Genomic DNA, 111,223 nt, shown 5'->3' with positions numbered 1-111,223 from the left:
CGAAAACTTTGCCGCGGCAGGCCGGCAGCATCGAGCGCTTCGCCGAGCTTTCTGGGCGGTTCGTCGATCGGCTCGTTGGTGAGCCGGAACGTGCCCCAGTGACAGCCGGCGGCATAAGCGGCATTGCACAAAAGCATGCCTTGCACCGCCTCTTCCGGGTCCTGGTGATGCGGCGCCATGAACCAGCGCGGCTCGTAGGCGCCGATCGGCAGGATGGCGAGGCGGAAGCCGCCGTGCTTTTGCGCCATCAGCCGGTAATTGATGCCGCCGTGGAAGCCGGTGTCGCCGGCGAAATAGATCTTTGCGCCGGGTGTCTCGACGACGAAACCCGCCCACAGCGCCATGCGCCGGTCGCGAGCACCGCGGCCCAGTGGTGCACCGGCTCGACATGGACGGCGACGCCATCGCCGATATCGACCCGGTCGCCCCAGTCATGCGTGGAAACCCGCATACCGGGGACGGCAGCGTCGACGATGGTGTCGTTGCCGAGCGGCGTCAGCAGCAGCGGATCGTGCCTTGCCTTCAGGCGCTTCAGCGTGGCGAGGTCGAGATGGTCGTAATGGTTGTGGCTGACCAGCACGAGATCGATCGGCGGCAAATGCGAAAAGGCGATGCCCGGTGGATTGACGCGTTTGGGGCCGGCGAAGGAGAGCGGCGAGACGCGTCGCGACCAGACCGGGTCAGTCAGGATGTTCAGGCCGGCTGTCTGGACGAGCAGCGAGGAATGACCGACCATGGTGAGGCGCAGCGCGGAACCATCGATGCGCTCGACCGGCCTTGCCGGTGGAAACGGGCTCGGATCCGCCGCCGGCCATTTCGAGCGCTCGCGGCTCAATTGCCATTTCAACAGATCGGCAAAGCGGCCCGGCGGCCGTCCGTCGGGGTTGAAGAACAAGATGCCGTCGAAATGATCGCTGGGCGGCCCGCTGTAATAGCGGTTGGCGGCTCTCTTTCTCACGGCCAAGAAATCGGCTCCCTGCAGTTTGCTGATCGCCAAGAGATAATGCCGGAGCCGGCCCGCACAAGCATTTGAGGTGAACGCCAAGGATTTGGCGCCGGCGCGCCGTATCGCATCAACCACAGGTGCCGGCCAAACGGCCAAGGCGCAACGCAATTCAGGCAATGTGCATTTTGCGATAAATTTGCAACATTAGCGGCGCAAACCGTATTTTAACCATATCGGGTTGAAATTTCGCCACCTTCTCCATCTTGGTGAGGGGGACATTGCGCGGACGGCACCCCCCAGCCGGATCCGACGGAGGTTGAAGAATGAAATTTTCGAAAACCGGCCTGCTGGCCGTATCGCTGGCCGCGCTCGTTGCGAGCGGCTGTTCGACCTCGCGGTTCTCATCAATGGGCGAGCAGCAGCCGGCGCCGCTGGAAGCTGCGCCCGCCGGCAAGGTGACTGCAAACCAGCTGCCACCGCCGGCGACACCCGGCCCGGCCGATCCGTCGAAATTCCCGACCGCGCCGCAGAACACGCAGGTCGCCTCGCTGCCGCCGGATGGGACGGCGCCCGCCGGTGCGGCCGACGTCACCGCCTCCGGGGTCGCCGGCGTATGGAAAGCAAGCGTATCCGGCCAGAGCTGTCAGGTGGCGACGCCGCAGACCAAATTCGGCTCGGGCTATCGCGCCGGACCGCTGCATTGCCCGGCGCCACTCGACGGTATCAAATCCTGGAACGTCGCCGGCAAGCAACTGACGCTCTATGACGAGAATGGTGGCACGCTGGCGCGGCTCTATTCCTCGGGCGGCGAGAAATTCGACGGCCAGACTTCCAACGGCCTGCCGATCTCGCTTACAAGGTAAGAGAACGGCCCCCAATTGTTATGCAATTCCGGACGGAAAACCGCTACACACTTTTCTTGGAATTGCTCCGGAACGACGTGACTGATGCATCTGCGTGACGGCCTTAAGACCCATGCGACCGTCAAGCAGCGCTACGACCATCTGGTCGAGACGGGCGCCATCGGGCGCGATCCGGCGCAGGTGCGGATCGCCGCTGCGCTCGACCGGCTGATCGACCAGATATCGGCAAAGCGGCTGGCGCATAAGTCAAGCGCGCTGGGGTGGCTGTTCGCCCGTAAGCGCGAGGGGCACGAGGCGGTCAAGGGCCTCTATATCCATGGCGGCGTCGGCCGCGGCAAGACCATGCTGATGGACATGTTCTTCGAGCTGCTGCCGGTGCGGCGCAGGCGCCGCGTGCATTTCAACGACTTCATGGCCGACGTACAGGACCGGATCCAGAAGCACCGGCAGGCGCGTAAAGAGGGTACGGTCAAGGAGGACGACCCGATCCCGCCGGTGGCGCGCGCGCTGGCCGAGGAGGCCTGGGTGCTGTGCTTCGACGAGTTCTCTGTCACCGACATCGCCGATGCGATGATCTTGTCCAGGCTGTTTTCGGCGTTGTTTGCCAATGGGGTCGTGCTGGTCGCCACCTCCAATATCGCGCCGCAGGATCTCTACCGCGACGGCCTGAACCGTCAGTTGTTTTTGCCGTTTGTCGCCATCCTGGAGCGCCACGCGCAGGTGCTGGCGCTTGACGCCGACAAGGATTACCGCCTCGACAAGCTCAGCCGCATGCCGGTTTACGTCACCCCGGCCGATGCCGCCGCAGACCATGCGCTCGACGGCGCGTGGGCGATGATGACGCATGGCAGGCCGACCGCCGAGACGATGCTGACGGTGAAGGGTCGGCACGTCGTGGTGCCGCGTGCTGCCGGCGAGGCAGCGCGGTTTTCCTTCGCCGATCTCTGCGAGAGGCCGCTCGGCGCCCGCGACTATCTTGCCGTTGCCAGCCGTTTCTCGACCATCTTCATCGACCATGTGCCGGTGCTCGGCGAAGGCAAGCGCAACGAGGCCAAGCGCTTCATCCTGCTGGTCGATACGCTCTACGATCATCACATACGGCTGGTGATGAGCGCCGCCGCACCGCCGGCGCAGCTCTATACGGCCAAGCGCGGCAACGAAGTCTTCGAGTTCGAGCGCACCGCATCGCGGCTGATCGAGATGCAAAGCCGCGACTGGCTCGAGGATTGGGCGGCGAGGCAGAAGGCGCGGGGATCATCGGCGGAGGCACGGCAGGCTCAGGCGTAAAGGATCGTCGGCAACCCGCATCACAAGGCCGTCATCGCCAGGAAATAGCCTTCTGATTTCCGGCGCCATTGTGTAAAATTCCTCTAGTCGGCTTCAGAACTTTGACGCTTACGTAAGTCCCATTGTTTCTAACCGATTGAAATTACTCACTCCAAAATAATCGTTTGAATTTTTGTGCGGCCGGGGCTATTGCGTGCGGCGAATTTCGCGGTTCCGCAGCATTCCGGCCTCTTCCTCCGACGCCGTCATCAAATCGTCAAGGATTTGGGCGCCGTCATAGTCAAAGGGAAAACATCCTGACATGGCACGCAACAAGATAGCGCTCATCGGCTCGGGCATGATCGGCGGCACCCTTGCCCACATGGTCGGCCTCAAGGATCTGGGCGACGTCGTGCTGTTCGATATCGCCGAAGGCATCCCGCAAGGCAAGGGCCTGGATATCGCGCAGTCGTCGCCGGTCGATGGGTTCGACTCCAGGCTGACCGGTGTCAACGACTATGCCGGCATCGAGGGCGCCGACGTCTGCATCGTCACCGCCGGCGTGCCGCGCAAGCCCGGCATGAGCCGCGACGATCTTCTGGGCATCAATCTGAAGGTGATGGAGCAGGTCGGCGCCGGCCTCAAAAAATATGCGCCGAATGCCTTCGTCATCTGCATCACCAATCCGCTCGACGCCATGGTCTGGGCGCTGCAGAAGTTTTCCGGCCTGCCCAAGAGCCATGTCGTCGGCATGGCCGGCGTGCTCGACAGCTCGCGCTTCCGCTATTTCCTGGCCGAGGAATTCAAGGTCTCGGTCGAGGACGTCACCGCCTTCGTGCTCGGCGGCCACGGCGATTCCATGGTGCCGATGATCCGCTATTCGACGGTTGCCGGCATTCCGTTGCCCGACCTCATCAAGATGGGCTGGACCTCGAAGGAGCGGCTCGACCAGATCGTGCAGCGCACCCGCGACGGCGGCGCCGAGATCGTCGGCCTGCTCAAGACTGGCTCCGCGTTTTATGCGCCGGCCGCCTCGGCCATCGCCATGGCCGAAGCCTATCTCAAGGACAAGAAGCGGGTGCTGCCCTGTGCAGCGTACCTCTCCGGTCAATATGGCGTCAAGAACACCTATGTCGGCGTTCCCGTGGTGATCGGCGCCGGCGGTGTCGAGCGGATCATCGAGATCGAGCTCGTGAAGAGCGAGCAGAAGATGTTCGACAATTCGGTCGCGGCGGTGCAGGGCCTGTGCGACGCCTGCGTCAAGATCGCTCCGCATCTCGCGGCCAAGTAAGCCGGCAACCAAGCCCGCCAAGCAAGCTGGAGACATAGCGCATGAACATTCATGAATATCAGGGCAAGGCGCTACTGAAAGGCTTTGGCGCACCCGTGGCCGAGGGGGTGTCGGTGTTCAAGGCGAGCGAAGCGGAAGCCGCCGCCAAGGCGCTGCCCGGCCCGCTCTATGTGGTCAAGAGCCAGATCCATGCCGGCGGCCGCGGCAAGGGCAAATTCAGGGAACTCGGGCCCGATGCCAAGGGCGGCGTCAGGCTGGCGAAGTCGGTGGCTGAGGTCGTCGCCAACGCCAAGGAGATGCTCGGCCACACGCTTGTGACCAAGCAGACCGGCCCGGCCGGCAAGCAGGTCAACCGGCTCTACATCGAGGATGGCGCCGACATCGAGCGCGAGCTCTATCTGTCGATCCTGGTCGACCGTTCGGTCGGGCGCGTCGCCTTCGTCGTCTCGACCGAGGGCGGCATGGACATCGAGGCGGTCGCCCACGACACGCCGGAAAAGATCATCACCGTCGCCATCGACCCGGAAAGGGGCGTGACGGCCGACGATGTGAAGAAGCTCAACGCCGCACTGAGGCTCGACGGCGACGCAGCCAAGGACGGCGCGACGCTGTTTCCGATCCTCTACAAGGCGTTTGTCGAGAAGGACATGAGTCTGCTCGAGGTCAACCCGCTGATCGTCATGAAGAGCGGCCGGTTGCGCGTGCTCGACGCAAAAGTGTCGTTCGACAACAACGCGCTGTTCCGTCACCCGGACGTGCTTGAATTGCGCGACACCACCGAAGAGGACGAGAAAGAGATCGAGGCGTCGAAATACGACCTCGCCTATGTCGCGCTCGACGGCAATATCGGCTGCATGGTCAACGGCGCCGGCCTCGCCATGGCGACGATGGACATCATCAAGCTTTATGGCGCCGAGCCCGCCAACTTCCTCGATGTCGGCGGCGGCGCGTCGAAAGAGAAGGTGACGGCAGCGTTCAAGATCATCACCAAGGATCCGGCGGTCAAAGGCATTCTGATCAATATCTTCGGCGGCATCATGAAATGCGACATCATCGCCGAGGGCGTCATCGCCGCGGTCAAGGAAGTCGGGCTGCAGGTGCCGCTGGTGGTGCGGCTGGAAGGCACCAATGCCGAACTCGGCAAGAAGATCATCAACGACAGCGGGCTGAACGTGGTGTCCGCCGATGATCTTGATGACGCAGCCAAGAAGATTGTCGCGGCGGTGAAGGGCGGCTGATGCACCGGCTGCTGGCCATAGCGCTCTGCGGCATGGCTTTTTGGGCCAGTGCGGCGACTTCGGCTGAAGATCCGGCATCGCCTGCCTGGATCGGCAAGCGGATGAATTTGTTCATGAATCTGTGCCCGGCGACCGCGCCTCGGTTCGGCAGGTTTAATGCGGCTGCCCGGAATAGCGGCTTCATGGCCGACTCGGAGGGACGTCTGATTTACAAAGCTACAGAAGTCGTTGCCTCGATCAGAAATTCGGGTGGCAAATGCGATTGCCTGGTTTCCTTTGGCACAGACAATCCGAAGCTTGCGGCGGATATGATCCTGAAAAGACTGCTTTCCAGATATGGCAGCAGGTTCCAGGCGGATGAAGATCCCAATTCCCTCGGGGAGATCAAGACCGCAGACGGCAACCTGTCTATTCAGGTGGTGACCATGCGTGAGGCCAAGGGCCAATGGATCGGTGCTGTCGTTCACGGAAATAAAAAATGCCCAGCTTGAAAACAGAACTTCATGGTCGAGGTCGCTAGGCGATGCCTCCGCACAAGATAAACCTCGTCGAGGCGGCGGATCAGAAGATCAAAAAGGTCTTCGATCCGCATATTGCCGGCGACGTCAATGACAGCCAGGTCAAGATCGCCAAGTTCGGCGACGTCTTCGACTGGCATGCGCACGACAATGAAGACGAGGCGTTCCTGGTGCTGCGCGGGCGTATCGCCATCGATTTCCGCGACGGCACTGTGGAGCTTTCCAGCGGCGAGTTCATCGTCGTGCCGCGCGCCGTCGAGCACCGGCCCCGCTCGCTGAGCGAGGAGCCTGTCGTACTGATGTTCGAACCGGCGACGACACTCAACACCGGCAATGCCGAGAGCGACCTCACCGTCGCCGATCTCAAGCGTCTCTGACCTGACGATGACCGCGCAGCCTTCCTCCATCAATGGTTTGTAAAAAGGACCACCATGTCCATTCTCGTCGACAAGAACACCAAGGTGCTGGTGCAGGGCCTGACAGGCAAGACCGGCACGTTCCATACCGAACAGGCGCTGGCCTATCACGGCACAAAAATGGTCGGCGGCATCCACCCCAAGAAGGGCGGCGAAACCTGGATCGGTGCGAAGGGCGAGACGCTGCCGATTTTCGGCACGGTTGCCGAAGGCAAGGCGAAGACCGGTGCCAACGCCTCAGTCGTCTACGTGCCGCCGGCGGGTGCTGCCGAAGCGATCCTGGAAGCAATCGAGGCCGAGATCCCGCTGATCGTCTGCATCACCGAGGGCATACCGGTGATGGACATGATCAAGGTCAAGGCGAGGCTCGACCGCTCGAAATCGCGGCTTATCGGCCCCAACTGTCCAGGCGTGCTGACGCCGGACGAATGCAAGATCGGCATCATGCCCGGCAACATCTTCCGCAAAGGCTCGGTCGGCGTTGTTTCGCGCTCGGGAACGCTTACCTATGAGGCGGTGTTCCAGACCACCAATGTCGGCCTCGGCCAGACCACCGCCGTCGGCATCGGCGGCGATCCGGTCAAAGGCACGGAGTTCATCGACGTGCTGGAGATGTTCCTCGCCGACGACGAGACCAAGTCGATTATCATGATCGGCGAGATCGGCGGCTCGGCCGAGGAAGACGCCGCGCAGTTCCTCAAGGACGAGGCAAAGCGCGGCCGCAGCAAGCCGATGGCCGGTTTCATCGCCGGGCGCACCGCGCCGGCGGGCCGCACCATGGGTCATGCGGGGGCGGTCATCTCCGGCGGCAAGGGCGGTGCGGAAGACAAGATCGCGGCGATGGAATCGGCCGGCATCAAGGTTTCGCCATCGCCAGCACGGCTGGGCACGACCCTGGTCGAGGCGATCAAGGGGTAAGGCAGTAAGGGAGTAGGGCAGTATGGCAGTAGGGGAATAGGAAGAACGGGACCGAGCGCGGCAACCGCCAGCTTTCCCTACTGCCTTACTCCCCTACTGCCCTACTCCCCTCCAAAACAGGAGACGGAGCGCGGCTCCGCGGACAAAAATGGCAAGACAAGATCAGGCCAACGACCAGTTTTCGCTTACCTCTTTCCTCTACGGCGGCAATGCCGATTACATCGACGCGCTCTATGCCGCCTATGAGGACGATCCCGCGTCGGTCGATCCCGAATGGCAGGACTTCTTCGCGGCGCTGAAGGACGACGCCGGCGACGTGCGCAAGAATGCCAAGGGCGCATCATGGGCCAAGCCCTCTTGGCCGATGCAGGCCAATGGCGAGCTCGTCTCGGCGCTCGACGGCAATTGGGGGCTCGTCGAAAAGCACATCGAAAAGAAGGTCAAGGACAGGGCGGTCGGCAACGGCGCAGCGCTTTCCGACGCCGACGTGCATCAGGCGACGCGCGATTCCGTCCGCGCCATCATGATGATCCGCGCCTTCCGCATGCGCGGCCACCTGCACGCCAATCTCGATCCGCTCGGCATTGCCAAGCCGCTCGAGGATTACAACGAGCTGTCGCCGGAAAATTACGGCTTCACCGAAGCCGATTACGACCGGCCGATCTTCTTGGACAATGTGCTCGGGCTGGAATTCGGCACCATCCGGCAGATGCTCGACATCCTGACCCGAACCTATTGCTCGACGCTCGGCGTCGAATTCATGCATATTTCCGACCCAGAAGAGAAGGCCTGGATCCAGGCGCGCATCGAGGGCGCAGACAAGGAGATCTCCTTCACCGCAGCCGGAAAGAAGGCGATCCTGCAGAAGCTGGTCGAGGCGGAAGGCTTCGAGCAGTTCATCGACGTCAAGTACAAGGGCACCAAGCGCTTCGGCCTGGATGGCGGCGAGTCGCTGATCCCGGCGCTGGAGCAGATCGTCAAGCGCGGCGGCCAGCTCGGCATGAAGGAGATCGTGCTCGGCATGGCACATCGCGGCCGGCTGAACGTGCTGTCGCAGGTCATGGCCAAGCCGCACCGCGCCATTTTCCACGAGTTCAAGGGTGGCTCGGCCGCTCCCGACGAGGTCGAAGGCTCGGGCGACGTGAAGTACCATCTCGGTGCCTCATCCGACCGCGAGTTCGACGGCAACAAGGTGCACCTGTCGCTGACCGCCAATCCCTCGCATCTGGAAATCGTCGACCCGGTGGTGATGGGCAAGGCGCGCGCCAAGCAGGACTATCTGTTTGGCCGCAGCCGCGAGGAGATCGTGCCGCTGGAAGAGCGCGCCAAGGTGCTGCCGCTGCTGCTGCATGGCGATGCGGCCTTTGCCGGTCAGGGCGTGATCGCCGAAATCCTCGGCCTGTCCGGCCTGCGCGGCCACCGCGTCGCCGGCACGCTGCATTTCATCATCAACAACCAGATCGGCTTCACCACCAACCCGCGCTTCTCGCGCTCGTCGCCCTATCCGTCCGACGTGGCCAAGATGATCGAGGCGCCGATCTTCCACGTCAATGGCGACGATCCGGAAGCCGTCGTCCATGCAACCAAGGTGGCGATCGAATTCCGCATGAAGTTCCACAAGCCTGTCGTGGTGGACATGTTCTGCTACCGCCGCTTCGGCCATAATGAGGGCGACGAGCCCGCCTTCACCCAGCCGATCATGTATCGCAAGATCCGCAACCAGAAGACGACGGTGCAGATCTATGCCGACCGGCTGATTTCCGAAGGCCACATCACCCAGGCCGAGTTCGAAAAGATGAAGGCCGATTGGCGGGCGCATCTCGAGCAGGAATTCGAGGTCGGCCAGCATTACAAGCCGAACAAGGCCGATTGGCTGGACGGCGCGTGGTCCGGCCTGCGCTCGGCCGACAACCAGGACGAACAGCGGCGTGGCAAGACCGCCGTTCCGGTCAAGACGCTGAAGGAGATCGGCAAGAAGCTGACCGAGGTGCCGAAGGATTTCGAGGCGCACAAGACGATCATCCGCTTCCTCGACAACCGCCGCCAGGCGATCGAGTCCGGCGAAGGCATCGACTGGTCGACGGCCGAGGCGCTGGCCTTCGGCGCCATCCTGCTCGACGGCAATCCGATCCGGCTGTCCGGACAGGATTCGGAGCGCGGCACCTTCTCGCAGCGCCACTCCGTGCTCTACGACCAGCGCGACGAGACACGCTATATCCCGCTCAACAATCTGTCGGCGGCGCAGGCCGGTTTCGAGGTCATCAACTCGATGTTGTCGGAGGAGGCCGTGCTCGGCTTCGAATATGGCTACTCGCTGGCCGAGCCGAAGGCGCTGACGCTGTGGGAAGCGCAGTTCGGCGACTTCGCCAACGGCGCCCAGGTGGTGTTCGACCAGTTCATCTCGTCGGGCGAGCGCAAATGGCTCAGAATGTCGGGCCTCGTCTGCCTGCTGCCGCATGGCTATGAAGGCCAGGGGCCTGAGCATTCGTCGGCCCGGCTCGAGCGCTTCCTGCAGCTTTGCGCCGAAGACAATATGCAGGTCGCCAACGTCACGACGCCGGCCAATTACTTCCACATCTTGCGCCGGCAATTGAAGCGGGACTTCCGCAAGCCGCTGATCCTGATGACGCCGAAGTCGCTGCTGCGCCACAAGCGGGCGGTATCAACGCTGCCGGAGATGTCGGGCGAAAGCGCCTTTCACCGGCTGTTGTGGGATGATGCCCAGCTGCTGTCGGGCCAGGCCATCAAGCTCACCAAAGATTCGAAGATCCGCCGTGTCGTGCTCTGTTCGGGCAAGGTCTATTACGACCTCTACGAAGAGCGCGAGAAGCGCGGCATCAACGACATATATTTGCTGCGCGTCGAGCAGCTCTACCCGTTTCCGGCCAAGGCGCTGATCACCGAACTGTCGCGCTTCCGCAATGCCGAGATGGTGTGGTGCCAGGAGGAGCCCAAGAACATGGGCGCCTGGTCGTTCATCGATCCGTATCTCGAATGGGTGCTGGCGCATATCGACGCCAAGCATCAGCGGGTGCGCTATACCGGCCGGCCGGCCGCCGCTTCGCCGGCGACCGGATTGATGTCGAAGCACCTCGCCCAGCTGGCTGCCTTGCTCGACGACGCGCTTGGTGAATAGAACAGAACCGAAAGAAACGGACAGGCACAATGGCAACCGAAATCCGCGTCCCGACACTTGGTGAATCCGTCACCGAGGCGACCATCGGCAAATGGTTCAAGAAGGTCGGCGACGCGATCGCAGCCGATGAGCCGCTGGTCGAGCTCGAAACCGACAAGGTGACGGTGGAAGTGCCGGCCGCCGCCGCGGGCACGCTCAGCGAAATCGCCGTCAAGGAAGGCGAGACGGTCGGCGTCGGCGCACTGCTCGGCACGATTTCGGCAGGCGCCGGCGCGGCAGCCAATACCGCCGCCGCCCCGGCGGAGAAACAGGAGGCGGTGTCGCAGGCCTCGGCTCCGACCGCGGCCGCGAGCGTCAAGCAGGCCGCTGCCGAGACGGCCAAGATCGCCGGCGACGCCGGCGCGATCGAGACGCGCACCATGCCGCCGGCGCCGTCGGCGGCGAAGCTGCTGGCCGAGCACAATCTCGCGGTCGACCAGGTGTCGGGCTCGGGCAAGCGCGGCCAGGTGCTGAAAGGCGACGTGCTCGACCTGATCGCCAGGGGCGCGCCGTCACAGCCGGCCGAAATGCCAAAGGCAGCGCCTGTACCGGCACCTGTCGCCGCGCGCGCGCCGTCCTCGGCCGACGATGCGTCGCGCGAGGAGCGCGTGCGCATGACCAAGCTGCGCCAGACCATCGCGCGCCGCCTCAAGGAAGCGCAATCGACCGCCGCCATGCTGACCACCTTCAACGAGGTCGACATGAGCGCGGTGATGGCGCTCCGGACCAAATACAAGGACGTGTTCGAGAAGAAGCACGGCGTGAAGCTCGGCTTCATGGGCTTCTTCACCAAGGCGGTCACCCATGCGCTGAAGGAGATACCGTCGGTCAATGCCGAGATCGACGGCACCGACATCATCTTCAAGAATTACGCCCATATCGGCGTTGCCGTCGGTACCGAGAAAGGGCTTGTCGTGCCGGTTGTGCGCAACGCCGACCAGATGTCCATCGCCGAAATCGAGAAGGAAATCGGCAGGCTGGGCCTTGCGGCGCGCGACGGCAAGCTCTCGGTTGCCGATATGCAAGGCGGCACGTTCACGATTTCCAACGGTGGCGTTTACGGGTCGCTGATGTCGACGCCGATCCTCAATGCGCCGCAATCGGGCATTTTGGGCATGCACAAGATCCAGGAGCGGCCGATGGTGGTCGGCGGCCAGATCGTCATCCGGCCGATGATGTATCTGGCGCTCTCCTATGATCACCGCATCGTCGACGGCAAGGAAGCGGTGACGTTCCTGGTGCGGGTCAAGGAAAGCCTGGAGGATCCCGAGCGGCTGGTGCTCGACCTCTAGGGGCGGCCCGAGTGAGCCGGAGAATGGATCCGCGCCACCGGATGGGTTCCTCTCGTTTCCGGTCCGGTTTGTTTGTCACGATCTGCGCACTCGGCGTGCAGACGGTCTCCGTTGCGCTTGCCGCCTGCCCGCTCGAACTGGCCGTCTATGGCGACACCGAAAACGCCGCCGCGATCGATTTCAGGCCAACCGGCGAATCGGCCGCCGTCACCAACAGTTTCAAGATGGTGCTCGACAACGGAGTCGTGCTCGACGGCATCGTCATGTGGACGGAGGGCGTGGCGCGGCCGCATGGCTCACTGATGTACAAATGCCCGGCCGGCGACGTCACCGGCGACGAGCTCGCCGCCTGCACTGTGTGGGAGGGGGTCATCTATACGGCCGACGACCAAGGCAATATCGCGTTGCTGCCGGGCGAAGGACAGGATGCGCCGAAAAAACTGATCCTTCCCGATCTGGGAGCATCCTTGCAGATGTCGGCGGCCTATGGCGCCAACGGTTTTTCCAAGGTGCCCTGGGACGTCTTTGCCCTGAAAGGATGTCAGGAATGAGCGGAAAAATCCTGCTGGTGACCGGCGGCAGCCGCGGCATTGGCGCCGCTACATGCAGGCTCGCCGCCAAGGCCGGCTATCGCATTGCGGTCAATTACGTGTCGAATGCAAAAGCAGCCGAAACGGTGGTCGCCGACATCGGGGCCGCTGGCGGAGAAGCCTTGGCTGTCAAGGGCGATGTCGGCAGCGAGACGGACGTGGTGGCCATGTTCGAGGCTGTCGATGCCCGTTTCGGTCGGCTCGATGCGCTCGTCAACAATGCCGGCGTGGTCGACCAGAGCGCGCGTGTCGACAAGCTGAGCGCAGCAAGGCTGGAGCGGATGATGCGCATCAATGTAATTGCGCCGATGCTTTGCGCCCGCGAGGCGGTGAAACGCATGTCGACCAGGCATGGCGGCAAGGGCGGCGCGATCGTCAATGTCTCTTCGATCGCGGCAAGGCTTGGCGGGCCGGGTCAATATGTCGACTACGCCGCCTCGAAGGGGGCGGTCGATTCCTTCACCATCGGTCTTGCCCGCGAAGTGGCCGGCGAAGGCATTCGTGTCAACGCGGTCAGTCCGGGCATCATCGACACCGAAATTCATGCCTCCGGCGGTCAGCCGGATCGCGCCGAGAGAACGCGCAAGGTGGTGCCTATGCAGCGCGTCGGCACCGCCGGGGAAGTCGCAGCCGCAATTCTCTGGCTGCTGTCGGATGAGGCGTCCTACACAACCGGCGCCAATCTGGAAATCGGCGGCGGCCGCTAAAGCAAAAGGGACAGTATCATGGCCTATGACGTCGTTATCATCGGATCGGGACCGGGCGGCTATGTCTGCGCCATCAAGGCGGCGCAGCTCGGCCTGAAGACGGCAGTGGTCGAAAAGAACCCGACCTTCGGCGGTACCTGCCTCAACATCGGCTGCATCCCGTCGAAGGCGCTGCTGCATGCGTCCGAGATGTTTGCCGAGGCCGGCCATTCCTTCGACGCGCTCGGGGTCGAGATCGGCGCGCCCAAGCTTAACCTTGGGAAGATGATGGCGCACAAGGATGCGACGGTGACGGCCAACGTCAATGGCGTCGCCTTCCTGTTCAAGAAGAACAAGATCGACAGTTTTCGTGGCACCGGCAAGGTGGTTGCGGCCGGCAAGGTGTCGGTGAGCTCCGATGACGGCAAGGTCGAGGAGATCGAGACCAAGAACATCGTCATCGCCACCGGCTCCGGTGTCGCCGGCATTCCCGGCGTCAAGGTCGATTTCGACGAGAAGGTGGTCATCTCGTCGACTGGCGCGCTGTCGCTGGACAAGGTGCCGGGCCATCTGGTGGTGGTCGGCGGCGGTGTCATCGGTCTGGAGCTCGGCTCGGTCTGGGCGCGGCTCGGCGCCAAGATCACCGTGGTCGAGTTCCTCGACACCATCCTGGGCGGCATGGATGGCGAGGTCTCCAAGCAGTTCCAGCGCCTGCTGTCGAAGCAGGGCTTTGAGTTCAGGCTGGGCGCCAAGGTGACCGGCGTCGCCAAGGCCAAGAAGGGGGCGACCGTCACCTTCCAGCCGGTCAAAGGCGGAGCGGCCGAGACGATCGAGGCGGACGCGGTGCTGATTGCGACGGGACGACGGGCCTATTCGGACGCTCTCGGGCTGAAGGAGGCCGGCGTCGACGTCGATGAACGCGGCCGGGTCAAGACCGACGGCCATCTCAGAACCAACGTGCCCGGCATCTACGCCATCGGCGATGTCATCGCCGGGCCGATGCTTGCCCACAAGGCCGAAGACGAGGGCGTGGCGGTGGCCGAAACCATCGCCGGCCAAGCCGGTCATGTGAACTATGACGTGATTCCGAGCGTCGTCTACACGACGCCGGAAATCGCCTCGGTCGGCAAGACCGAAGAAGAATTGAAGAAGGCCGGCATCGACTACAAGGCCGGAAAATTTCCGTTCAGCGCCAATGGCCGGGCGCGCGCCATGCTCCATACCGACGGCTTTGTGAAAATCCTGGCCGACAAGGCCAGCGACCGCGTGCTCGGCGTCCATATCGTCGGCTTCGGCGCCGGCGAGATGATCCACGAGGCGGCCGTGCTGATGGAATTTGGCGGCTCGTCGGAAGACCTGGCCCGCACCTGTCACGCCCATCCGACAATGTCGGAAGCGGTAAAGGAGGCGGCATTGGCGACGTTCTTCAAGCCCATCCATATCTGAGCAAACGCGGTGAATCGCAAACCTTAGAGATTGGCTGAAACATCCGCGCTTCGTCATCCCAGGCGGAGCAGGAGCGAAGCGACGTCGCGGAGACCCTGGGATCCATGCCGTTACCTAGCGCCAGTGTTCCGGCGAACCAGAATCGAGTGCCTCTTCACATCGGCTGGTAACCGCTCCGCCCCGGGATGACGAAGCCATCGACGGCTGCTCCCAAAAACAAAACGGCCCGCCTTTCAGCGGGCCGTTCATATATTAAATCAGCAGTCTGATTACTGAGGGGCCGGTGCTGGTGCTGGTGCCGGGGCTGGCGCAGGGGCCGGAGCAGGTGCAGGTTCTGCCGGAGCGGGAGCCGGAGCGGGTGTTGCCGGAGCAGGCGCAGGAGCCGGTTCGGCTGGCTTCATCGGCTCGGCAGGTGCTGGAGCCGGAGCCGGTGTGCTGGCTGCGGGCGGTTCGGCAGGCGCAGGTGCCTCGCTACGTCTTCCAAAAACATAATAGGCGACAATTGCCAGGATAACGACGACCAGGGCAATCAGCCAGCCGCTGCCGCCGCCGCGTGGCCGTGCGGTACCCGGTGAGGTGAATGGGTCGTTCGGATTGGGTGTGTTCGCCATAAAAGTGTCCTCCGTGGATGAAAAACATCAAGTAATAGCCATCAACGTACAATCGTTGAATCGGTTTCACATTAGGCGTTGAAAACGCCGAAAACAGGGCAATTCTGATCCGGAATCGCTTGCAGGCATGCATTTCCACCGCAAAATGGGTTCGATCGAGCCAAACCGAACCTTTTTCAGTTTCTTGGCACAAAGCGCGGCCGGTCCTCCGTCGCGCCACGAGCAAGGGCTGATCCCGCCTTGGCAATGATTCGGTGTCCAACTCCGCCGTGTTGTTCAGTTGACGACGGTCACGGTATAGCCGGCCTTGCGGAAACCCTCGCCTAAGCCTTGCGCGCCGGGAAAGTGCATGGCGCCGACCGCCATGAAGACATTGCCGTGGGCGAGGATCGGCGCGGCACGATCGACCATCACCCTGTTGCGGCTGGTGATCATGGTCTGCTCGAATTCGGCGTAACCCGATTGGTCGTCGACCTGTTCGGGAATGACGGTCCGAAACAGCGGTACGTACATGCCAGTGTCGCCACGCCGGTAAAGCACGATCATGGTTTCGTTGACGTCGTTCACCTTGTCGCCAAGCTTCAGCGTATCGACCAGCCCCTTCAGGTGAAAGGCGATCGGCAGCGAAGCCATGGCGCGCAGCTGGTCGGCGATTGTCTCCAACCCCTCGACTGATTTGCCCGAAGCCTCGGCGTCCTTGGCAAGCTTGATGTCGAGCACCGGCGCGCCGCCAGCCTGGCGGGCGACTTCGCATGCAGGCAGCGCCACCATCGCCGACAGCAACCAGGGCTTCATCTTGGCGACGGTCGCTGGCGGGATGCCACGCGCGTCAAGCGCCTTGTCGACCACCGCCGCATCGTCCGGCGACAGCAGCGACGAAAGCGTCGTCTTGTCGGTGAACATCATCAGATCCGGCTCTTTCAGCAATGCGGCCATCATCTTCTGCTTGTCGAGCACTTCGGTGGTCTCGATGACGACGGTGCCAGCCGCATCGAATGCCTTCTGCGCGGCGGGCGGCAGCGTGGTGACGCGCGGGTCGGTAACGTGCATGGTGCCGAACAGGAAGGACGGTTCTTCGCCTGATTTTTCGAGCTTCCACAGCAAGCCCTTGCCGTTCGGTGTTGCTGCCGCGTCCGCCTCGATCTTGCGGTAGGCAGCCGGGTCGTCCCTTTGCAGCGCGCTCAGCATATCGGTACCGGCGCAGACCGGCGTCTCGGCGCGTGCCTTTCCCGCGGCGAGCAGCGCGATGATGAGGAAGCAGAGGAAAAACAGGGCGTTGAGCGCCACGAGCAGCTTCAGCGACACATGGGTCGCGCGGTCGGCGATGGCGATGAGGCGTTTCATGCTGTGCTTCTAGGCGCAAAAAGCGGCAAAACGGTTAATCGGCACATCAAAATTGTTGCGAGATGGTCACCGATTCAACCGTCCATCACGCGCGAGGATGAGCTGCTTCGTAAATCTCGAGCAGCCTCGCGGTGTCGACGCCGGTGTATGTCTGCGTCGTAGACAGGCTGGCATGGCCGAGCAACTCCTGGATGGTGCGCAGGTCGCCGCCGCGCCCAAGCAGATGCGTGGCGAACGAATGGCGCAGCGCATGCGGCGTCGCCGTGTCGGGCAGGTTGAGCGCCGAGCGCAGCTTGGCCATCTCGCGCTGGAGGATTGCCGGGTTGAGCGGGCCGCCGCGGGCACCGCGAAACAGCAAGCCCTTGGGATCGAGATGATAGGGACACAAGCGGCGGTATTCGGCAATCGCCCGCAGCGCCACCGGCAGCACCGGCACCAGCCGCTTCTTGCCGCCCTTGCCAGTGACGCGCAGCACTGTATCGCTGGGCGACGACAGATCGGCGCCCGACAGGCCGAGCGCCTCGGAAATGCGCAAGCCGGACCCATAGAGCAGGGTCAGCACGGCGGCGTTGCGGGCGGCAATCCACGGCTCCTCCGCCAGTTGGCCTTCCACTGAGACAACGTGTTTTGCATCGCTTGCGGTCAGCGGCTTGGGCAGCGATTTCGGCTGCCGCGGCGCGCGCAAGGCTGCCGCCCCTGCCGCATTGGCGAGGCCGCGCCGTTCCAGGAAACGCAGCAGCGAGCGAATGCCGGCCAGCCCGCGCCCAAGCGTGCGGGCGCCGGCGCCCTCGGCACGGCGGGCGGCGAGAAAGCCGCGCAAATCGGCGGGGCGCAGATCGGCAATGTCGGAAATGCCGGGCGAGCCGCCGCAATGGCCGGTCAGGAAATGCAGGAACTGGCGCGTGTCGCGCTCATAGGCCTCGACGGTTTCGGGCGACAGCCGGCGTTCGCGCGCCAGCATCTTCAGCCAGGCCTCGCGCGCCGCCTGAAGATCGGGTTTTGCCGGTATGAGAAATTCCTGCATTGCACTCTTCCAGTTCCCCGCCATCTTCCGGCACGCGGGTTAGGAAGCGGTGAAGAGCGGCATCATTGAAATGACGACGGGCTGGGGTTAGAGCAAGGCAAAGGATTTTCCGCAGATGACCAAGCCGCAAAACCCCGTCCAGATGGCCGTGATCGGTGCCGCGCACGGCATCAAGGGCGAATTGCGCGTCAAGAGCTTTACCGGCGACCCGCTGGCGCTGGCCGATTACGGTCCGCTCTACGCCAGGGATGGCCGCGCCTTCCAGATCGTCGACATCAGGCCTGCCAACACCGTGGTGGTGGTGCGGTTCAAAGGCGTCAACGACCGAAATGCCGCCGAGGCGCTTGCCGGCACCGAATTGTTCGTCGATCGTTCGGTGTTGCCCGATGAGGGCGAAGAGGACGAATTCTACCATGCCGACCTCGTCGGGCTGGAGGTCAAGGACGACACCGGTGCGGTCGTCGGCAAGGTCGTCGCCGTGCATAATTTCGGCGGCGGCGACATTCTCGATGTGACGCTGGCGGGGCGCAAAGGCGTGCTCATCCCGTTCACGCAGGCCGCCGTTCCGGAAGTTTCGATCGCCGGCGGCTTTGTCCGCATCGATCCGGCCGCCGCAGGGTTGGTCGCGGACGAGGGCGGCGAGCCTGCCGGAGACGACGGTTTCGACCCGAAGGGCAGGCCGCGCGGGCCGAGGGACGCCGGAGGCAACCGGTGAGTTTTTCGGCTTCGGTGCTGACGCTCTATCCCGAGATGTTTCCCGGCGCGCTTTGCCTTTCGCTGGCCGGACGCGCGCTCGAGACCGGCATCTGGTCGCTCGAAACGATCCAGATCCGCGACTTTGCCACCGATCGTCACCGTACCGTCGATGACACGCCGGCCGGCGGCGGCGCCGGCATGGTGATGCGGGCAGACGTGCTGGCCAGCGCCATCGACCACGCCTCGCCGCCGGGCGATCGGCGTCCAAAACTGCTGATGAGCCCGCGTGGAAAACCGCTGACGCAGCGCCGTGTGCGCGAGCTCGCCGGCGGGCCGGGTGCGGTGATCGTCTGCGGCCGCTTCGAAGGCGTCGACCAGCGGGTCATCGAGGCGCGCGACCTCGAGGAAGTGTCGATCGGCGACTTCATCCTGTCCGGCGGCGAACCGGCGGCACTCGTGCTGCTCGACGCCGTGGTGCGCCTGTTGCCCGGCGTGATGGGCAACGCGGTATCGGGCGAGGAAGAGAGCTTTGAAAACGGCCTGCTCGAACATCCGCATTATACGCGGCCGCAGGAATTCGAGGGCCGGCCGATTCCCGAAGTGCTGATTTCGGGCAATCACAAGAAGATCGCGGCGTGGCGGCGCGCCGAAGCGGAGAGGCTGACGAAAGAGCGAAGGCCGGATCTTTCAGCCGCTCAACCCTTGTCGAAATAGTAGAAGGCCAGGAACAGGCCGACGGCGATGACGAAGCCGCGCACCGCGTTCTGCGGCACGCGCCTGGCGATCCAAACGCCGGCATAGCCGCCGAGCGCGCCACCCGGAATCATGATGATCGCCTGCAGCCAGGCGATGACACCGCCGGAGACAAAGACCAGGATGGCGACCGCAGCGATGACCACGGCCAGCATGTTCTTCAGCGCGTTCAGCCGGTGATAGTCGCCGGACTGGGTGAGGCCGAGCGTCGCCAGCATCATGACGCCCATGCCGGCGCCGAAGAAGCCGCCATAGACCGAGGTGGTGAACTGCGCCAGCGACCCGACCAGCGAACCCACGGCGGCTTCATGCTCCGGCTTGGGCGCCGGCTTCAGCCATGGCCCGGCAGCGAACAATGCGGTTGCCGCCAGCAGCAGCCACGGCACTAAGGCGCGGAACGACGGGTTGTCGAGCCCTAGAAGGATGAGCGCGCCAGACAGCGCACCGAGAGCCGAAATGAGACTGAGCAGCAGTGCGCCGCGCCAGAAATGCTTGATGTCGTGCCAATAGGCGAGCGTCGAGGTGATGTAGCCAGGAAATTGCGTCACCGACGATGTCGCATTGGCCACGATCGGCGGCAGGCCGGCCAGGGTCATGGCGCCAAAGGTTATGAACGTGCCGCCGCCGGCGACGGCGTTGACCGCGCCTGATAGAAAGCCGGCGAGAAAGAGCAGGACCGCGTCCAAGATTGGCATGAGGAGTGTCGTCGCTGGAGGAAAATGCTTATTCCGGCTTAGAAAGCTTGAAGCGCGGGCGCAACCCCCTGGACCACAAGCGATCACGGGATTGCCACAGCGGGCGCCAGCCAAAAAGAAGCAGCGCCAAAAAAGAAACAGGCAAGGCGTGACAAAGTGCCGAAATAGCTGTATGTGCGCGCCGAACCGGAAGAAAATTCTCCCGGACCCGTCAACAATGACGGTGTAGTCGCCCCTGCCCGAAGTTCTCGAACGAAGGGCATAGCCGAGCGGTCGATGCGACTGCAAGGCGAGTGTCGGACGCTCTGACTGTCGGAAGAACAAGAAGTGGAATTATGAGATGGACATCCTCCGTCAGCTCGAGGCCGAGCAGGCCGCCAAGATCGAAGCTAAGCGCAAGCTTCCCGAATTCCAGCCCGGCGATACCGTGCGCGTCCAGGTCCGCGTGACCGAAGGCACCCGCACCCGCGTCCAGGCCTATGAGGGCGTCGTCATCGCGCGCGCCGGCGCCGGCTTCCAGGAAAACTTTACCGTCCGCAAGATCTCCTACGGCGAAGGCGTGGAGCGTGTGTTCCCGGTCTATTCGCCTATGGTCGAGGGCGTCGAGATCGTGCGCCGCGGCAAGGTGCGTCGCGCCAAGCTGTACTATTTGCGTGACCGTCGCGGCAAATCGGCGCGTATTTCGGAAAACACCGGCGTGCGCGCCCGCAAGCTCAACGATGAAGAGCGCGATGCGCTGAACGCCGAGAAGGCGCGCATCGAGGCCGAGAAAGTGGCCGCCGCCCAGGCGCTGGCCGCCGAGAAGGCTGCGCAGGACGCCGCCGAGAAGAAGGCCGCCGACGAGGCAGAGGCAGCTAAGGCTGCGGAAGCAGCTGCCGCCGAATAAGGCTCTTCAAGAACGTATTTTCGGAAAGGCGGCTTCGGCCGCCTTTTTGTTTCGCGAGGCGGATTCTATTTTGCCGGGCCGCGTCGGTCCGCTATCGAAACGGATCGTTCCGTAATCCCTTCGTTGAAAGCATTGGAATCCATTTTCGTGCCGAACGCCGCATCGGAGCGGCTTGCAAGGCGCCGGCGGAAAGCTAAAGTCGGCGCCGGATTTCCTGCGTGCCTCGGCCGATCGAGGCGGTTCAGTTCCTGGGGAGCATCGTCATGATCAATTCGAAACTGCTGCTGGCCGGCCTGCTGGCTTGCCTTCTCGTGCCTGTCGCGGCTCTGGCGCAGGCGCTGCCCGACCTCGGCGGCAAGAAAGTGGTGGTGGTGACGGAAAATGCCTATCCGCCGCTGCAGTTCATCGACGCCAAGACCGGCAAGCAGATCGGTTGGGAATATGACGCGATGAACGAGATCGCCAAGCGGCTGAACTTCAAGGTCGAATACCAGAACACCTCCTGGGACGCGATGATCCAGGCGGTTTCCGACAATCAGTACAACATCGGCATGACCGGCATCACCATCAAGGACGACCGCAAGCAGAAGGTCGATTTCTCCGACCCCTATATGCGCTCGGAACAGTTCATGCTGGTGCGCGGCGACGAGAAGCGCTTCAGCGACGCCAAGACGTTCGCCGCCTTCAAGGATGGGCTGATCGGCGCGCAGGCCGGCACCACGCCCTTCTACACCGCCGTCTACAGCGTGCTCGACGGCAATGAGCAGAACCCGCGCATCAAGCTGTTCGAGACATTCGGCGCGACGGTGCAGGCGTTGAAGACCGGCGACGTCGACGTCGTGCTCACCGACGGCACTGCCGGCAAGGGCTATGTCGATGCGTCCAATGGCGGCCTTAAGCTGATCGGCGGCCCGCTCGGCACCGAGGATTTCGGCTTCATCTTCCCCAAGGGTTCGGACCTGGTAAAGCCGGTCAACGCGGCAATCGCCGCGCTCAAGGCCGACGGCACGCTCGACGCACTCAACAAGAAGTGGTTCCTCGATTACAAGATGGGGCAGTAGGACTTTTGTCGCGGGTGCGGGGTGATGCGCGGGAACGCGTGCTGACTCTGGGCGACTCTATCACCGGTACTGCTTGATGCCGCCGGCGCCCCCAACCACCACCAAATCCGACTTCCCCTGGTGGCTTGCCGTGGCCGTGGCGATCGCCTTGGCGGCCGCCATCTTCATCGCGGCCAGCGACCTCTATGCCCAGGTGTTCGCGACCGTCGCCAAGGGCATCGGCGTCACCATCTTTGTCACTGTGGTCGCCTTCGCGCTGGCTTGCGCGATCGGGCTCGGCGTCGCACTGATGGGCCTGTCAGGGTCACGCTGGCTCAGCCAGATCGCCCGTTTCTATGTCGAGATCATCCGCGGCGTGCCGATGCTGGTGCTGTTGTTCTGGATCGCCTTTGCCGGCGCTCCGGCCTTCGTCGCGGCATGGAACGTGCTGACGGCGCCGCTGCAAAGCGCCGGCTTGTTTGGCGAGCTGCTGGTACGGGACGTCTCGCTTTTATGGCGCGCCGTCATGGCGCTGACCATAGGCTATTCCGCCTTCATCTCGGAGGTGTTCCGCGCCGGTATCCAGGCGGTCGAGAAGGGGCAGATCGAGGCGGCGAAGGCGCTCGGGCTGACGCGTACTCAGCGCTTCCGGCTGGTCGTCTTTCCGCAGGCGATCCGCACCATCCTGCCGCCGCTCGGCAATGATTTCGTCGCCATGGTCAAGGATTCCTCGCTGGTCTCGGTGCTAGGCGTCGCCGACATCACCCAGATGGGCAAGATCTACGCCGTCGGCTCGTTCCGCTTCTTCGAAACCTATTCGATCGTCGCCTATATATATCTCATCCTGACGGTCGGCCTGTCGCTGGCCTTGCGGGCGCTGGAGAAGCGGCTGCGCCACCAGAATGGGGAATAGAAGGCAGGCGAAATCGGCGCTACCATCGAGCGGACGCGACCGGGGAGGACCCATGATCATCGACAAGGCCAATGCGGCGCTGGAAGCGGTCTATACGGCCGACACGCCTGAGGCGTTGGCCAAGGCCTATGAGGAATGGGCCGCGACCTATGACGGCGAAACCGCGGCGCTCGGCTATCTCCTGCCGTTCCTGATCACCGCCTGGGTGGCGCGCCACGTGCCGCCCGGCGGAGGGCCGCTGCTCGACGCCGGCTGCGGCACCGGCCTCTCGGGGCCGTCGCTCAAGGCACTCGGCTATCACGATATTGCCGGGCTCGACCTGTCGCAGGACATGCTGAAAATCGCCGGCAGCCGGCAGGCCTACAGCGAGCTGAAACAGGCGATGCTCGGCGGGCCATTGCCCTGGGCGGACGGGTATTTCCGCGCCTTCTTCTCGACCGGCGTGTTCACCATCAGCCACGCGCCGGCGTCGGGCCTGCATGAGCTGGTGCGCATCACCAGGAAGGGCGGCCACGCCATCTTCACGGTTCGTGACCAGGTGTTTGAAAGTGGCGGGTTTAAGGCCGTGTTTGACGAACTGGAGCAGGCGGAAAAATGGCGGCCGGTCGAGGAGAGCCCGTGGTTCCGCTGCTACGCAATCGCCGAGCCCGACGCGCTGGTGAAAACGTTTGTGTTCGAGGTGGTTTGAGCAAGCTTGGCCGTTGCTCCTCGCCCCGCAAAGCGGGGGAGAGGAACCTAGGTTCCGCGCCACGCACCCGCCGATTGCTGAAAAGCCAAAACATTGATATGAGCAGCGCCATGGAAGAGCTTTTTGGCGATCCGGCCTACAAAGGTTTCGTGCTGCAGGACAGAAAACGCCTGCCGTCGCGATTTTCCGCGCGCGTTTCCGGCGCTCTGACCAGCCGACTTAGCTAGGGCAGACTCGCCAGGCTGTTTCGCCGGGCCGACCGGCGTCCTTTTCCCTGTTTAAGATCGACGGATTTACGCACATGAGCGCACCGCGCACCCTCTACGATAAGATTTTCGACGACCATGTCGTCGACCGCCAGGACGACGGCACCTGCCTGCTCTATATCGACCGCCATCTGGTCCACGAAGTCACCAGCCCGCAGGCTTTCGAAGGCCTGCGCATGACCGGCCGCAAGGTTCGGCATCCGGAAAAGACGCTGGCCGTCGTCGACCACAATGTGTCGACCTCGCCGGAGCGCAAGTTCGGCATCAAGAACGAGGAAAGCCGCATCCAGGTCGAGGCGCTGGCCAAGAACGCCAAGGATTTCGGTATCGAATATTATTCCGAGAAGGACATCCGCCAGGGCATCGTCCACATCATCGGTCCCGAGCAGGGCTTTACGCTGCCCGGCATGACCATCGTCTGCGGCGACAGCCACACCTCGACGCATGGCGCGTTCGGGGCGCTGGCGCATGGCATCGGCACCTCGGAAGTCGAGCATGTGCTGGCGACGCAGACGCTGATCCAGCGCAAGGCCAAGAACATGCTGGTACGCGTCGACGGCGCACTGCCGGAAGGCGTCACCGCCAAGGACATCATTCTCGCCATCATCGGCGAGATCGGCACGGCGGGCGGCACCGGCTATGTCATCGAATATGCCGGCGAGGCGATCCGCGCGCTGTCGATGGAGGGCCGCATGACGATCTGCAACATGTCGATCGAAGCCGGCGCGCGCGCCGGCCTGATCGCGCCCGACGACACCACTTTCGCCTATGTCAAGGACAAGCCGCGCGCCCCCAAGGGCGAAGCCTGGGATGCCGCGCTCGCCTACTGGAAGACGCTGCAGTCTGACGAAGGCGCGCATTTCGACAAGGCGGTCGTGCTCGACGCGGCAAAACTGCCGCCGATCGTCTCCTGGGGCTCCTCGCCCGAAGACGTGGTCTCGGTGCAAGGCATCGTGCCGAACCCGGACGACATCGCCGACGACAACAAGCGCACCTCCAAGCAACGCGCACTCGACTATATGGGCCTGACGCCGGGCACCAAGATCACCGATATCGAACTCGACCGCGTCTTCATCGGTTCCTGCACCAATGGCCGCATCGAGGATCTGCGTGCCGCCGCCAAGGTGATCGAAGGCAAGAAGGTCAATCCGCGGGTCAGTGCGATGATCGTGCCGGGTTCCGGCCTGGTCAAGGAACAGGCCGAGGCCGAAGGCCTCGACAAGATCTTTGTCGCCGCAGGCTTTGACTGGCGCGAGCCGGGCTGCTCGATGTGCCTTGCCATGAATGACGACCGGCTGAAGCCGCATGAGCGCTGCGCCTCGACTTCGAACCGCAATTTCGAGGGCCGCCAAGGCTTCAAGGGCCGTACGCACCTGGTGTCGCCGGCAATGGCGGCGGCGGCGGCGATCGCCGGCCATTTCGTCGACATCCGCGATTGGAAATAGCGCAGGGCGCGTGCAGTCGGATATGAGGCCCGAGCCGCAATGCGGTTCGGGCCTTCTTTTCAGCCGGGCCGTCTGACGAATTCGTGGAATCCCTCACGTCGGCCGGGTTGATTCTTTGCGACGACCAGCGCCAGCTGGCGCTCGTCGAAGAGCTTGAACCATTCGTCCCATTCGACCAGTTCGTAGCCGCCGGCATTGACCGGGCGTTCGGCCTCATCCTGGTCCTGGTAGGCATGCTGGCCGAAGACCAGCCTCAGCATGGGCTGCGTTCCGGCTTCCGGCGACACGTCGACAATCGCCGGAAAGCCGGCGCGCGCCGCGGCCCATGAGCGAATTGCATCGTGATCGGTCAGCATGATCGTGTCGGCCATCGGAGCGTCTCCTGGTTGCCGTCGTGAAACGCCGCCCGCGTTTCGCGGTTCCGCCCAGCGGCTTTGTTCGTGCATCGTGTATATATTCGCTTTCGCTTAACCGCTTGTTTGGGCTTCCGCTCTAAGGTCCTCCAAGGGGAAGCGAGGGGAACTCACAGCGCTTGGACACCGGCCTGCTCATAGCGCTGCTCAATCCAGGCATCGCCCTCACACTCGGCGCGGCATTTCTCGTGCTGTGGTTCTATCAGCGCCACCGTCCCTATCTGGCCGTGTTGGCGGCGGGCTACTCGGCCTCGGCCGCAGGCTTCCTGCTCCAGTATTTCACGCTGCCGGTCGGTATGGCGCCGACCAAGCTCATCTCGGTCCTGTGCTTCACTTTTGCCACTTGCTGTCTCGCCGCCGCGGTCATTGCGCGCTACGGGCGGCGCGTGCCTTACCCGGCGGTCGGCATTCTGGCCTGCGGCGGCCTGGCCGCGTTCTCGTGGTTTCTTTTTGCCCGGCCGGATCTGACCTGGCGCATCCTTGCCGTCAATTTCAGTTTCGGCGCCATCAGCCTGGTTGTCGCTGCCGAGTTGCGCGTGGTGCGCAACAACGGCCCGACGGAAATGATCCTGTTCGTGCTGTCGCTGCTTTCCGGCCTGAACTTCCTGGCGCGGACGCTTGCCGTCGTCATCGCACATGGGCCGTTCACCAGCTATGAAGGGCTTTACACCTCGTCCTACTGGACGACGGCGCTGCTGTCGCATGCGTTGCTGTCGCTGCTTATAGCACTTTGCCTGTTCGGCGCCGCCGCGCTCGATGTGATGAAGGCCCTGAAGACCGAAACCCTGACCGACCCGCTATCTGGGCTGCTCAACCGCCGCGGCTTCGAGGAGCGCGCCACGCTTGTCCTGCAGCACTGCGCCATGGCGCGCTTGCCGGTTACGCTGGTGCTGGCCGATCTCGATCATTTCAAGGCACTCAACGATCGGCATGGCCACGCGGCCGGCGATCGCGTCATCGCCGACTTCGCCGCCAAGCTTCTGTCGGCTGCAGGCACGCGCGGCGTTGCCGGCCGCATCGGCGGCGAGGAGTTTGCCGTGCTGTTGCCGCTCAGCGACCTTGGCGCGGCAAGACTGTTTGCCGAAGCCATTCGCTCGCTCTATGCGGCGGGCAGCATCGACGGGCTTCCGCCCGAGACAAGAGTGACCGCGAGCTTCGGCGTGGCCGCCCGTACCGGCGACGAAGGGCTGGATCCGCTGATGCGCCGGGCCGACGAAGCGCTATACAAAGCCAAGAGGAATGGCCGCGACAGCGTGTGCCTGTCCTATCAGCGGCCTGAAGCGGTCGTCCTTCCCGATCGGACCAGTGCCGGCTAAGCGTCAGCGGCGGCTTCGAATTAACGTCTTTTTCGCGCCTCGGTGATTTGCTGTTCGGCGGGGAGTGCCAAAACGCAATGGGCAGCGCTAATTTCATCCTGGTGATCAACCTGTTCGTTGCCGGGCTGCTGGCAGCGGCGTTCATGACAATAGCGGTCTATGACGCCGGACGTGTATCGGCGCGCTGGCTGGCGTTCGGCTATGTGCTCGGCATGGCTTATTTCGCGATCGAGTTCAGCATTCCTGCCTTCGACAATGCGCGCCCCGTGGTTGTCGCCGCCTTTGCCGCTTTCCTCGGTGCCACCGTCGCCTTCAATGGCGGGCTTGCTCGCAAATACGGCGTCACGCCGCCTTGGCCGCCGATGCTGTTCTTCCTGGTCTTCGCCACCCTAGCGGTCTACTTGGTACAGGACCTGCCACGTCAGTCCTTTGTGCGAATGGCCGCCTACCAGCTTCCCTATGCGGCCATGCAATTCACCGGGCTGGCGATCGTCTTGTCGTCCAGGCAAAGACGCGAGCGGCTCGACTACATGCTGATGGCTGTCCTGGCGGCTAGCACCCTGCAGTTCGCCAGCAAACCCTTCATCGCCCATGCGCTTGGTGGCTGGGGCGCCAACCCGCAATCTTATGCGCAGACCAGCTACGCGTTGGTGTCGCAGTCTATCGGCACCGTGTTCGGCCTGGCGCTTGCACTGGTGACATTGGCTATCCTGGTCCGCGACGTGCTCGCCGAGGCGACGTCGAGGTCGGAAACCGATACGCTTTCACGGCTGCTCAACCGTGGCGGCTTCGAGCGCCATGCCGAGATCGCACTGCGCGACGCCATGCGGCGGGCCGTTCCAGCGGCACTGGTCATTGCCGATCTCGACCACTTCAAGCGCATCAACGATACTTACGGCCACGCGTCCGGCGATCGGGTTATCGAGACCTTTGCCGGTTTCCTCCGCGAGGCCGCGGCCGACCATCATGTTGCCGGCCGCATCGGCGGCGAGGAATTCGCTATTTTCCTGCCGGGGACCAATCTAGCCGCCGCCCGGCTCTTTGCCGAGGGCACGCGTACCGCCTTCGGTGCCACGCCCATCGACTGCCTGCCGGCGGATCATCGCTGCAGCGCCAGCTTCGGCGTTGCCGAGCTTGGTCCGGGCGAAAGCTTTTCCGACCTGCTGCGGCGCGCCGACAAAGCGCTTTATCAGGCGAAGGGCAGCGGCCGCGATTGCGTGCGTGTCTCGGCGGGGCCGGCTGCTGCCCAGCCGGCGCCGTCGACAAAGGGCGGCGTCAGCGGCAGGGGCTGAGCTCGGGCATCTGGCCGTCGGAGAGGCCGTACATATAGCTGCGGCCTTTCACGAAAACCGGCGGCCTGTAGCAGTCGCCGCCGCGGACATCGACCGATTCGTTTTCGTAGATCACGTCGGGCTCGCCGGCGTTGGTGTAGTTGGACAATTCCTTGGCCAGCTTGCCCTCGCCGACGAGGATACGCTTGTAGCCGGCGGTGCTTTCGATGACCAGATTGCCGATGGAATCGGCATAGACGCGGTCGTGGTGGCGCGTCCCGGCGAATGCCGGTGCCGCGATGCCGACGGCGAGCGCCGCCAATAGAAACCAGGGAAAGCGCGATCCTGCTGAATTCGAATGCATGGCGTGCTGCTCCATTGCTGAGAGGCAAGCCTCCTCGAATCAGAAATTAACCTTTTATTAACCTTTGTTAAGAGGGCAACCGACACCGCTGCGAGGTCTCGAAAAACATGGTTAATTTCGATCGCCCACCGGCCATCATTCGGCCATGCCTTGTCCCCACCATCGCCAGCATCGAGCGCGACTCAAAAGGGATGAAATCCGGTGGCTTGCCGGAGCATCGCGGCGGGCTCGATGTGCGCGGGGGAAAGCAGCATATGAGATTACGCCGCACGTTTCGGATGGCGCTGGCTATTCCGCCGCTGCTAGCTGCCGCCGCCTGCGCGCCGCAGGCCAGCGCGCCCAAGCTCGGCAATACGGCCGCGGCTTCCGTATCGCTTGCTCCCGCCGCCAGCGAACCGACGGCACGGCAGCCGCGTACTGCTACTTACCACTGCGCCGACGGTAGCGTGATGACCATCGAGAATCTCGGCACGTCGGTGCGCGTGCTCGGCCCCGACGGCGCCGGCTCCGAGCTGCCGGCCTCACCGGCCAATCAGACCAGCCGTTACGGTGAGGCGCATGACGCGATCGTGATCGATGGGCGTGACGCGCTGGTGATGAAGGGCGGTGCATCACCGTTGGCCTGTAAACGCTGATCCCCCCGGTGCGGCAGCAATATTTTGCAGTGCAGCGACATTGTGCCGGCTCAAGGCGACAGTCCTAATCGATTGAACCTGAAAGCCTCGCTTTCATCAGATTAAATTACGTTTTCGAAACGGTTTTCCGGCTTTGACGCGGTGCAAAAAGAGCATTAGAAACCGGCTGTCCGAAGTCGCAACCGGAAGCGGCAATGCCGCATTTCCATCTGGGACTCCAGAGACGCCGAACTGGGGGAGCCATGAGCAAATCACCAGGCAGCCGCGAATTTGCCAGACGTGAAAGGCCGCTTTCGCCGCACCTGACCGTCTATCGGCCGCCGATCACCATGACGATGTCGATCATCCACCGCATCACCGGCGGGGCGCTCTATTTCGGCACGCTGCTGGTCGCGCTGTGGCTGATGGCGGCGGCGAGCTCGGAGGCGACCTTCAACGCCGTCAACTGGGCCTTCGGCTCGTGGCTGGGACGGCTGGTGCTGTTCGGCTACAGCTGGGCGCTGATGCACCACATGCTAGGCGGTGTGCGCCATCTGATCTGGGACACTGGGGCAGGGCTGGAAAAGCATACGGCCTCCAGAATCGCCTGGGCGACGCTGGCCGGCTCGGTCACGCTGACGCTGCTGATCTGGATCGCCGGCTACATGGCGCGGGGAGCCTGACATGAACGGCAAGAACACCGACATGCGCACGCCGCTGGCAAAGGTTCGCGGCCTCGGTTCCGCCCGCGAGGGCACCGGCCATTTCTGGCGCCAGCGGCTGACGGCGATTTCCAACATCCCGCTGGTCCTGTTCTTCGTCGGCTTCCTGATTGCACTCAACGGCGCCAGCTATCTCGAGGTGCGCGCCGCACTTGCCAATCCGTTCGTGGCGCTGGTGCTGGCGCTGGTGCTGCTGTCGGTGCTCTACCACATGCGGCTCGGCATGCAGGCGATCATCGAAGACTATGTGCATGGCGAGGGTACCAGGCTGGCGCTGCTCGCCCTCAACACATTCTTTCCCGTAGTCGTCGGCGTCGCCTCGGTCTTCGCCCTGCTTAAACTGGCATTTGGAGGCTGATTTTTGGCCAAGGACGCGAAGAACGCCAACACGGCTTCCGCCTATAGCTATGTCGACCACAAGTTCGATGTCGTGGTCGTCGGCGCCGGCGGCGCCGGCCTGCGCGCCACGCTCGGCATGGCCGAGCAAGGCCTGCGCACCGCCTGCATCACCAAAGTGTTCCCGACGCGCTCGCATACGGTGGCGGCGCAGGGCGGCATCGCCGCTTCGCTCGCCAATATGGGGCCAGACAACTGGCAGTGGCATCTCTTCGACACGGTCAAGGGCTCGGATTGGCTGGGCGACACCGACGCGCAGGAATACATGGTGCGCGAGGCGCCGGCCGCGGTCTACGAGCTCGAGCATTACGGCGTTCCCTTCAGCCGCACCGAGGACGGGAAAATCTACCAGCGGCCGTTCGGCGGCATGATGATGAATTTCGGCGAGGGGCCGCCGGTGCAGCGCACCTGCGCGGCCGCCGACCGCACCGGCCACGCCATGCTGCACACGCTCTACGGCCAGTCGCTGAAGCACAATGCGCAGTTCTTCATCGAGTATTTTGCCCTTGACCTGATCATGGAGCCGGACGGCACCTGCACCGGCGTCGTCGCCTGGAACCTCGACGACGGCACCGTCCACCGCTTTTCGGCGAAAATGGTGGTGCTGGCGACGGGCGGTTATGGCCGCGCCTACTTCTCGGCCACCTCGGCCCACACCTGCACCGGCGATGGCGGCGGCATGGCCGCGCGCGCAGGCCTGCCGCTACAGGATATGGAGTTCGTGCAGTTCCACCCGACCGGCATCTACGGCGCCGGCTGCCTGATCACCGAGGGCGCGCGCGGCGAGGGCGGCTATCTCGTCAATTCCGAGGGCGAGCGTTTCATGGAGCGCTACGCGCCGTCAGCCAAGGACCTGGCTTCCCGAGACGTGGTCTCGCGCTGCATGACGCTGGAGATTCGCGAGGGCCGCGGCGTCGGCCCGAAGAAGGATCACATCTTCCTGCATCTCGACCATCTCGACCCGGCCGTTCTGCACGAGAGGCTTCCGGGTATTTCCGAATCGGCAAAGATCTTTGCCGGCGTCGATCTGACCAAGGAACCGATCCCGGTGCTGCCGACGGTCCACTACAATATGGGCGGCGTGCCGACCAATTACTGGGGCGAGGTGCTGAACCCGATGGCGTTGAATCCGGACCAGGTATCACCCGGGCTGATGGCGGTCGGCGAGGCCGGCTGCGCGTCGGTGCACGGCGCCAATCGGCTGGGCTCCAACTCGCTGATCGATTTGGTGGTGTTCGGCCGCGCGGCGGCGATCCGGGCCGGCCAGGTGATCGACCGCACATCGGCGATACCCGCGCCCAACGAGGCCGCCGTCGAAAAGATCATGGACCGCTTCGACCGGCTGCGTCACGCCAACGGCTCGACGCCGACAGCGGTCTTGCGCGAAAAGATGCAGAAGGCGATGCAGGAGGACGCGGCGGTGTTCCGCACCGAGGAATCGCTGCAAAGCGGCTGCAAGCGCATTTCGCAGATCTGGGGTGAGCTCGGCGACGTCAAGGTGTTCGACCGCTCGATGATCTGGAACTCCGACCTGGTCGAGACGCTGGAGCTGGAAAACCTGATGGCCAACGCCATCACCACCGTCTACGGCGCCGAGGCGCGCAAGGAAAGCCGCGGCGCGCACGCGCGGGAGGACTTTTCGGCCCGCGACGACGCGAACTGGCGCAAGCACACGCTGGCCCGGCTCAACGAGGCCGGCGAGGTGGCGCTCACCTATCGGCCGGTGCACACCGAGACGCTGCTCAAGGAAGCAGACGGCGGCATCAACCCGGCCAAGATCGCGCCAAAGGCCAGGGTGTATTGATCATGGCGCTGGCGGCAGCTGGATATTCCGGCACACCCCTTCCAGCCAAGCTCGGCCTGAAGGACGGGATGGTTGCCGCTTTCGTTGCCTTGCCGCCCGAACTCGACGAGCTGGCCGGCGCCGTCGACTTTGCCCACGTCGACCGGCTGGCTGATTGGTCGGCGATTGCGGGCATTCATGAGAAATACGATGCGGTACATGCTTTCACCCGGCAGCGTGTCGAGATCGAGGACCGTCTCGGCGACGTCGAAGCCGCGATCAAGCGGGACGGCATGGTCTGGGTGTCATGGCCGAAGAAGGCATCGAAAGTGCCGACCGACGTCACCGAGGACGTGATCCGCGCCGAGGCGCTGAAGCTCGACCTCGTCGACGTCAAGGTCGCCGCCGTGAACGAGATCTGGTCCGGGCTGAAGCTCGTCATCCGAAAGGACCTGAGGTAATGGTCGAACTCACGCTTCCGAAAAACTCGAAGATCAAGCAGGGAAAGACCTGGCCGAAGCCGGAGGGCGCGACCAATCTGCGCGAATACCGCATCTACCGCTGGTCGCCGGACGACGACGAGAATCCGCGCATGGATACGTATTTCGTCGACATAGACGATTGCGGGCCGATGGTGCTCGACGCGCTGCTCTGGATCAAGAACAAGATCGACCCGACGCTGACGCTGCGCCGCTCCTGCCGCGAAGGCATTTGCGGCTCCTGCGCCATGAACATCGACGGGTCGAACACGCTCGCCTGCACCAAGGGCTGCGACGACATTTCCGGCGCGATCAAGGTCTATCCGCTGCCGCATATGGCCGTGGTCAAGGATCTGGTGCCCGATCTCACCAATTTCTACGCCCAGCACGCTTCGATCGAGCCGTGGCTGAAGACGGTGTCGCCCGAGCCGGCCAAGGAATGGCTGCAGAGCCATGAGGACCGCGAAAAGCTCGACGGGCTCTACGAGTGCATATTGTGCGCCTGCTGCTCGACCTCCTGCCCGAGCTACTGGTGGAACGGCGAGCGCTATCTCGGCCCGGCGACGCTGCTGCAGGCCTATCGCTGGCTGATCGATTCCAGGGACGAGGCGACGGGCGAGCGGCTCGACAATCTCGAAGACCCGTTCCGGCTCTATCGCTGCCACACCATCATGAACTGCGCCCAGACCTGCCCCAAGGGACTCAACCCGGCCAAGGCGATCGCCGAGATCAAGAAGATGATGGTGGAAAGGCGGGTTTAGGATTGCTGCCGGGATTGTCTCATCCGCAGCGATCCTTCGCGCCCCCCTCTGTCCTGCCGGACATCTCCCCCACGAGTGGGGAGATTGGCTGTCATCGCGGCTTTCGCCAATCTCTGAGGTTGAAGGATGACGCGGTGTCGGCGAAGCTGCCGATCTCCCCCCAAGTGGGGGAGATGTCCGGCAGGACAGAGGGGGCGCTGTCCCGCCGACTTCAAATGGATACCACCAATGACCGACACCGACCTTCCCATCCTCTCCCCCATCGAGGCGCGCGTGCTCGGTTGTCTGATCGAGAAGAAGGAGCTGACGCCGGACGTCTATCCGCTGACGCTCAATGCGGCACTTGCGGCGGCCAACCAGAAGACGGCGCGCGAGCCGGTGATGTCGGTTGAGCTTGCCGAGGTCAGACGGGCGCTTGGCCAGCTCGAGCAGAAGGGCCTTGTCAGGCAGGTGTTCGCGTCGCGCGTCGAGCGCTACGAGCATGTCGTGGCGCAGCGCTTTTCCCTGACCTCGGCGCAGATCGCGCTGCTCGGCCTGTTGCTGCTGCGCGGCCCGCAGACGGCCTATGAATTGCTGGCACGAAGCGAGCGTATGGCGCGGCTGCCGTCGATCGAGGAGCTTCGCGGCAATCTCGATCTGCTGATCGGCCGCCGGCCGCCGCTGGTGCAGCAGATCGATCGCGGCCCAGGCCAGCGCGAGGATCGCTATGTCCATCTGCTCAGCGGGCCGGTGGAGATATCTGCGGCCGCGGCGCCACGGCAATCACCGGCAGCGGCGCCCGACCTCGAAGCGCGCGTGCGTGCGCTGGAGGAAGAGGTCGCGGCGCTGCGTGCACGCATCGAGGTGCTCGCTGGCGAACGAAGCCAATAGTCATTCGAGATGTCGGAGGGACAGCGCCCCCCTCTGTCCTGCCGGACATCTCCCCCACATGGGGGGAGATTGGATGTCACCTCGGCCTTCGCCAATCTCAAACGTTGAAAGATTGCGGGACGGCGAAGCTGCCAATCTCCCCCCTCGTGGGGGAGATGTCCGGCAGGACAGAGGGGGCGCGAAGGATCGCCAGCCTCTGGAAATGCAAAACGCCGGCTCTGGGCCGGCGTTTTCCTGGCAAAGTGGTCTGCTCAGCCGAGCCTGGCGTCGAGCGATACTTTGATGGCGCCGAGCGCTTTTGAAACCGGGCATTCGGCCTTGGCCTTCTCGGCCAACTCCTTGAACTTGCCGGCATCGATGCCCGGCACCTTGCCGACCAGCGTGATCGCGCTGCCGGTGATGCCGGTGCCGGGAACCAGCGTTACCACGGCCTTGGCGTCGAGCTCGGCGGCCGGAGTGCCGTTCTCGGCGAGAAAATGCGAAAGCTGCATGGCGTAGCAGCCGGCATGGGCGGCGGCGATCAGCTCTTCCGGGTTGGTGCCGGATTTGCCGCTCTCGTCCTCGAAACGCGTCTTGGCCGAATAGGGCGTGCCTTTCAGCGCCCCGCTCTGGGTTTCGAGTGTGCCTTTGCCTTCCTTGAGACTGCCTTTCCAAACGGCGTTGGCGGTGCGGTCCATCAATTCCTCCTTGATTGTCGTGGCTGAGCCCGTGATCGGCATCCAGTCGACTATAGCGCACGCGGGGGCGAAGGCCACCCGCGCTTTCTGTCGGCGGCAGCGTGACACATCAGGGTCAGGCAAAAAAATCGCTCAGGAAAAAATCGCGAAAAAAATACGCGTGCAAAAATGTCGGGTTCCCTCTGTCGGGGCCGTCCTGCGGGCGGCCATGCAATTGGTGGCCGGATGGAGGACCACATGAACAATCTGTTTTCTGCTCACTGGACAAACACCAGCCACAGGGCCGGTGAACAACAAGCCGACTGGTCGCGCGTGCCGTCTTCCGGCTTTGGCCGGCTGCTTGCGGCGATTGCCATTATCGGCATTGCGGTGTCCTTTCTGGATTATGCAGCGGCCAAAGGCCCGGCTGACGTTGCCGTCGCCTCGTCCTACGATACAACCCAGGAATGGAGGTAAAGATGAAATACGTTTGCCTGGTCTACGGTGAAGAAAAAGATCTCTACGCAATGACACCTGCGAGACTGGCCAAGCTCGACGCCGATTCGCTGGCCTATGACAGGTCGGTGGAGCAAAGCGGGCGGCTGATCATCGCGCAGGCGCTGCAATCGGTAAAGACGTCGAAGACCGTGCGCCGGCGCCAGGGCAAGCGGCTGGTCACCGACGGGCCTTTTGCGGAGACCAAGGAGCAGTTGCTCGGTTTCGTCATGATCGAGGCCGGTGACCTCGACGAGGCGCTGGAGATCGCCGGCGGCATTCCGCTGGCCGAAATCGGCACGATCGAGGTGCGGGCGATCTACAACGTGCCGGATTGGTAGGGATGTCGGCGGCCGGCTTCGTCATCCGAGGGCAGAGCGAACGCACAGTGGGGCAGACCGTGGTTCCATATTCCGTTAAGTGGAGCGCGCGGAATCGTTGATGTCGGCCGGACAGAGAGGGGCGCGAAGGAGTGCAACGCTACCCAAGTCTCCGCAACGTGAGCGATTTGCCGCTGAAACGAACAATCGAGTTTCACCGCGGGCAACACGCCCTAAATCGCCTCGCCCTTCAACAGTTTCGGCGCTTCGCCGGACAGACCGGACGCCTGGCGAATGAAGAACCCCTTCAGCCGCGGCATCCGTTCGACAAGGCCGAGGCCGACGTCGCGCAAAGTGCGCAGCGGGCCGAAATCGTTGGAAAACAGCCGGTTCAGCACATCGGTGGTGATGCCCATCTGCACCGTGTCGAAACGCCGCCATTGCTGGTAGCGCTCGAGCACGTCGAGCGCGCCAATGTCCTGGCCAAGCCGGTCGGCCTCGACCACAACTTCGGCCAGCGCCGCCACGTCCTTGAAGCCGAGATTGAGACCCTGGCCGGCGATCGGGTGGATGCCGTGGGCGGCGTCGCCGGCCAAGGCGATGCGCGGCGCGATGAAGGCGCGCGCAATGGTCAGCCCGAGGGGCCAGGCACGCGGCTTGTCGGCGATATGGATTTCGCCGAGTTTCAGGCCAAAGCGCTGCTCGAGCTCATATTCCAGGACCAGGGTGTCGCCACTGACCAGTTTTTCCGCATCCTGCGACCGTTCGACCCAGACGATCGAGGAACGGTTGGTGCCGTCCTTGCCCGGCTTCAGCGGCAGCGTGGCAAACGGGCCTGCGGGAAGGAAATGCTCTTCGGCGCGGCCGTTGTGCGGCCGCTCGTGGGCCACCGTGCAGACGATGCCGGACTGGCCATACTCCCAGTTCACCGTCTTGATGCCGGCCATGTCGCGCAGCTTCGAATTGACGCCGTCGGCGGCGACCAGCAGCCGCGCTTTGAGCGTCGCGCCGTCGGCAAGATGCACGGTGATGCCGGCGCCGTTGCCATCGAAGGCGCTGACGGCGACGCCTTCGATGATGCCGATGCCGAGTTGTTCGGCGCGCCGGCGCAAGGCGCGGTTCAAATCCTTGTTGGCGACCATGTGCGCGAAGGGTTCGCCGGGCGCGACCTCGCCGTCGAAGGTGAGGAACACCGGGCGGACCGGATCCGTCGTGCGCGAATCGGTGATGATCATTTCGGTGATCGCTTGCGCCTCCGGCGCGATCTCGCTCCAGACGCCGAGCTGGTCGAGCATGCGGGACGCTGCAGCGGCAATCGCCGAGGCGCGGCCGTCCTTCTGCCAAACGCCGGCCGGTGCTGCATCGACGATGGCGACGGCGAGGCTCGGCCGCGCCTGCTTCAGCGACACGGCGGCGGCCAAGCCGACATAACCGGCACCGGCGACCAGAACGTCGAGCGAATTCTTGCTGTCGACCATGGCAATTCCTTTCGCAGCCTGACTGTCGCCGGGCATTGCGCCCTTGACTGCCCGCTGTTCCTGTCGGAAACCGCCATGTTAATTTTGCGGCGAGGTCAAGATGACGGCAGCCATGGACGAGCTTCTCGGCATTCTCGACCTCGAGCAGCTGGAACACAACCTGTATCGTGGTCGCAGCCCCAAGCTCGACTGGCAGCGCATCTTCGGTGGCCAGACCATCGCCCAGGCGCTGGTCGCCGCGCAGCGAACGGTCGAGCCCGAGCGCCACGTGCATTCGCTGCATGGCTATTTCATGCGGCCTGGCGACACCAAGGTGCCGATCATCTACGAGGTCGACCGCATCCGCGACGGGGGCTCCTTCACCACGCGCCGCGTCGTGGCGATCCAGCACGGCCAGGCGATCTTTTCGCTGGAAGCCTCGTTCCAGCAGGATGAGGTCGGCCTCGAACATCAGGTGCCGATGCCGCAGGACGTGCCGGCGCCGGACACATTGCTGTCGCAGCGCGAACTGCTGGGCAAGTTCGGCGAAGCCGTGCCCGACGGCATCAAGCGCTATTGGGAGCGCGACCGGCCGATCGAGATGAAGCCGGTGATGCTGAAGCATTACACCAGCCGGGAAAAGCTCGAGCCGAAGCAGAACATCTGGATCCGCACCACCGGCCCGGTGCCGGCCGACCGCGCCACGCAGGCGGCCGTTCTCGCCTACCTCTCCGACATGACGCTGCTCGACACCTCGACCTTTGCCCATGGCCGCGCCATTTTCGATCGCGATATCCAGGCGGCCAGCCTCGACCACGCCATGTGGTTCCATCGCAGCCATCCGCACGACGACTGGATGCTGTACACGCAAGACAGCCCGTCGACGCAAGGATCGCGAGGCTTTACCCGGGGCTCGCTGTTTGCCCGCGACGGCACGTTAATCGCCTCGGTTGCCCAAGAAGGACTCATCCGGCTGAAGCGGCCGCCTGCGGAGTAGGCATTTTTCGAAATTTGCCTATTTTTTAATCACAAGCACTGCCGCGCCTGTGAACAGGCAGTCGGCAAACCTTCCCGATTTCGTTGTTTAACAACAGCTTAACACCCTGCTTCGGCAATTGGCACGGAGCTTGAATCCCAGCGGGCACTCTCCGGCTCTCATGGGGATCGGCGAAGTCGTGCAAACGCGGGGACCCGCAACAGCAAAGGGTGAAACCTTATGAAGATCGTGATGGCAATCATAAAGCCGTTCAAGCTCGACGAGGTGCGCGAGGCGCTCACCGCAGTCGGCATCCAGGGCCTGACCGTCACCGAAGTAAAAGGCTACGGACGGCAGAAGGGGCACACGGAAATCTATCGCGGGGCGGAATACGCGGTCAGCTTCCTGCCGAAGATCAAGATCGAAGTCGCAGTCGCTGTCGACATGGTCGACAAGGCCGTCGAAGCCATCACTGCGGCGGCCAAGACCGGCCAGATCGGCGACGGCAAGATCTTCGTTTTCGGCATCGACCAGGCGGTGCGCATCCGCACCGGCGAAACAGACACCGACGCGCTTTGAGCCGCGGATACGTATTCCAATGGAGAGTTCAATGAATATTCCTTCCACCTTGAAGATAACGGGACGCGCGGCCGTTTTGGGCTCGCTCGCTCTCGCTGCACTGGGCACGGTTGCTGCGTTCGCGCAGGAAGCGGCTCCGGCAGCACCGGCTGCCCCTGCGCCCGCGCTCGACACCGGCAACACCGCCTGGATGCTGACCTCGACGGCGCTGGTGCTGATGATGACCATACCGGGCCTGGCGCTGTTTTATGGCGGCATGGTGCGCAAGAAGAACGTGCTCGCCACTATCATGCAGAGCTTTGCCATCACCTGCCTGGTGACGGTGCTCTGGTTCATGTTCGGCTATTCGCTGGCCTTCTCGGATGGCGGCGGCATGAATGCCTATCTCGGCGGCTTCTCGAAGTTCTTCCACAACGGCATCACCACCTCGTCGCTGTGGCTGCCGGGCGTGGCGAACATTCCTGAGTTCGTCTTCTCGATGTTCCAGATGACCTTCGCTATCATCACGCCGGCGCTGATTGCCGGCGCCTTCGCCGAACGCATGAAGTTCTCGGCGCTGCTCATCTTCATGGGAGCGTGGCTGCTGGTGGTCTACGCCCCGATCGCGCACTGGGTGTGGGGCGGCGGCTTCCTCGGCACAGCCGGCGTTCTCGATTTCGCCGGCGGTACGGTCGTTCACATCAATGCCGGCGTTGCCGGCCTGGTCTGCGCGCTGGTTCTCGGCAAGCGAGAAGGCTACGGCACCACCAATATGGCGCCGCACAACCTCGTCTACTCCGTCATCGGCGCTTCACTGCTGTGGGTCGGCTGGTTCGGCTTCAACGCCGGTTCGGAACTGGCTGCCGACGGCCTTGCCGGTGCGGCGATGCTGAACACCCAGGTTGCCGCAGCCGCTGCGGCGCTCGCCTGGATGTTCGCCGAATGGATCGTCGCCAAGAAGCCGAGCGTTCTCGGCATCATCTCGGGCGCCGTCGCCGGCCTGGTCGCGGTGACGCCGGCTTCCGGCTTCGTCAATCCGACCGGCGCCTTCATCGTCGGCATCGTCGCCGGCGTGCTGTGCTACGTCTCGGCCGTCAAGCTCAAGCACGCGTTCGGCTATGACGACTCGCTCGATGCATTCGGCGTACACGGCGTCGGCGGCATCATCGGCGCATTGCTGACCGGCGTGCTCGCCGATCCGGCGATCAACAGCCTTAGCTCGGGTGCCTCTGTCGGCAAGCAGCTCTACGGTATCGTTTTCACCATCCTGTGGACGGCGATCGCGAGCTTCGTGATCCTCTACATCGTCAAGGCGCTGGTCGGCCTGCGTCCTTCCAGCCAGGAAGAGGTCGAAGGCCTCGACATCAGCCAGCACGGGGAAGTGGTGCCGTAAAGCTATTGGCTGGCACCGGCGTTTGCCGGTGCCGGGAAGATCCCGTCGTGATGCTCCCGCAAGGGCTCACGCCTTGAGGCCCGGAAGATTTCCGGGCCTCTTTTTTTGCGCAGACGGCCGTGATGGCTCGATCACAATCGATTGATCAAGGTGCTCGATCCGCCGGCGGCGTGAACAGCGGCCGCAGCGGCTCCGAACTGTGGTGGCGGTCGCCCGTTCCGGCGACGCAGATTGCCCATGGTTAATGCGCCCTTAACCTTCCCGCCGCTAGTCTGACAGCCGAATCTGCCGTGTTGCGCGTCCGCGCCCGGCCGGGCAACGACAGACGAGGATGAGCATGCGTTCAGGGGCTTCAGCACCGCTTGCGCTGGCCGATACGGGGCACGGCATCCGGGCGTTCGCGAGGCGCCAGGTCGGGCGGCTGGTCGGTGCCGGGCTGTTTGCACTGGTTGGCTTCGGCGTTGCCGCCCTTGCCACCTGGAACGTCGCCGATCCGAGCTTTTCGCACGCCACCGACAATATCGTCACCAATGCAATGGGTTATGCGGGCGCGGTCTTTTCCGACATTGCCGTGCAGTTCTTCGGGCTTGCCGCCGTTGCGGCGCTGGTACCGGCGGTGATCTGGGGATTTCTGCTGTTTACAGCGCGCGGGGTCGACCGGCTGCCGAAACGGGCGCTGGCCTGGTTCGGGTTTTCGCTGCTTGGCGCCGCAATTGCCGGCTGCGTGGTGCCGCCCAAGACCTGGCCGCTGCCGACCGGCCTCGGTGGCGTCTTCGGCGACATGGTGCTCAACATTCCCGGCCTGGTCATCGGCGGCTACCCGACCGGCCTCGTCGCCAGCGTCCTCGCCGTGCTCCTGGCAGCGCCGGCGCTGTGGGTATTCTTGTATGGTTCGGCGCTGGTTTCACGCAAGAACGGCTTTGCCGTCCTCGAACAGCCTGCCGTGCCCGATCCGCAGGACGAGCTGCTTTTCGACAATGAAGAGGACGAGGGCGACGAAGGCATATTGGCGCTTGGCGCCATCACCCACTGGTGGCTGTCGCTGCGGGCCTATCTGCGCCGCCGCGCCGCGCGCCGGCGCGAGCGCGACGATTTCGAGCCGGAGCTGGAGTCGCGCCCCAGCGCCTGGCGGCGGGCGGCCGAACGGGTCGAATCGGCCGAGTTCGCCGAGGCGCGGATGAGCCCGGGCGGGCGCGCCCGCGTCGAGCCGGAATTCTTCGCCGCCATGGTCAACGACCGCAGTGCCTCGATCGACCCCGACGATGCCGACGTCTTCGATAATGACGACAATGGCGACGACATGGATTTCGCGCCCGAGCCGGCCGGCCAGCGCCGTGCTACGGCGAAGGTGCAGAACTTCCGCTCCGACGCGGTGACACGCGTCGAGGCTCCGGCGCCGCGGCCGGCACCCGGCGCCCGGGTACAACGCGAGGCACAGACTTCGCTGGTCGGCTCGGAAAAATTCGAGATGCCGTCGCTGCACTTCCTGTCGGAACCAAAGAACGTGGTGCGCGACGCCAGCCTGTCCAAAGACGCGCTGGAGCAGAACGCCCGCCTGCTCGAGGGCGTGCTGGAGGATTTCGGCGTCAAGGGCGAGATCATCCATGTGCGTCCGGGTCCCGTCGTCACGCTTTACGAGCTGGAACCGGCGCCCGGCATCAAGTCGTCGCGGGTGATCGGCCTGTCCGACGACATCGCCCGCTCGATGAGCGCCATCGCCTGCCGTGTCGCCGTGGTGCCCGGCCGCAACGCCATCGGCATCGAATTGCCGAACGCCAGGCGCGAGACCGTCTATCTGCGCGAGATCATGGCCAGCCGCGATTTCGAGACCACCAAGGCCAAGCTGGCGCTGGCGCTCGGCAAGACCATCAATGGCGAGGCGGTGATCGTCGACATCGCCAAGATGCCGCACGTGCTGGTCGCCGGCACCACCGGCTCGGGCAAGTCCGTCGCCATCAACACCATGATCCTGTCGCTGCTCTACCGGCTGACGCCGCAGGACTGCCGGCTAATCATGATCGACCCAAAGATGCTGGAGCTCTCGGTCTATGACGGCATTCCGCATCTTCTGACGCCGGTGGTCACCGATCCGAAGAAGGCGGTGGTGGCGCTGAAATGGACCGTGCGGGAGATGGAGGACCGCTACCGCAAGATGTCCAAGGTCGGCGTCCGCAACATCGACGGCTTCAACGCGCGCGTGCAGCAGGCCGAGAAAAAGGGCGAAAGGATCTCCCGCACCGTGCAGACCGGCTTCGACCGCCAGACCGGCGAGGCGATCTACGAGACGGAGAACCTCGACCTCGAGCCGATGCCCTACATCGTCGTCATCATCGACGAGATGGCCGATTTGATGATGGTCGCCGGCAAGGACATCGAAGGCGCGGTGCAGCGCCTGGCGCAGATGGCGCGCGCCGCCGGCATCCATGTCATCATGGCGACGCAGCGGCCGTCGGTCGACGTCATCACTGGTACCATCAAGGCGAATTTCCCAACCCGTATCTCGTTCCAGGTGACATCGAAGATCGACAGCCGGACCATCCTGGGCGAGCAGGGCGCCGAACAGCTGCTCGGCATGGGCGATATGCTCTACATGGCCGGCGGCGGCCGCATCCAGCGCGTGCACGGTCCCTTCGTCTCCGACGACGAGGTGGAGAAGATCGTCGCGCATCTGAAGCTGCAGGGCGTGCCGGAATATCTCGACGCCATCACCGAGGACGACGACAAGGACGACGATGAGCCCTCGGGCAAAGGCGGTGGTGGCGGCGACGGCGGCAATTTCGAGGATTCCGACGATCCCTACGACCAGGCGGTCGCGGTGGTGCTGCGCGACGGCAAAGCCTCGACCAGCTACATCCAGCGCCGGCTCGGCATCGGCTACAACCGCGCCGCCTCGATCATCGAGAAGATGGAGAAGGAAGGCATAGTCGGCCCGGCCAATCATGCCGGAAAACGCGAAATCCTGGTGCCGACGGAGGACGACAAGTTCTAGAGCGCATCCACGCCGGCAACTTTGAACCTTTTGGCGCGTTGCAACGGACGGGGGCCGTGCGGCCTGCCAAACTTAAGCCCAACTGGGGGGCCAGACCAATATAACGAGCAAGCAATCAGATGATGGTGACCGGCATGAAAAACGCAACTTTCGCCCCAAGCAGGGATTTCGCCCCAACCCGCCGGCAGGTGCTCGGCCTCGGTCTGGTCCTGGCCGGTGCGGCGGCCGCCAACCTCGTGCCCGGCTTCCAGCTGCTGGCGTCGGCGCAAGCAGCGGTTCCGGCGACGGCGCAGAAGATCGCCGATCATTTCTCCTCGGTCAAATCGATGAGCGGCGAGTTCGTGCAGTTCGGGCCCAAGGGCGAGCAGACCGGCGGCAAGTTCTTTCTGGAGCGGCCGGGCAAGATCCGCTTCAATTATGACGGCGCCTCGAATTTCAGGGTGATTTCCGACGGCAAGTCGGTGGTCATCCTCAACAAGAAGCTGCGGACCTCCGACCTCTATCCGCTGTCGAAGACGCCGCTGAAGCTGCTGCTCGACGACAAGATCGATCTCTCGGGCGGACGCGTCAGAAGCGTCAAGGAAGAAGACGATCTCACCACCATCCAGCTTGCCGACAAATCGGTGTTCGGCAATTCGAAGATCACCATGATGTTCGATCCGAAATCCTATGAATTGCGGCAGTGGACCATCACCGATGCGCAAGGCAAGGACACGACGGTGATGATCTTCAACACCAAGGAGGGCGTCAGCTTCGCCCCCGACACCTTCGCCATCGACTATACGGCGAACCGCGAGCTGAACACCAGGACGCGGTAACTTTCTGCCGTTGCGGGAGGCCTTTCGCGCTGGTGCGGGCGGCTTGTCTTTGTGGTGCGCGGCTGGCAGTAGTTCCGCGATTAACTTCCGTCGGAGCCATCCGGCGGATCTTGCGTTGTCCGGAACCCACATGCCGTTTTCCGTCGCTACCTGGAACATCAACTCCGTCCGGCTGCGCATGCCGATCGTCGAACGCCTGCTGGTCGAGCAGGCGCCGGACGTGCTCTGCCTGCAGGAAACCAAGGTTCCGGACGAATTGTTTCCGGAGAAGGCGTTCCGCAAGCTCGGCTACGAGCACATCGCCTTCCATGGCCAGAAGGGCTATCACGGCGTTGCGACCATAGCGCGTCGGCCGATCGAGATCGTCGAAAAGCGCCGCTTCTGCGATATCGACGACAGCCGGCATCTGTCGGTCACCGTCAAGGCCGGCGGCAAAACGATCCTGCTGCACAATTTCTACGTTCCGGCCGGCGGCGACGAGCCCGACCCGGCCGTCAACCGCAAGTTCAAGCACAAGCTCGATTTCGTTGCCGAGATGAACGCCGTGCGCGCCGAGCATGACGAGCACTCCGGTTCGATCCTGGTCGGCGATCTCAACATCGCGCCGCTCGAGCACGATGTCTGGTCGCACAAGCAACTGCTCAACGTCGTCAGCCATACGCCGGTCGAGACGGAAAACTTTGAGGCGATGCGGCTCGCCGGCGACTGGATCGACCTGATGCGGCTCAATGTGCCTCACGAGCAGAAACTCTACACCTGGTGGAGCTATCGCGCCCAGGATTGGCAGGCCTCAAACCGCGGCCGCCGCCTCGACCATATCTGGTCGTCGCCAAACCTGGTGCCGCATTTTACCGGCTATGAAATCCTGCGGCCGGCGCGCGGCTGGGAGCGGCCCTCGGACCATGTGCCGGTGATCGGGCGTTTCAACCTCGATTAGCTTTGTCTCGCCTTAGCAACTCAGCGGAACCTGAAGCTATCCGCGATGTAGTCGGGACGGGCGTTCAGCGTGGCGAAAACGTCCTCCAGGTCAGGCGCCCCCGCCAATATGCCCGACAGGACCAGCGTCGTCGCGACGCCGACGCCGTTGCCGCCGACGATGTCGTGCTCGACGCTGTCGCCGACGCAGATCACGCTGTCGCGCTCCGGGTGGCCCGCCAGTGCCAGCGCTGCCTCGAATATCTGCGGATTGGGCTTGCCAATGCGCGCCACGCTGCCGCCGAGGCTCTCATAGAGATCGGCGAGCCGGCCGGCGCCGAAGCGAGGGCCGACGGGAGTCAGCATGATCTTGTCGGGGTTGGTGCAGAAGCATGGCACACGGCGCGCCGCGGCCGGACCGAGAAGCCGGCGATAATGCTCGAGGTCGTAGCGATCGCCCTCGCTGGCGGAAATCAGCACCAGTTCGGCATCGTCGCCGTCCCTGGCCAGGACGAAGGGCAGGCCGTCGACAGCCGAACGGTCATTGTCGCGGCGGATCAGCAGGCATTTTGTCTGTGGGCGCAAGGCCCCGGATGCCGCCATTTGATGGAAGGAGCGCCACGCCACCTCGCCGGAGGAGACAAAGTGATCCCAGCTTCCCGGTTCGAAACCGAGCTTCAGCAGGCGGCGCTCATTGGGTTGCGCCCGCTTGCCGGAATTCGAGATCAGCACGATGGTCTTGCCGGCGCGTTTGAGTGCCGACAAGGCGTCGACAGCGCCTGGATAGGCGCTGGTGCCGTCGTGCAGCACACCAAACTGGTCGAGCAGGAACACCTGATAGCGCTCGGCCAGCGCGGCGATGCCGTCGAGGTGTTGAATTGCCTTGGCCATCATAAAAGCCCCGCTGCGCTTGCGCCCCTCAGCGCCAGCCGCGCCGTGCCGGCGGCGGCCTCGTCCGACAGAGCCGGCAAAAGGGCGACGCCGAGCTTACGCTGCCGGATCGCCGTCCAGGCCGGATTGGCCGCACCGCCCCCAACGCTCCTGACCGATGTCAGCCGGGGGGCGCCGAGTTCGGCAAGCCGGCGATAGCCGAGCGCTTCGATCGCCGCAATACCCTCGAACATCGCTTTCAAGTAGTCGGCGTCGTCGGCGGGCCGCGGTTTGAGACGGGGCGACAAGGCCGGATCGGCTATGGGGAAGCGTTCGCCCAGCGCCGGCAGCGGGTAATAATCGAGGCCGGTCTCGGTCGCCGGGTCGATTTTCTTGCTGAGCTCGACAATGCGGGCGACGGGGAAATGCTGGGCCAGCACCTTGCCGCCGGAATTCGAGGCGCCGCCCGCCAGATAAATGTCACCCAGTCGATGGCTGTAAATGCCGAATTGCGGCGCCGAGATCTGCCGGTCGGAGACGATCTTGATGGTCAGCGACGAGCCGAGCGCGGTGACGCCGTCGCCCGCGGCACTCGCACCGGTCGCCAGGAACGACGCACAGCCATCGGTCGTGCCGGCGACCACGGCTACGTCACGCGGCAGGCCGAACATTTTCGCGGTGGTGGCGGTGAGCGTGCCCGTGACATCGCCCGGCCGCATGACGCGTGGTAGGAATTCCATGCGCATGCCGGTCGCCGCGATCCAGTCCGGCCAGCGCCGGGCCTCGACGTCGTAGCCGGTCTTCAGGGCGTTGTTCTCGTCGCTGACATCGAAGCGGCCGGAAAACTGTCCGGCGATCCAGTCGGCCTGGTGCAGCACAGTGGCGACGCCGGGCAGGTGCTGGAAAAACAGCGCCTTGGCGAGACCGGAGGTCGGCCCGTGCGCGGCGCTCGCCGCCGGCGCCTGGCGAGCGATAGCGGCCAGGATAGCCTCGTCAGCGACCTTGTCGTTGTACATCAGCGGCTCTGCCAGCGGCCGCCCGGCGCCGTCGACCGGCAGCAGCGTGCCCGACGTACCGTCGACGGCGATCGAGCGCACTGCCGCGCGATCGATGCATTTGAGCAGTTCCGCCAACGTCGCGCCGACCGCCTCCCACCATATTGCAGGGTCGCGGCCGTTCAGCCCAAATCGCTCGAGGGCAATAGCGGAATGCGCGGCAATGGAAAAGTCCGGGCGCATGGCGACGGCGCGCGCGCCGGATGTGCCGATGTCAATGCCGACGGCAAGCGGGCCGGTTGATAGCGGGCTTGGCGAACGCGGCATGTCAGCTGCCTCCGGCATTGAGTTTCTGACGGTATTTTTCGGCGTCCCAGTTGATCAGTTCGTCATTCTCCGCCGCTGTCAGATAATTCAGCTTCGCCGCGACATCGACCCGCGCCGTCACGTCGGAAAGGCAGCGCTGCATGGCGTCGGCGCCGGCGCCGGCGTCGCCGCGCATCAGCACGCCGAGGCCCGGAAACAGCATCGCCACCGGTGCGGCGCCGCAGCGCTCGATGACGCGCTTCACATCCTCGCCCGGTCTCGCCACGACCGAAACCTCGCCGAGAAAGATGACATGGTCGGGGTAGAGGCTGCCCCGTGACGCCATGCGGCAGCTTTCGGGATCGATCGCCACCGCATGCGCCTCGACGTCGGCCGGCAGTCGGTAGCCGCTGCCGCCGGCGAGCGCCGTCAATGCCGCGATGTCCGGTTCCGCCACCTGGCGCGGCGGCCGCGCCAACAGCCGTGTCACGCGCCGCAGCAGCATGTCGGCCGCGGCGACGGTTTCGGCGGCAACGACAAGGCCGTGATTGCCGAGGATCAGGATATCGACGCCTGGCCGCAGGCGCTCGGCGATGCCCTGGGCGAGCGGCAGTCCCGGCCGGCGATAGGGAACATACGCCCATTGGTGGCCGTCGAGCCGCCTGGCGGCCTCAGCCTCGCAGTCGGCCTGCACGGCAAGCGAAATGGTCTCGACGCAGTGGACATGCACAACGATGCGCTGCGGCATCAGCGCATGCACGGTGGTCTCGATCGAGGGCCGCAGCCCGCAGGAATTGAGCGCCTCGATGGCGAAGGCCTGTGGCTGTTCGGCGGCCGGGTCGCGCCGTTCGATGGCGTCGAGCAATGGCGGGATGCTGACCGGCACCATGATGTCCGCGGTGAGCGCGTCCTTCAGCCAGGTGCCGGAGGCCTTGATCCAGAGCGTGTCGCCGGCTTTCAGCGAGGTGTTGCCGCCGGCGGCCTGGGTCAGATGCGGGTCACTGCCGATCTCGGCCGAAAGCGACCTCAGCGCTGCCAGTTCCTGCGCATCCGCACTGATCGTCATCGGAATTCCTTCACAAACCGGCCGCGTGGCCACGGCTTTGGACGTCCCGTCGCCGGGACGAAGACCGACCCTGGTATCGCAGATGCGAGTAAGTTACGTCAACAGTGATGTTATCGCGTCAAATCAGCTTGCAATCCGAGCCCCGTTGAGTAAGTTGCACCATTGCCGTGCAAAATGGCAACGCCGCGCAAAATGCTTGGGAGGCAAGCGCATTGGGAGGTAAGGGTTGAGCGACTCCGGCCGCCAGCGTCAGATCGTCGAGCTCTTGCGGGACCGGCCTTTCGCATCGGTGCGCGAGCTGCAGGAGCGGCTTGGCGTGTCGGCGGCGACAGTGCGGCGCGACATCGACAAGATCGACGAGGCCGGCGAAGCGCGCAAGGTCTATGGCGGCATCTCGGCGCTCGATGGCGTTTCGCAGGCCGGCGTCGCCTATGCCAGGCCCTATGACGAGAACCGCGACCTCGCCGTCGAGGCCAAGCGGCAGATCGCCGCTCTCGCCGCCACCATGGTGCGCGACGGCGACGCGGTCATCGTGCATGGCGGTTCGACCTGCTTCCATCTCGGCGTCAAGCTCGCCGACCGCAACATCCGGCTCTACACCAACTCGATGCCGCTCGCGGCCTATCTCAGCGACCACGGCCATTGCAGCCTCACCGTCGCCGGCGGCGAACTGCACCGCGAGCCGGGCATCATCCATTCGCTGACGCAGACGGTGCCGTTCTACGCCTCGAAGTTCTTTCTCGGCGCGCAAGGCATCGGCCAGGAAGGTCTTCTGGAATCGCACCCGCTGCTGGTCCGCTCGATCGTCGAGCTCAGCCTCTGCGCCGACCAGATCGTCGTGCTGGCCGACAGCCGCAAACTGTCGATCCACGCGCGCAACGTGGCACTGCCGCTGCCGCGGATCGGCACGCTGATCACCGATGACGGCCTGTCCGACGCCGACGCGCGCATGCTCGAAGATGCCGGCGTCGCGGTGCGGATCGCCGCTTCCTCGGGAGGCGGCCAATGAACATCGCCGTCCTCGATTTCGGCAAGACCAATTCGAAGCTGTTCGTCTTCGGCCAGGACGGACAGATCCTCGACGAGCGCCGCACCCAGCCGAGCTGGATCCGCAAAGGCGGCTTCAGCGTGCTCGACGAGCCAGCGCTGCACGACTGGGCGGCCCGCGCCATCGATGAGGCGGTTGATGCACATGGCGTGGAAGGGCTGATGGTATCCGGCCATGGCTGCACTTTCGCGCTGGTCCACGACGCCGCGCTAACGCATCCGATCCTCGATTACGAGCAGGAACCGCCGGCCGAAATCGCCGCGCGGATCGATCGCCGCATTCCGGATTTTGCCGAGACTTTTTCACCGCGCCTGCCGCTTGGCTTCAACTATGGCCGCCACATGTTGTGGCTGAAGGAGGTGGAGCCTGGGGCTTTCGTCGCAGCGAAATCGATCCTCGGCTACCCCCAATATTGGAGCTGGCGCCTTGGCGGCCGGCCGGTATCGGAAGTTTCGTATCTCGGCTGCCATTCGCATCTGTGGGCGCCGCGTAAGCGCGATTTCAGCTCGCTGGTCGATGCCGAGGGCTGGCGCGGCCAGATGCCGGCCTTCGAGCGTGCCGGCGCGGTGATCGGCGAGCAGCGCTTCGGCCACGCCGCGAAGCTGGTCGTCATCCATAATGGCGTCCACGACAGCAATGCCGCGCTCCATGCCTACCGCCGGCAGCAGCTTGGGCCGGTGACGGTGGTCTCGACCGGCACCTGGGTGGTCGTGCTCAATCCGGACTGCCCGCTCGATGCACTCGACGGCGAGCGCGACATGCTGGTCAATGTCGATGTCGATGGCGGCCCGGTGCCAACCGTCCGCTTCATGGGCGGGCGCGAATTCGCGACGATCAGCGCCGGCTGGCAGGGCGCAATTGCGCCGTCATCGATACAACGGGTGATCGACGCCGGCATCATGGCGCTGCCGAGCTTCGCGCCCGGCGGCCCAATGCCGCACCGCCGCGGCGAACTGGTCGGGCGTACGCCCAATGCCGAGGAACGCGCGGCCATGGCGCTGCTCTATGTCGCGTTGATGGTCGATCTGTGCCTCGAGCTGATCCAGTCGGACAATACGGTGATCGTCGACGGCGGCCTGAACAATGGCGGGCTGCTTGCGGCGTTGCTGGCGCAGCTGCGGCCCGGGCAGGCCTTCCTGCAGGGCGCAACGCTGGAGGGCAGTGCCACCGGTGCTGCCGCACTTGCCTTCGAAAGTGTCGGACGCGAATTTGCGACCGAAGCGCCGGAGGCGGTGCATGCGGCAAGCTTCAGCGGCCTTGCCGGCTATCGCAACGACTGGCGCGGCCTCGCCGCCGACCGGGCTGTGGCCAGCGCAGCCTCGGGAGGTACGCGATGAGCGCCATCGCCCGGATCGAGACAGTGCGCCAACCGGTGCTGGAGATGCGCCACATCTCGAAGACGTTCGGCCCGATCCGCGCCTTGCACGATGTCTCGCTGGCGGTTCACGCCGGCGAGCTGCACGCGCTGATGGGCGAGAACGGTGCCGGCAAGTCGACGTTGATGAAGGTGCTGTCCGGCGCCTACCGGCCGGACCCCGGCGGCGAAATCCTGATCGACGGGGTGCCGGCCGCCACCGGTGATCCGATCAAGGCACGCGCCGCCGGCATTGCGGTCATCTATCAGGAGCTGTCGCTGGCGCCCAATCTGACGGTGGCGCAGAACATTTTTCTCGGCAACGAGCCGCGACGCTTTGGCGTCGTTGATCGCGAGCAGTGCAATCGGCGCGCCAGCGAGATCGTCGCGCGGCTCGGCGTGACCTTTTCGGCGCGCACTCCGGTCGCCAGCCTGTCGCTCGGCGAACGCCAGCTGGTGGAAATCGCCCGCGCGCTGTCGACCAATGCGCGCATCATCGTCATGGACGAGCCGACCACGTCGCTGACCTCGCGTGAGACGGACCGGCTGTTCGAGGTGATCGCGACGCTGAAGTCGCAAGGTATTGCCATCATCTACATCAGCCACCGCATGGAAGAGGTCTACCAGCTCGCCGATCGCGTCAGCGTGCTGCGTGACAGCGGCTATGTCGGCACGCTCGACCGCGCCGACCTGAACGCCTCGCGCCTGGTATCGATGATGGTCGGGCGCGATCTATCGACCTTCTACAAGAAGGATCACCGTCCGCCGGACAGCAAGCGCGCCGTCGCGCTGTCGGTGCGCGGCATGTCGGATGGCAATCTCATAAAGAATTGTTCCTTCGACCTCCACAAGGGCGAGGTGCTGGCACTGGCCGGCCTGGTCGGCTCGGGCCGCACCGAGCTGGCACGGCTGATCTTCGGCGCCGACAGGCACACATCAGGCACGCTGGAGCTCGGTTGCAAACCGATATCCATCGGTTCGCCAAGCGAGGCGCTCGACACCGGCATCGCCTACCTGACCGAGGACCGCAAGCAACTTGGCCTGTTCCTCGACATGTCGATCTCCGACAACATCAGCATGGGCGTGCTGGCAAAGGACGCGAAGGCCGGCGGTCTGCGCGACTTCACGGCCGCCGAAAAGCGCGCCGCCAAGGCGGTGTCGGACCTCTCCATCCGCACCAACTCGGTGCAGGCCAATGCCGGCTCGCTGTCGGGCGGCAACCAGCAGAAGGTGCTGCTCGCCCGCCTCCTGGAAACAGAGCCGCAGGTCGTCATCCTCGATGAGCCGACCCGCGGCGTCGATGTCGGGGCGAAGTCGGAGATCTACCGCCTGATCGACAATCTGGCCAAGAAGGGCATCGCCATCCTGATGATCTCCAGCGAACTGCCGGAGGTGATCGGCATCGCCGACCGCGTGCTGGTGATGCGCGACGGCACCATTGCCGGCGAGGTGACGGCGTCGGAGGGCGAGCCGCTGCGGCAGGAAGCGATCATGGAACTTGCAACGGGAGCGGCTCAGCGATGACCGACAAGGTGGCCGACACGATGAAAGCGGGCGACCGAGCGGTCGGCAGGAGCACGAGGTGGCGCACCGCCATCGCCGCACTCGGCATGCTGCCGATCCTGATCCTGCTGGCGGTCGGCTTCCAGTTCATCAACCCGCGCTTTTTCACCCAGACCAATCTGCTGATCGTCATGCAGCAATCGTCGATCAACATCGTGCTGGCGGCCGGCATGACCTTCGTCATCCTGACCGGCGGCATCGACCTGTCCGTCGGCTCGATCCTTGCCGCCTCGGCGATGGTGGCAGTGATGGTGTCGCTGGTGCCCGATTGGGGACTGCTGGGCGTGCCCGCGGCCATTCTCGTCGGGCTCGGTTTCGGCGTCATCAACGGGCTGCTGATCGCCTATATCAGGCTGCCGCCCTTCATCGTCACTCTGGGGTCGCTGACCGCCGTGCGCGGCGTCGCCCGCCTGCTCGGCCAGGACACCACGGTGTTCAACGCGGACCTGCCGTTCGACTTCATCGGCAACGGTTCGCTGTTCGGCATTCCGTGGCTGGTCATCATCGCGCTGGCGGTCGTCGTGCTGTCCTGGCTGGTGCTCAAGCGCACCGTGCTCGGCACCTGGATCTACGCCGTCGGCGGCAACGCCGAGGCCGCCAGGCTGACCGGCATCAAGGTGCCGCTGGTGCTGCTCTTCGTCTACGGCGTTTCCGGCCTTCTGGCCGGCCTTGGCGGCGCCATGTCGGCGGCTCGGCTCTATGCCGCCAACGGGCTGCAGCTCGGCCAATCCTACGAGTTGGACGCGATCGCCGCGGTCATCCTTGGTGGCACCAGTTTCGTCGGCGGCGTCGGCTCGATCTGGGGCACGCTGATCGGCGGCCTGATCATCGCAGTGCTCTCCAACGGGCTCATCCTCGCCGGTGTTTCGGACATCTGGCAGTACATCATCAAGGGATTGGTCATCATCGTGGCGGTCGCCCTCGACCGTTACCGGCTCCAGGCAGGAGCAAGAACGTGATGGCCCTTAGTCGCCGGCATCCAACGAGCCGGTTTCATGTGTAACGCACCGTGAGAGGCGCGGGGCATCAGGAGGAAAATAAAGCAATGAAGACCATCGCTAAACTGCTCGGCGGCGTCGCCCTTGCGGCCGCAATCATCGCGCCGGCATCGGCCAAGGATCTGAACAAGGTCGGCATCTCGGTCGGCCTACTCGGCAACCCGTTCTTCGTCGCCACCATCAAGGGCATCGAGGACGCGGCCAAGAAGATCAACCCGAATGTGCAGGTGACGTCGGTATCGGCCGACTACGATCTCAACAAGCAGGTTTCGCAGGTCGATTCCTTCATCGCCGCCGGCGTCGATGTCATCATGCTCAACGCCGTCGATGCCAAGGCGATCGCGCCGGCGGTCAAGAAGGCGCAGGCGGCCGGCATCGTCGTTGCCGCTTTCGACGTTTCGGCGCCGGGCGCCGACGTCACCGTGATGACCAACAATGTCAAGGCCGGCGAAGAGGCGTGCCAGTATCTGGTCGATCATACCGGCGGCAAGGGCGACTACGTCATCCTCAACGGGCCGGCCTCGTCGTCGATCCTGGAGCGGGTCAAGGGCTGCAAGGACGTGCTGGCAAAACATCCCGACATCAAGATCCTTTCCGACGACCAGAACGCCGAAGGTTCGCGCGACGGCGGCCTGAAAGTGTTCCAGTCGCTGCTGACCCGTTTCGACAAGATCGACGCGGTGTTCGCCATCAACGATCCGACGGCGATCGGCGCCCAGCTTGCGGCCAAGCAGCTCAACCGCTCGGAGTTCATCTTCACCGCGGTCGACGGCGCGCCCGATATCGAGAAGGAACTCGCTTCCGGCACGTCGATGATCAAGGCCTCCGCCTCACAGGATCCCTATGTGATGGCCGGCCAGTCGCTGACGATGGCGGCTGACCTGCTTGCCGGCAAGAAGCCGGCGGAGCCGACGGTGCTGCTCGACCCGAAGCTGATCACGGCCGACAATTTGAAGGATTACAAGGGCTGGACCGCGGCTCGCTAAGCCTCCCAAGCCTAGTGCGGCCGGCATGACCGGCCGCACCTTTTTTGTCCGAGCAACCGATTGCCAAAAACCGATTTGGACTTGGGTCCGCCCTGCAATAACCGGAGACAATCATGTCGCGCATCGGAATCCACTCATTCGTCTGGTCGGCCAGCTCGGCGCAGGGCGACCTGGAGCGGACGCTCGCCAACACCAGGGAAGCCGGCTTCGACCTGATCGAATTCTCCTATCTCGACCCCGCCAATGTCGACATTGATGGCTTGGCCAAGCGGATCGCCGACCTCGGCCTCGGCGTTGCGATCAGCATTGGACTGCCGGCCGACGGCGATATTTCGAGCGCCGACAAAACGATTGCCGCGCACGGCGTCGAAATCCTGAAACGTACGATCGCGCTGACCCGCGATCTCGGCGGCCAGAAGGTTGCCGGCATCCTCAGCACCAGCCACGGCTTGCAGAGCGAGGCACCGACGCGCGACCAGTGGAACCGCAGCGCCGGCACGCTGGCCGCGGTGGCGGAGACGGCAAGATCAGCCGGCGTCACCCTCAATCTCGAGATCGTCAACCGCTTCGAAAGCAACCTGCTCAACACCGCCGCGCAAGGCATGGCCTTCATCGCGGACAGCGGCTCCGACAACATCTTCCTGCATCTCGACAGCTTCCACATGAACATCGAGGAGGCCGATGTGGGCTTGGCCATTCGCAACGCCGCAAGGAAGATCGGCTATGTCCATATCGGCGAGAGCCATCGCGGTTTCCTCGGCACCGGCAATATCGATTTCGCCGCGATATTCGATGCGCTGACCGCCATCGGCTACAGCGACGACCTCAGCTTCGAATCCTTCTCGTCGGAAATCGTCGACGAGAACCTGTCGCGGAAAACCGCGATCTGGCGCAATCTGTGGACGGACAATATGGAGCTGGCCAAACATGCGCGCCGCTTCATTGCGCTCGGACTGGAGACGGCACGGCGCAAGGCCGAGCTTGTTTCCGCAACGCACCGGCCTTGAGCCCTCACGGTTCCGAAAGCATTCTGGCTAGGCCGGAGGCGCTGTATTAGCCGGCAAAGCGCGGCCCAAGTTCCTCGATGCGGCGGATCATCGCCTGGAAATCCTCCGAAATGCGCTGGTGCAGGTGAACCGCCAGCTCCGGGTATTCCTCGAGGATGCGGCGGAACATCTTGCGGCTGAGCCTCAGCACTTCCGAATCGATTTCGGCGGAGGCGCTGGTCAGCCGATTGGTATCGGCGATCAGCGCGAGTTCGCTGAGCATGGTGCCGGGGCCGGCGGTGCCGATCGGGATGCGCTCGCCATTGTGCTCGCGGTAGAGGACGATGCGGCCGCTGACCACGATATAGGCCGACTCGGCCGCGTCGTCCTCGCGGTAAAGCTTGTGGCCGGCTTGCAGCATGGTGGTTTCGGCGCCGAAGGCAAGCAGACGCAGCTGTTCCTGCGTAAAGCTCTCGAAGAGCCTCACGGTGGACAGGATGCGGATGTCGTCATCCAGCGCCATTTAGCTATGTCCCCGAACCGTCAGTCCGACTCCTCCCCTACGAGGCCGATCCAGAACCACCTCCAGCCTCAGGATCGTACCCGAAAAGCGCCCCGCCCGGATCGCTTATTTGAATAATGAAATGTTTAAGGAACCAGCTTGTAGCCGCCGCTTTCTGTCACGAGAATTTCCGCGTTGGAAGGATCGCGCTCGATCTTCTGGCGCAGCCGGTAGACGTGGGTTTCGAGCGTATGCGTGGTGACGCCGGAATTGTAACCCCAGACTTCCTCCAGCAGCACGTCGCGGGTCACCACCTTCTGGTCGGCGCGGTAGAGATATTTGATAATCGAGGCTTCCTTTTCGGTCAGCCGCACCTTGGCGCCGCGCGGATCGATCAGAAGCTTCTGGCTCGGCTTGAACGTGTAGGGGCCGACCGAGAAAGTGGCGTCCTCGCTCTGTTCGTGCTGGCGCAGCTGTGCGCGGATACGGGCCAGCAGCACGGCAAAGCGGAACGGCTTCGTCACATAGTCGTTGGCGCCGGCCTCGAGGCCAAGGATGGTGTCGGAATCGGTATCATGGCCGGTCAGCATGATGATCGGCGCCTTGTAGCCGCCCTTGCGCAATATCTTTACCGCCTCGCGGCCGTCCATGTCGGGCAGGCCGACATCCATGATGAGCAGATCGATGAGCCCGCCGCGTGCCGTGGCGACCCCTTTGGCGGCGGTCGCTTCCTGCAGGACATCGAATTCCTCATAGAGCGACAATTGCTCGACGAGGGTGCCGCGCAGGTCGTCATCGTCGTCGACGATCAGAATGGTGCGTGAAGTCATGGATCAATCCGTTGTTTTGAAAAGAGATTTCAGTTGACCGCTGCCTGTTTATGCGGAAGCTGACCGGCACAACAGCCGTTCACAGTGATTTGTTCCGTGGCACGATCATACAAGAAAAAACACGATCGCAATGCAGTCGGCGCAATTTTGCCGAAAGGGCTCACCGTGCTCACCGTGCGGGCGCGGCCCGGCCAGCCCAGCCAGGGCTTTCTGCAGGCCGGCAAACTCGTGTTTCGATGTGCGCTGGGGCATGGCGGCATCTCGGCCGGCAAGCGCGAGGGCGACGGCGCCACGCCGCTCGCCTCGATGCGGATATTGTCGGGATATTTTCGCGGCGACCGTTTTGCCGGCGGCCGCCGGACGCGGCTGGCGATGACGCCGATCGGCCGCGACCTCGGCTGGTGCGAGGTGCCCGGGGACCGCAACTACAACCGTCCGGTCAAAATCCCCTATGGCGCCAGCCATGAGCGGATGCTGCGCACCGACGATCTCTATGACGCCTGCCTGGTGCTGGACTGGAACATTGTGCCGCGCCGGCGCGGCCGCGGCAGCGCCATCTTCTTCCACCTGGCGCGCCCCGGCTTCACGCCGACGCAAGGCTGCGTCGCGGTAACAGCCCGCACCATGGCGCGGCTGCTACCGCTGCTGTCGGAGCGAACGGTGGTGAGGGTGGTGAGGTAAGGGGAATAGGGAGTAGGGGAATAGGGCAGTAAGGGTAAGACAGGCGCGGGCGCGCCGCTTAGCTTTTCCTACTGCCCTACTGCCCTACTGCCCTACTGCCCTACTGCCCTACTGCCCTACTGCCCTACTGCCCTACTCCTCTGCCATCCCGTGTCGAGAAGCCCGAGCCGGCCGAGTTCGCGGTCCATGGCGCGTGCGATGTCCTTGCGTTCGCCGCCGATATCGCGCAGCTGGCGATCGGAGAGATCCTCGACATTCTCGTAGGGAAGACTGACCGCGATTTTTGCGTGCCGAAGCCAGTCAAGCACGGCGCGCAGCCAGGCCGGGCGGAGGGTAACAGGGCGCAAGGCGATGTCAGACATGGTGCAATCCGCTTCTCCGGATATCAAATCCGGTTTGATGTTTCTTCGATGTTCGGATCATGACGGATTGAAATTCAAACGGGAAACGAGTAGTTTTTTCTACGTCTTCAAGTTTTGTTTGAGGATTGGAATGCTCGACCGAACCCTCCTCGTCTGGTACTGATGGCGCGCCTGCTGCCTGGAACCCGTGCGCTGCGGACGCTTGAGGCAGCGGCCCGGCACCTCAATTTCACCCGCGCCGCCGACGAGCTCGGCCTGACCCCGGCAGCGGTCAGCCACCAGATCAAGGAAATCGAGGATCAGCTGGGCATCGTGCTGTTCACACGCACCAGCCGCATGATCCGGCTGACGGAGGCGGGCGCGGTGCTGTTCGAGGCCTCGGCCGATGCGCTCGACCTGCTTGGCCGGGCCGTCTCACGGGCGCAGAAGACGGCGCGCGGATCGGCGCTGCTGAAGGTCACCCTCGATGCGCAATTCGCGACGAAGTGGCTGATGCGGCGCGTCGACGATTTTCGCAAGCAGCATCCGGCGATCGAGCTGCGTTTCGACATCAGCTACGAGGTGCGCGACTTCGATCGCGACGACGTCGATCTCGGCATCCGTTTCGGCACTGGCAAATATCCGGGGCTTCGCTCGCACCGGCTGTTCGAAAACGTCATCATTCCCGTCTGCAGTCCGGCCTTGCTGCGGTCAGGGCCGCCGCTCAAGGAACCGCGCGACCTGTTCCATCATACGCTGGCCCATATCGAGTGGTCGCGCCAGGGCGTCACCTGGCCGAATTGGAGCATGTGGATGGCAGCGGCGGGCGTCGACGACTACGACCACAGCCGGACCATCGTCTTCGGCAATTCGACCGATGCCGTTCAGGCCGCGCTCGACGGCAACGCTGTTGCGCTCGCCGACTTCGCCATGGTGGCAAACGACCTGTCCGAAGGTCGGCTGATCCGGCCCTTCGAACTCGGCATCAAGGTCGCGCCCGAATTCGCCTATTTCCTGGTCTATCCCGAAAGTGCGGCGAATGACCCGCGCATCGTCGCCTTTCGCGATTGGCTTCTCGAGGAAATCGCCAAGACCCCGAGCTGACGGTCAGTCGGCCGCCGCGCCGAACCAGCCGATCACCGCGCCGATGAGAAGCAGCACGCCCAGCCAGTGCCCGACATCGATGAGCGTCAGATCCCAGCCGAAACCTTCGTAGCGATGGTTGACCGAAAGCGTGGTGGCGACGAACCCCAGCCAGAGAACGAACCCGAAGATCACCCCGGCAAGCAGGCTCGGTTCGCCGCCGGTCACCGCGCCGATGATCAGCGACATGACCAGCGCCATGACAAGCTCCGCAATGAAGGAGACGACGAAGGGCAGCATCGATTTGCTCATCGTCGCCGGATCAAGCTTGGCGGCCTTCAGCCACGGCTTGCTCAAGCCCATATACCAGGCCGCGCCGAACAGCCACGCCACGACGGCGGCGACGATTACCGCCAGCCAATTGATTGCTGAAAAATCCATGATTCCCTCCGGTCCATTGCGCGAGGGAACGCCTGTTCGGCGACGCCGTCAAGCAAGGCGCCAGATGGTGGTGCGCTTGACCTCGGCGTCCTCCAGCGCCCGCGTCACCGCCACTTCGTAGACGGCAAGCGGCTCCAGCCCCGCCTTCGGCAGATAGGAACGGCCGGGATCGCCGACGAGGATGTGGGCGCCGCGCGCCTTCAATGCCCTGAACCACGGCATCAGCCTGTCGGCGAAAGTTTTGTCGTAGAAGACGTCGCCGGCCAGCACCAAATCCCAACCCGCATCGGGGCCGATGCAGTCGCCGGCGAGGAATTCTATCTCGGCCCCATTGGCCTCGGCGTTGAGGCGGATCGCGGTCGCGCAGAACGGGTCGACATCCGCGGCGATCACTTTGGCAGCTCCGGCCTTCACCGCGGCAATGGCGACCAGGCCGGAGCCGGAGGCGAAGTCGAGCACGCGCCTGCCGTGCACCGCCGCCGGATTGTCGAGGATGTAGCGGGCTAGGCCTTGGCCGCCGGCCCAGGCAAAAGCCCAGAAGGGCGGCGGCAGGCCGATTTCGGTCAGCTCGTCCTCGGTCCGCTGCCATAATTCATGTGCCTCGTCGGCCAGGTGCAGGCGGATCTCCGGCACATGCGGCGGCGCCATCAGCGCCGTGTTGTCGAGGATGAATTTCCTGGCGCTGTCCGGCGTCAGCGCCGTCATGGCGCCGGCGTCAGGCCGCCCATGCGGCAAACCTCCTGCCATTCGGCCGGCGTCACCGGCTGCACGGACAGCCGCCCGAGCCGCACCAGCGCCATGTCGGCCAGCTTTGGATTGGCCTTGGCCTGCTCCAACGTCACCGGCTTCGGCATGTCCTTGAAGGCGCGGATATCGACGCATTCCCAGCGGGGATCGTCGGTGGTGCTGTCCTGATGGGCCAGAGCGCAGACTTCGGCGATGCCGACGATGTCGAGCCCGTCATTGGAATGATAAAAAAAGCCGAGATCGCCGATCTGCATCGCCTTCATGTTGTTGCGCGCCGCATAATTGCGCACGCCGTCCCATTGCGTGCCGGCCTTGCCCTTGGCCTTGAGGTCCTCGAAGGAGAAGACCGAAGGTTCGGATTTGAACAGCCAGTATTTCATTGCTTTGCTCCTCCTCAGGGATCGCCGCGACTAAAAGCGCGTCGCGTTCGACCGGCCTTGTGCGACGCGCTTTAGATTCTTGTTTTATGCATGTCGTTATCGCAAAACCGCTGCACCTTTTGCGCGACATGCATCAGATATCCGCCGGCTTGTTGAAGCTCCAGTTCCACTGCCGGATTTCGACGCTTTCGAACAGCCCCGCCTTGGTATAGGGATCGGCCGCCGACAGGGCTTTTGCCGCAGCGAGATCGGGCGCCTCGACAACGACGAGGCTGCCGTTCGGCTTGCCGTTAGCGTCGAGGAACGGGCCGGCGAAGGCCAGTTTCTTGTCGCCGTTCAGCCCTTCCAGAAAGGCAATGTGCTCGGGCCGCGTATCGAGCCGCAGCTGCAGGCTTCCTGGTTTGTCCTTGCAAATCAACGCAAACAGCATCTTTCCATCTCCGCAATCGTTCGGGATTACATGTCGGTTTCGGTCTTGAGCGGCCTTGTCATCAACGCCGACACAGCCTGGTCTATGGTTATGGTGCCGTCCAGTATGGCGGCGACGGCGGCGATGATCGGCGCGTCGATGCGGCGCTCGCCGGCGATGCGGGCGGCGATTGCGGCCGTCGGCACGCCTTCCGCCAAAGGCAAGCCGGCAAGCGGCTTGCCTTGCCCCAGCGCCAGCCCATAGGCGAAATTGCGCGACTGGGCGGACGAGCAGGTGAGCAGCAGGTCGCCGAGGCCGGAAAGCCCCATCAGCGTCTCCGGCTTTGCGCCAAAGGCGGCGCCGATGCGGCGCAACTCGACGAAGCCGCGCGTCACCATCGCCGCCTGGGCGCTGGCGCCTAGCCCGGCGCCGGTGACGGCGCCCGCGGCAATGGCAAAGACGTTCTTCAGCGCACCGCCGATCTCGACGCCAATCAGGTCGTCGCTCGAATAACAGCGCAGGTTTTCAGCCGAGAAACGGGCGGCAAGGTCGGTCGCCAGAGCCTCGTCGCGGGCGGCGACCACGACGGCCGTCGGCAGGCCCCTGGCGACATCGGTGGCAAAGCTTGGGCCGGACAAAGCGGCGACCGGATTTGCCGGCAGGATTTCCTCGGCAATGGACGACAGCAGCGCGCCGGTGTCGCGCTCGATGCCCTTGGCGCAGAGGACCAGCGGCACGCTTCGCGGCATATGGGCTTTTGCCGCCGACAGCATGGCGCGCAGCGACTGCGCCGGCGCCACCGCCAGCACGCAGTCGGCGCCGTCGAGCGCGGCCTCGATGTCGCTCGTCGCCACGATGCCGGGATCGAGCGCGATGCCCGGCAGATAGCGCGGATTTTCGCCACGGTCGATCGCCGCGACGGTCTCCGGGTCGCGCGCATAGAGGCGGACAAAATGACCGGAGCGCAGCATGGCCAGCGCCAGCGCCGTGCCCCAGGCGCCGCCGCCGAGCACGGCGACACGCCAGCCGCTTGGCGCCTTGTGCCCGCTGCCGGTCATGCCTTGGCCCCACGCCGGCCCGAGCCGACCATCGGGGCCGAGACGCTGTCCAGCGGCCAGCGCGAGCGCGGCACGAACTCGGCGTCATTTTCGCCTGATATGCCGGCGCGCAGGCGCTCGATGCCGGCCCAGGCGATCATCGCCGCATTGTCGGTGCAGAGGTTAAGCGGCGGCGCCACGAAGCTGAATCCGGCCTGCTCGCACAGGCCCTGCAATGTCGCTTTGATCGTCCGGTTGGCGGCGACGCCGCCGGCGACAACCAGCGCAGGCTCCGCCTTGTCCGGGAATTGCTGACGGAACCTGGTCAGCGCCCGCGAAACACGGTCGCCCAGCGCATCCGCCACCGCCGCCTGGAACGAGGCGCAGATGTCGGCGACGTCCTGATCGCTCAGCGGGGCAATCGCCGTTGCCGTCTGGCGCACCGCGGTCTTGAGGCCGGAGAAGGAAAAATCGGGCTGCGCCGAACCCTTCATCGGGCGCGGAAAGGTAAAACGCGCCGCATCGCCATTTGCCGCCGCCTTCTCGACACTCGGTCCGCCCGGATAGGGCAGGCCGAGCATCTTGGCCGTCTTGTCGAAGGCTTCGCCAAGCGCGTCATCGATGGTCGTCGCCCAGCGCTGGTAGTCGCCGACGCCGCGTACGGCGACGATCTGCGTATGGCCGCCGGAGACCAGCAGCAAGAAGTAGGGAAAATCGAGCCTGTCGGTCAGCCTGGCGGTCAGCGCGTGGCCTTCAAGATGATTGATGGCGATCAGCGGTTTTTTGGCTGCCGCGGCGATTGCTTTTGCCGTCATCAGGCCGACGATCAGCCCGCCGACAAGACCGGGACCGGCGGTCGCGGCTATCGCATCAATGTCGGCGAGGTCGACGCCGGAATCGGCCAGCGCTGCCTCGATGATGCCATCGAGCGCCTCGACATGGGCGCGCGCGGCGATCTCCGGCACGACGCCGCCGAAAGCGGCATGCTCCTCGATCTGGCTGAGCACGATGTTCGACAGGATTTGCGGCGTGCCGCGGCCGTCCAGCGCCACCACGCTGGCGGCGGTCTCGTCGCAACTCGTCTCGATGCCCAGAACGCGGATCAATTCGTCGCTGTCCTCGATGATTGTGCAACCGGCCTTTCCCCGATAGGAGAAAGCCCGAAAACCTGCCGGGGGTTATCACGGACGGCGCGTCATGCAAACAACCTTGAAAATCGGAACACGCGGCAGCCCGCTGGCGCTGGCGCAGGCGCATGAAACGCAGGCGCGGCTGATGGCCGCGCATAGCATGCCGGCCGAAGCATTCGAGGTGGTCGTCATCTCGACCAGCGGCGACCGCATCCAGGACCGGCCGCTGTCGGAAGCCGGCGGCAAGGGCCTGTTCACCAAGGAGATCGAGGAGGCGCTGCTGGCGCGCCGCATCGACATCGCCGTGCATTCGTCGAAGGACATGCCGACGCTGTTGCCCGAGGGGCTGGAACTCAGCGCCTTCCTGCCGCGCGAGGATGCGCGTGACGCCTTCATCGGCAGGGCGGCGCGAACGATTGCGGGCCTGCCGCAAGGCGCCAGGGTCGGCTCGTCGTCGCTGCGGCGCCAGGCGCTGATCCGGCGGATGCGGCCGGATATCGAGGTGGTGATGTTTCGCGGCAATGTGCAGACGCGGCTGCGCAAGCTCGACGAAGGCATCGCCGACGGCACCATCCTCGCCTATGCCGGGCTGAAGCGGCTCGGGCTCGAAGATGTGGTCACCGACCTGATGCCGCTCGACGTGTTTCCGCCGGCGCCGGGGCAAGGCGCGATCTGTATCGAAAGCCGCATCGGCGACCGCGACGTGGAACAGATGCTGGCAGCGATCCACGACGGGCCGACCGGCGAGGCGCTGGCCTGCGAGCGCGCCTTCCTGGCGGCGCTCGACGGCTCCTGCCGCACGCCGATTGCCGGTCATGCGACGACGATATCGGGCGGAACGGTTTCCTTTGCCGGGCTGATCATCTCGCCCGATGGCACGCAGTCGCATGAAGTCAGGCTGCAAGGGCCGGCGCAGGAGGCGGCGCGCATTGGCGCGGAAGCCGCCGCGACCGTTCGGGCCAAGGCCGGCGAAACATTCTTCGACGGCTGGACCTGACATGCTCCGCGTCCTGGTGACGAGGCCCGAACCGGGCGCCTCGCGCACGGCGAGCCGGCTGGCGGATGCCGGCTTTCAGCCGATCCTGCTGCCATTGACCGAAACCGTGGCGCTGCCGGTCAACGCCGGCGCGCTCACTGACGCCGCCGCAGCGGTTGCGGTCACCAGCGCCAATGCCGTTCGCCATGCGCCGAAAGAAGTGATCGCGGTGCTCGCCGGCGTGCCGTGCCACACCGTCGGCAGGAAGACGGCGGAAGCCGCCCGCGCGGCCGGGTTTCTGTCGGTCAACGAAGGTCCGGGAAATGCCGAGGCGCTGGCCGATGCACTTGCTGGCAGTTACGCGGGGCAGACCATCGTCTATCTCTGCGGGCAGGTACGCTTTCCAGGCTTCGAGGAGCGGCTGTTTGCGTCGGGCATTCAGGTTCGCGCCGTCGAGACCTACGACACCGTTATGCTGGATTACTCCGACGAGGCCGTGCTTGCGCGCCTGTACGCCCGACCGGTCGCGGCGGTGCTGCTCTATTCGGCCAAGGCGGCCACGGCGATGCAGGCCCTGGCTAGCCGGCCGGCGCTGCGTGGCCTTTTTCAGGACACGCGCTTTTTCGCACTGTCGGGGCGCATTGCCGCGGCCTTGGGCGATGTCGCCGAGATCCGGATTGCGCCGGAGCCCAGCGAGGATGCCTTGCTGGGGCTTTTGCGGGCGCCGCGCTGACCGGCAGCTTGGCCGGCAGCACCAACGTGGACGATTGCCCTCGAGCCAGATTTTGTTCTTGCTTTGTGCCGGCAGCTATGCTACTAATTTGGGTATGGTGCTGATTCGCCCCAATGACCCGCCACAGAGGCGGGTTTTTCATTTCTGGTTCCGCATGGCATCTCCCAAAACCGCTGCGGCGTTTTGCCAAAACTGAACTCCAAAGCCTGGCGTCATCACGCCGCCCCTTTTCACCGCTTGGTGATGTGCTAGACCCTTTCAACCATCCCGAAGCGAATTTTGCGGAGCCCGAGCATGGTCAAGACGCCGAAGGTGCGGCATTCCAAGAGCCGCCGTGAGCCGGCGACCATCGAGCTCGAGCCCGGCGCCGTCTCGCGAGTCGCCGAAGAACAGGATGCCAGCACGCAGCAGCCAGCCGCGGCGCCGACCGACGAGGCACGGGCCGAGGAAGCGGCGAACGCCTCGCAGCCGGAGCCGCCTGAAGAGCCGGTGCATGCCGACCAGACCGATCTTGAGCCATGGGAACATGCCGACGCAGCCGCGCCGGCCGGCACGGAAGAGCCGGCGGATGCCGGCACCGATTCTACCAGGGAAAGGGAAACCCCTTATCCTGCCGGTTCGGATGCGCCGTCCGGACGCTCCACGGTTTCCGACTACAGTTTCGAGGATGCATCCAGCGCAACCGGGGCCGACGAACCGGGGATCGCAGGCCCCGGCGAGAAGACAGCTGAGACGAGGGACGACCATATGGCAGTGCAGCCGAAGCGGAGCGGCATCAACGCCATCGTCGCCGGTATTATCGGCGGCGTCATCGCGCTGGCCGCCGCCGGCGGGCTGCAATTTGCCGGCCTGCTCGGTGCGCCAGGGTCGGGCGGCGTCTCGCTCGACGCCGTCAATGGTGAGATCGCTTCGCTGAAACGCGAGGTCGCGGACCTCAGACAGGCCGGCGCCAACAATGACGCATCGGCCAAGGTGGACGGGCTGTCGTCGGCGCTGGACCGGGTCAGGGCGGACGTCGCGGCGCTGAAATCGACGGTCGAGCAAGGCGGCGCCGGCGACAATGCCGGGCTTGCGGCACTTGGCGACAAGGTCAGGCAGATCGAGACGGCGGTCGCGGCCCTCGGCAAGGCCGGCGGCACGGCGCCGGTCGATCTCGGCCCGCTCAACGAAAGGCTGGCTGCGCTCGACGCGCTGGTGAAATCCGCCAGCGACACGGCAAAGGCGCAGGAAGGCCGGCTTGCGGCGCTGGAACAGTCGGTTTCACAGCTATCGGGCAAGGTCGATGCACAGGCTTCGCAGCCGAAGATCGCGCTGGCCATTGCCGCCTCGGCGCTCAAGGCAGCGCTCGACCGCGGTGCCCCGTTCGCCGCCGAGCTCGAAACCTTTGCCACGATCTCACCCGATGCACCCGAGATCGCGACGCTGCGTGCCTATGCCGAAAAAGGCGTCCCGACGCGCGCCGAGATCGCCGCCGAAGCGGACGCCGCCGCCAACGCCATGGTCGCTGCCGCGACGCCCGTCGACCAGAATGCCGGCATCCTGCAAAAACTGCTGTCGAGCGCCGAATCGCTGGTCAAGGTCAGGCCGATCGGCGCCGTCGAAGGCACCGGCGTTCCGGAAACCGTTGCCCGCATGGAGGTCGCCGTCAACCAGGGCGACTACGCCAAGGCGCTCAGCGAATACGAAACCCTACCTGAGGCGGCCAAGTCCGCCGGCGCCGACTTTGCCGGCAAGCTGAAAGCGCGGATGGAGGTCGAGACACAGATCGATTCCCTCATCGCCGGCGCAATGAAGGCGTGAGGAACCCAATGATCCGCATCCTCGTCTTCCTCGCCGTCGTCTTTGCGCTCGGGCTCGGCTTCGCCTGGCTGGCCGACCGGCCGGGTGAAATGCTCGTCACCTTCAACGGCTATCAATACCAGGTCAGCCTGATGGTGGCGGCGGTGGCGGTGGTCGCCGTGGTTGCCGGGGTGATGATCGTCTGGTGGCTGGTCAAGGCGCTGTGGAACAGCCCCTATACGATCTCGCGCTATTTCCGCGTGCGTCGCCGCGACCGCGGCTATCAGGCGCTGTCGACCGGCATGATCGCCGCCGGCGCCGGAGACGGCGCGCTCGCCCGCAAGAAGACCAAGGAAGCGGCAAAGCTGATCCGCTCCGACCAGGAGCCGCTGATCCAGCTGCTCGACGCGCAGGCCTCGCTGCTTGAAGGCGACCATGAGGGCGCCCGCGAAAAATTCGAGACCATGCTCGACGATCCCGAAATGCGGCTGCTCGGCCTGCGCGGGCTCTACCTCGAGGCCGAGCGGCTCGGCGACCGCAACGCAGCCCGCCACTATGCAGGTCGTGCCGCGGCGGTGGCGCCGCAACTGGCCTGGGCGGCCGAATCGACGCTGGAAGACCTGACCGGACGCGGCGACTGGGATGGCGCGCTGAAACTGGTCGACGCCCAGAAGTCGACCCGCCAGATCGAACGCGATGCCGCCAACCGGCGCCGCGCCGTGCTGCTTACCGCCAAGGCGCAGGCGCTGATCGACAGCGATGCCAATGCCGCAAGGGCGGCGGCGCTCGAAGCCAACCGGCTGCGGCCGGATTTCGCGCCGGCGGCGGTCGTCGCGGCAAAATTGCTGTTTCGGCAGAACGACGTGCGCAAAGGCTCGAAAATCCTCGAGGCGGCGTGGAAGGCCGAGCCGCATCCGGAGATCGCCGAGCTCTACACCCATGCCAGGCCGGGCGATGCCGTGCTCGACCGGCTGAACCGGGCAAAGAAGCTGCAGGAACTGAAGAAGAACCATGCCGAGTCCTCGCTTGCCGTGGCGCGCGCCGCGCTCGATGCGCAGGATTTTTCAACCGCTCGCCGCGAGGCGGAAGCCGCCATCCGCATGGATCGCCGCGAAGGGGCCTATCTGCTGCTGGCCGATATCGAGGAGGCCGAGACCGGCGACCAGGGCAAGGTGCGGCAGTTGCTGTCGAAGGCGGTGAGGGCGCCGCGCGACCCGGCCTGGGTCGCCGACGGCGTTGTCTCCGAACGCTGGGCTCCGGTGTCGCCGATCACCGGCAGGCTGGATGCATTTGAATGGCGGGCGCCGATGGAGCGGCTTGGCCAGTTGATCGACAGCGATGAGGATACCGAGGCACCGGTGCCGGCCATCGCGGCTCCAGCCGAGCCGGCGCACGAAACAGCCGAGGTGATCGAGCATAGAGCCATCGCGACCGAGACACCGGGCACGAGGACCGAGGAGAAGACGGACGACCGTGCCGGCGAGGATCATGTGACACCGATCACCGCGGCGGCGTTTGCCCAAGTGCCGGACGATGCCGAGGCCGTCGAGCCGGCGCAGGAATTGACCCGGCTGCCCGACGACCCCGGCGTCGATCCCGACGACGCGGCGGATAAATCGACGCGCCGGTTTCGTTTGTTCTGATCCGGGTCGAGTGGACCCGAGTTTATTGGGAATGATTTGATGTTCGAACGCGTTCTATCGTTTCTGAAGGATTTGCCGTCCGGTAGCTGCGCCAGCCCCAGCGCCGACGATCCGCGCATTGCCGCGTCCGCCCTGCTCTATCATGTGATGAACGCCGACGGGGTGCGCCAGGACGCCGAATGGGAGCGGTTCAAGAAGGTGCTGGCGGAAAGCTACTCGATCAGCGGCGAGGAACTCGACGCGTTGGCGGCTGCCGGCGAGCGGGCCGACAATGAGGCGATCGACCTCTATGCCTTCACCAGCGTGCTCAAGCGCGATCTCGACGCCGACGCGCGAAAGGCCTTCATCGGCCTGATGTGGGAGATCGTCTATGCCGATGGCGAGCTGCACGAACTCGAGGACAATACCGTCTGGCGGGTCGCCGAGCTGATCGGCGTCGAACGTCGCGACCGTGTCGAGGCGCGCCTCAAGGCGGCCGCCGCGGTTCCTGGTGCTGCCGGAACGTCAAGCGACGAATAGACAGGATCCCGCGTTCCAATGCCGCCCAAGCCAAGTTCGAGACCAAAGATCCTGATCGTGCTGCATCAGGAGCATTCGAGCCCCGGGCGGGTCGGCCATACGCTTATCGAGGAAGGCTTCGACCTCGACATCCGCCGTCCGCCGCTCGGCGAGGCCTTGCCGCAGACGCTGGACGGACATGCCGGCGCCGTGGTGTTCGGCGGGCCGATGAGCGCCAATGACGGCGACGAATTCGTCCGCCGCGAAACCGACTGGCTCAAAATTCCGCTCAACGAGAACCGGCCGCTGCTTGGCATCTGCCTCGGTGCGCAAATGTTGGTCAAGCATCTTGGCGGCAGGGTCGAGGGCCATGGCGAGGGGCTGGTCGAGATCGGCTGGTATCCACTGAAGGCGACCGAAGCGGGAAGCAGGCTGATGCATTGGCCGGAGATGGTCTATCAGTTCCATCGCGAGGGTTTTTCGCTGCCGAAGGACGCGACGCTTCTGGCGACCGCCGAAACCTATCCCAACCAGGCCTTCCGCTATGGCGACAATGCCTGGGGCATCCAGTTCCATGGCGAATTGACCCGGGCGATGATGCAGCGCTGGGTGGTGCGCGGCGCGCACCGCTTCGAACTGCCCGGCGCGCAGCCCGGCCGCGACCATCTCGGTGGCCGGCTGATCTGGGACATGCACCTCAAGCGCTGGTTGGGCGAGTTCCTGCCGCTGATTTTCGGCAAGCCGGCGCTGCGGTGAGATCAGTGCATGTCGCCCAAAAGCGTGCAGCGGTTTTGGGATAACGACATGCACACACAAACAAACCAAAGCGCGTCGCGCTTTAGTTTCGTCCCCTGAGATGACGCACCTTGCGCAGCTGCGGGAACAGCACCGCCCATAGGCCGGCGACAGCGACCGCCCCGACGCCGCCGACCACCACGGCCGAAACCGTGCCGATCAACGCCGCCATGATGCCGGCGCGGAATTCGCCGAGCTCATTGGAGGCGCCGACAAACACTTGGTTGACGGCGTTGACGCGGCCGCGAACGTCGTCCGGCGTCCACAGCTGGATCAGCGTCTCGCGGATATAGACGCTGAACATGTCGGTGGCGCCGAGCAGGGCAAGGGCTGCGATCGACAGCCAGGTGATGGTCGAGAGGCCGAACAGAACCGTGATCGCGCCGAACAGCGCGACGAAGCCGAGCATGACGAGGCCGGCATGGTTGCGGATCGGGTGTCCGGCCAGCCAGATGGCGACGCAGATGGCGCCGACGCCGGGCGCCGAGCGCAACAGGCCGAGCCCCCACGGGCCGAGTTCGAGGATATCGCGCGCATAGACCGGCAGCAGCGCCGAGGCGCCGGACAGGAGCACCGCGAACAGATCGAGCGAAATCGCACCGAGCACGATCTTTTCGCTCCAGATATAGCCGAAGCCGGCGAACAGGGTCTGCACCGTCGGCCTGTCGGTCCGGCTGCGCTGGGCGGGCTTGGGGATGGTGAAAATCAGCACGGCGGCGATGAGCATCAGCACGGCCGCGGTGGTGTAGGCGGCTTCCGCCGAAAGCCCATAGAGCAGGCCGCCGGCGACCGGCCCGACGATGGTTGCCGTCTGCCAGGCGGACGAGTTCCAGGCGATGGCGTTGGCGAAATCCTCGGGCGGCACCAGATTGGCGAACAGCGATGAGGAGGCCGGCCCGAAGAAGGCGCGCGCGATGCCGAACATGGCGAGCACGATGAAGACCGGCATCGGTCCGGAGAGGCCGCGCAGCGTCAGCAGCAGGAGGGCCAAGGCGCAGCCCGTCTCGACCAGCACCGCCAGCGCCATGATCAGCCGGCGCCCAAAACGGTCGGCAACGTCGCCGGTGACCAGCACCAGCAGTAGCGAAGGCAGGAACTGGACGATGCCGACAAGGCCGAGGTCGAACGGGTCGCGGGTGAGATCGTAGATCTGCCAGCCAACGGCGACCGACACGATCTGGGTGGAGAATGTCGAGAGGAAGCGCGCCGCCCAATAGCTCAGGAACGGCCGGTGGCGAAAGGCGGCATAGCGCTGGTCGGATGGTACTTGGGATTCTGCGGTCATGGAATAAGGCCCCGTAGCGGCGATGTCGGCCGGCGGGGCACTTCCACGATGGGCGCTGGTCCGGCCAAGAGAGCCTTTAGCGCAGTTCGGCCGAAGGCGCGCGCAAAAATCCGGCCTGGATCAAGGAATTTTCAGGCTGTTCCATCGGTGATCGAGGAACGGCGCAGTCTGAGAGCCGTTTTGTAGCATCCCTTCGCGCCCCCCTCTGTCCTGCCGGACATCTCCCCCATGAGGGGGAGATCGGCGGCTTCAGCGCTCCACCCAATCTTGCGACGGTGGAGATTGGCGAAAGCCGGCATGCCGGCCAATCTCCCTCCTTGTGGGGGAGATGTCCGGCAGGACAGAGGGGGCGCTGTCCCTCTGGGACCAAAAAATTCTGCACCTTCAACACGCGGAGAAAGTCGCAGCATGGATACCAAGGTTTCCGCGACGTCGTTTCGCTCCAGATGACGAAGCGCGCTCCCACGCCTGCCTGCGTGGTATCGCTGTATCAGGCCGTCGCCTTGGCCTTCCTGCCCCTGCCTTTGACGGGCGCAGGCGGCGGGGCGGCTTTGCGGCCGAGGCCGATTGCCTTGGCCAGCTGCGAACGCGAGGCCGCGTAGTTGGGAGCGACCATCGGGTAGTCCGACGGCAGGCCCCATTTGGCGCGATAGGCGTCTGGCGTCAGCCCGAAATGAACGCCGATATGGCGCTTCAAGGATTTGAACTTCTTGCCGTCCTCGAGACAGATGATGTAGTCCGGCGTCACCGATTTCTTGGGATTGACGGCAGGCGTCTGCGGCGCGGCGACCGGCACTGCCGGTTGTCCGAGCCCGCCTATGGAGGCGCTGACGCTGGCGATGAGATCGCCGAGGCCGGAAGCCGGCAAGCGGTTCTTCTCGACATATGCGGACACGATATGGGCGGTCAGCTCGAGCAGGTCGATGTCCTTGCGAGCGTTGTTGCTGTCGTCGATCAATCTATTTCTCCGTCCGTGGGGGTCGCAGAAATTCCTAGTCGGCAAATCCGCGCAATGCAATGACGCCGCACCACGCCACACATTATTTTGAATAATAATACTAACGGCAGCGCGGGATTAACAACCCTGAGCCGGTGCTCGGTAATATCAGACAATCAGCAATATCAGATAATCAGGCATTTGTCGCGCCACAGTCGAAATCCGCCTTCGAAGGCGCGTGTGTTGTCGCACCGACTGCAATCGGCGGATAGTTCATAGACATTGCCGCCGATGATCATTTCGACGGATTGATCCAGCCGTTCGGCGGCCCGAAGCCAGCCATGGCTTCGGCCGGCCCCCAGGTGTTTGGCGCGTAGACAGAGGGCGGCGTGGTGTCGCCGAGTACCGGGCCGACGATCCGCCAGGCGAGCTCGCTGGCGTCCTGGCGGGTGAACAGCTGGCCGTTGCCGTTCATGGCATCGCCTATCAGCCGCTCGTAGGGCGGCATGTCGCCCTTCGAATCGTCGAGCGCGGTAAGCTCGACCTGTTCGCCGACCATGTCGTCGCCGGGTGCCTTGCGCCGGGCGCCGATCGAGATCGCCACCTGCGGATCGATGCGGAAGCGCACGTGATTGGAGTCGCCGGGTTTGATTGGATCGAAGACGTCGAGCGGCGGCCGTTTCAGCCGCACGATGACCTCGGTGGCGTGCACCGGCAGGGATTTGCCGGCGCGGATGAAGAACGGCACATCCTGCCAGCGCCAGGTATCGACGAAAAAGCGTACCGCCGCGAAGGTCTCGACCGGCGAGTTTGGCGCGACGCCCGGCTCGTTGAGATAGCCGTCGAACTGGCCGCGCACCACATCGTCCCTGGTCAGCGTCCGGATCGCCCGCAGCACCTGCACCTTCTCGTCGATAAGATCGTCGGCCGAGCGGCCGACCGGCGGCTCCATGGCGAGCAGCAAGAGGATGTTGAGCAGATGGTTTTCGATGACGTCACGGATGCAGCCGACCGCGTCATAGAAGCGGCCGCGGCCCTCGACGCCGAAATCCTCGGCCATGGTGATCTGCACGCTCTCGACGTAATTGCGGTTCCAGATCGGCTCGAGGAAGGAATTGGCGAAGCGGAAATAAAGCAGGTTCTGGATCGCCTCCTTGCCGAGATAATGATCGATGCGGAAGATCGCCTTTTCGTCGAAGACCAGATGCAGCACCCGGTTCAGCCAGCGCGCCGATTGCAGATCATGGCCGAACGGCTTTTCCACCATCAGCCGTGCGCCCTGGGCCGCGCCCGATTGCTCCAGCCCCTGGACGACGACCTCGAACATGGCCGGCGGCACCGCCAGATAGTGCAGCGGCCGCTGTGCGCTGCCGAGCGCGGTCTTCAGCTTTTCGAAGGTCGCAGGCGCCCGGTAGTCGCCGCTGACATAGCGCAGCAGCGAGGCAAGCCTGGCGAAGATCTTGTCGTCGATGCTGCCCAAGGAGTTGACGATGCCGTCGCGGGCGCGCGCCTGCAGCTTGGCGAGGTCCCAGGGATCGAAGGCGACGCCGATCACCGGCTCGTTCAGCGTTCCCTTGGCCACCATGGCGTAGAGGGCGGGGAAGATCTTCTTGTGGGCGAGATCGCCGGTGGCGCCGAAAAGCACCAGCGTGTCGGATCGTTCCTGGCTCATGGGCGTGCCCCCCTATCGCCCGTCACGAGCCGGCCTTCGGTTTTTCGACATGGCCGCCAAAGGCATAACGCATGGCGGACAAAAGCTTGTCGGCGAATTCGGATTCGCCTTGCGAGGAGAACCTGTCGAACAGCGCCGACGACAGCACCGGCGCCGGGACGCCGGTGTCGATCGCCGCCTTCAGCGTCCAGCGGCCCTCGCCGGAATCCGAAACCCGTCCGCCGAACTGCGTCAGCGCCGAATCGGCCTTCAGCACGCCGGCCGTCAGATCGAGCAGCCACGAGCCGATGACGCTGCCGTGCCGCCAGACCTCGGCCACCTCGGCGATATCGATATCGAACTGGTAATATTGCGGGTTTTCCAGCGGGCTGGTTTCGGCGTCGGCGGTGCGCTGCCGCTTGCCGGCATTCGCCGATTTCAGGATGTTCATCCCCTCGGCATAGGCGGCCATGACGCCGTATTCGATGCCGTTATGGACCATCTTGACGAAATGACCGGCGCCGCTCGGCCCGCAGTGGAGATAGCCGAAGGGAGCGGTTCCGGCGTCCTTGCCGGGGGCGGGCGAAGCTTCGGCGCCCGGAGCCAGCGTCGCGAAGACCGGATCGAGATGCTGCACCGCGCTGTCGGGGCCGCCGATCATCAGGCAATAGCCGCGCTCGAGGCCCCAGACGCCACCGCTGGTGCCGACATCGACATAGCTCAAGCCTTTCAGGGCCAGCCGCGCGGCGTGGTCGACGGCCTCATGATAATAGGAATTGCCGCCGTCGATAATGATGTCGCCCGGCTCCATCAGGGCAGCCACCTGGTCGACAATCCGGCCGGTGATGGCCGCCGGCAGCATCAGCCAGGCGCTGCGCGGCTTCGCCAGCTTGCCGACGAACTCCTCCATCGAGGCGGCTCCGACCGCGCCGGCGGTCACAAGTGCGGCGACGCTCGCCGGGTTGATGTCGTAGACGACACATTCGTGGCCATCGCGCAGCAGGCGCCGAACCATGTTGGCGCCCATCCGGCCCAGTCCCATCATTCCTATCTGCATGGTCTCGTCCTGCCTTACTTGAGGGATCGATGATCTAGCGGCGCTGTTATTGAAGCATGGTCTTTTCCGAAAACCGGTCTCCACTTTGCGGGATCATGCTATCCGGTATCGCCGATGCCGACAGAAAAGTCAGCGTTCTCCCAACGGCCGGCATCGGACCAGAAGAATGTGAAGACAATGCTATTGCTCGGGCTATTGCCCGGAGCGGCGGCGGCAACCGGCAACTCCGCGAGATGGATGCCGAAAAGGTTCGCGGCGGTCTCGCTGTCATGGACGGTTGCCCAATTGTCGCTGCTCCAATGAACGACCGCTCGGGCCAAAAAGTTCGATGCGCAGCGCCTTGCTCAGTAGACATGGTGTTGATCTGGCATCCAATACGTCTCCAGCCCATCCCTAGACCAGGAGCCGAACCCGTTTCAATCATTGCACCGCAAGTTGATCGCCAAACCGTCATCGATCACTGTTGACAAGCGCGTCCATCTAAAATTGTCTGACAAAATTGAAACGACGGCAGACATTAGCAGCCAAGAACGACGACTAACCTATGGGAGGAATATGACATGAAGAAGCTACTCGTCTTGAGTACCCTTGCGGCAATGCTCGCCGCAGGCACCGCGCTCGCCGACACCAGCGGCAAGAAGATCGCCTTCTCCAACAATTACGCCGGCAATTCGTGGCGGCAGGCGATGCTGGACAGCTACGCCATCGTCACCAAGAAGGCGGTTGCCGACAAGGTGGTCGGCGCCGCCGACGTCTTCACGACGGCCGACAAGGAAGTGCCGACGCAGGCAGCCCAGGTGCAGAACCTGATCCTACAGGGCTATGAAGCGATCGTCATCAACGCGGCGTCTCCGGATGCCCTCAACGGCGCCATCAAGCAGGCCTGCGACGCCGGCATCGTCGTCGTCTCCTTCGACGGCATCGTCACCGAACCCTGCGCCTACCGCGTCGTCGTCGACTTCAAGGACATGGGCAAGCAGGAAGTCGAGCAGATGGCCAAGTTCCAGCCGAAGGGCGGCAACCTGCTGGAAATCCGCGGCCTCGCCGGTACCTCGATCGACGATGCCATCCATGCCGGCATCCTCGAAGGCGTCGCTGCCCATCCCGAGTTCAAGATCGTCGGCTCGGTGACCGGCGACTGGGACCAGACGACGGCACAGAAGGCCGTCGCAACCATCCTGCCGTCGCTGCCGGATATCGTCGGTGTCGTCGACCAGGGCGGTGACGGCTATGGCGCGGCACAGGCCTTCGCCGCCGCCGGCAAGCCGCGCCCGACCATCATCATGGGCAATCGCCAGGACGAGTTGCAGTGGTGGAAGGAGCAGAAGGAAAAGGACGGTTACCAGACCTGGTCGGCGTCGATCGCGCCGGGCGTATCGACGCTTGCCTTCTGGGTGGCGCAGCAGGTGCTCGACGGCCGCACCGACGTGCCGCACGACCTGCTGGTTCCTTATCTTGCCTTCACCCAGGACGATTTCGAGGCCGCGCTGCCGAAGATTCCGAAGGGCGGCGTCGCCAGCCACGAATACACGCAGGAAGATGCCATCGCGGCGATCAAGGCCAACATCAAGTGAGCATGGCACTATTGTTGCCGCCACAAATAACCGGCTATCGTTGAGGGATGCCCGAGGCCAATGCAGACATCATCAGTTTGGACATCATAAGCCTGGACGGTGCCGAAAAACATTTCGGCGCCGTCAGGGCGCTCGCCGGTGTCGATTTCAGCGTTCGCGCCGGAGAATGCGTCGGTCTCGTCGGTCATAACGGCGCCGGAAAATCGACGCTCATGCATATGGTGGCGGGCACGCTTGCCCCCGACAGCGGGCAGATCGCGGTTCGCGGCGGCGTCGAGGCAAGTTATTCGGTGCCGCGCGCGCAGCAGCTCGGCATACGGTGCGTGTTCCAGGAACTGTCGCTCTGTCCGAACCTCAGCGTCGCCGAGAACACGCGGATCAACCACGCGTCGCTGCATGGCTTCGGCTGGCGGCGCAAGGCGGCCGATCTGATCGCCGCCAAGCTCGACGAGATCTTCCCCGGCCACAGCATCTCGGCATCCGACATCGTCGGCGATCTTTCCATCACCAGCCGGCAGATGGTGGAGGTGGCGCGCGCCTTCACGGTCACGCAGGAGCCTCTCGAACTGGTCATCCTCGACGAGCCGACCTCCTCGCTCGATGCGCATACCGCCGGCCAGCTGCTCGCCTTCGTGCGCCGCTTCATAGCCGCCGGCAAGAGCTGCATCCTGATCTCGCATGTGCTGGGCGAAGTGCTCGGAAATGCCGACCGCATCGTGGTGATGCGCGACGGCAAGGTGGTCGCTACCGGGCAGGCCGACGCCTTCGACCGCGACAGGCTGGTGACGGCGATGGGCGGAGCGGCGGCGCGCGAGAACGCCGCCGCAGAGATTGCGAGCGGCAAGCCGGAGCCCGGTCCGCTGCGGGTCCGGGCGCGCCCGGCGCGACAGCAGGACGGCAACGAGCTTGTCGCCCGTGCCGGTGAGATCATCGGCCTTGCCGGACTTGCCGGGCATGGGCAGACCGACCTTTTGCTGGCGATCTTTGCCGCGGCTTCCCGCGCCAGGACCGGCATCGAGGTCACCGCGCCGGTGGCGCTGGTCGCCGGCGACCGCCAGTCGGACGGGATTTTTCCGCAATGGTCGATCGCCGAGAACATCGGCATCCGTTCGCTGGCGCGATTGCGCAACGGCCTCTTGATCTCGCCACAGCGCGAAGCTGAGCTCGCAGAGCTGTGGCAGCGGAAAATCGGCATCCGCACGCCCGACATGAGCAACAACATCTTCTCGCTCTCCGGCGGCAACCAGCAGAAGGCGCTGTTCGCGCGGGCGCTCGGCTCCGATGCCAAGATCGTGCTGATGGACGACCCGATGCGCGGCGTCGATATCGGCACCAAGCTCGAAGTCTACGACCTCGTGCGCGAAGAGGCTCGCCATGGCCGCACTTTCCTCTGGTACACCACCGAAACCGAGGAGCTCGACAATTGCGACCACATCTATGTGTTCAAGAACGGCCGGATCGTCGCCAACCTTCGCCGCGACGAACTGACGGAGGAAAAGATCATCCAGTCCTCGTTCGGCGACGCGGCCTGAGATGACGGCGGTATCCATCGAGAATGGGCTAAAATCCTCGGCGCGCGCCACGAGGCGGGCGCGCATGCTGCGCAGCCTGCTGCCGGCACTGTCGCTGGCGCTGGTGCTCATCGCCATCGCCTGGCTCAACCCGCGCGCCATCAGCTATTTCGGTTTCAGCCTGATGCTCAATCTGGCGATCCCGATCGCTCTGGCGACGATCGCGCAGATGTTCGTCATCGCCGGCAACGAGCTCGACCTGTCGATCGGCACCTTTGTCGGCTTCGTCGGCTGCGTCACGGCGACGTGGCTGAAGGACGCGCCGTTGCTCGGCGTCGTCATCCTGCTCGGGTCAATCGGCGTCTACGCGCTGCTCGGCGCGCTGATCCATTTGCGCAACCTGCCCTCGATCGTGGTGACGCTCGGCATGAGTTTCGTCTGGCAGGGCCTGGCCATCCTGATCCTGCCCAAGCCCGGCGGCAAGGCGCCGGACTGGCTGCTGGCGCTGATGGCCTTCAAGCCACCCTTCATTCCGTTCCCGATCATCGCGGCATCGCTGATCGCAGCCGTTGTCCACTTTGGCCTGATGCGCACCTCCTATGGCGTCATCCTGCGCGGATCGGGCGGCAATTCAGCCGCACTCAAGCGCGCCGGCTGGTCGCTGCTGCGCACCAAGATCGCGCTGTTTGCGCTGACCGGCCTGTTCGGCGTTTTGTCCGGCATGGCGCTGATCGGCATCACCACCTCGGCCGATGCCAATATCGGCAATGGCTACACACTGCTTTCGATCGCCGGCGTCATCCTCGGCGGCGGCGAGTTCGTCGGCGGCCGGGTGTCGCCGATCGGCGCCGTCATCGGCGCGCTGACGCTGGCGCTGGCGGCGTCGCCGCTTTTGACCTTCATGCACATTCCGCCCGACTGGCAGGTCGCCGCCAATGGCGCCATCCTGATCATCGTGCTGGCGGCGCGGGTGCTGATCAGCCGCAGGGAGAGGTGAGCATGGCCTCGCTGCGGACGCTGTTCGCCAGACCCTGGATCTGGTCATTCTTCGGGGCGGTGCTGGTGTGGCTGGCGACGATCGCCTTCACCGGCGGCTATGGCGGCGGCGGCATGATCACGGCGGCGCTGTCGCTCGCCGTCTTCACCGTCATCGTCGGCGTCGGCCAGATGTTCGTCATCACGCTCGGGCCGGGCAATGTCGACCTGTCGCTGCCGGCCAATATCGGCCTTGCCAGCGCCGTCGCCATGAAGGTCATGGACGGCAATGATGCGATGATCGCGGTTGGCCTGCTGGCCGCGCTTGCCTGCGGCATGGCGATCGGCGCCGTCAACTACCTCCTGATCTGGGCGCTGCGCATTCCGCCGATCATCGCTACGCTGTCGGCCAGTTTCGTCATCCAGTCGGTCGATATCAGCTATGGGCGCGGCCTGCAGATCAAGCCGCCGTCGGGCTTTGCCGATTTCACCAACTGGCAGGTCTTCGGCATCCCGGTGCTGGCGATCCTCACCGTGCTGTTCACCATCGGCGCCGGCATCGTACTGCAGCGTATGATCTACGGACGCTCGGTGCTGGCGATCGGCCAGAACATCCGCGCCGCCTGGCTGGCAGGCGTCAATGTCGGCCGCACCCGCTTCCTCACCTACACGCTGTCGGGCGCGCTCGGCGGCCTCGACGGCGCGCTGCTCGCCGGTTATTTCCGCGGCGCCAATGTCGATATCGGCAACGAGTATCTGCTGGCCTCGATCGCGGTCGTCGTCATCGGCGGCACGTCGGTGGCGGGCGGCAAGGCCAATGTGCCGGGGGTCTGGGGCGCGGCGCTGTTCCTGGTGCTGCTGTTGACCATGCTCAACACGTTTGGCGTCAGCGTCGGTGTCCGCCTGGTGCTGACAGGGCTGATCATCGTCGGCGTCATCACCGCCGCCGGCGGGCAGAAGGCGCTGCGCTAAGGCAAGGCCCGACCCGGGCGCGAGGATATCAGTCCAGTCCGCCAACATCTAGGTTCCCATCGGGGCTTCGCCCCTGTAAATCGTTCGGCCGACGTCACTGCGTGAGGTTTGCGTGTCCGATTTCGTCAGCACTACAAGGCAGGGCAACGTCGCGCTGGTGACCATCGACAATCCGCCGGTCAATGCGCTGAGCTTCCATGTGCGCGAGCCGTTGATGCGGGCGCTCGCTTCCCTGCGAGACGAGCCGTCGGTGGGCGCAATCGTGATAGCCTGCGCCGGGCGGACCTTCGTCGCCGGCGCCGACATCACCGAATTCGGCAGACCGGCGCAGCAGCCGGAATTGCGCGCCATCCTCGCCGTACTGGAAACGATCGCCAAGCCGACGGTCGCCGCCATTCATGGCACTGCGCTCGGCGGCGGCCTGGAACTGGCGCTCGGCTGCCATATCCGTGTTGCCGACCGAGCGGCAAGGCTCGGCCTGCCGGAAGTCAAGCTCGGCCTGCTGCCGGGCGGCGGCGGCACAGTTCGCCTGCCGCGCTTGGTTGGTCCGCTGAAGGCGCTCAGTATGATCGTTTCGGGAACGCCGATCGGTGCGGCCGAGGCGCTCGCCGATGGCCTGGTGGATGCCGTCTTCGATGGCGACCTGATCGCGCAAGCGGTAAGTTTCGCCAGCGAAGTGGCCGCGAAAGGCGGTCCGTTCACGCCGGTGCGCGACCGCAATGATCGCCTCGACCAGGCGGACCTGCCGGCCTTCGACAAGGAGGTGGCAGCGCTTTCCAAAAAAACACGCGGCCTCGAGGCGCCGATCGCCTGTGCGCAGTCGGTCCGCAACGCCCTGACGCTGTCCTTCGAGGAAGCGCTGGCGGCGGAGCGCACGCTGTTCCTCAAACTTGTCGCCGGCGACCAATCACGCGCGCAGCGGCATTTGTTTTTTGCCGAACGCGAGGCGGCAAAAATTGCCGGCAAGGATGTCGTCAGGCGCAGGATCGCGCGGGTCGGGGTCATCGGCGCCGGCACGATGGGCGGCGGCATCGCCATGGCGTTCGCCAATGGCGGTCTTCCCGTGACCTTGCTGGAAACAACGCAGGAGGCGTTGCAGCGCGGGCTGGCGACGATCGAGAAGAATTATGCCGTTTCCGTCACCCGCGGATCGCTGAGCGAAGACGCCAACCGCGAACGGCTTGGCCTGTTCAAGGGTTCCACCGACTATGCCGATCTCGCCGATTGCGACCTGATCGTCGAGGCCGTGTTCGAGGAAATGGCGGTCAAGAAGGATGTCTTCGGCAGGCTCGATGCCGTGGCCAAACCGGGCGCGATCCTCGCCACCAACACCTCCTATCTCGACGTCAACGAAATCGCCGCTTCGACGTCGCGGCCGCAAGATGTCCTCGGCATGCATTTCTTTTCGCCGGCTAACGTCATGAAGCTTCTCGAAATCGTCCGCGCCGAAAAGACATCGCCCGACGTGCTGGCGACCATCGTCGATCTGGCACGGCGGATCGGCAAGGTGCCGGTCGTCGTCGGTGTCTGCCACGGCTTTGTCGGCAACCGCATGCTGGCGGCGCGGGGTTCGGAACTGGAGACGCTTCTGCTCGAAGGCGCAATGCCACGCCAGGTCGACCAGGTGTTCACCGATTTCGGCTGGCCGATGGGGCCGTTCGAAATGAGCGATCTCGCCGGCCTCGACATAGGCTGGCGCAACCGCAAGGCGCGCGGCCAGACGGCCGAAATCGCCGACGCGTTGTGCGAACAGGGACATTTCGGCCAGAAGACCGGCAGCGGCTTCTACCGCTATGAGAACGGTTCGCGCACGCCGCTGCCCGATCCCGAGGTCGAGGCGCTGATCCGCAACAAGGCTGCCGAACGCGGCATTGCACCGCGCGCAATCGGCGCCGAGGAGATCATCGAGCGGACGCTCTATCCGATGATCAACGAGGGCGCCAAAATTCTCGAGGAAGGGATTGCCGCCCGCGCCTCCGATATCGACGTCGTCTGGGTCAACGGCTACGGCTTCCCGGCCGGCAAGGGGGGACCGATGTTCTCGGCAAGCCTCGAAGGCGCGGACAAGATCATCCGGCGGCTGGATCACTGGCACCAGCAGACCGGCAAGGACGTCTTTCGAGTGGCACCCCGGCTCAGGCAGATGGCCGAAGCCGGTTCCTGGGACGGCGCTGCCGGCTGAACTTGGGACTAGCGAATCCGTGCGTCCATGATCTCGACAAAACGCGCGAACAGACCCGCCTGCGACTTTATCTTGAGCTTGCGGTAGATGTTGCGGCGATGAACTTTTACGGTTCCCGGCACGATGCGCATCGCCCTGGCAATCGATTCCGTGGAATGGCCCTGAAGCACCAGATCGACGACATGCTGTTCGCGCGGCGTGAGCGAGAGGCTCTTCCAGATGTGAGCACGCTCGAACTCGCTGACCGGAGCAATCGCTTCGTCCTGCTTCGTCTCTGCCGGTTTGTCGGCCGGAAGATCATGCCAGCGCAGCCTGACGAGGCTGATCACCGCAGGCGCCATGTCGCGCAGCAACCTGGCATCGGCGGTTCCGAACGGCCCCGAAGCGCGCAATCGCATCAGCGAGACGACCAGTGCTTCCTTTCCCGGTAGCGGTACGAAGAAGCCGACCTCCTCCGCAAGCTTGGTCTGGCTGTAATAGGAGCGGTAATATTCGCTGGCATAGAAGCGATCCGGCGCCAGTTCGCGCATACGCCAAAAGCCTTCCTTGCGCTCGACCGCCGCATGGTGGAACGGGTCGAGCAGATAAGGCCCTTCCTGATAGAGCGCGACGAAGACATGGCTTTCGGCCGGCGAGAATGTCTCGAACAGCAGGGGCGGGCGGGAAGCGCCGCGATAGCCGAAGATCACGCAATGATCGAAGCCGACATGCTGCCGGACCCAGGCGACCATCGCCTTGCCGAAAAGCTCGCCGCTCGTCTCCCGCGTCGCTGCGATGAGCGCAGCGAGCCGGCTGTATTCATCGCTGCGCGAAACGCCCAATTCATACCCCTTCAAACGAGAAAATAGACGAAATATACCACCTGGGAGGTATATACTAGCCGCCATTGGCTCTGATAGCGTTTCGAGGTTAGCTACCCGCAGGAGCCCGCAGCTTTGACCGCAGTGCCCGACATCGAGTTTCGCGGGGTCACCAAACGCTACGGCAGCGTGATCGCGGTCAGCGGCATCGATCTGGCCATCCCGCCGTCTGCCTTTGTCGCCTTGCTCGGGCCGTCCGGCTGCGGCAAGACAACCTGCTTGCGCATGATCGGTGGCTTCGAACAGCCAAGCGAAGGCGTGGTATTCATCCGTGGCCGCGACATGGCCGGCACGCCGCCCTATCGGCGGCCGGTCAACATGGTGTTCCAGCAATACGCGCTGTTTCCGCATCTGGATGTGGAGGACAACGTCGCCTATGGCCTCCGCCAGGCACGGCCGCGCCTTTCGTCGCGGGAGATCAGCCTGAAGGCAGGCGAGGCGCTCGCCATGGTTCGGCTTGCAGGCTATGGCCGCCGCAAGATCCATGAGCTTTCCGGCGGCCAGCAGCAGCGTGTCGCCCTGGCGCGGGCGCTGGTCAACAAACCGGCGGTGCTGCTGCTCGACGAGCCCCTGGCGGCGCTCGACAAGAAGCTGCGCACCGACATGCAGATAGAGCTGCAGAACCTGCAGCGCGAGATCGGCATCACCTTCGTCCTGGTCACCCACGATCAGGAGGAAGCACTGTCGATGAGCGATTTCGTCTGCGTCATGAATGGCGGGCGCATCGTCCAGCTTGGGCAGCCGAGCGAAATCTATGACGAACCCGCCGACCTCTTCGTCGCCGACTTCGTCGGCAAGACCAATCTCTTGAGCGGCAAGGTCGTCGGGCTCGCGGGCAAGCTCGTCGAGGTAGCGCTTGCCGACGGAACCGTCATTGCCGCGCGGAAGCGGACTCCGCTAGCTCAGGGTGAAGCCGTTTCGGTCAGCCTGCGCCCTGAATCGCTAAGCCTCGGCGCGCCCGGGAGCGGCCGGCTGAACGGGCTTGTCCGCAACCGGATCTTTCTCGGTTCTACTGCGGAATATGCAATCGAGGTCCAGGGCGTCGGGACGCTGCTCGCAAAGGCCGATCATCTGGTCGGCGGTGGAAATCTCTTCAAGCCGGGTGAACCCGTCGCCATCGGCTTTACAGCCGGAACGCCGCTGGCGTTTCCGGAGAATAACGGGACCAACCAGAGGGAAAACAAAAATGTCGAAATCGTATCGTGACGGATTGCCGATAAGCCCTGAAAAATTCGTCGACCAGTTGATGCGCCTCAAGCGCGGTTCCATCGGCCGCCGCGAGTTCCTTGGCCTTACCGGCCTTGGTCTCGCTACCGCGGTAATGGCCCGCGAACTCGGCATCATGCCGTCGGCAGCCTTCGCCCAGGAGGGGCTTGGCGACCGCATGTCGATTGCCACCTGGCCCAATTATCACGACCCGGCGACGTTCGAGAATTTCAAGGCCGAGACCGGCGTTGCCGTCGAGGTCAACGTGTTCGGGTCAAACGAGGAGATGCTGGCCAAGCTGCAGGCCGGCGCCTCGGGCTGGAGCCTTTTCGTTCCGACCAATTACACGATCTCGACCTATAAAAAGCTCGGCATCATCGAAGCGCTCGATATGGCCAAGCTTGCCAATTATGACGGCTCGCAAGAAGACCCGCGCTTCACCGGGGAGGGCACCATCGACGGCGTGATCTACGCGGTGCCGAAGAATTGGGGCACCACCGGCTTTGCCGTCAATACCAAGAAGCTGACCAAGCCGATGACGAGCTGGAAGGAATTCTGGGACACGGCCATGGCGGAAGGCGACGGCCGGACCATGGTCCATGACTACCAGCTCACCACGATCGGCAATGCGCTGAAATATTTCGGCTTCTCCTTCAACTCGCTGAAGCCGGACGAACTCGCCAAGGCGGAGGAATTGCTGCTGAAGGTGAAGCCGCATCTGTTCGCGGTCTCCAGCGACTACCAGCCGTCGATGCGTGCCGGCGACGCGTGGATGACGATGTGCTGGACCAATGACGGGGCGCAGCTCCACCGCGACATCCCCGAAATCGCCTATGTGCTTGGCAAGGAAGGCGGCGAGATCTGGACCGACTTCTACGCAATCCCCAGGGATGCGCCGAACAAGCCTGCCGGCTATGCCTTGCTCAACTATCTGATGAACCCGAAAGTCGCGGTCAAGGAGCACCTGGCCAACGGTGCGCCCTCCACCGATGCGCGAGTCAATGCGCTGCTGCCCAAGGAAGTGCTGGACAATCCGATCCTCTATCCGGCGGCGGATCTGCTGAAGCCGCTCGAATTCGGCGCGGCCGCGACGCTAACCGACCCGGGCCGGGCCGAATTGATGGCACGCTTCAAGTCGGCTTGAACCGGGCGGGCCACAGGCTCGCTGCAGACAACTCCCCCGGCGGACAGATGTCCGCCGGCATCGGGGCGGGTTTCGATGCGCAGCAATGTTTTTCGTCACAATCTCCTGACCGCCCTGCTGCTCGGTCCGGCGACCGCATGGCTGTTGGTGTTTTTAGTTTTGCCGTTCGTCGCGATCGCCGTCTTCAGCGTCGGCGAACGGGCGCCGGAAGGCGGCTATCAGACCGCTTTCACCTTGGCGCAGTATGCCAATCTTCCGGCGCGGGCGACCGCCTTCTGGAACACCATGGTGCTGGCGCCGGCGGGCGCGCTGGCCTGCCTTCTCGTTGCCTATCCGGTCGCCTATTACCTCGCTTTGCGCGCGCCAGAACGGTGGCGGCTGATCCTGCTGGCGCTTGTCGTCATCCCGTTCTGGACCAGCCTGCTGATGCGAACCTATGCCTGGATGTATGTGCTTGGCGGGCGCGGCATCCCGGCCCTGCTGGCCTATGTCGGGATCGAGGACGTGCGGCTGATCAACACGCCGGGAGCGGTTCTGCTCGGCATCGTCTATGGCTATCTGCCGCTGATGATCCTGCCGATCTATGTCAGCCTCGAGCGGCTCGACCGCCGATTGCTGGAGGCCTCCGCCGATCTCGGCGCGACGCCGCTCTCGACATTCCTTGGCGTGACGCTGCGACTGTCGTTGCCAGGTGTGATGACCGGCTTCTCGCTGGTCATGATCCTGCTGCTCGGCGAATATCTGATCCCGACGCTGCTCGGCGGCGGCAAGGTGTTCTTCATCGGCAACGCGCTGGTCGATCTGTTCCTGCAATCGCGCAACTGGCCATTCGGATCGGCAATCGCCATCACGCTTGTGGCGGTTTCCGTGGTCGTACTGCTTGCCGCCAACCGCATTTCGACCCGGCTTTCGGGTGCCCGCCGGGTGGACCTGATCTGATGCGTGCCTTCGTCGTTGCGGTCTTTGCCTTTCTCTATCTGCCGATCGCGCTGGTGGTGCTGTTCTCGTTCAACGCCGGCCATCACGCCAGCGAGTTCACCGGCTTCTCGGTGCAGTGGTACGGCAAGGCCCTGGCAAACCCGTTCCTGGTCGAAGCGCTGAAGAACAGCCTGTTCATCGCCACGACCAGCGCCTTGCTGGCGGCGCTGTGCGGCATGGCGGCGGCGCTCGGCCTGGCGCGTGTCGGCGCGCGGACGCGAGCCGTCTTCGACGGGCTTTTGGGGGCTGCGATCGTCGTTCCTGGCGTCGTCATCGGCATCTCGACGCTGGTCGCGCTGGTCCAGCTATTCGGGGTGGTCAACCCGTTTGTCGCTTCGCTGTGGCCGAACGACCAGCCACCGCGCCTGGCGCTCGGCTATGGTTCGATCATTGCCGCGCACGGGCTGTTTTCGATGGCGCTGGTGGCGATGATCGTCGGCACGCGCCTCGGCAGCCTCGACCGCAACCTGGTCGAGGCATCGAGCGATCTTTACGCCACCCCGCTGACGACCTTCCGCAGCATCGTGTTGCCGCAGATCATGCCGGCGGTGATCGCCGGTTTTCTACTCGCCTTCACATTCTCCTTCGACGATTTCATCGTCGCTTTCTTCGTCGCCGGCGCGCAGACGACATTGCCGATCTATGTCTTTGCCTCGATCCGGCGCGGGGTCACGCCGGAAATCAATGCCATCGCGACGATCGTGCTCGTCGCCTCCGTTCTGCTCGTGGTGCTTGCCCAATGGCAATTGCGGCAACGAAAACCATCACACTGAAAGACAAAAAACATGATTCTGAGAGATCGCATCGCCGTGGTGACGGGTGCCGGGTCGGGGATCGGGCGTGCCGGCGCCATGATCATGGCCAGGGAAGGCGCCCTCGTGGTGATCGCCGACAGGGACCGGGGGGCGGGGGAAGCAACCGCTTCCGACATTCGTGCGGCCGGCGGTCGGGCCGAGGCCGTCGCCACCGATGTCAGCGAGGATGCGGCGGTCGAGCAGCTCATTACAGGAACGCTGCGCCGGCATCGGCGGATCGACATCCTGCACAATCACGCTGGGATCCAGGTCGGCGGCACGCTGACCGAAGTCGGCGCCGACGGCATGGATGCCTCTTGGCGGATCAATGTGCGGGCGCAGTTCCTCGCGGCCAGGCTCGTCATGCCCTCGATGATCGCGCAAGGCGGCGGGGTGATCCTGAATACCGCCTCGAATTCGGGTGTGTTCTACGATCGCGAAATGATCGCCTACGCAACGTCAAAACATGCAGTAGTGGCGATGACCCGGCAGATGTCGCTCGACTATGCCAAACACAATGTCCGCATCAACGCGCTGTGTCCCGGTTGGGTCGATACGCCCTTCAACGAGCCGTTCATAATGCAGATGGGCGGGCGGGCGGCGATCGAGAACTATGTCCGTACCAAGATTCCCATGCAGCGCTGGGCCAGCGCGGAGGAAATCGCCGAAGCGATCCTGTTCCTCGTCTCCGACCGCTCGTCCTTCATGACCGGTCAGGCGCTGGTGATCGACGGTGGCGAAAGCATCGGCTGATCCGCAGCTCCCGGCGGGCGGGAGCTGAAATTCTCTTTGGCCCAACGGCCGGCGGCGAGATGTGCTTTCGTATCGAGGAGAATGCGGCCAACATGGCCGGGCCGGAAAAGAGAAGGCTGCACAATGGCTGAGGCCTATATCTGCGATTATATCCGCACGCCCATCGGCCGCTTCGGCGGGTCGTTGTCGGCGGTCCGCGCCGACGATCTCGGCGCGATCCCTCTGAAGGCGCTTGTCGAGCGCAATCCAGGCATTGATTGGGCTGCCACCGACGACGTCGTCTACGGCTGCGCCAACCAGGCCGGCGAGGACAATCGCAATGTGGCGCGGATGGCGCTGCTGCTCGCCGGCTTGCCCAGGGAGGTTCCCGGCTCGACCGTCAACCGTCTCTGCGGTTCGGGCATGGACGCGGTGATGATCGCAGCGCGCGCCATCAAGGCCGGGGAGGCCGAGCTGATAGTATCAGGCGGCGTCGAATCGATGAGCCGTGCTCCGTTCGTGCTGCCGAAGGCCGAAAGCGCGTTTTCGCGCAATGCCGAAATCCATGACACCACCATCGGCTGGCGCTTCATCAATCCGCTGATGAAGAAGCAATACGGCGTCGATTCGATGCCGGAGACCGCCGAGAACGTGGCGGAAGAGTTCGCCATCTCCCGCGCCGACCAGGACGCATTTGCCGTGCGCAGCCAGAACAAGGCGGTCGCCGCACAAGCCAATGGCCGTCTGGCAAAGGAAATCACGCCGGTAACGATCGCGCAGCGCAAGGGCGATCCGGTTGTTGTCGATCGAGATGAACATCCGCGCGCGGGCACGACGATCGAAGCACTGGCCAAATTGCCGACGCCGTTCCGGCAAGGCGGCACGGTTACCGCCGGCAATGCGTCAGGCGTCAATGACGGCGCGGCGGCGCTGATCGTCGCTTCGGAAACCGCCGTGAAAAAATACGGACTGACGCCGATCGCCCGCATCCTCGGCGGTGCCACCGCCGGCGTGGCGCCGCGCATCATGGGCATCGGCCCGGTGCCAGCCACACAAAAGCTATGCGCCCGGCTCGGCCTGAAGCCGCAGCAATTCGATGTCGTCGAGCTCAACGAGGCCTTCGCCTCGCAAGGCATCGCCGTACTGCGCCAGCTCGGCATTGCCGAGGATGCGGACCACGTCAACCCGAATGGTGGCGCCATAGCGCTCGGTCATCCGCTCGGCATGTCCGGAGCGCGCATCACCGGCACGGCGGCGCTGGAGCTGCGGGAACGTGGCGGCCGCTATGGCCTCGCCACCATGTGCATCGGCGTCGGCCAGGGGATCGCGGTGGCGCTGGAGAGGTTGTGAGCTAGCAGCGGTCGTTCTAAAGGTGCGAACGTTTACAGCCGTTCCGCCCAGCCAAATTTGACCATGTGGACAAAAGCCGGGCACCGCTCCATAGTTCCTTCGCCGATATTCCAGAGAAGAGAGCCGGCTCGACACGGCGCCAATCAGAGGGGCATGCAATGGACAACGGGAAGAGCAGAATCCAATCGAAACGCGAAGGGCTTTCGCGCCGCAACGTGCTGGAGCTGGGCGCGCTCGGCCTGGCGGCAGCGATGCTGCCGGGCAGCGCCTTTGCCAAGACCAAGAAGCTGAAAGTGGCGGCGATCTTCGCCACGCCGATCGAGGAGCCGTGGGACAACCAGATCCACGTCGCCCTGCAAAAGGCCGAAAAGGAACTCGGCATTGAATACAAATGGTCGGAGAAGGTGCAGACGGCCGATTTCAGCCGTGTCATGCGCGAATATGCGCAGGGTGGCTATGAGCTGGTGCTGGGCGATGCCTTCGCCGCCGAGCGCGAATCGCGCAGGACCGCCAAGCAGTTCCCGAAGACCGCCTTCCTGTTCGGCTCCGGCGCCGGGCCGGCCGAGCCGAATTTCGGCGTTTTCGACAACTGGATCCACGAGCCGGCCTATCTGTCCGGCATGATCGCCGGAAAAATGTCCAAGTCAGGCACGATCGGCGCCGTCGCGGCGATGGGCATTCCGGAAGTGAACCGGCTGGTCAACGCCTTCTTTGCCGGCGCCAAGGAGGTCAATCCCAACATTAAGAAGAAGGTCGCCTTCATCGGCTCGTTCTTCGACCCGCCAAAGGCAAAGGAAGCGGCAGTCGCCCAGATCGACGCCGGCGTCGACGTGATCTATGCCGAGCGCTTCGGCGTCATCGAAGCGGCGGTCGAGAAGAAGATCCTCGCCATCTCCAATATGTCGGACCAGTCGAGCCTCGGCCCCGACACGGTGATCACCGGGCCGGTCTGGGACATGTATCCGACCGTCGAGCAGGCGATCAAGCTGGTCAAGGCCGGCGTCTTCACCGCGCAGGACTACGGCGATTTCTCGCGCATGGCCAAGGGCGGCTCCTACCTCGCGCCCTACCATAAATTCGACAAGACGCTGCCGGCCGAGGTCAAGGAACTGGTCGAGAAGAAGAAGGCCGAGATCCTCGATGGCAATTTCCGCGTCGACGTGGATGAGAATACGCCGGTCTCGGACTGAGATCCCTCCCCCTTGAGGGGAGGGTGGCCCACAGGGCCGGGTGGGGTCCTCAGGGACGCGCTCCGTCGTCTTAAGTCAAGTCGAGGCAGCTGAGGTGACCCCTCCCGCCTCGTTTCGCTCGGCACCCTCCCCTCAAGGGGGAGGGATATCCGCGCCATCTCTCACCAGGAGTGCCCTTGCCTGCCCCTGTCATAGAAATGCGCGACATCTCCAAGAGCTTTGGCGCCGTCAAGGCGAACGAAGCCGTCGATCTCAGCGTCGCGCCGGGCGAGATCCTTGGGCTGCTTGGCGAAAACGGTGCCGGCAAGACGACGCTGATGAATGTGCTGTTCGGCGCCTACGCGCCCGATGCCGGCGAAATACTGGTGCAGGGCCGGCCGGTGACGATCAACAGCTCGGCCGATGCGCTTGCCGCCGGCATCGGCATGGTGCACCAGCATTTTCACCTCGCACCGCGGCTTTCGGTGCTGGAGAACCTCTTGATCGGCATTCCTGGCAGGTCGGGCCGGATCGACCGTGCCGGCGGGCTGGCGCGGCTTGCCGAAATCGGCCGCCAGCACGGGCTGACGCTCGACCCGGACCTCCCCGTCTCGGCACTGGCGGTCGGCGAACAGCAGCGTCTCGAAATCGTCAAGGCACTGTTTCGCGGCGCAAGGCTGCTAATCCTCGACGAGCCGACGGCGGTGCTGGCGCCAACAGAGGTCGACGGGCTGTTTTCGGCGCTGCGCTCGATGGCGGCACAAGGGCTCGGCATCATCTTCATCTCGCATAAGCTGAACGAGGTGCGGGCGCTGACGCATCGCTGCGTCGTGCTCAGGCACGGGCGCGTCGCCGGCCGCGTCAATGCGCCGGCTAGCACGACGTCCTCGGAGATGGCGCGGCTTATGTGCGGGCACGAGATCGTGCCGCCGGCAAGGGGGCCATCGACGCCGGGTGCGGCGGTGCTGACGCTCGACGGCATCTCGACCTCGCGCCATTCCGGCATGGGGCTGCGCGATGTTTCGCTGTCGGTCCGCGCTGGCGAGATCCTTGGCATCGCCGGCGTCTCCGGCAATGGGCAGCGCGCGCTTGCCGAGGTCATCTCCGGCGTGCGAGTGCCCGATGCCGGACAGATGACGATAGCCGGCAAAGCGGTTTTGCGGTTCTCGCCGCGCGACGTGCAGGCGCTCGGCCTCGGCCGCATCCCGGAAGACCGCATGACGACCGGGCTGGTCACCAATCTGCCGCTTGCCGATTCGATGGTGCTGCCGCGCATCGGCACGGAGGCGTTCAGCCGCAACGGCCTGCTCAGGCCGGATGCGATCCGCGCCTTCGCCGAGGCGCAGATCAAAGCCTATGACATTCGCTGCCCCGGGCCGATGACGCGCGCGGGCGCGCTTTCCGGCGGCAATCTGCAGAAGGCGCTTTTGGCACGCGAACTCGCCTTCGATCCGAAGGTGCTGATCGTTTCGCAGCCGACTCGCGGTCTCGATATCGGCGCCGCCCGCTTCATCCACGAAAAATTCCTCGACATGCGCGCCAAGGGCTGCGGCATCATCGTCATAGGCGAGGATCTGGAAGAGTTGCTAATGCTCTGCGACCGTATCGCGGTGATGTATGAGGGCCGCATCGTCGGCACGCTGGACAGCGCGGATGCCAGCGTCGCGCGGCTCGGCCTGATGATGACCGGGGCGGAGGGGAGCGTCTAGATGGACTTTCTGGTAGCGCTATCCCCCACCCCTAACCCCTCCCCACAAGGGGGAGGGGGACTTCCGTCGACGCTGACCTTTCCAAATTGCCTGCCTTTCGGCGCCAAAGGGGAAGGAAAGGCTTGATGTTCCGTCTTGAGGCCCGCACCTCAACGCCCACCTGGTTCAATCTGGCGCTGCCGCTGCTCGCCATCGGGGCGACGCTGATCCTGTGCAGCGGCCTCATCGCACTGGCCGGGGCCGGTGTCGTCGAAGCCTACGGCGTGATGTTTTCGGCGTCGTTGGGCGACAGCTACGCCATCACCGAAACGCTGGTGCGTGCTGCCCCGATGATCTTCACGGGGCTGGCCGTGGCGGTCGCCTTCCGCGCCAAATTCTGGAACATCGGCGCTGAAGGGCAATTGCTGGCCGGTGCGGTGGCGAGCTGTGCCGTCGGCGCCATCCCGATGCCGGGGCCGCTCGCCATGCTGCTGATGGCGCTGGCGGGCGCCGCCGCCGGCGCGGCCGTCGCCCTGATCCCCGCGACACTGCGGGTGAAATTCAGGGTCGATGACGTGGTCAGCTCGCTACTGCTCAACTCGGTCATCTTCTACGCACTGATGGCGCTGATCGAGGGGCCATGGAAGGACAGTTTCAGCGGCTACCCGATCTCGCCGCCGATCGAGGATGCGGCCAACTTTCCAGTACTCATCGAGGGCACACGGCTGCATCTCGGCGTCGTCGCGGCGCTGGTCGCGGCACCGGTCATCTGGTTCGTGGTCGCGCGTACGACGCTCGGCTTCCGCATCAGGGTCACCGGCGAGAACCCGGAAGCCGCGCGCTATGGTGGCATCAATGTCGAGCGGGTACTGATCTCGACGGCGCTGCTGTCCGGCGCATTGGCCGGCCTTGCCGGCGTCGGCGAGGTCGGCGGCGTGCATTTCCAGGTGATGAGCGACATCTCGCCGGGGTATGGCTATTCCGGCATCGTCGTCGCCATGCTGGCGAGGCTCAATCCGCTCGGCGTCGTGCCGGCCGCGATCTTCCTTGCCGCCGTCATGACCGGCGCCGAGGCGATGTCGCGGGCGACCGGCGTTCCGGCTTTCCTCAGCGAAGTCATCCAGGGAACTGCGCTGCTCGCCATGCTGGTGGCGCTGCTGTTCACCGCATATCGCATCCGTCGCGTGGGAACAGCCAAATGAGCGTGGTGCTGGAACAGATCTTGCAGGTCGGCTTCCTGGCCGCGATCATCCGGATCGCCACACCTTTGGCCTTTGCAACGCTGGGCGAGATGTTCTCCGAGCGGGCCGGCGTGCTCAATCTCGGCATCGAAGGCATCATGCTGTTGTCGGCGATGACCGGCTTCACCGCGACCAGCCTCAGCGGCAGCCTGTGGCTCGGCGTGCTTGCGGCGATGCTGACCGGTGCGCTGATGGGTGCCGTGCATGCGCTGTTTACGGTGGCGCTCGGCCTCAGTCAGCATGTCTGCGGCATCGGCGTGACGCTGTTCAGTTCAGGCCTTGCCTACTTCCTCTATCGGCTGATCTTCGGCCAGCAATCGGTGCCACCGAACATCAAGGGGTTCGAGACGCTGCCGATCCCGATACTGTCCGGCATTCCGGTGCTTGGGCCGGCGGTGTTCAACCAGTTTTCGCTGGTCTACATGGCGATGCTGTCTATTCCCCTGGCCGCCTTCGTGCTCTACCGCACGTCATGGGGCCTGTCGGTTCGCATGGTCGGTGAAAACCCGCGCGCCGCTGATTCGGCCGGCGTCAGCGTCATCGTTACGCGCTTTCAGGCGGTGATCCTCGGCGGTGCCTTGATGGGGCTGGCCGGTGCCTTCCTGTCGATGGCGCAGTTCAACGCCTTCACCTTCGGCGTGGTTTCGGGGCGTGGCTGGGTGGCGATCGCGCTCGTCGTTTTCGGCCGCTGGGATCCGTGGCGCTCGGCCGGTGCGGCACTGCTGTTTGCCTTCGTCGACGCCTTGCAATTGCGCATGCAGGCGAGTGGGCTTGGCCATATCCCTTACGAAGTGTTCCTGATGCTGCCGTTCATCTTCACCATCGTCGCCATGGCGGTGATGTCGCGCAATGCGGTAGCCCCGTCGGCGCTGCTCAAGCCGTTCCGGCGCGAAGAGCGGTAGCGGCGCTTCGCCTCTCACATCGCGGTGAAGCCGTTATCGACGAACAGATGGGCGCCGTTGACGAAGCTGGCCTCGTCGCTAGCCAGGAACAGAGCTGCCTTCGCTACCTCTTCCGGCTCGCCGATCCGGCCTTGCTGCGCCGCTAGTGCCGCGTCGGAGACATCGACGCCAAGTTTGTCGAGATCGGCGACCTCGCGCAGGCCATGCGGTGTCCTGATGAAGCCGGGGCAGACCGCATTGCAACGGATGTTGCGGTCGCGGAATTCGACGGCAATGGCACGCGCGAACATGTGGCAGGCACCCTTGGTGGTGTCGTAGAGCACCTCCATCGGCGTCGCCGCCACCGCCGAGATCGACGAGGTGCAGACGATGGAACCGCCGCCGGCGGCGATCATGCCGGGCAGCACGGCGCGCGTCATCAGGAACATCGAACGCACATTGACGGCATGCAGCCAGTCCCATTCCTGCAGCGTCGTCTCCAGGAAGGGTTTGATGACGATGGTGCCGGCGTGATTGAACAGAACCGTGACCGGGCCGAATTTTTCCATCACGCCCGTCACCGCCGCTTCGACCTGCGCCTCATCCGATACGTCGGCCACCCAGTGCTCGGCGACATGGCCGCGTTGCCTGATTGCCGCTGCGGTGACGGCGGCGGCTTCGCCGTTGCGGTCGATGATCGCCACCTTGGCACCCTCGGCCGCGAAAAGCTCGGAGGCCGCACCGCCCATTCCCGTCGCGCCGCCCGAAATGATTGCGACCTTGCCGGCCAGTCTTGTGCCCATGTTTTGCTCTCTGCTGCCTTGCCGTGCGTTGAAGCAGCGATGCTATCCCGCATCCATTGGATGGCCAAGGAGCCACAGACACATGGACCCGACGTTTTCTGCCGTCACCCCGGCATGCCTCAAAAGGCGGCGCTAAGCAGCAAAAGCACTAATTTGTCTAGCGTTTTTAGAAAACCATTCTAAGAATCAAGCGAAAATAGCACTCGACAAAGTCTACTGATTTTATAGATTAAGCGCCGAGACGGAGGTCGATATGTCCTATAGCCAGAACGCTCAGACTGCCCCCAGAGGCCAAAGGCTGGGTTCCGACCAGGTATGGCGGCCGGCCTATGCCGGCGCTTTCGCCTATCTCGTCTTTGCCCTTGCGTTTGTATTCACCGGGGCAGTGGTACTGGGGCTGATCCCCTGATTATGGAGGCTTTGATCGTCGGGGCTTCCTCGGGATAGCGGCCTGTCGTTTACAGAAATTCCGGAGTTGATGAACCGAATGCCGGTGCGCTTTTGCGCGCCCTGATTCCAACGTGATGGAGGAGATGGCAATGCCGATCGAGTTCACGCATGTTCCCGGTAAGATCCACGCTGCCGACGCCAGCTTTTTCTACGACTTTGTCGAGACCGCGACGAAGCTGTCACTGATCGAGGATACCGGATTCCAGAAGATCGTCATCGACGACCAGGCCGGGCTGCTGACCAATATGGACCTTGCCGCCCAGACGCTGGACCGTACCTCCTCCCTGGGGGTCGTGCTTACGCATTGGGCGGGCGTGATCGAACCAATCGTGGCGGCGCGGCAGCTCGCTGCCCTCGACGCGAGAAGCGGTGGCCGGCTGTCGCTCAGGATGCTCAGCGAGCCGCTGAGCGACGACGATGCCGAGGCACGTCCGGCCGGCCATACGGTGGTCTGGCAACGCATCGACGAATATCTGGTGCTGCTGAAGCGATTGTGGTCGAATGACAGGCCGTTCGACCATGAAGGCGCCTTTTACAGTATCAAAGGCGGCTATGTGCCGCGCAAGGGGCCGCATGGTGCCGACGTGACCATCCGCATGGGCGGGCAGTCGGGCACCGCGCTCAGGGTCGCGGGCAGGCATGCGGACGTGTTCGAGTTGGCGCCGGGCTCGCTTGCAGAAATCCGCCAATCAATGGAGCGCGTACGCGACGCCGCCGCCGAACACGGCCGGGCCGGCAAGCTGCGTTTCGCGCTTCCCGTCCGAATCCGTTCGGAAGACCGGATCCGCTCGGAAGACAAGCCGGCCGCTTCCTGCCAGAAGGCGCTCGAACTTGCCGGGCCGCCGGCGCAGGTCGCGCTGTCGCTGCTTTCCTACGCCGCTTTGGGGATTAAGGAGTTCATGATCGTCGGCGTCGACAGGCCGCGCGAGATTGCGACCGCCGGCCGCGAGGCGATCGCACTGCTGCCCAATTCGCTGGCGCGGCGCGAGGCGGATGCCCCGGCGCCGGGGGCGTTTGCGTCACGCGCAACACAGGGCGTGCGTGCCGGCTGCTGAAAGAGGCGTGGCGGGCGAATGGATTGCACTGCGTTGCAGCCACCTACGCTGGGGTTCACTGCCATTCCGGGAAAGCCGCGCGAGCGGCCCTGGCCAGCGTCGCGATTTCCTCATCGGGAACGGAGCTGTAGGGCCAGAGCAGTCGCGGGCCGAGCGGCGCCCAGCCGCCGGCCGCCGCCATCGCCTTGTCGAGTGCCGCATCGCTGACATCGTAACGCACGCGAAACGGCAGGACATGTGCGGCGAGGAAGGCCTGTATGCGGGCCTCGACCTCGGCAGCGGCGGCCGTGTCGGTGCGGATTATCTGCCACCACTGCACCGCGCCCTTCGGGTTGAGGCAGGCGACGTTGGAATAGCTGCCATGGGCCCCTCCAGCATAGCCTGTTGCCAGGGTGTGGCCGGGGACGAAGACGGAAAATGCGTCCAGTTTGCGGCGCATATCGGCATACCAGCCGGCGTCGCCGCCCGGCAGCTTGGCGCCGATCAGCGACGGCACGGCCGCACGCAATCTGGCGATGCCGTCGAGCGTTAGGCGGCGCTTGGCGTGCGGCGGGTTGTAGAGCACCAGCGGCGTTTCGGGCGCGGCCTCGCAGAGGCCGCCGGCAAAACGCATGATTTCATCGTCGCTGGGCGGCCACCAGTCGGGCAAGGTGAACTGCACCGCCGCCGGGCGAAGTGCGGCCACCCGCGTCAGCCGCTCCAGCGCGACGCGCGGATTGGACTGGCTGATGCCGATCTGGAAAGGAAGGCGCACGCGGCCGGCCATGGTTGCGACCAATTCGCAAAGCCGGTCGAATTCGGGTTCGGTCTGGCAATGGAATTCGCAGGCCGTGCCATTGGAATAGACGCCGTCGACGCCTGAGGCGCAGAGCCGGGCGATCGTCTCTTCCGTCGCCTGCCAGTCGATCGCTCCGCGATCGTCGATGGCCAGCATCACCGCACCCCAGACGCCGCGCGGTGCGTGTGCGGGCAAGCGGGCCAGATGGTCGTTGAGGTCAGCGTGCACCGGCGATCTCGTGTTCGCGGCGGGTTTCGTTCGATGCGAAGGCAGCCTCGATAATGGCGATCATCTTGCGCCCATAGATGCCGTCGACCGGCACCGGCGTGTCGTCGGCAATGGCATCGCGCATCGCGCTCCATTCGCGCACCAGCGCGCTGTGCATCCAGTTCGGCTCAAAGGAACCGGGCAGCTCCGTCCAAACCGTATCACGCCCAAGCATGGTGCCGCGGTCCATGTCGATGCGCAGCGTTCCCTGCTCGCAGACCAGGTCCATGGCGTAGGTGGTGGCGCCAGTGCGGTAGCCGACGCTCTGCACCTGGCCGATGCCACCGCCGGCGAAGCGCAGTCCGAGCAAGGCGCTGTCGTCTGCTTCCTGATCATGGAACTTCGCGCCGAGCATGCCGCTCACCGACACGACATCGTCATCCATCAGCCAGACGAGGCGATCGACGGCGTGGATGCCGGCCGTCAACAGCATTCCGCCGCCGGTCGCCTTGCGCAGATGCCAGTCGCGGCGATTGTGCTCCATCCACAGCTTTATGATCCAGCTCGATCCGGCGAGCGGCCGGCCGAGCGCTCCTTGCTCCAGCTTGTGCCTGGCCGCCATGCAGGGCAGGGCGAAATGCATGAGATGGGCGACCATTAGCTTGACGCCGCCCTCGGCCACGGCGGCGTTGATCGCATCGCAGGCGGCCGCCGTCGGCGCCATCGGCTTTTCGAGCAGGATGTGCTTGCCGGCCCGTGCCGCGCCAATCGCCATTTCGGCATGGAGATGGTGTGGGCTGGCAATGAGGACCGCGTCGACCTCCTTGTCGTCCAGCAGCTTGTGCCAGTCGGCGTAACCGCGGCCGCCATGTTCGGTGGTGAAGCGCTGCAGCGCATCGGCATTTCCACGAGAAGCGGCAACGAGGCGAATGCCTCCAATCTCACGGATTGCCCGCGCATGGGCCGCGCCGAAATCGCCGGCGCCGATAATTCCTATTCCAATCATGATCCTGCCTTTTGATAAGCGGCGTCGATCAGCGACGTCGCCGCAACATAATCCTCGATGGACACCGACGGAGGCGCGGTTCTCGCCAGCCGGTCGAGCGTATCGCGCATGAACAGACGATAGCGTGTTGCCGGCAGTTCGACCGGCAAATCGGCAACGGCCGCATCGTCGAGCGTTGCGCAGGTGGCATGGTCGCCGTGATCGATGAGGGTGGCATTGGCACTGACGATGCGCCACTCGAAGTCGCCGCCGGGACGCATCGAGGCAAAGGTGTAACCGGCCTCGACGATGAACAGCGCTCCGGCTTCGTCTTCCAGCACCAGCAGGGCATGGTCCTCGACCGGGCCGGGATGGATGCGGTTCGCAATCGAAACGCTTTTCAGGCCGAGCTTGCCGGTTGCGAGGCTGAGTGCCGCGTCGACGCCGTGTATGCCGAGGTTCCGCAACGCACCACCGCCGCCGATCGCCTGATCGACGACCCAGTCGACACCGTCGGCAATGTAGCGTTGCGGCGGGCCATTGACCAGCCGGAACTGGCAATGCGCCACCGCACCGGCGCGCCCCTGCCGGCGCAGGCGTTCGAAGGCCGTGACCGCAGGCCCGAAACGATTGGGCAGGGGAACAGCGACAAAAGCCTGGTGCTGCCTGGCAAGCTCGCGCAGCGCTATCAGTTCGCTCGTATGGCTGGCCGCCGGCTTCTCCAGGATCAGCGGTATCCCTGCCTCGATGATCGCACGTGCCCGCGCCGGCACCATCGAAGGGTGCCCCATCAACAGGATCACATCCGGCGGGCTGGAGAGGATCTCGTTGAAATTTTCGATAAACGGCAGGTCGTGGTGCACGGCGAACGCATGCCCTTGGCCAGGATCCTCGTCCCAGATACCGGCGATCTCCGCACCGTAAAAGCGTGTGGCCTCGAAGTGCATTTCGGCGTGCCAGTGGCTCGAGCCGGCGAGGGCAATCTTCATTCGAAGGCAGCAGGTTTGTTATGGGCTTGCAGGATATCCTACAAGTAGCTATACGACAAGCGGCGGGCTGGCTGATTCGGCGGATGATGAAAGCAGTGGGATGGCGGAACTGAAGTCGATCGAACCGTTGAGCAGACCGCCGCTGCTTCACGTCACCGTGCAGGAAAGCCTCAGGGCTTATATCGAAAGCAACCAGCTCAAGGCAGGCGATCCCTTGCCGCCGGAGACGTTCCTGGCGCAGCGGCTCGGCGTCGGCCGCAACTCCGTGCGGGAAGCCATCAAGGCGTTGGAATCGATCGGCATCCTGGAGACGCGACGCGGCATCGGCGTGTTCGTCAAGGAGTTCTCGTTCAAGCCGCTGCTGGATAACCTGGCCTACGGTTTGCAGGATTCGCTGCGCGACGTCGAAGAGCTGCGCGAAATCCGCCGCGTGCTGGAAACCGGCCTCATCGCCAAGACGATCGAGATGATCAGTGCCGAGGACATCGAGGCGCTGCGGCAGTTGACCGAGCGCATGCGGCAACGTGCCGAGCGCCATGAGAGCTTCGCCGAAGAGGACCAGCAATTCCATCAGCTGCTGTTCCGCTGCCAGAACAATCACATGCTGAGCGCGCTGATCGACATCTTCTGGACGGCGTTCAACAAGGCCTCGAATTTCACCAATCTCGATAATCCGACGCCGCTGGCGACATGGCGCGACCATCACGAGATCGTCGAGGCTGTCGCCGCCAAGGATGTCGACCAGGCGCGTCGGCGGCTCGACGACCATTACCGGGGGATCCAGCAGGTTATCGCCAAAAACCGAGCAAGCTGAAGAACAACCTGAATATGCCAAGGGAGGAAACCATGCGCATCAGGACCATCGCATTCTCAGTCGCCGGGCTGCTGCTCGCCAGCATTGCCCCATTGACCAGTGTCCAGGCACAAAGCGCCAAGACCATTGCGGGCGGCTTCGACGTCGGCCCCGGCGGTTTTCCCAAGAACTTCAACCCGCTGGTCGCGACCGGCGGCTACACCTGGCTCAGCACATATTTTGAACCGCTGGTCATCTACAATGCGGGGCTGACCGATATCGAAGGCGACCTCGCCAAGGACTACAAGATCAGCGACGACCAGCTGACGTATACGTTCAACCTGGTCAACGAGACCTGGCATGACGGCAAGCCGTTCACCGCGAAGGACGTCAAGTTCACCCTCGAGCTTGCCAAGAACAAGGCCTCCGGCAGCCTGTTTGCCGCCCGCCTCGCCAACATCGCCTCGGTCGATGCGCCGGATGACCACACCGCAGTGGTGAAGCTATCGAAACCGAACGGCTCGTTTCTATCCATCCTCTCGCAGCTGATGATCCTGCCGGAGCATGCCCTGGCCGCTCTGCCGCCGGAAGCGCTGGCGACAAGCACCTGGTGGTCGACCGCTCCGGTCGGCACCGGTCCGTTCAAGTTCAAGCGCTACGTGACCGATCAATATGTCGAACTGGCAGCCGATGACGATTATCGCGGCGGCAAGCCGAAGGTAGACGTGCTCATCAACCGCTATTTCGAGTCGCCGGCGGCGGCCGTTGCTGCGCTCCGCGCCGGCGAGATCCAGTTCACCTATGTGGAGCCCGACGATGCGGCATCGTTCAAGAGTGACAGCAATTTCAAGGTGATCGAAGGTGCCTCCTATGTGGTCAACTATATCGGCCTGAACCAGAAGGTCGACCTGTTTAGGGATATCCGTGTCCGCCAGGCGATCATGTATGCGATCGACCGCAACGCAATCATAGACAGCCTCTATGGCGGTGCCGCCAAGCCGGCCAATTGCGGCTATGTCGCGCCGCATCTGGTTCCCGCAGGCCTCGAACCCTATGCCTACGATCCGGCAAAGGCCAAGGCGCTGCTGGCCGAGGCGGGCTGGGACAAGATCAACGGCGACAAGCCGATCACCTTGCTGACCTATTACGGCTCGCCGCAAGCGGCCAATGTGATGGCCGCTGTCCAGTCGATGCTGGCCGAGGTTGGCATCAATGTGGTGCCGCGGGTTGTCGATACGCCGACCTATAACGGCATCGTCTACAAGCAAGGCACGCCGGACTGGAATGCATTTCCGATGGTCTATGCCGGCCTGCAGAACGGCCCCAATCCGGCCGGCCTCAATCCCGGCCTCAACAAGTCGCAGATCCCGCCGGCAGGCTTCAACACCATGCGTATCGAGTTCGACGACCTGAGCACCGCGTTGGACGCCGCGCTCGGCCAGACCGATCCGGCCAAGCTCGACGCCTCCTGGCAGGAGGTCTGCAAGGTGATGAACAAGGAGCTGCCCTGGGCGACGTTGTGGGTGGCCAACCGCTATGGCGTGGCCTCCAACAAACTGCGTGACTTCGTCTGGACGCCGGCGCCGGGCGGCGGCCCCTACGCAGCTCACCCCGAGCGCTGGGACATCCAGTAAGAACCCCGCAACCAAGCGAGCAGGCGGGACCACTTTGGCGCCGCCTGCCACCGCCATGGATATACAATGTTGAGCTTCATTTCCCGCCGCAGCGCCACAGGATTGCTGATGTTGGTCGCGCTCAGCGTCCTCATCTTCATCCTGTTGCGGCTGGCGCCGGGCGATCCGATCGACGCCTACATCAATCCCTCTGTGCCGATGTCGGCTTCCGACCTCGAGGGCCTGCGCGAACGGCTCGGGCTCGATCGACCGCTTCCCGTGCAATATCTCGGCTGGCTGCGCGCGGCGCTGAGCGGTGACTTCGGCTATTCGATCCAGCGCAGCGGCGTTGCCGTGCTGCCACTGGTCATGCAACGCATCGGCCCGACGGCGCTGCTGATGGGCACGGGCCTGGCGATCGCCATCGTGCTCGGCATTTCCGCCGGCATTTTCAGCGCGGTGCGCCGTAACGAACCGTCCGACATCGCGCTGTCGGTGCTGTCGTTTATCGGTATCTCCAGCCCGGCTTTTCTGACGGCGCTGCTTGGCCTCTATTTCTTCTCGGTGCTGCTGCGCTGGGCGCCATCCGGCGGCATGCAGACCGCAGGCGCGCCGTTCTCGATGACCGACGTGCTTGCGCACCTCATCCTGCCCGCTTGCCTGCTGTCCATCGGCCATGCTGCGCTGATCATGCGCTACATGCGCGCCTCGCTGCTGGAAGTGCTCAACCAGGACTACGTGCGGACGGCGCGCGCCAAGGGCGTGCGCGAATTTTGGGTGATCATCAAACATGCGACCCGCAATGCGCTCTTGCCGGTCATTACCCTGATCGGCTCGACCGTGGGCATCGCCATCGGCGGCGCCATTTTCCTCGAAAGCGTGTTCAACTGGCCGGGCATGGGACTGCTTCTGGTCAACGCCGTCGGCAACCGCGATTACCCGGTGATCATGGGCGCTACCCTGGTGATCGGCGTTTGCGTCATCCTGGTCAACCTATTGACCGACGTCGTCTATGCCGTCGTCGACCCGCGCATTCAGGTGGCGTGATGGCAATCACCGCGCCAGATCCTACAGTTGACCCGACAGCCGTGCCGCAAACCAAAGGCCCGCTTCGCCGCGCGCTCGACCGCTTTTTTGAAAACCGCGCTGCGCGTGCCGGGCTTTTGATCGTCATCCCGATCCTGCTGGCGGTTTCGACTTATCCTCTGTGGTGGCCGTTCGGCCCGAACGCCATCGACCTCAGGGCGATGAACAAGGCACCGTCGGCCATTCATTGGCTGGGCAGCGACGGCGTCGGGCGTGATGTCATGGCCCGGTTGCTGCAAGGCGGGCGGATCTCACTGCTGGTTGCCGTCTGTTCGGTCGCCATCTCGACCGTCATCGGCTTTCTGATCGGGGCTATCGCCAGCTTTGGTGGGCGTCTTGTCGACGGCACGGTGATGCGTTTCGTCGATCTGGCGATGACGCTGCCGCCGGTGATCTTCCTGCTGGTGCTGGCTTCGATCGCCGGCACCGGCATCGCCCCGACCATCCTGGTGATCTCGCTGCTCTCCTGGCCGGTGCTGTCGCGCATGGTGCGTGCCCGGCTGCTCGAACTGCGCGAGCGCGACTTTGTCGTCGCCGCCCGCGGCATGGGCGCGGGGCTGCCGCATCTGCTGTTCCGGCACGGCCTGCCCAATTGCATCGATATCCTGGTCGTCTACGCCACCTTGCAGATCGCCAACGCCATCCTGCTCGAGGCCGGCCTGTCCTTCCTCGGCCTCGGCATCGCACCGCCCGAAGCCAGCTGGGGCAACATGCTCAATCTCGCCCGCTCCACTGTCGTGCTCGAACAATACCCGTGGCAATGGATGTTCCCAGGCGCCGCACTGGTGCTCACCGTGCTTGCCATCAACTTCATCGGCGACGGCTTGCGCGACGCATTCGACCCTCGCTCCGATCTCAACTGACCTCAAAGGTTCATCAAAATGCCCCTGTTTACCGGCGTCGTGCCACCTGTCGTCACCCCGCTCAATGCCGATTTCAGCATCGACTTTCCGTCGTTCACCCGCACTATCGAGAACCTGCTCGACGGCGGTGTTCACGGGCTGTTCGTGCTCGGCTCGACCAGCGAGGTGGTCTTCCACGACGAGGCGGGCCGCAGGGCCATCCTCGAGCATGCGGTCAAGGTCAATAATGGCCGGGTTCCGATCTTCGCCGGCGTCATCGACCCGACAACCGATCGTGTCATCGGCCACGCCCGCATCGCCAGATCGGCCGGCGCCGACGCCATCGTCGTCACCGCGCCGTTTTATACCCGCACCAGCCAGCCGGAGATCGGCGACCACTTCCGCTATATCAAGGATGCGATCGACATTCCCGTCATCGCCTACGACATCCCGGTCTGCGTTCACGTCAAGCTGGAGCGCAAGACCACGGTCGGCCTCGCCAGGGAAGGAGCCATCGCGGGCATCAAGGATTCCAGCGGCGATGACGGCAATCTGCGTTACGTGCTCAATGACATGGCAAACGACCCGGGTTTCTTCGGCATGACCGGCTCCGAGATCCTGGTCGACAGCGTGCTGGCCATGGGCGCGCATGGCGTCGTGCCGGGCCTCGCCAATGTCGACCCGCATGGTTACGTCAGGCTGTGGAAGCTGACGCAGGCCGGCCAGCATGCCGATGCCCGGCTAGAGCAGGAGCGATTGTTGAAACTGTTCGAGATCGTCTGGATCTCGCTCGGCAGGACAAGCGCCGGCTCGGCCGGCGTCGGCGCCTTCAAGGCAGCGATGAAGAGCCTCGGCATCATCGCCTCGAACACCATGGCGCGGCCGCAACGCAGCCTGAACGACGAGGAAACCGCTAAGGTCGAGGCGATCCTTCGCGATGTGGGGCTGCTCCGCTGAGTGTCGCGCCGATCCTCTCGATTTGCGGCCTGCGCTCGGTGTTCCGCATTGCGGGGCGCGACATCGCGGCGGTAACGGATGTCGACCTGACGATCGGCTCCGGCGAGACGCTGGCGCTCGTCGGCGAATCCGGATCCGGCAAATCCGTCACCAGCCTGTCGATCATCGGCCTATTGCCGAAAAGGGTCGGACATATCGCCGGGGGATCGATCGCGCTGCGGCGCAAGAACGGCACGGTCACCGAGCTGACCAGCCTCGATGCCGAGTCGCTGCGCAAGATACGCGGCAACGAGATCGGCATGGTGTTCCAGGAGCCGATGACCAGCCTAAACCCGGTCTACACGATCGGCGAGCAAATCGCCGAACCGATCCGCATCCATCTCGGCAAATCGCACCGCGAGGCAGAAGCAGACGCGGTGCGGCTGCTGGAACAGGTCGGCATTCCCGATCCGAAGCGGCGGGCGCGGCAGTATCCACACGAACTTTCGGGCGGGATGCGGCAGCGCGCTACCATCGCCATGGCCCTGTCCTGCGATCCGGGATTGCTGATCGCCGACGAGCCGACGACCGCGTTGGACGTCACCATTCAGGCCCAGATCCTCGATCTTCTGGCCGAGCTGCAGGCGCAGCGCGGCATGGGCATCCTGTTCGTCACCCACAATCTCGGCGTCGTCGCCGAAATCGCCGACCGGGTAGCGGTGATGTATGCCGGGCGTATCGTCGAAACAGGTCCGGTGAGCGAAGTGTTCACCCGTCCGCGTCATCCCTATACTGCCGGGTTGATGCGCTCGGTGCCGCGGCTCGGCCAGGCCACGGCGCTGAAGGCGGCGGGGACGCCACTGCCGACCATTGCCGGCAACGTTCCCTCGCTCGCCTTGCTGCCCAAGGGCTGTTCCTTCGCGCCGCGCTGCCCGATGGCTATCGATGCCTGCCGCGTCGCGGTCCCGCCATTGTTTGCGGCAACGCCGACCCAGCAAAGCCGCTGCCTGCGTTGGGAGGAGCTTTGATGGTGGACGCGCCTTTCCTTTCGGTCAAAAACCTAACCAAGCATTTTGCGCCGACAGCGTTCTCGCGTGGCCCGGTGGTCAGGGCGTTGGAGGGTATTTCCTTCGATGTCAGGCGCGGCCAGGTGGTCGGCCTGGTCGGCGAATCCGGCTCCGGCAAGACGACGATCGGCCGCTCGGTACTGCGTCTGATCGAGCCGACATCCGGCCAAATCAACTATGACGGCACCGATATCACCAGGCTGAGTGCTGCCGAGTTGCGCCGCCAGCGCCGCAAGATGCAGTATATTTTCCAGGATCCGTTCGCCAGCCTGTCGCCGCGCATGACGATAGGGCAGATCCTCAGCGAAGGCCTGGACATTCAAGCCATTGGCAAGAAGTCCGAGCGGCGGGCGAAGGCGGAGAAAGCACTTGCCGCGGTCGAGTTGCCGGTCGACGCCTATGACCGCTACGCCCATGAATTCTCGGGTGGCCAGCGCCAGCGCATCGGCATCGCCCGGGCGCTGACGCTCGAGCCGGAATTCATCGTCGCCGACGAGCCGGTCTCGGCACTCGACGTCTCGATCCAGGCGCAAATCATCAATCTGTTGCGCGACCTGCAGCTTCGGCTCGGCCTGACCATGCTGTTCATTTCGCACGATCTGGCCGTCGTCGAGTACATCTGCGACACGATCATCGTGCTCTATCTCGGGCGCATCATGGAGGTTGCGCCGGCGGCCGAGCTCTATGCCCGGCCGCAGCATCCCTATACGCGCGCGCTGCTGTCGGCCATTCCGTCGCTCGATCCGCTGGCCAGGCAAGACCGGCAAGTGCTCAAGGGCGATATTCCCAGCCCGGCAAACCCGCCGTCGGGCTGTGTTTTCCGGACCCGTTGCCCGTTTGCGCTGGAGGCTTGCGCCGGGGCTGTGCCGCCGCTGAGGGCGACAGCCGAGGGCCATCTGAAGGCCTGCATCCGCGACGACATCGGCTAGCTAGATCGACTGCAAGGCAGGCGCCGGAAACCGGGGGCTCAACCCGCCGCATTGATTGCCGGCCACAGGCTGGTCCCATGAAACCGTCAAAGTCGTCCACCGAAACGTCATTGAAACGTCGTCGATGCCAACCCATATGCAATCCGCGTCGGATGTTTCCTCCCATTCGTCCGGCGCGTTCCCCTCTGAAGGTTTTCGACCTTCACATCTGGCCGGGCTTTGCAGCCCGGCCTTTTTCTGCGGGGTAGGTGAGCGAGCCGAGATCATGGCGCAGGCGCGCCCAGCGTATCGATGCGTTTCGCCAGCGCCGCGGGATCGCCAAGCGCGCGCAGTGTCTTCAGCCGAGCGGTGCCGCCGGCGACGATCGAGACGGCCGATGCCGGCACGCCAAGCGCCTTGGCGACCAGCCTTGCCAGCGCTCGATTGGCGGCCCCGTTTTCCGGCACGGCGCGGACGCGGGCTTTTAGATAGCTTCGCCCATCCGCTGATGTTTCGATGCCCTCCAGCCTGTCCATCGCCGCTTTTGGCGTCAGCCGAATGAACAGGTCGATGCCGTCGGAGCGCGTGCGGAACAGCGCGCTCATGCGACGCCTGAACTCAGACGACGAGCGAAAGCACGGTGGTGAGCAGGAACTGCCGGATGAAGAACAAGATCAGCAGCAGGATGATCGGCGAGATGTCGATGCCGCCGAGATCGGGCATGAAGCGGCGGATCGGCCGCAGCGCCGGCTCCGTCAGCCGGTAGAGCATGTTGCTGATGGTGTCGACGAACTGGTTGCGCGAGTTGACGACGTTGAAGGCGTAGAGCCAGGAAAATATCGCCGAGGCGATGATGATCCACCAGTAAAGGTCAAGCGCCATGACAATGGTCTGAATGAGGGCGATCATGCCGGTCTCCGATTGTTGCCGACATGTAGCCACTGTAGGTGAAAGCGGCAAGAGCCGCCTTCCGCCGTATGGCGAAGCCGGCCGAACGGCCGAACGGCATTTCGCCAGCAAGCGCAGTCTTGACAGGAAACCGCAGCGGCCGATAAAAGCCCCATCCGCTGGACGGGGCTGTAGCTCAGCTGGGAGAGCGCGTCGTTCGCAATGACGAGGTCAGGAGTTCGATCCTCCTCAGCTCCACCAGCGGATTTTTTTCGGACCCATTCCTGCAAGCCTGCTCTGCGAGCGCCCGCATCCACGTTTTAGACCAGCCCGCGCTTGGCCATCATCGCTTCCGGGGAAGGCATCTTGCCGCGGAAGGCGGTGTAGAGTTCTTCCGGGTCCTTTGACCCGCCGGCGGCGTAGATGTTCTCGCGCAACCGCTCGGCCAGCGCCGGGTTGAAGGGATCGCCTGTTTCCTCGAAGGCGGCGAAAGCGTCGGCATCGAGCACTTCCGACCACATGTAGGAATAATAGCCGGCCGAATAGCCATCGCCGGCAAAGATATGGCCGAAATGCGGGGTGCGGTGACGCATGGCGATGGTGCCGGGCATATCGAGCTTTTCGAGCGTTTCGGTTTCGAAACGAAGCGGCTCCTGCGGGGCATCCGGCCGCGCATGGTAGGCCATGTCGACCAAGGCCGAGGCGGTGAACTCGACCGTGGCGAAGCCGGCGCCGAAAGTGCGCGCCGCCAGCATCTTATCGACCAGCGCCTTTGGCATCGGCTTGCTGGTCTTGACATGCAGCGCATGCTTTTCCAGCACTGCCGGCACCGTCAGCCAGTGTTCGTAGAGTTGCGAAGGCAACTCGACGAAATCGCGGCTGACCGAAGTGCCAGCGACCGACGGCCAGGTGACGTCGGTCAGCATGCCGTGCAAGGCATGACCGAATTCGTGGAACAGGGTCTTGGCCTCGTCGACCGACAGCAAGGCCGCTTCGCCGGCCGGCGGCTTGGCGAAATTCATGATGTTGTAGATGACCGGCTTGGAGCCATCGCCAAGCTTGTAGCCAGATTTCAGCGCGCTCATCCAGGCGCCGGAGCGCTTCGAGGGTCGCGCGAAATAATCGGCGAGGAACAGGCCGCGCTCGCTGCCGTCGGCATTCTTCACCACGAAAACACGTGCGTCCGGGTGCCAGGTGGCAATGCCCCTCTTTTCCTCGAAAGAAATGCCGAACAATCGCGTCGCCACGTCGAAACAGGCCTCGATGATGCGGTCGAGCTGCAGATACGGCTTCAGCTCGGCCTCGTCGAAGGCGAATTTCTCTGCGCGCAGCTTCTCCTGATAGAAGCGCCAGTCCCAGGCAGCGAATTTCTCGTTGCTGCCGGCCTCGGCCGCCAGCCGCTGCAATTCGGCCTGGTCGCTTGCGGCCTTTTCCACCGCCTTTTCCCAAACCGGATCGAGCAGCGCGTGCACCGCCTCCGGCGTCTTGGCCATGGTATCGTCGAGCTTCAATGCGGCGTAGGAAGCATAGCCGAGCAGCTTCGCCTTCTCGGCGCGCAGGCGCAGCATGTCGCGCACCACTTCCGTGTTGTCGGTGGCGCCGCCATTCTGACCACGCATGATGAAGGCGCGGAACGCTGTCTCGCGCAGATCGCGGCGCTCTGAGAAGGTCGAGAACGGCTCGTAGATCGAACGTGACAAGGTGACGGCGTAGCGTCCCTTCTGGCCGCGCATCTCGGCGGCTTCCGCCATCGAACTTTTCAGGAATTCCGGCAGGCCGGCAAGATCGGCCTCGTCGAGGAACAACGCCCAGTCGCGCTCGTCGGCAAGCACATTCTGGCCGAAATTGGTGCCGAGCGACGACAATTCCTCGTTGATCGAGGCCAGCCGCTTCTTGCCTTCGGCGTCGAGCCTGGCGCCGGAGCGGACGAAGTTTTTCCAGGTCTTTTCCAAGACCCGCAGCGTTTCGGCGTCAAGACTCAAAGCCTCGCGGCCCTGATAGAGGTCGTCGATGCGGGCAAACAGTCGCTCATTCATCGAAATCGCCGAGAAATGCCGCGACATCTTTGGCGAGATGTCGCGCTCCAGCGCCTGGATCGCTTCGTTGGTGTGGGCGCCGGCGCGGCACCAGAAGATCGACGAGACGCGGTCGAGCGCCTCGCCGGCAAGCTCGAGCGCGGCAAGCGTGTTTTCGACCGTCGGGCTCCCGGTGTTGCCGGCAATCGCCTCGATCTCGGCCTCATGCGCCTTCAGGGCCGCGTCGAAGACCGGAGAAAAATCGCCGTCGCCGATGCGCGTGAAATCGGGCAGGCCGAGCGGCCCTTGCCATGAGGTCAGCGGATGGGCGGCGAGGTCGACGGTGGACGGCATGGGCAAACTTTCGCTGAGTGGGCGGGAGAACGGATCGTCACCGATGTAAGGCGCCGGCAGGCAGCACGCAACAGCGCGCCCCGTTCATGATTTCCTCAGTAGCCGTCGCAGTTTTCCGCGATCGCCGCCTGCGAACTGGCGGTGATCTGGTCGTTCGCGACCGCAAAGGTCTCCTGCATCAGCATGTCGTTGCTGGGAAAATCATAGCAGGCGATCACAGTGGTGACGCCGTCCTCCGATTTCTCGATCCTGTGGCGGATTTCGGCTCCGGCGACCGCGCCTTGCCATTCGGCGATCGAGGCGATGAATTCCTGCTTGCTCTGCACGACGCCGAGGTCGTCGAGCTTGATGCGGACGTTGTCGGCGAGCAGGTCCAACAATTCGCTGCGGTCGGCGACGAGCAGTGCCGAATACCAGCGGTCGATGATCGCGCTATCGTCGGCGCGGACGAAATCTGCCGAGCACAGCAGTGCCGCCGCCGCGAACGCGATCCGAGTTCGCACCATGCCCTGTTTTCTACTCCATCTCCGGCCGTTCGAAATCGCCGGTGTCCTTGTTCATCACCCAAAGCTCGCCGGTCGAGATGTCGAACCAGGCACCGTGCAACGATAGCCGCCCCTTGCCTTCGAGGATCGAGACGCAGGGAAACGTGCGCAGATTGGCGATGGAATAACGGATCGAGATGCGCTCCAGCGCGGTCTGGCGCTCGGTCGCGGTCATGAAGGTGCTCGACGATACGGTCTCGGCCGCCGGCGCGATCAGGCTCATCCATTTACCGATGAAATCACCCGGCGACAACGGCGCGGCCGTGGTGTCGAGTGCCGCGCGGATGCCGCCGCAGCGGCCGTGGCCCATCACCACGATGTTCTTGACCTTGAGGCTCTGCACGGCAAATTCGAGCGCCGCCGATGTCGAGTGGAACTGATCGTCGGGCGCATAGGGCGGCACCAGATTGCCGACATTGCGCAGCACGAACAACTCGCCGGGCCCGGCATCGAAGATCGCTTCCGGCGCGGCGCGGGAATCGCAGCAGGCGACGATCATCGTTTCCGGTGCCTGGCCCTCCCGCGCCAGCGAGCGATAACGCCCGCTTTCGGTGAGATATCGGCCACTCATGAAATTGCGGTAGCCGGCGAGAAGATGCTCGGGAAGATGGGGCATGGGCAGCGGAGGCAGCCTTTCCGGGTTAAAGGCACGGTTCAATCCCGAAAGGCTCTAGCGCATCGGCCCGAAAATCGGAACCGATTTTCGGGAGGCGGGATGGCGCGGTGCCTGCATGCCAGCCCCTACTTTGGCACAGGCGAACGAAAGCCGCCCTTAATCGGCCTCAGAACCGCAGATTGGCGCCGGCGCGCAGCAGAAGCCAGTAGAACAGGCCGGTCGCGCCAACCGCGAGCAGCATCGCCAGGAAGAAGCCGCTGGAGCTCTCGGCAAATGGCAGTCCGCCGGTGTTCATGCCGAATATGCCGACGATCAGCGTGCCCGGCAAAAGTAGCGCGCCCATAACCGCCAGCGCCTTGAGGCTGCGGTTCGATTCGTCGGCAAGCTCGGCCGCAAGCTCCTCCTGCAGAAGCCTTGCCCGGTCGTTGATCATGACGACCTCGCGGTCGAGCCGTTCAAGGCGCGCAGCAAGCCGGCGCAGAACGTCATGTGCGCCGGCGGAAAGGTTCCAGGCGGAACGGTCTTCGTCCTGGAAAAGCGCTGCCAGGGCCGAGATCGGCCGATGCAGGGATACGGCAAGACGGCGCACATCCTTCAGCTGCCGTCTTTCGTCGGCAAGCCGCTCGGTCACGAGATGGTCCTCGACTGCATCGAGCCGCTTCGTCGCCGCGGCGAGCCGCAGGCTGGTGGTCTTGCAAAAAGCCATGACCAGCGTTTCGAACAGCTCGAATGCCGTGGCCGGCCGCAGCCCCGCGGCAAGGGCGGTATGCACTTCCTCCACCGCCGCCAGCGGATGACGGCGGCCGGTGACCAGCAGCCGCTCCGAGACCGCAAAATGCAATCTGCCGATGGTCGTCGACTGATGAGCAATTTCGCCATGCAGGTCGGCCGAAATGCCGTGGACGACGCCATTCTCATGCGCCAGCACCAGGCTGTCCTCATGTCCTTCGAGGATTGCATGAGCCGACGCCGGCAGCGCGCAGGCGTGGCTGACCCAGGAATGGGCGCGCCGGTCGACAAGGTCGACATGCAGCCAGACCCAGCCGTCCGCTGAGGTTAGCGCGGCCTCTACGTCTCGGGGCGCCAGCGGTTCGGGAGCTTTGCCGGGAGCGGCACGATAGGCCCAGACCAGCCCGGGAGCATGATGCGGGTCGTCGGCGGCAAGCAATGTCAGATGCGATGCGTCATTCATGGCCGGCCGAAACGATGCACGTTCAGGTGATCCGGGGGGGGGCCGGGGGGGGGGGGGCCCCCCCGGAAAAAAAAAAAAAAAAACCCCCCCAACCACCCCGGGGAGATTAATAAAAAACACCAACGCAAAAAACAAGGGGGTGGGGGGGGGGGGATTCAAGCCCAA

Annotated in this window: 111 protein-coding genes, 1 tRNA gene and 1 pseudogene (1 of these 113 cut by a window edge); 78 read left to right on the top strand and 35 right to left on the bottom strand. The window is 64.2% G+C overall.

Annotated elements, in window-relative coordinates; genetic code table 11:
* Positions 1-964, bottom strand: a pseudogene (locus tag AC0L2P_RS14420) (MBL fold metallo-hydrolase) (it extends 43 nt beyond the left edge of the window).
* A gap of 305 nt (positions 965-1,269) precedes the next feature.
* Between AC0L2P_RS14420 and AC0L2P_RS14415 the strand changes: the two are divergent.
* The 13 genes from AC0L2P_RS14415 (at position 1,270) to AC0L2P_RS14355 (ending at position 15,159) form a co-directional block, all read left to right on the top strand.
* A complete protein-coding gene (locus AC0L2P_RS14415; protein ID WP_473501931.1) occupies positions 1,270-1,809 on the top strand; it encodes a protease inhibitor Inh/omp19 family protein in 540 nt (179 codons plus the stop codon).
* 84 nt (positions 1,810-1,893) lie between these two features.
* Complete coding sequence (zapE, locus tag AC0L2P_RS14410) at positions 1,894-3,096, top strand: cell division protein ZapE (RefSeq protein WP_473501929.1); 1,203 nt, start codon at positions 1,894-1,896, stop codon at positions 3,094-3,096.
* 301 nt (positions 3,097-3,397) lie between these two features.
* Positions 3,398-4,366, top strand: a complete 969-nt coding sequence (gene mdh, locus AC0L2P_RS14405) for a malate dehydrogenase (RefSeq protein ID WP_473501928.1) — start codon at positions 3,398-3,400, stop codon at positions 4,364-4,366.
* Between the two features lie 41 nt (positions 4,367-4,407).
* Positions 4,408-5,604 carry an ADP-forming succinate--CoA ligase subunit beta gene (gene sucC / locus AC0L2P_RS14400; RefSeq protein ID WP_473501927.1) on the top strand — a complete coding sequence of 399 codons (1,197 nt, stop codon included), beginning with the start codon at positions 4,408-4,410 and terminating at the stop codon, positions 5,602-5,604.
* Positions 5,604-6,095 (top strand): hypothetical protein, encoded by a 492-nt coding sequence (locus AC0L2P_RS14395; protein ID WP_473501926.1) that lies wholly within the window; start codon positions 5,604-5,606, stop codon positions 6,093-6,095. Before sucC ends, AC0L2P_RS14395 begins: the two co-directional genes overlap by 1 nt.
* A 32-nt stretch (positions 6,096-6,127) precedes the next feature.
* A complete protein-coding gene (locus AC0L2P_RS14390; RefSeq protein ID WP_473501925.1) occupies positions 6,128-6,499 on the top strand; it encodes a cupin domain-containing protein in 372 nt (123 codons plus the stop codon).
* A gap of 54 nt (positions 6,500-6,553) precedes the next feature.
* Positions 6,554-7,456, top strand: a complete 903-nt coding sequence (sucD, locus tag AC0L2P_RS14385) for a succinate--CoA ligase subunit alpha (RefSeq protein WP_473501924.1) — start codon at positions 6,554-6,556, stop codon at positions 7,454-7,456.
* Between the two features lie 148 nt (positions 7,457-7,604).
* The gene (locus AC0L2P_RS14380) at positions 7,605-10,592 is read left to right on the top strand and encodes a 2-oxoglutarate dehydrogenase E1 component (protein ID WP_473501923.1); all 2,988 of its coding nucleotides are present in this window, start codon (positions 7,605-7,607) and stop codon (positions 10,590-10,592) included.
* A gap of 29 nt (positions 10,593-10,621) precedes the next feature.
* Positions 10,622-11,923, top strand: a complete 1,302-nt coding sequence (gene odhB / locus AC0L2P_RS14375; RefSeq protein ID WP_473501921.1) for a 2-oxoglutarate dehydrogenase complex dihydrolipoyllysine-residue succinyltransferase — start codon at positions 10,622-10,624, stop codon at positions 11,921-11,923.
* Positions 11,924-11,946: 23 nt separating this feature from the next.
* Positions 11,947-12,474: a hypothetical protein gene (locus tag AC0L2P_RS14370; RefSeq protein WP_473501920.1), complete on the top strand. Its 528-nt coding sequence runs from the start codon at positions 11,947-11,949 to the stop codon at positions 12,472-12,474.
* Complete coding sequence (locus tag AC0L2P_RS14365; protein WP_473501918.1) at positions 12,471-13,220, top strand: SDR family oxidoreductase; 750 nt, start codon at positions 12,471-12,473, stop codon at positions 13,218-13,220. Before AC0L2P_RS14370 ends, AC0L2P_RS14365 begins: the two co-directional genes overlap by 4 nt.
* Before the next feature lie 18 nt (positions 13,221-13,238).
* The gene (lpdA, locus tag AC0L2P_RS14360; protein ID WP_473501917.1) at positions 13,239-14,645 is read left to right on the top strand and encodes a dihydrolipoyl dehydrogenase; all 1,407 of its coding nucleotides are present in this window, start codon (positions 13,239-13,241) and stop codon (positions 14,643-14,645) included.
* A gap of 283 nt (positions 14,646-14,928) precedes the next feature.
* Entirely contained in the window at positions 14,929-15,159 is a 231-nt protein-coding gene (locus AC0L2P_RS14355) for a hypothetical protein (protein ID WP_473501916.1), read from the top strand.
* Between the two features lie 373 nt (positions 15,160-15,532).
* Here AC0L2P_RS14355 and AC0L2P_RS14350 read toward each other — a convergent pair whose 3' ends face one another.
* Both AC0L2P_RS14350 and AC0L2P_RS14345 read right to left on the bottom strand, forming a co-directional pair.
* Positions 15,533-16,600, bottom strand: coding sequence for a TraB/GumN family protein (locus tag AC0L2P_RS14350; RefSeq protein ID WP_473501915.1), 1,068 nt, complete (start codon positions 16,598-16,600; stop codon positions 15,533-15,535).
* A gap of 85 nt (positions 16,601-16,685) precedes the next feature.
* Positions 16,686-17,624: a tyrosine recombinase XerC gene (locus AC0L2P_RS14345; protein WP_473501914.1), complete on the bottom strand. Its 939-nt coding sequence runs from the start codon at positions 17,622-17,624 to the stop codon at positions 16,686-16,688.
* 115 nt (positions 17,625-17,739) lie between these two features.
* Here AC0L2P_RS14345 and rimM point away from each other — a divergent pair, with 115 nt between their 5' ends.
* On the top strand, positions 17,740-18,339 hold the full coding sequence (gene rimM / locus AC0L2P_RS14340; protein WP_473501913.1) for a ribosome maturation factor RimM: 600 nt from the start codon (positions 17,740-17,742) through the stop codon (positions 18,337-18,339).
* A complete protein-coding gene (gene trmD, locus AC0L2P_RS14335; protein ID WP_473501912.1) occupies positions 18,336-19,034 on the top strand; it encodes a tRNA (guanosine(37)-N1)-methyltransferase TrmD in 699 nt (232 codons plus the stop codon). The genes rimM and trmD overlap by 4 nt, the downstream gene beginning before the upstream one ends.
* Here the strand turns inward: trmD and AC0L2P_RS14330 are convergent.
* On the bottom strand, positions 19,016-19,768 hold the full coding sequence (locus tag AC0L2P_RS14330; protein WP_473501911.1) for a sulfite exporter TauE/SafE family protein: 753 nt from the start codon (positions 19,766-19,768) through the stop codon (positions 19,016-19,018). The two genes, trmD and AC0L2P_RS14330, sit on opposite strands and share 19 nt — an antisense overlap.
* Before the next feature lie 340 nt (positions 19,769-20,108).
* On the opposite strand from AC0L2P_RS14330, the gene rplS reads away from it, so the two are divergent.
* From rplS to leuC, 6 genes are all read left to right on the top strand, one after another.
* A complete protein-coding gene (gene rplS / locus AC0L2P_RS14325; protein ID WP_473501910.1) occupies positions 20,109-20,654 on the top strand; it encodes a 50S ribosomal protein L19 in 546 nt (181 codons plus the stop codon).
* Positions 20,655-20,917: 263 nt separating this feature from the next.
* The gene (locus tag AC0L2P_RS14320; protein WP_473501909.1) at positions 20,918-21,715 is read left to right on the top strand and encodes a transporter substrate-binding domain-containing protein; all 798 of its coding nucleotides are present in this window, start codon (positions 20,918-20,920) and stop codon (positions 21,713-21,715) included.
* A 76-nt stretch (positions 21,716-21,791) separates the two neighbouring features.
* Positions 21,792-22,607, top strand: coding sequence for an amino acid ABC transporter permease (locus AC0L2P_RS14315; RefSeq protein WP_473501907.1), 816 nt, complete (start codon positions 21,792-21,794; stop codon positions 22,605-22,607).
* Positions 22,608-22,659: 52 nt separating this feature from the next.
* Positions 22,660-23,295, top strand: a complete 636-nt coding sequence (locus AC0L2P_RS14310) for a class I SAM-dependent DNA methyltransferase (RefSeq protein ID WP_473501906.1) — start codon at positions 22,660-22,662, stop codon at positions 23,293-23,295.
* Positions 23,296-23,369: 74 nt separating this feature from the next.
* Complete coding sequence (locus tag AC0L2P_RS14305; RefSeq protein ID WP_473502035.1) at positions 23,370-23,522, top strand: hypothetical protein; 153 nt, start codon at positions 23,370-23,372, stop codon at positions 23,520-23,522.
* 74 nt (positions 23,523-23,596) lie between these two features.
* Entirely contained in the window at positions 23,597-25,006 is a 1,410-nt protein-coding gene (gene leuC, locus AC0L2P_RS14300) for a 3-isopropylmalate dehydratase large subunit (protein WP_473501905.1), read from the top strand.
* 59 nt (positions 25,007-25,065) lie between these two features.
* Here the strand turns inward: leuC and AC0L2P_RS14295 are convergent, their stop codons facing one another.
* A complete protein-coding gene (locus tag AC0L2P_RS14295) occupies positions 25,066-25,377 on the bottom strand; it encodes a hypothetical protein (RefSeq protein WP_473501904.1) in 312 nt (103 codons plus the stop codon).
* A gap of 161 nt (positions 25,378-25,538) precedes the next feature.
* On the opposite strand from AC0L2P_RS14295, the gene AC0L2P_RS14290 reads away from it, so the two are divergent.
* Together AC0L2P_RS14290 and AC0L2P_RS14285 are read left to right on the top strand one after the other, a co-directional pair.
* On the top strand, positions 25,539-26,735 hold the full coding sequence (locus AC0L2P_RS14290) for a GGDEF domain-containing protein (protein ID WP_473501903.1): 1,197 nt from the start codon (positions 25,539-25,541) through the stop codon (positions 26,733-26,735).
* A 77-nt stretch (positions 26,736-26,812) separates the two neighbouring features.
* On the top strand, positions 26,813-28,027 hold the full coding sequence (locus AC0L2P_RS14285) for a GGDEF domain-containing protein (RefSeq protein ID WP_473501902.1): 1,215 nt from the start codon (positions 26,813-26,815) through the stop codon (positions 28,025-28,027).
* Here the strand turns inward: AC0L2P_RS14285 and AC0L2P_RS14280 are convergent.
* Entirely contained in the window at positions 28,011-28,370 is a 360-nt protein-coding gene (locus AC0L2P_RS14280; RefSeq protein ID WP_473501901.1) for a hypothetical protein, read from the bottom strand. The genes AC0L2P_RS14285 and AC0L2P_RS14280 overlap by 17 nt on opposite strands.
* Before the next feature lie 107 nt (positions 28,371-28,477).
* Here AC0L2P_RS14280 and AC0L2P_RS14275 point away from each other — a divergent pair, with 107 nt between their 5' ends.
* The 7 genes from AC0L2P_RS14275 (at position 28,478) to AC0L2P_RS14245 (ending at position 33,995) form a co-directional block, all read left to right on the top strand.
* On the top strand, positions 28,478-29,005 hold the full coding sequence (locus tag AC0L2P_RS14275) for a hypothetical protein (protein WP_473501900.1): 528 nt from the start codon (positions 28,478-28,480) through the stop codon (positions 29,003-29,005).
* Positions 29,006-29,247: 242 nt separating this feature from the next.
* A complete protein-coding gene (gene sdhC, locus AC0L2P_RS14270) occupies positions 29,248-29,667 on the top strand; it encodes a succinate dehydrogenase, cytochrome b556 subunit (RefSeq protein ID WP_473501899.1) in 420 nt (139 codons plus the stop codon).
* Between the two features lies 1 nt (position 29,668).
* On the top strand, positions 29,669-30,064 hold the full coding sequence (gene sdhD, locus AC0L2P_RS14265) for a succinate dehydrogenase, hydrophobic membrane anchor protein (RefSeq protein ID WP_292663226.1): 396 nt from the start codon (positions 29,669-29,671) through the stop codon (positions 30,062-30,064).
* A 3-nt stretch (positions 30,065-30,067) separates the two neighbouring features.
* Positions 30,068-31,906, top strand: a complete 1,839-nt coding sequence (gene sdhA / locus AC0L2P_RS14260) for a succinate dehydrogenase flavoprotein subunit (RefSeq protein ID WP_473501897.1) — start codon at positions 30,068-30,070, stop codon at positions 31,904-31,906.
* Between the two features lie 2 nt (positions 31,907-31,908).
* Complete coding sequence (locus tag AC0L2P_RS14255) at positions 31,909-32,346, top strand: DUF3052 family protein (protein WP_473501896.1); 438 nt, start codon at positions 31,909-31,911, stop codon at positions 32,344-32,346.
* Positions 32,346-33,125 carry a succinate dehydrogenase iron-sulfur subunit gene (locus AC0L2P_RS14250; RefSeq protein ID WP_473501895.1) on the top strand — a complete coding sequence of 260 codons (780 nt, stop codon included), beginning with the start codon at positions 32,346-32,348 and terminating at the stop codon, positions 33,123-33,125. Before AC0L2P_RS14255 ends, AC0L2P_RS14250 begins: the two co-directional genes overlap by 1 nt.
* A gap of 228 nt (positions 33,126-33,353) precedes the next feature.
* Positions 33,354-33,995: a YceH family protein gene (locus AC0L2P_RS14245; protein ID WP_473501894.1), complete on the top strand. Its 642-nt coding sequence runs from the start codon at positions 33,354-33,356 to the stop codon at positions 33,993-33,995.
* A 251-nt stretch (positions 33,996-34,246) separates the two neighbouring features.
* Here the strand turns inward: AC0L2P_RS14245 and AC0L2P_RS14240 are convergent, their stop codons facing one another.
* Positions 34,247-34,672: an OsmC family protein gene (locus AC0L2P_RS14240; protein ID WP_473501893.1), complete on the bottom strand. Its 426-nt coding sequence runs from the start codon at positions 34,670-34,672 to the stop codon at positions 34,247-34,249.
* Positions 34,673-34,909: 237 nt separating this feature from the next.
* Between AC0L2P_RS14240 and AC0L2P_RS14235 the strand changes: the two genes are divergently transcribed.
* Both AC0L2P_RS14235 and AC0L2P_RS14230 read left to right on the top strand, forming a co-directional pair.
* Positions 34,910-35,128, top strand: a complete 219-nt coding sequence (locus AC0L2P_RS14235; protein WP_473501892.1) for a hypothetical protein — start codon at positions 34,910-34,912, stop codon at positions 35,126-35,128.
* Between the two features lie 2 nt (positions 35,129-35,130).
* Complete coding sequence (locus AC0L2P_RS14230) at positions 35,131-35,487, top strand: YciI family protein (RefSeq protein WP_473501891.1); 357 nt, start codon at positions 35,131-35,133, stop codon at positions 35,485-35,487.
* Between the two features lie 212 nt (positions 35,488-35,699).
* Here the strand turns inward: AC0L2P_RS14230 and AC0L2P_RS14225 are convergent, their stop codons facing one another.
* Positions 35,700-36,944: a ubiquinone biosynthesis hydroxylase gene (locus tag AC0L2P_RS14225; protein ID WP_473501890.1), complete on the bottom strand. Its 1,245-nt coding sequence runs from the start codon at positions 36,942-36,944 to the stop codon at positions 35,700-35,702.
* Between the two features lie 100 nt (positions 36,945-37,044).
* Between AC0L2P_RS14225 and tesB the strand changes: the two genes are divergently transcribed.
* From tesB to AC0L2P_RS14195, 6 genes are all read left to right on the top strand, one after another.
* On the top strand, positions 37,045-37,920 hold the full coding sequence (gene tesB / locus AC0L2P_RS14220; protein ID WP_473501889.1) for an acyl-CoA thioesterase II: 876 nt from the start codon (positions 37,045-37,047) through the stop codon (positions 37,918-37,920).
* Positions 37,921-38,139: 219 nt separating this feature from the next.
* Positions 38,140-38,478 (top strand): P-II family nitrogen regulator, encoded by a 339-nt coding sequence (locus AC0L2P_RS14215; protein ID WP_023679755.1) that lies wholly within the window; start codon positions 38,140-38,142, stop codon positions 38,476-38,478.
* A gap of 49 nt (positions 38,479-38,527) precedes the next feature.
* Positions 38,528-39,850, top strand: coding sequence for an ammonium transporter (locus AC0L2P_RS14210; protein ID WP_473502029.1), 1,323 nt, complete (start codon positions 38,528-38,530; stop codon positions 39,848-39,850).
* 337 nt (positions 39,851-40,187) lie between these two features.
* Positions 40,188-42,839, top strand: coding sequence for an FtsK/SpoIIIE family DNA translocase (locus AC0L2P_RS14205; RefSeq protein WP_473502028.1), 2,652 nt, complete (start codon positions 40,188-40,190; stop codon positions 42,837-42,839).
* A gap of 134 nt (positions 42,840-42,973) precedes the next feature.
* Complete coding sequence (locus tag AC0L2P_RS14200; RefSeq protein WP_473501888.1) at positions 42,974-43,657, top strand: outer membrane lipoprotein carrier protein LolA; 684 nt, start codon at positions 42,974-42,976, stop codon at positions 43,655-43,657.
* Positions 43,658-43,787: 130 nt separating this feature from the next.
* The gene (locus AC0L2P_RS14195) at positions 43,788-44,594 is read left to right on the top strand and encodes an exodeoxyribonuclease III (RefSeq protein ID WP_473501887.1); all 807 of its coding nucleotides are present in this window, start codon (positions 43,788-43,790) and stop codon (positions 44,592-44,594) included.
* A 20-nt stretch (positions 44,595-44,614) separates the two neighbouring features.
* Here the strand turns inward: AC0L2P_RS14195 and AC0L2P_RS14190 are convergent, their stop codons facing one another.
* Genes AC0L2P_RS14190 through AC0L2P_RS14180 form a run of 3 tightly spaced genes read right to left on the bottom strand, consistent with a single transcriptional unit; the run spans position 44,615 to position 47,809 of the window.
* Positions 44,615-45,466: a TIGR01459 family HAD-type hydrolase gene (locus AC0L2P_RS14190; protein ID WP_473501886.1), complete on the bottom strand. Its 852-nt coding sequence runs from the start codon at positions 45,464-45,466 to the stop codon at positions 44,615-44,617.
* Complete coding sequence (locus tag AC0L2P_RS14185) at positions 45,463-46,764, bottom strand: FGGY-family carbohydrate kinase (RefSeq protein WP_473501885.1); 1,302 nt, start codon at positions 46,762-46,764, stop codon at positions 45,463-45,465. The genes AC0L2P_RS14190 and AC0L2P_RS14185 overlap by 4 nt, the downstream gene beginning before the upstream one ends.
* 1 nt (position 46,765) lies before the next feature.
* Positions 46,766-47,809 (bottom strand): class II aldolase/adducin family protein, encoded by a 1,044-nt coding sequence (locus AC0L2P_RS14180; protein WP_473501884.1) that lies wholly within the window; start codon positions 47,807-47,809, stop codon positions 46,766-46,768.
* Positions 47,810-48,035: 226 nt separating this feature from the next.
* On the opposite strand from AC0L2P_RS14180, the gene AC0L2P_RS14175 reads away from it, so the two are divergent.
* The 6 genes from AC0L2P_RS14175 (at position 48,036) to AC0L2P_RS14150 (ending at position 54,765) form a co-directional block, all read left to right on the top strand.
* On the top strand, positions 48,036-48,818 hold the full coding sequence (locus tag AC0L2P_RS14175) for a DeoR/GlpR family DNA-binding transcription regulator (protein ID WP_473501883.1): 783 nt from the start codon (positions 48,036-48,038) through the stop codon (positions 48,816-48,818).
* Positions 48,815-50,194, top strand: a complete 1,380-nt coding sequence (locus tag AC0L2P_RS14170; RefSeq protein WP_473501882.1) for an FGGY-family carbohydrate kinase — start codon at positions 48,815-48,817, stop codon at positions 50,192-50,194. Before AC0L2P_RS14175 ends, AC0L2P_RS14170 begins: the two co-directional genes overlap by 4 nt.
* The gene (locus AC0L2P_RS14165) at positions 50,191-51,735 is read left to right on the top strand and encodes a sugar ABC transporter ATP-binding protein (protein WP_473501881.1); all 1,545 of its coding nucleotides are present in this window, start codon (positions 50,191-50,193) and stop codon (positions 51,733-51,735) included. Before AC0L2P_RS14170 ends, AC0L2P_RS14165 begins: the two co-directional genes overlap by 4 nt.
* Positions 51,736-51,755: 20 nt before the next feature.
* Complete coding sequence (locus AC0L2P_RS14160) at positions 51,756-52,733, top strand: ABC transporter permease subunit (RefSeq protein ID WP_473502027.1); 978 nt, start codon at positions 51,756-51,758, stop codon at positions 52,731-52,733.
* Between the two features lie 86 nt (positions 52,734-52,819).
* A complete protein-coding gene (locus tag AC0L2P_RS14155; RefSeq protein ID WP_473501880.1) occupies positions 52,820-53,758 on the top strand; it encodes an ABC transporter substrate-binding protein in 939 nt (312 codons plus the stop codon).
* Positions 53,759-53,871: 113 nt separating this feature from the next.
* Positions 53,872-54,765 carry a sugar phosphate isomerase/epimerase family protein gene (locus tag AC0L2P_RS14150; protein WP_473501879.1) on the top strand — a complete coding sequence of 298 codons (894 nt, stop codon included), beginning with the start codon at positions 53,872-53,874 and terminating at the stop codon, positions 54,763-54,765.
* Between the two features lie 46 nt (positions 54,766-54,811).
* Here the strand turns inward: AC0L2P_RS14150 and AC0L2P_RS14145 are convergent, their stop codons facing one another.
* Together AC0L2P_RS14145 and AC0L2P_RS14140 are read right to left on the bottom strand one after the other, a co-directional pair.
* Positions 54,812-55,267 (bottom strand): Crp/Fnr family transcriptional regulator, encoded by a 456-nt coding sequence (locus AC0L2P_RS14145; protein ID WP_473501878.1) that lies wholly within the window; start codon positions 55,265-55,267, stop codon positions 54,812-54,814.
* 125 nt (positions 55,268-55,392) lie between these two features.
* On the bottom strand, positions 55,393-56,076 hold the full coding sequence (locus AC0L2P_RS14140) for a response regulator transcription factor (RefSeq protein ID WP_023680479.1): 684 nt from the start codon (positions 56,074-56,076) through the stop codon (positions 55,393-55,395).
* A 144-nt stretch (positions 56,077-56,220) separates the two neighbouring features.
* Between AC0L2P_RS14140 and AC0L2P_RS14135 the strand changes: the two genes are divergently transcribed.
* The gene (locus AC0L2P_RS14135) at positions 56,221-56,757 is read left to right on the top strand and encodes a L,D-transpeptidase family protein (protein WP_473502026.1); all 537 of its coding nucleotides are present in this window, start codon (positions 56,221-56,223) and stop codon (positions 56,755-56,757) included.
* A gap of 116 nt (positions 56,758-56,873) precedes the next feature.
* Here the strand turns inward: AC0L2P_RS14135 and AC0L2P_RS14130 are convergent, their stop codons facing one another.
* Positions 56,874-57,119 (bottom strand): hypothetical protein, encoded by a 246-nt coding sequence (locus AC0L2P_RS14130; protein ID WP_473501877.1) that lies wholly within the window; start codon positions 57,117-57,119, stop codon positions 56,874-56,876.
* Between the two features lie 162 nt (positions 57,120-57,281).
* Between AC0L2P_RS14130 and gcvA the strand changes: the two genes are divergently transcribed.
* On the top strand, positions 57,282-58,202 hold the full coding sequence (gene gcvA / locus AC0L2P_RS14125; protein ID WP_473501875.1) for a transcriptional regulator GcvA: 921 nt from the start codon (positions 57,282-57,284) through the stop codon (positions 58,200-58,202).
* A 3-nt stretch (positions 58,203-58,205) separates the two neighbouring features.
* Here gcvA and AC0L2P_RS14120 read toward each other — a convergent pair whose 3' ends face one another.
* The 6 genes from AC0L2P_RS14120 to tsaD form a co-directional block, all read right to left on the bottom strand.
* Positions 58,206-58,622: a DUF1761 domain-containing protein gene (locus AC0L2P_RS14120; protein ID WP_473501874.1), complete on the bottom strand. Its 417-nt coding sequence runs from the start codon at positions 58,620-58,622 to the stop codon at positions 58,206-58,208.
* 48 nt (positions 58,623-58,670) lie between these two features.
* Positions 58,671-59,327, bottom strand: a complete 657-nt coding sequence (locus AC0L2P_RS14115; protein ID WP_473502025.1) for a class I SAM-dependent methyltransferase — start codon at positions 59,325-59,327, stop codon at positions 58,671-58,673.
* Positions 59,324-59,749, bottom strand: coding sequence for an EVE domain-containing protein (locus AC0L2P_RS14110; RefSeq protein ID WP_473501872.1), 426 nt, complete (start codon positions 59,747-59,749; stop codon positions 59,324-59,326). The genes AC0L2P_RS14115 and AC0L2P_RS14110 overlap by 4 nt, the downstream gene beginning before the upstream one ends.
* Positions 59,750-59,882: 133 nt before the next feature.
* Positions 59,883-60,179, bottom strand: coding sequence for a YciI-like protein (locus tag AC0L2P_RS14105; RefSeq protein ID WP_473501871.1), 297 nt, complete (start codon positions 60,177-60,179; stop codon positions 59,883-59,885).
* Between the two features lie 26 nt (positions 60,180-60,205).
* Positions 60,206-61,216 (bottom strand): NAD(P)H-dependent glycerol-3-phosphate dehydrogenase, encoded by a 1,011-nt coding sequence (locus AC0L2P_RS14100; protein ID WP_473501869.1) that lies wholly within the window; start codon positions 61,214-61,216, stop codon positions 60,206-60,208.
* The gene (tsaD, locus tag AC0L2P_RS14095) at positions 61,213-62,298 is read right to left on the bottom strand and encodes a tRNA (adenosine(37)-N6)-threonylcarbamoyltransferase complex transferase subunit TsaD (protein WP_473502024.1); all 1,086 of its coding nucleotides are present in this window, start codon (positions 62,296-62,298) and stop codon (positions 61,213-61,215) included. Before tsaD ends, AC0L2P_RS14100 begins: the two co-directional genes overlap by 4 nt.
* 94 nt (positions 62,299-62,392) lie before the next feature.
* Between tsaD and hemC the strand changes: the two genes are divergently transcribed.
* The 6 genes from hemC (at position 62,393) to AC0L2P_RS14065 (ending at position 68,710) form a co-directional block, all read left to right on the top strand.
* On the top strand, positions 62,393-63,322 hold the full coding sequence (hemC, locus tag AC0L2P_RS14090) for a hydroxymethylbilane synthase (RefSeq protein WP_473501868.1): 930 nt from the start codon (positions 62,393-62,395) through the stop codon (positions 63,320-63,322).
* A gap of 1 nt (position 63,323) precedes the next feature.
* Positions 63,324-64,034, top strand: a complete 711-nt coding sequence (locus AC0L2P_RS14085; RefSeq protein ID WP_473501867.1) for a uroporphyrinogen-III synthase — start codon at positions 63,324-63,326, stop codon at positions 64,032-64,034.
* A gap of 294 nt (positions 64,035-64,328) precedes the next feature.
* A complete protein-coding gene (locus tag AC0L2P_RS14080) occupies positions 64,329-65,834 on the top strand; it encodes a COG4223 family protein (protein ID WP_473501866.1) in 1,506 nt (501 codons plus the stop codon).
* Between the two features lie 8 nt (positions 65,835-65,842).
* Positions 65,843-67,456 carry a heme biosynthesis HemY N-terminal domain-containing protein gene (locus AC0L2P_RS14075; RefSeq protein WP_473501865.1) on the top strand — a complete coding sequence of 538 codons (1,614 nt, stop codon included), beginning with the start codon at positions 65,843-65,845 and terminating at the stop codon, positions 67,454-67,456.
* A 39-nt stretch (positions 67,457-67,495) separates the two neighbouring features.
* Positions 67,496-67,975: a tellurite resistance TerB family protein gene (locus tag AC0L2P_RS14070; RefSeq protein WP_473501864.1), complete on the top strand. Its 480-nt coding sequence runs from the start codon at positions 67,496-67,498 to the stop codon at positions 67,973-67,975.
* A gap of 18 nt (positions 67,976-67,993) precedes the next feature.
* Positions 67,994-68,710 (top strand): glutamine amidotransferase, encoded by a 717-nt coding sequence (locus AC0L2P_RS14065; RefSeq protein WP_473501863.1) that lies wholly within the window; start codon positions 67,994-67,996, stop codon positions 68,708-68,710.
* Positions 68,711-68,792: 82 nt separating this feature from the next.
* Here AC0L2P_RS14065 and AC0L2P_RS14060 read toward each other — a convergent pair whose 3' ends face one another.
* The 4 genes from AC0L2P_RS14060 to gnd form a co-directional block, all read right to left on the bottom strand.
* Entirely contained in the window at positions 68,793-70,034 is a 1,242-nt protein-coding gene (locus AC0L2P_RS14060; protein ID WP_473501861.1) for an MFS transporter, read from the bottom strand.
* 490 nt (positions 70,035-70,524) lie between these two features.
* Positions 70,525-70,992: a Ros/MucR family transcriptional regulator gene (locus AC0L2P_RS14055; protein ID WP_473501860.1), complete on the bottom strand. Its 468-nt coding sequence runs from the start codon at positions 70,990-70,992 to the stop codon at positions 70,525-70,527.
* A 274-nt stretch (positions 70,993-71,266) separates the two neighbouring features.
* Positions 71,267-72,643: a glucose-6-phosphate dehydrogenase gene (gene zwf / locus AC0L2P_RS14050; RefSeq protein WP_473501859.1), complete on the bottom strand. Its 1,377-nt coding sequence runs from the start codon at positions 72,641-72,643 to the stop codon at positions 71,267-71,269.
* A gap of 22 nt (positions 72,644-72,665) precedes the next feature.
* Entirely contained in the window at positions 72,666-73,679 is a 1,014-nt protein-coding gene (gnd, locus tag AC0L2P_RS14045) for a phosphogluconate dehydrogenase (NAD(+)-dependent, decarboxylating) (RefSeq protein ID WP_473501857.1), read from the bottom strand.
* Between the two features lie 56 nt (positions 73,680-73,735).
* Here gnd and AC0L2P_RS14040 point away from each other — a divergent pair, with 56 nt between their 5' ends.
* The 6 genes from AC0L2P_RS14040 (at position 73,736) to AC0L2P_RS14015 (ending at position 80,893) form a co-directional block, all read left to right on the top strand.
* Positions 73,736-74,146, top strand: a complete 411-nt coding sequence (locus AC0L2P_RS14040) for a hypothetical protein (protein ID WP_473501855.1) — start codon at positions 73,736-73,738, stop codon at positions 74,144-74,146.
* 93 nt (positions 74,147-74,239) lie between these two features.
* Positions 74,240-75,253, top strand: a complete 1,014-nt coding sequence (locus tag AC0L2P_RS14035; protein WP_473501854.1) for a substrate-binding domain-containing protein — start codon at positions 74,240-74,242, stop codon at positions 75,251-75,253.
* Positions 75,254-75,300: 47 nt separating this feature from the next.
* On the top strand, positions 75,301-76,785 hold the full coding sequence (locus AC0L2P_RS14030; protein ID WP_473501853.1) for a sugar ABC transporter ATP-binding protein: 1,485 nt from the start codon (positions 75,301-75,303) through the stop codon (positions 76,783-76,785).
* A 1-nt stretch (position 76,786) separates the two neighbouring features.
* Positions 76,787-77,761, top strand: coding sequence for an ABC transporter permease (locus AC0L2P_RS14025; RefSeq protein ID WP_473501852.1), 975 nt, complete (start codon positions 76,787-76,789; stop codon positions 77,759-77,761).
* A gap of 2 nt (positions 77,762-77,763) precedes the next feature.
* Positions 77,764-78,711 (top strand): ABC transporter permease, encoded by a 948-nt coding sequence (locus AC0L2P_RS14020; protein ID WP_473501850.1) that lies wholly within the window; start codon positions 77,764-77,766, stop codon positions 78,709-78,711.
* Between the two features lie 112 nt (positions 78,712-78,823).
* Entirely contained in the window at positions 78,824-80,893 is a 2,070-nt protein-coding gene (locus AC0L2P_RS14015) for a 3-hydroxyacyl-CoA dehydrogenase NAD-binding domain-containing protein (protein WP_473501849.1), read from the top strand.
* Positions 80,894-80,901: 8 nt separating this feature from the next.
* Here AC0L2P_RS14015 and AC0L2P_RS14010 read toward each other — a convergent pair whose 3' ends face one another.
* Entirely contained in the window at positions 80,902-81,714 is an 813-nt protein-coding gene (locus AC0L2P_RS14010; RefSeq protein WP_473501848.1) for a helix-turn-helix transcriptional regulator, read from the bottom strand.
* 114 nt (positions 81,715-81,828) lie between these two features.
* Here AC0L2P_RS14010 and AC0L2P_RS14005 point away from each other — a divergent pair, with 114 nt between their 5' ends.
* The 10 genes from AC0L2P_RS14005 (at position 81,829) to AC0L2P_RS13960 (ending at position 92,957) form a co-directional block, all read left to right on the top strand.
* A complete protein-coding gene (locus tag AC0L2P_RS14005; protein WP_473501846.1) occupies positions 81,829-82,959 on the top strand; it encodes an ABC transporter ATP-binding protein in 1,131 nt (376 codons plus the stop codon).
* Positions 82,940-84,103, top strand: a complete 1,164-nt coding sequence (locus tag AC0L2P_RS14000) for an ABC transporter substrate-binding protein (protein WP_473501845.1) — start codon at positions 82,940-82,942, stop codon at positions 84,101-84,103. Before AC0L2P_RS14005 ends, AC0L2P_RS14000 begins: the two co-directional genes overlap by 20 nt.
* A gap of 75 nt (positions 84,104-84,178) precedes the next feature.
* Positions 84,179-85,042, top strand: coding sequence for an ABC transporter permease (locus tag AC0L2P_RS13995; RefSeq protein ID WP_473501844.1), 864 nt, complete (start codon positions 84,179-84,181; stop codon positions 85,040-85,042).
* Positions 85,042-85,854, top strand: a complete 813-nt coding sequence (locus tag AC0L2P_RS13990; protein WP_473501843.1) for an ABC transporter permease — start codon at positions 85,042-85,044, stop codon at positions 85,852-85,854. Before AC0L2P_RS13995 ends, AC0L2P_RS13990 begins: the two co-directional genes overlap by 1 nt.
* Positions 85,855-85,866: 12 nt before the next feature.
* Positions 85,867-86,628 (top strand): SDR family NAD(P)-dependent oxidoreductase, encoded by a 762-nt coding sequence (locus AC0L2P_RS13985; RefSeq protein WP_473501842.1) that lies wholly within the window; start codon positions 85,867-85,869, stop codon positions 86,626-86,628.
* 123 nt (positions 86,629-86,751) lie between these two features.
* Positions 86,752-87,957, top strand: a complete 1,206-nt coding sequence (gene pcaF / locus AC0L2P_RS13980) for a 3-oxoadipyl-CoA thiolase (RefSeq protein ID WP_473501841.1) — start codon at positions 86,752-86,754, stop codon at positions 87,955-87,957.
* Positions 87,958-88,115: 158 nt separating this feature from the next.
* Positions 88,116-89,147: a BMP family protein gene (locus AC0L2P_RS13975; RefSeq protein WP_473501840.1), complete on the top strand. Its 1,032-nt coding sequence runs from the start codon at positions 88,116-88,118 to the stop codon at positions 89,145-89,147.
* A gap of 176 nt (positions 89,148-89,323) precedes the next feature.
* On the top strand, positions 89,324-90,835 hold the full coding sequence (locus AC0L2P_RS13970) for an ABC transporter ATP-binding protein (protein ID WP_473501839.1): 1,512 nt from the start codon (positions 89,324-89,326) through the stop codon (positions 90,833-90,835).
* Positions 90,836-90,960: 125 nt separating this feature from the next.
* Positions 90,961-92,016 carry an ABC transporter permease gene (locus tag AC0L2P_RS13965; RefSeq protein ID WP_473501838.1) on the top strand — a complete coding sequence of 352 codons (1,056 nt, stop codon included), beginning with the start codon at positions 90,961-90,963 and terminating at the stop codon, positions 92,014-92,016.
* Complete coding sequence (locus tag AC0L2P_RS13960) at positions 92,013-92,957, top strand: ABC transporter permease (RefSeq protein WP_473501837.1); 945 nt, start codon at positions 92,013-92,015, stop codon at positions 92,955-92,957. Before AC0L2P_RS13965 ends, AC0L2P_RS13960 begins: the two co-directional genes overlap by 4 nt.
* Positions 92,958-92,971: 14 nt before the next feature.
* On the opposite strand, the gene AC0L2P_RS13955 is transcribed toward AC0L2P_RS13960, so the two are convergent.
* On the bottom strand, positions 92,972-93,739 hold the full coding sequence (locus AC0L2P_RS13955; RefSeq protein ID WP_473501836.1) for an SDR family NAD(P)-dependent oxidoreductase: 768 nt from the start codon (positions 93,737-93,739) through the stop codon (positions 92,972-92,974).
* A gap of 253 nt (positions 93,740-93,992) precedes the next feature.
* Between AC0L2P_RS13955 and AC0L2P_RS13950 the strand changes: the two genes are divergently transcribed.
* Both AC0L2P_RS13950 and AC0L2P_RS13945 read left to right on the top strand, forming a co-directional pair.
* The gene (locus AC0L2P_RS13950; RefSeq protein WP_473501835.1) at positions 93,993-94,148 is read left to right on the top strand and encodes a hypothetical protein; all 156 of its coding nucleotides are present in this window, start codon (positions 93,993-93,995) and stop codon (positions 94,146-94,148) included.
* A 130-nt stretch (positions 94,149-94,278) separates the two neighbouring features.
* Positions 94,279-95,244: an LLM class flavin-dependent oxidoreductase gene (locus AC0L2P_RS13945; protein ID WP_473501834.1), complete on the top strand. Its 966-nt coding sequence runs from the start codon at positions 94,279-94,281 to the stop codon at positions 95,242-95,244.
* A 55-nt stretch (positions 95,245-95,299) separates the two neighbouring features.
* Here the strand turns inward: AC0L2P_RS13945 and AC0L2P_RS13940 are convergent, their stop codons facing one another.
* The 3 genes from AC0L2P_RS13940 to AC0L2P_RS13930 are packed head-to-tail and all read right to left on the bottom strand — an operon-like array spanning position 95,300 to position 98,203.
* Positions 95,300-96,250, bottom strand: a complete 951-nt coding sequence (locus AC0L2P_RS13940) for a dihydrodipicolinate synthase family protein (protein ID WP_473501833.1) — start codon at positions 96,248-96,250, stop codon at positions 95,300-95,302.
* Entirely contained in the window at positions 96,240-97,235 is a 996-nt protein-coding gene (locus AC0L2P_RS13935; protein WP_473501832.1) for a Gfo/Idh/MocA family protein, read from the bottom strand. The genes AC0L2P_RS13940 and AC0L2P_RS13935 overlap by 11 nt, the downstream gene beginning before the upstream one ends.
* A complete protein-coding gene (locus AC0L2P_RS13930) occupies positions 97,232-98,203 on the bottom strand; it encodes a Gfo/Idh/MocA family protein (protein ID WP_473501831.1) in 972 nt (323 codons plus the stop codon). Before AC0L2P_RS13930 ends, AC0L2P_RS13935 begins: the two co-directional genes overlap by 4 nt.
* 100 nt (positions 98,204-98,303) lie before the next feature.
* Between AC0L2P_RS13930 and AC0L2P_RS13925 the strand changes: the two genes are divergently transcribed.
* The 7 genes from AC0L2P_RS13925 (at position 98,304) to AC0L2P_RS13895 (ending at position 105,469) form a co-directional block, all read left to right on the top strand.
* On the top strand, positions 98,304-99,017 hold the full coding sequence (locus AC0L2P_RS13925; RefSeq protein WP_352468196.1) for a FadR/GntR family transcriptional regulator: 714 nt from the start codon (positions 98,304-98,306) through the stop codon (positions 99,015-99,017).
* A 32-nt stretch (positions 99,018-99,049) separates the two neighbouring features.
* Positions 99,050-100,630, top strand: a complete 1,581-nt coding sequence (locus AC0L2P_RS13920; RefSeq protein WP_473501830.1) for an ABC transporter substrate-binding protein — start codon at positions 99,050-99,052, stop codon at positions 100,628-100,630.
* Positions 100,631-100,696: 66 nt separating this feature from the next.
* On the top strand, positions 100,697-101,656 hold the full coding sequence (locus AC0L2P_RS13915) for an ABC transporter permease (protein WP_473501829.1): 960 nt from the start codon (positions 100,697-100,699) through the stop codon (positions 101,654-101,656).
* Positions 101,656-102,558: an ABC transporter permease gene (locus AC0L2P_RS13910; RefSeq protein ID WP_473501827.1), complete on the top strand. Its 903-nt coding sequence runs from the start codon at positions 101,656-101,658 to the stop codon at positions 102,556-102,558. Before AC0L2P_RS13915 ends, AC0L2P_RS13910 begins: the two co-directional genes overlap by 1 nt.
* A gap of 18 nt (positions 102,559-102,576) precedes the next feature.
* Positions 102,577-103,494, top strand: a complete 918-nt coding sequence (locus AC0L2P_RS13905; protein ID WP_473501826.1) for a dihydrodipicolinate synthase family protein — start codon at positions 102,577-102,579, stop codon at positions 103,492-103,494.
* Positions 103,491-104,501, top strand: coding sequence for an ABC transporter ATP-binding protein (locus tag AC0L2P_RS13900; RefSeq protein WP_473502023.1), 1,011 nt, complete (start codon positions 103,491-103,493; stop codon positions 104,499-104,501). The genes AC0L2P_RS13905 and AC0L2P_RS13900 overlap by 4 nt, the downstream gene beginning before the upstream one ends.
* The gene (locus AC0L2P_RS13895; protein ID WP_473501825.1) at positions 104,501-105,469 is read left to right on the top strand and encodes an ABC transporter ATP-binding protein; all 969 of its coding nucleotides are present in this window, start codon (positions 104,501-104,503) and stop codon (positions 105,467-105,469) included. Before AC0L2P_RS13900 ends, AC0L2P_RS13895 begins: the two co-directional genes overlap by 1 nt.
* Before the next feature lie 263 nt (positions 105,470-105,732).
* Here the strand turns inward: AC0L2P_RS13895 and AC0L2P_RS13890 are convergent, their stop codons facing one another.
* Positions 105,733-106,053 (bottom strand): DUF167 family protein, encoded by a 321-nt coding sequence (locus AC0L2P_RS13890; RefSeq protein WP_473501824.1) that lies wholly within the window; start codon positions 106,051-106,053, stop codon positions 105,733-105,735.
* 13 nt (positions 106,054-106,066) lie between these two features.
* Positions 106,067-106,357: a YggT family protein gene (locus AC0L2P_RS13885; RefSeq protein WP_023678162.1), complete on the bottom strand. Its 291-nt coding sequence runs from the start codon at positions 106,355-106,357 to the stop codon at positions 106,067-106,069.
* 164 nt (positions 106,358-106,521) lie between these two features.
* Between AC0L2P_RS13885 and AC0L2P_RS13880 the strand changes: the two genes are divergently transcribed.
* A tRNA-Ala gene (locus AC0L2P_RS13880) sits at positions 106,522-106,597 on the top strand.
* A 59-nt stretch (positions 106,598-106,656) separates the two neighbouring features.
* Here the strand turns inward: AC0L2P_RS13880 and AC0L2P_RS13875 are convergent.
* From AC0L2P_RS13875 to AC0L2P_RS13860, 4 genes are all read right to left on the bottom strand, one after another.
* Positions 106,657-108,711: a M3 family metallopeptidase gene (locus AC0L2P_RS13875; RefSeq protein ID WP_473501823.1), complete on the bottom strand. Its 2,055-nt coding sequence runs from the start codon at positions 108,709-108,711 to the stop codon at positions 106,657-106,659.
* A gap of 89 nt (positions 108,712-108,800) precedes the next feature.
* On the bottom strand, positions 108,801-109,211 hold the full coding sequence (locus AC0L2P_RS13870; RefSeq protein ID WP_473501822.1) for a nuclear transport factor 2 family protein: 411 nt from the start codon (positions 109,209-109,211) through the stop codon (positions 108,801-108,803).
* 10 nt (positions 109,212-109,221) lie between these two features.
* A complete protein-coding gene (locus AC0L2P_RS13865; RefSeq protein WP_473501821.1) occupies positions 109,222-109,866 on the bottom strand; it encodes a carbonic anhydrase in 645 nt (214 codons plus the stop codon).
* Positions 109,867-110,032: 166 nt separating this feature from the next.
* Complete coding sequence (locus tag AC0L2P_RS13860; protein ID WP_473501820.1) at positions 110,033-111,058, bottom strand: transporter; 1,026 nt, start codon at positions 111,056-111,058, stop codon at positions 110,033-110,035.
* Between the last annotated feature and the right edge of the window lie 165 nt (positions 111,059-111,223).

The sequence above is a fragment of the Mesorhizobium sp. WSM4836 genome, assembly GCF_055811815.1.
The sequence above is the reverse complement of the archived record's forward strand: the minus strand, read 5'-3'. Positions and strand labels throughout refer to the sequence as shown.

What these genes read in the sequence shown, in the direction of transcription:
- sucD (WP_473501924.1), top strand. Translation starts at nt 6,554, where the DNA reads ATGTCCATTCTCGTCGACAAGAACACCAAGGTGCTGGTGCAGGGCCTG.
- AC0L2P_RS14065 (WP_473501863.1), top strand. Translation starts at nt 67,994, where the DNA reads ATGCCGCCCAAGCCAAGTTCGAGACCAAAGATCCTGATCGTGCTGCAT.
- leuC (WP_473501905.1), top strand. Translation starts at nt 23,597, where the DNA reads ATGAGCGCACCGCGCACCCTCTACGATAAGATTTTCGACGACCATGTC.
- AC0L2P_RS13945 (WP_473501834.1), top strand. Translation starts at nt 94,279, where the DNA reads ATGCCGATCGAGTTCACGCATGTTCCCGGTAAGATCCACGCTGCCGAC.
- AC0L2P_RS13870 (WP_473501822.1), bottom strand. Translation starts at nt 109,211, where the DNA reads ATGGTGCGAACTCGGATCGCGTTCGCGGCGGCGGCACTGCTGTGCTCG.
- AC0L2P_RS13905 (WP_473501826.1), top strand. Translation starts at nt 102,577, where the DNA reads ATGCCCCTGTTTACCGGCGTCGTGCCACCTGTCGTCACCCCGCTCAAT.
- gnd (WP_473501857.1), bottom strand. Translation starts at nt 73,679, where the DNA reads ATGCAGATAGGAATGATGGGACTGGGCCGGATGGGCGCCAACATGGTT.
- AC0L2P_RS13985 (WP_473501842.1), top strand. Translation starts at nt 85,867, where the DNA reads ATGATTCTGAGAGATCGCATCGCCGTGGTGACGGGTGCCGGGTCGGGG.
- sucC (WP_473501927.1), top strand. Translation starts at nt 4,408, where the DNA reads ATGAACATTCATGAATATCAGGGCAAGGCGCTACTGAAAGGCTTTGGC.
- odhB (WP_473501921.1), top strand. Translation starts at nt 10,622, where the DNA reads ATGGCAACCGAAATCCGCGTCCCGACACTTGGTGAATCCGTCACCGAG.
- AC0L2P_RS14110 (WP_473501872.1), bottom strand. Translation starts at nt 59,749, where the DNA reads ATGAAATACTGGCTGTTCAAATCCGAACCTTCGGTCTTCTCCTTCGAG.
- AC0L2P_RS13865 (WP_473501821.1), bottom strand. Translation starts at nt 109,866, where the DNA reads ATGCCCCATCTTCCCGAGCATCTTCTCGCCGGCTACCGCAATTTCATG.
- rimM (WP_473501913.1), top strand. Translation starts at nt 17,740, where the DNA reads ATGACCAAGCCGCAAAACCCCGTCCAGATGGCCGTGATCGGTGCCGCG.
- AC0L2P_RS14185 (WP_473501885.1), bottom strand. Translation starts at nt 46,764, where the DNA reads ATGCCGCGTTCGCCAAGCCCGCTATCAACCGGCCCGCTTGCCGTCGGC.
- AC0L2P_RS13960 (WP_473501837.1), top strand. Translation starts at nt 92,013, where the DNA reads ATGAGCGTGGTGCTGGAACAGATCTTGCAGGTCGGCTTCCTGGCCGCG.
- zwf (WP_473501859.1), bottom strand. Translation starts at nt 72,643, where the DNA reads ATGAGCCAGGAACGATCCGACACGCTGGTGCTTTTCGGCGCCACCGGC.
- AC0L2P_RS14060 (WP_473501861.1), bottom strand. Translation starts at nt 70,034, where the DNA reads ATGACCGCAGAATCCCAAGTACCATCCGACCAGCGCTATGCCGCCTTT.
- AC0L2P_RS14215 (WP_023679755.1), top strand. Translation starts at nt 38,140, where the DNA reads ATGAAGATCGTGATGGCAATCATAAAGCCGTTCAAGCTCGACGAGGTG.
- AC0L2P_RS14190 (WP_473501886.1), bottom strand. Translation starts at nt 45,466, where the DNA reads ATGATGGCCAAGGCAATTCAACACCTCGACGGCATCGCCGCGCTGGCC.
- AC0L2P_RS14245 (WP_473501894.1), top strand. Translation starts at nt 33,354, where the DNA reads ATGACCGACACCGACCTTCCCATCCTCTCCCCCATCGAGGCGCGCGTG.
- AC0L2P_RS14140 (WP_023680479.1), bottom strand. Translation starts at nt 56,076, where the DNA reads ATGACTTCACGCACCATTCTGATCGTCGACGACGATGACGACCTGCGC.
- AC0L2P_RS13895 (WP_473501825.1), top strand. Translation starts at nt 104,501, where the DNA reads ATGGTGGACGCGCCTTTCCTTTCGGTCAAAAACCTAACCAAGCATTTT.
- AC0L2P_RS14025 (WP_473501852.1), top strand. Translation starts at nt 76,787, where the DNA reads ATGACGGCGGTATCCATCGAGAATGGGCTAAAATCCTCGGCGCGCGCC.
- AC0L2P_RS14180 (WP_473501884.1), bottom strand. Translation starts at nt 47,809, where the DNA reads ATGACGATCAGTGCGGATGCGCAGGAACTGGCAGCGCTGAGGTCGCTT.
- AC0L2P_RS14390 (WP_473501925.1), top strand. Translation starts at nt 6,128, where the DNA reads ATGCCTCCGCACAAGATAAACCTCGTCGAGGCGGCGGATCAGAAGATC.
- lpdA (WP_473501917.1), top strand. Translation starts at nt 13,239, where the DNA reads ATGGCCTATGACGTCGTTATCATCGGATCGGGACCGGGCGGCTATGTC.
- AC0L2P_RS14250 (WP_473501895.1), top strand. Translation starts at nt 32,346, where the DNA reads ATGGTCGAACTCACGCTTCCGAAAAACTCGAAGATCAAGCAGGGAAAG.
- AC0L2P_RS14000 (WP_473501845.1), top strand. Translation starts at nt 82,940, where the DNA reads ATGTCGAAATCGTATCGTGACGGATTGCCGATAAGCCCTGAAAAATTC.
- AC0L2P_RS13975 (WP_473501840.1), top strand. Translation starts at nt 88,116, where the DNA reads ATGGACAACGGGAAGAGCAGAATCCAATCGAAACGCGAAGGGCTTTCG.
- AC0L2P_RS14255 (WP_473501896.1), top strand. Translation starts at nt 31,909, where the DNA reads ATGGCGCTGGCGGCAGCTGGATATTCCGGCACACCCCTTCCAGCCAAG.
- AC0L2P_RS13890 (WP_473501824.1), bottom strand. Translation starts at nt 106,053, where the DNA reads ATGAGCGCGCTGTTCCGCACGCGCTCCGACGGCATCGACCTGTTCATT.
- AC0L2P_RS14380 (WP_473501923.1), top strand. Translation starts at nt 7,605, where the DNA reads ATGGCAAGACAAGATCAGGCCAACGACCAGTTTTCGCTTACCTCTTTC.
- AC0L2P_RS14310 (WP_473501906.1), top strand. Translation starts at nt 22,660, where the DNA reads ATGATCATCGACAAGGCCAATGCGGCGCTGGAAGCGGTCTATACGGCC.
- AC0L2P_RS13965 (WP_473501838.1), top strand. Translation starts at nt 90,961, where the DNA reads ATGTTCCGTCTTGAGGCCCGCACCTCAACGCCCACCTGGTTCAATCTG.
- AC0L2P_RS14415 (WP_473501931.1), top strand. Translation starts at nt 1,270, where the DNA reads ATGAAATTTTCGAAAACCGGCCTGCTGGCCGTATCGCTGGCCGCGCTC.
- AC0L2P_RS14320 (WP_473501909.1), top strand. Translation starts at nt 20,918, where the DNA reads ATGATCAATTCGAAACTGCTGCTGGCCGGCCTGCTGGCTTGCCTTCTC.
- mdh (WP_473501928.1), top strand. Translation starts at nt 3,398, where the DNA reads ATGGCACGCAACAAGATAGCGCTCATCGGCTCGGGCATGATCGGCGGC.
- AC0L2P_RS14275 (WP_473501900.1), top strand. Translation starts at nt 28,478, where the DNA reads ATGGTTAATTTCGATCGCCCACCGGCCATCATTCGGCCATGCCTTGTC.
- AC0L2P_RS14205 (WP_473502028.1), top strand. Translation starts at nt 40,188, where the DNA reads ATGCGTTCAGGGGCTTCAGCACCGCTTGCGCTGGCCGATACGGGGCAC.
- rplS (WP_473501910.1), top strand. Translation starts at nt 20,109, where the DNA reads ATGGACATCCTCCGTCAGCTCGAGGCCGAGCAGGCCGCCAAGATCGAA.
- AC0L2P_RS14160 (WP_473502027.1), top strand. Translation starts at nt 51,756, where the DNA reads ATGAAAGCGGGCGACCGAGCGGTCGGCAGGAGCACGAGGTGGCGCACC.
- AC0L2P_RS14345 (WP_473501914.1), bottom strand. Translation starts at nt 17,624, where the DNA reads ATGCAGGAATTTCTCATACCGGCAAAACCCGATCTTCAGGCGGCGCGC.
- AC0L2P_RS13995 (WP_473501844.1), top strand. Translation starts at nt 84,179, where the DNA reads ATGCGCAGCAATGTTTTTCGTCACAATCTCCTGACCGCCCTGCTGCTC.
- AC0L2P_RS14080 (WP_473501866.1), top strand. Translation starts at nt 64,329, where the DNA reads ATGGTCAAGACGCCGAAGGTGCGGCATTCCAAGAGCCGCCGTGAGCCG.
- AC0L2P_RS14020 (WP_473501850.1), top strand. Translation starts at nt 77,764, where the DNA reads ATGGCCTCGCTGCGGACGCTGTTCGCCAGACCCTGGATCTGGTCATTC.
- AC0L2P_RS14200 (WP_473501888.1), top strand. Translation starts at nt 42,974, where the DNA reads ATGAAAAACGCAACTTTCGCCCCAAGCAGGGATTTCGCCCCAACCCGC.
- AC0L2P_RS13910 (WP_473501827.1), top strand. Translation starts at nt 101,656, where the DNA reads ATGGCAATCACCGCGCCAGATCCTACAGTTGACCCGACAGCCGTGCCG.
- AC0L2P_RS14195 (WP_473501887.1), top strand. Translation starts at nt 43,788, where the DNA reads ATGCCGTTTTCCGTCGCTACCTGGAACATCAACTCCGTCCGGCTGCGC.
- AC0L2P_RS13920 (WP_473501830.1), top strand. Translation starts at nt 99,050, where the DNA reads ATGCGCATCAGGACCATCGCATTCTCAGTCGCCGGGCTGCTGCTCGCC.
- AC0L2P_RS13955 (WP_473501836.1), bottom strand. Translation starts at nt 93,739, where the DNA reads ATGGGCACAAGACTGGCCGGCAAGGTCGCAATCATTTCGGGCGGCGCG.
- AC0L2P_RS14295 (WP_473501904.1), bottom strand. Translation starts at nt 25,377, where the DNA reads ATGGCCGACACGATCATGCTGACCGATCACGATGCAATTCGCTCATGG.
- AC0L2P_RS13860 (WP_473501820.1), bottom strand. Translation starts at nt 111,058, where the DNA reads ATGAATGACGCATCGCATCTGACATTGCTTGCCGCCGACGACCCGCAT.
- AC0L2P_RS14395 (WP_473501926.1), top strand. Translation starts at nt 5,604, where the DNA reads ATGCACCGGCTGCTGGCCATAGCGCTCTGCGGCATGGCTTTTTGGGCC.
- AC0L2P_RS13950 (WP_473501835.1), top strand. Translation starts at nt 93,993, where the DNA reads ATGTCCTATAGCCAGAACGCTCAGACTGCCCCCAGAGGCCAAAGGCTG.
- AC0L2P_RS14280 (WP_473501901.1), bottom strand. Translation starts at nt 28,370, where the DNA reads ATGCATTCGAATTCAGCAGGATCGCGCTTTCCCTGGTTTCTATTGGCG.
- AC0L2P_RS14145 (WP_473501878.1), bottom strand. Translation starts at nt 55,267, where the DNA reads ATGGCGCTGGATGACGACATCCGCATCCTGTCCACCGTGAGGCTCTTC.
- AC0L2P_RS14085 (WP_473501867.1), top strand. Translation starts at nt 63,324, where the DNA reads ATGCTCCGCGTCCTGGTGACGAGGCCCGAACCGGGCGCCTCGCGCACG.
- AC0L2P_RS13915 (WP_473501829.1), top strand. Translation starts at nt 100,697, where the DNA reads ATGTTGAGCTTCATTTCCCGCCGCAGCGCCACAGGATTGCTGATGTTG.
- AC0L2P_RS14155 (WP_473501880.1), top strand. Translation starts at nt 52,820, where the DNA reads ATGAAGACCATCGCTAAACTGCTCGGCGGCGTCGCCCTTGCGGCCGCA.
- AC0L2P_RS13885 (WP_023678162.1), bottom strand. Translation starts at nt 106,357, where the DNA reads ATGATCGCCCTCATTCAGACCATTGTCATGGCGCTTGACCTTTACTGG.
- sdhC (WP_473501899.1), top strand. Translation starts at nt 29,248, where the DNA reads ATGAGCAAATCACCAGGCAGCCGCGAATTTGCCAGACGTGAAAGGCCG.
- AC0L2P_RS14230 (WP_473501891.1), top strand. Translation starts at nt 35,131, where the DNA reads ATGAAATACGTTTGCCTGGTCTACGGTGAAGAAAAAGATCTCTACGCA.
- hemC (WP_473501868.1), top strand. Translation starts at nt 62,393, where the DNA reads ATGCAAACAACCTTGAAAATCGGAACACGCGGCAGCCCGCTGGCGCTG.
- AC0L2P_RS14285 (WP_473501902.1), top strand. Translation starts at nt 26,813, where the DNA reads ATGGGCAGCGCTAATTTCATCCTGGTGATCAACCTGTTCGTTGCCGGG.
- AC0L2P_RS14070 (WP_473501864.1), top strand. Translation starts at nt 67,496, where the DNA reads ATGTTCGAACGCGTTCTATCGTTTCTGAAGGATTTGCCGTCCGGTAGC.
- AC0L2P_RS14170 (WP_473501882.1), top strand. Translation starts at nt 48,815, where the DNA reads ATGAACATCGCCGTCCTCGATTTCGGCAAGACCAATTCGAAGCTGTTC.
- AC0L2P_RS14075 (WP_473501865.1), top strand. Translation starts at nt 65,843, where the DNA reads ATGATCCGCATCCTCGTCTTCCTCGCCGTCGTCTTTGCGCTCGGGCTC.
- AC0L2P_RS14370 (WP_473501920.1), top strand. Translation starts at nt 11,947, where the DNA reads ATGGATCCGCGCCACCGGATGGGTTCCTCTCGTTTCCGGTCCGGTTTG.
- sdhD (WP_292663226.1), top strand. Translation starts at nt 29,669, where the DNA reads ATGAACGGCAAGAACACCGACATGCGCACGCCGCTGGCAAAGGTTCGC.
- AC0L2P_RS14120 (WP_473501874.1), bottom strand. Translation starts at nt 58,622, where the DNA reads ATGGATTTTTCAGCAATCAATTGGCTGGCGGTAATCGTCGCCGCCGTC.
- AC0L2P_RS14100 (WP_473501869.1), bottom strand. Translation starts at nt 61,216, where the DNA reads ATGACCGGCAGCGGGCACAAGGCGCCAAGCGGCTGGCGTGTCGCCGTG.
- AC0L2P_RS14030 (WP_473501853.1), top strand. Translation starts at nt 75,301, where the DNA reads ATGCCCGAGGCCAATGCAGACATCATCAGTTTGGACATCATAAGCCTG.
- AC0L2P_RS14330 (WP_473501911.1), bottom strand. Translation starts at nt 19,768, where the DNA reads ATGCCAATCTTGGACGCGGTCCTGCTCTTTCTCGCCGGCTTTCTATCA.
- gcvA (WP_473501875.1), top strand. Translation starts at nt 57,282, where the DNA reads ATGGCGCGCCTGCTGCCTGGAACCCGTGCGCTGCGGACGCTTGAGGCA.
- tesB (WP_473501889.1), top strand. Translation starts at nt 37,045, where the DNA reads ATGACGGCAGCCATGGACGAGCTTCTCGGCATTCTCGACCTCGAGCAG.
- AC0L2P_RS14130 (WP_473501877.1), bottom strand. Translation starts at nt 57,119, where the DNA reads ATGTCTGACATCGCCTTGCGCCCTGTTACCCTCCGCCCGGCCTGGCTG.
- AC0L2P_RS13935 (WP_473501832.1), bottom strand. Translation starts at nt 97,235, where the DNA reads ATGATTGGAATAGGAATTATCGGCGCCGGCGATTTCGGCGCGGCCCAT.
- AC0L2P_RS14315 (WP_473501907.1), top strand. Translation starts at nt 21,792, where the DNA reads ATGCCGCCGGCGCCCCCAACCACCACCAAATCCGACTTCCCCTGGTGG.
- AC0L2P_RS14150 (WP_473501879.1), top strand. Translation starts at nt 53,872, where the DNA reads ATGTCGCGCATCGGAATCCACTCATTCGTCTGGTCGGCCAGCTCGGCG.
- AC0L2P_RS14225 (WP_473501890.1), bottom strand. Translation starts at nt 36,944, where the DNA reads ATGGTCGACAGCAAGAATTCGCTCGACGTTCTGGTCGCCGGTGCCGGT.
- AC0L2P_RS14165 (WP_473501881.1), top strand. Translation starts at nt 50,191, where the DNA reads ATGAGCGCCATCGCCCGGATCGAGACAGTGCGCCAACCGGTGCTGGAG.
- AC0L2P_RS14235 (WP_473501892.1), top strand. Translation starts at nt 34,910, where the DNA reads ATGAACAATCTGTTTTCTGCTCACTGGACAAACACCAGCCACAGGGCC.
- AC0L2P_RS14040 (WP_473501855.1), top strand. Translation starts at nt 73,736, where the DNA reads ATGGTCTTTTCCGAAAACCGGTCTCCACTTTGCGGGATCATGCTATCC.
- zapE (WP_473501929.1), top strand. Translation starts at nt 1,894, where the DNA reads ATGCATCTGCGTGACGGCCTTAAGACCCATGCGACCGTCAAGCAGCGC.
- AC0L2P_RS14035 (WP_473501854.1), top strand. Translation starts at nt 74,240, where the DNA reads ATGAAGAAGCTACTCGTCTTGAGTACCCTTGCGGCAATGCTCGCCGCA.
- pcaF (WP_473501841.1), top strand. Translation starts at nt 86,752, where the DNA reads ATGGCTGAGGCCTATATCTGCGATTATATCCGCACGCCCATCGGCCGC.
- AC0L2P_RS14240 (WP_473501893.1), bottom strand. Translation starts at nt 34,672, where the DNA reads ATGGACCGCACCGCCAACGCCGTTTGGAAAGGCAGTCTCAAGGAAGGC.
- AC0L2P_RS14350 (WP_473501915.1), bottom strand. Translation starts at nt 16,600, where the DNA reads ATGAAACGCCTCATCGCCATCGCCGACCGCGCGACCCATGTGTCGCTG.
- AC0L2P_RS14365 (WP_473501918.1), top strand. Translation starts at nt 12,471, where the DNA reads ATGAGCGGAAAAATCCTGCTGGTGACCGGCGGCAGCCGCGGCATTGGC.
- AC0L2P_RS13930 (WP_473501831.1), bottom strand. Translation starts at nt 98,203, where the DNA reads ATGAAGATTGCCCTCGCCGGCTCGAGCCACTGGCACGCCGAAATGCAC.
- AC0L2P_RS13990 (WP_473501843.1), top strand. Translation starts at nt 85,042, where the DNA reads ATGCGTGCCTTCGTCGTTGCGGTCTTTGCCTTTCTCTATCTGCCGATC.
- AC0L2P_RS13925 (WP_352468196.1), top strand. Translation starts at nt 98,304, where the DNA reads ATGGCGGAACTGAAGTCGATCGAACCGTTGAGCAGACCGCCGCTGCTT.
- AC0L2P_RS14105 (WP_473501871.1), bottom strand. Translation starts at nt 60,179, where the DNA reads ATGCTGTTTGCGTTGATTTGCAAGGACAAACCAGGAAGCCTGCAGCTG.
- AC0L2P_RS14115 (WP_473502025.1), bottom strand. Translation starts at nt 59,327, where the DNA reads ATGACGGCGCTGACGCCGGACAGCGCCAGGAAATTCATCCTCGACAAC.